Origin of the sequence: Corynebacterium neomassiliense (genome assembly GCF_900626215.1) — a bacterium.
In the GTDB taxonomy this organism is placed as follows: Bacteria; Actinomycetota; Actinomycetes; order Mycobacteriales; family Mycobacteriaceae; genus Corynebacterium; species Corynebacterium neomassiliense.
Window position 1 is genome coordinate 1,659,336 of sequence record NZ_LR131106.1, and the last position, 115,343, is coordinate 1,774,678.

Here is a 115,343-nt window from a genome sequence, read left to right on the forward strand (position 1 = left end):
CCATCTCTATCTCTAGTACCTCCTCACTTCTCCGCGCTGTCTGCTCCTCCATCCACCAGCCACTCCCTACTCCTCTTTTTTTTTTTAATAAACCGGCCCCCACCGAGACCTCCCCTATCCTCTTCGTCGGCAGCGTCAGATGTTTATAAGAGACACCCCGTGACTGTCACCGCCGGAACAACACACCGCCGGCCCATCTCATCGATGTCCACCATCCACGACAGGGACCGTTCCTCAGCGGTGAACCGCACCCGGTCACCTGTGGCGAGACCGCCGACAGCACCGTCGAGGTGTTCGGGGAACCGGACCCGCAACGGCTGAAACTGGCCGTGCCGGGCAAGAACCACGGTGATGCTCCACATCCTGCCCCGGGCGACGGCCTCAGCATCCGGACGGGGACGGATTTCACCTACCGTGCCCTCGAACTCCAGGTCCTTCGGCTCGATCTTCTCGTAGAGCACGTCCGTGGGAGCATCGGTGGCGTCGAGGACGTCGTAGAACAGTCCCATGGCCACCAGAATCGTGGCTGTGGCCCCGGTGTCCTCGTCGGTCTGCATCCGCTGGGTCAGGGTCCCTTCCCGGGCCGCGAAGATCACCCTCACCCCCGGTTCCAGGTCGACCAGGGCGTCAGGTGATCGTGGGATCGACCAGATCACGGCGATCTGCTGCGGCCGGGACAAGCCTTCAATGCGGATGATCGTCTCGGTGCGCTTCTTGCGCTCGTAGTTGGCGATGACAGTGCCGATGTACTTCACGGTGAAACTCCTCATCTCCGGGGTGCCGGATTCGACTGCATTACATCATGCCTACATTCTGTATTGCGGTCTTGTAGTAGTTATGGCCTTACCCTCGTTGAGTGGACACCCGATTTAGCGGGACCCGTCCCGCACGAGGGGATGTCGCAATCACCGACGAGACCCCGGGAAGCGACCCCGGAGAGCTTTCAGCCCCGAATACAGCTACGAAGCCGACCGGTCATCGACACCGGACGGACCGTCGCCGACGTCGCCCGAGAGCTCAACGTCGCCCCCCGGTCGTTGGGCAAGTGGGTCGCCGCCGAGCGAGCCACTGACACCGGGCGAACCCACCGGTGAACTGACCCTGGATGAACGCGCCGAGCTCAAAGCCTCACGCCGACAGGTCGAGGACCTGCACAAGGACAACGAGTGCCCGGAAAAGCAGCAACCTTCTTCGCGAGCCTTGCCGAGGACCGACGAACGGTACGCACTGATGGCAGGGTGAACAAGAAGTTCACCGGTGGTGACAACTATCCCCGGCGTGGCCCCCTATAAGATCCCTGACCGGGTCGAACGCAGGCGGGATCAGGGTGGTCTCAACCGCGTGTGGATTTCAGACATCACGTACTTGCGTACCGGTGAAGGCTGGTTGTACCTGGCGGTGGTCACCGATGCGCATTCCCGCCGGATCCCGGGATGGGCGATGGACTCTCACATGGTTACGTTCCCTGGTCGCCAGAGCCCTGGAAATGGCTCGAACACTGCGCGGTGAGGTTCCTGACGGTGTGGTGGTCCATGCTGACCGGCGTACCGAGCTCACCATCAGGGTCCCCGGTGCTATCGGGAATCGGAGGTGGACACGTGCAGATCCCTTTCGGGTTGGTCTCACCGTCTACTCAGAGCATGGGATTCCACTCCCGTCATGCCCCTGCCGTCCGTTAGCGTGGTTACATGAGCGGAACTCTGCCTCCCCCTGTCACCGGTCCCCTGATCCTCCCGTTCAACGGGAGGGTGCCACGAATACACCGCTCCGCCTGGATCGCCCCCGGCGCTGTGATCGTCGGGGACGTGACAGTCGGGGAGGACGCCTCGGTCTTCTACGGCGTGGTCCTGCGCGGCGATGTCGGTGCGGTGCGGATCGGTTCCCGCACCAATGTCCAGGACAATGCGGTGATCCACTGTGAGCAGGCCTCTGCCGCGGTGCTCGGTGACGATGTCACGCTCGGGCACCAGGCTCTCGTCCACGCCTGCACCGTCGGCGACGGGACCCTGGTCGGCATGCAGTCCACTCTGCTCAGCAGGTCAGTCACAGGATCGGGGTGCATCATCGGCGGCGGGGCCGTTGTTCTCGAGGGCCAGGAGATTCCCGACGGGGTTCTCGCCGCAGGTCTGCCGGCGAAGGTCAGGCGGGAACTCTCCACCGCGGAGCGGGAGCATCTCATCGCTCACGCCGCCGGTTACGTTGCCCTGGCCAGGGCCCAGGCGTCTCCCGGGGACGCCCTGGACCTCGATGAGGTCCGGTTCGGCTGAGAGCCGGCGCACGTTCTGTCACGTCCCTCCACCTTCCCTACCGCACACACCACCGCCGAATCACCACCGCCCCCCCACCGGCCCTCACCGACGACCCTCCCCACGACCTCACCGACGCGGCGGATCAGCAGGAAGCACATGCTCCCCGCTCACATCCAACGTCAACGCCAGAGACGACACATACTGCCTTTCCCCGTCAGGCCCCGGCAACGCCGAGGCAACCATGTCCGGACGCTCACACGACTCCCCCGTGATCGCACAGGTCAACCGGTCGTCGACCGGATTACCGTCAGCGTCGAACATCGGCAGATCAATACCGTCGTCAGACCGGCGCAGGTAGTACCGGCCCCCGGTGACCACCGCCGCCAACGGCGTGACCACCACGGCAATCACCGCAGCGAACAACGGGGAAAACGCCGCGACACCGTCACCGAACACACCGAAGAACATCGCCACCGAAATCCCACCGGAGAGAATGACCGAGGAGATACCCACCGGGTTCCAGTCGTAGAGCATCCCGCGACGGAACTCCGGCACCTTCGGCGACAACCCCAGCAGGTACTTGTTGATCACGATGTCCGCGGCGACGGTGAAAATCCACGCGATCGCCAGATTCGAGTAGAAACTCAGCACAAAGCTCAGCACACTGAACATGTTGAACTCCATCAACGCCAGCGAAATCCCCACATTCAGCACCACGAACCACACCCGGCCCGGATACCTCTTGAACGTCCGCGAGTAGATGTTCGTCCACGCCAACGACCCGCAGTACGCGTTGGTCGTGTTGATCTTGATCTGCGAGATCACCACCAGGATCACCGCCAACGTCGTCGCCAGCCACCCCGGCATCATCTGCCGGTACTCACTCATGAACTGATTGACCGGCTCCACCGCCAGATCCGTGCCCTGACCCAGCACAGAAATCATGTACACCGCCAGAAAAATCCCGATGATCTGCTTCGTCGCACCCAGCACCACCCACCCCGGGCCGCCACAGACCACCGCAGTCCACCACGCCCGACGGTTCTGCGCCGTCCGCGGCGGCATGAACCTCAGGTAGTCGATATTCTCCGCGATCTGCGCCGTCAACGACAGACACACCCCCGCAGCCAGCATCATCGCCGCGAACGACACCCCCTTGTCCTCCTCACCGGAGTACTCCAGAAACGTCCCCACCGACCCCGGCTCCTGGATGATCAGCACCACCAACGGCACGAACATCATCACCAGCCACAGCGGATTCGTCCACGAATGCAGCTTCGACAACAACTTCATCCCGTACACCACCAACGGAATGATCATCAACGAACTCACCGCATACCCCGCCCACAACGGAACACCCAGCCCCGCCTTCAACCCCTGCGCCATGATCGCCCCCTCCGTGGCGAAGAGGATGAACGTGAACGACACGAAAATCAGGTTCGTGATGATCGACCCCTTGTACCCGAACCCCGACCCCCGGGTGATCAGGTCAAGATCCACGTTGTACCGGGCAGCGTAGTACGCCAACGGGAAACTCGACACGAAAATCAACACCGCGGCGATCAGCACACCACCGACAGCGTTGACCGTCCCGTGTTCCACACCGATGGTCGCACCGATGGAGAAATCCGCCAGATACGCGATACCACCCAACGCACTGGCAGCCACCGCCGCCGGAGTCCACCGCCGGTAATGACGCGGCGCAAACCGCAACGAAAAGTCTTCGGTACCCACCGGGCTGGCACCCTCGACGGCGGAGACGGGACCGGACCGCCCGTCCGTCGGTTCGGAGTCCCGGGTCTGATGGAGCATGTCCACTGGAGGAGTCATGGGAGCCAACGGTATGGACGTCCGGTTTCCTCCGGATGACCTTGTATGTTTCCGACACGGTGCTAAACGGGGTTCACCCGGCGTCCTGTGTTACGGACGTGTGAGACGGCGTGAGACAGCAGGACCCTGCAGGACAGCACAGGCCGGAGCACCCACCCGCGCAGCCTCACATCCGGCGCAGGTCCACGGCCGGCCGGCCCAGCAGAGCCAGACGGGCGCACCCGTACACCGTGTCCACCACTGACCGCACCACCACCGGGTCCTCCCCGGCGACCCGTACCGTGATCCCGGCGTCCCCCACCATGGTGGACGCCGCGGCGCTGAGATCCTCCGGGACTGCCCCGTGGGCAGCCGACACACCACCGGTCACCTCCGCCAGCAGTTCGCGGATCTTCACCAGCAGATCTCTGACAGATTCTCCGGCGGGCGGGACGACGAGCACCGTCGCCCACACCGGCCACCGGGACAGCAGCATCTCCGACCTGCCCTGACCTGCCCCTGTCACACACAGCGAATCAGACAGCAGGGGCCGCCCCGCCCTCTCGACACGCCAGCACTGGCCGAGGGCGTCGTAGAGGTCCCGTTCCCCGCGGGCCAGACGCCCGGTGAGGACCACCTCGGCGGCGAGAAATATCGCCGAATCTGCCAGGACCACGTCGGTGACCTGCAGCAGACGGGAGCCTGCGAAGAGAATGTTCTGGCCGGGGAGGTACTCGCACACGGCGTCCTGCCCCACCTCCAGGGTGACCCACTGGGTCGCCAGTCCCGCGTTCATCCGGTGCACCGGAGTACCAGCGGGAGTAGTGACCGTCGCCCGTGCACCGACGCCCAGCCTCAGCCGCTGCCGGATGCGGTCATTCTGCGCCAGCCCGCCGCCGGTGGAACGCACGTAGACGAACGCCTCCCCCGGATCGCCGGGGTCGATGTGCAGGGGACGGGTCAACTGCATCGGCGCCTTGACATACCGGGAGGTCACGCCGGTCCTGTGCACCGGGGACACCATGTCCGCGGTCAGCGTGAGGTCGAGGATCCCCACCTTCCCGGGGCGCCCGACCGGCTGGACTCCGTCAGGGACCGCAGCTCCGTCGTCGCCGGTCCCCTCCCCGGTCTCACGGACGAGGGGGAGGAACTCCCACGGCACCGGAGGGGTGACGGACGCCGGGTCCAGGCGGGACATGTCCGACCGGGCTCCGGGCACTGCCGGGGAGGACGGTCTCACACGCGGTACCTCTCCAGCTTCGCCGCAAGCTCCGCGATTCCCCTGCCGGCGAGACAGTCTGTGAGCACGACCGGACGACCGTCACGGACATCCACGGCGTCGGCGTTCATGATGTCCAGGTCACAGCGGACGTACCGGGCGATGTCGGTCTTGTTGATGACGAGGATGTCGGACTCGGTGATGCCCGGGCCACGCTTCTTCGGCATCTTCTGCCCCTCCGCCGTGTCCAGGACGAAGACGAAGACATCCACCAGCGCCGGTGAGAAGGTGAGGGTGAGATTGTCTCCGCCGGACTCGAAGAAGACCGTGTCAATGTCCGGATGCTCCTCCACCAGGTCGGCGGCGGCCATGAGGTTCATCGTCGGGTCGTCACGTACGGCGGTGTGCGGGCAGGAGCCGGTCTCCACCCCGATGATCCGGTCCGGGCTGATGATCCCGTCGAGTTCCCGCCGGACATGCAGGGCGTCCTCCTGGGTGTAGATGTCGTTGGTGATCACGCCGACCTGGCGGCCGGCGTCGACGAACAGGGGGACGAGAGCTTCGATGAGGGCGGTCTTGCCGGAACCGACAGGCCCGCCGATGCCGATGCGCAGCGGGGAACCGGACCCGGTCACCGGGTCCGGTGCGGCAACGGCGGACGGGGCGGGGGCGGGGTCGCGGACATCTGAGGTGGCTGCGGTTGTTGAGGTGGTTACGTCTGGGGTGGTCATGGCGTCCTTTCTAGCTCATGAACAGGCGGGCCGGTGCGGTCTCGTGCGCGGCTGAGGCGAGGTCGGAACCCGGACTGGCCCGGCCCAGGAACCGCCAGCCGCGGCGGCCGGGCGAGTTGGCGTACACGTGACCGGATCCCGGGCAAGGTACGTATCCGGGGCCGGATTCAGGGCCGGGGTCCGGGCCGGTACCGGGCACCAGGTCGGACGCCACCTGCACGCACTGCACGGCCAGCCCGGCGATGACCGGGTGCGCGGCGGTGATGACGACCTGGGCGTCGATGTGGTCGCACTGCCGCAGCCGCAGCGCCGCCCCCGCCCAGCCGACTGCGAGGCCCGTCAGCTCGGTGGCGACCGCGTCCCGCGGGGTGAGACCGTGGGCGCGGTGGACGAGACCGGCGACGACAGCCTGGTTGCCGGGGGTCTCCTTCGCTGCGACGGCGGCGGCGTAGCTGAGCAACGGTTCCGGGAGTTCACCACCGAGGCGGCGTTCCACCTCGGTGGTGACCTGCAGCATCTGGCGTCCCACCCGGGTGGACGCACGGCGCAGCTCATGGGTGACCTTCGTCGCCGACAGTTCGTGGTCGAGGTCGATGAGCACGGCGATCCGGCCGGGTCCCGCCGTCGCCGCGGCCGCGGTCGCCACCCCGTCACCGGGGGCGGCCGTGTATCTCAGGTGGTCGGCGAGCGCGGACGACACCTCGTCCACGCCCTGCACACGGTGCGCCTGGACCAGTCCCTCCAGACCGTGCGACAGGGTGTACCTGCCGGAGGGGTACGCGGAGTCCGCATAGGTCATGGCCTGGAGGAACGGCAGCAGGGACCGTGGAGCGGGTGGCGGGGACGAGGAGGTGGGCGGCATCAGGGCACTCAGAACAGGAAGAACTTCTGTGCCAGGGGCAGGGTCTCCGCCGGTGCGATGGTGGCGTGGACTCCGTCGACGGTGACCTCGTAGGTGTCCGGGTCGACCCGGATGTCCGCCGTACGGTCGTTGCGGACCATGTCCTTCTTGCCCAGGCCGCGGGTGTTCTCCACGGGCAGGACCAGTGACTGCAGTCCCAGGTGCTCGGGCACTCCGGCGTCCACTGCTGCCCGGCTCATGAAGGTTGTGCGGGTGTTCTGCAGGGCGGAACCGTAGTTGGCGAACATGTCCCGGTAGAACACCGGCTGCGGAGTGGCCAGTGACGCGTTCGGGTCACCCATCCGGGCGTAGGCGATGCGGCCCTGACGCAGGACCAGGTGCGGTTTGGCCGCAAAGGTCTCCACGGGCCAGAGGACCAGGTCGGCGAGCTTGCCCGGTTCGATGCTGCCCACATGGGCGCTGATTCCCTGGGCGATCGCCGGGTTGAGGGTGATCTTCGCGACGTAGCGCAGTACGCGCTCGTTGTCGTCGCCGTGGCCCCTGTCCTCCTCCAGCTCACCGAGTTCCACTCTGCAGTGGTGGGCGGTCTGGAAGGCACGCTGCCAGGATTCGCCGACGCGTCCCATCGCCTGGGAGTCGGAACTGAAGATACTGATCAGTCCCAGATCGTGGAACACCGTTTCCGCGGCGATGGTTTCGGCACGGACACGGGAGTCCGCGAAGGCGACGTCCTCCGGGATGTCGTGGGACAGGTGGTGGCACACCATCACCATGTCGAGCAGCTCGTCCACGGAGTTGACCGTGTACGGGAGGGTGGGGTTGGTGGACGCCGGGAGCACGTTGGGCATTCCCGTGACCCTGAGGATGTCCGGTGCATGTCCGCCGCCGGCGCCCTCGGAGTGGAAGGTGTGGACGGTACGTCCGCCGAAGGCGCGGGCGGTCGACTCGAAGAATCCGCCCTCGTTCAGGGTGTCGGTGTGGATCGCGAGCTGCACGTCGAAGCTGTCGCACACGTCCATGGCGTTGCGGATGTTCGCCGGGGTCGCACCCCAGTCCTCGTGGATCTTCAGCCCGGCGGCACCGGCGACAATCTGTTCTGCCAGTGCCTCCGGCAGGGAGCCCGACCCCTTGCCCAGGAAACCGGTGTTCACGGGGAGTCCCTCGGCGGCACGGAGCATGAATTCCACACCCGAGGGCCCCGGAGTACAGGTGGTCCCCAGAGTTCCCTCGGACGGTCCGGTACCTCCGCCGAAGAAGGTGGTGATCCCGCCCGCCAGGCCGTGCTCGGCCTGTTGCGGGGTGATGTAGTGGATGTGGGAGTCCACGCCGCCGGCGGTGAGGATTCGGTGCTCCCCCGCGATGACCTCGGTGCCGGGACCGATGACCAGTTCAGGGTCCACCCCGTCCTGGGTGTTCGGGTTTCCGGCCTTGCCGATCCCGACGATCCGGCCGTCCCTGATGCCGACGTCACCTTTGACGACCCCTGCCACGGCGTCGAGGACGATGACGCCGGTGATGACGGTGTCGAGGGCACGGTTGCCGGCACCACCGGTGGAGGTGGCCGTGGGGTCCTGGGCCATCCCGTCGCGCACCGCCTTGCCACCGCCGTAGACGGACTCGTCGCCGTAGGCGGAGGCGAGGTGGTCGCGGGTGATCCGCACGGTGAGGTCGGTGTCCGCCAGACGGACCGTGTCACCGGTGGTGGGTCCGTAGATCTCCTGGTAGCGACGTCGGTCGATGCGGGTCATCAGCGGGTCTCCAGTTCGTCGTTGCTGTGCAGGAATGCGGGCAGTTTCTCCAGTGCCGCTGCCCTGACCGCAGGGTCGTCGAGGGCGCCTTCGGTGAGACCGGCGAATCCGTGGAGGATGCGGCGTCCTCCGAAGTCCACCAGTTCGACCTCCCGGGAGTCCCCGGGTTCGAAACGCACCGCCAGGCCGGAGGGGATGGACAGGTGCATGCCCCATGCTGATTCCCGGTCGAAGTCGAGGGCTGCGTTGACCTCGAAGAAGTGGTAGTGCGAACCGACCTGGACGGCGCGGTCACCGGTGTTGGACACCCGGAGTGTGACGGTACGGCGTCCCGGATTGAGTTCGACGGTGGGCGCGGCACCGGGTGCGGTGCCGTAGCCTGCGGCGGATCCGGACATGGTGGTTCTCCTGCCTTAGTGGTGGTGGGTGTGACTGTGGCTGTGCGTGTGACTGTGGCTGTGACCGTGCAGGTGACTGTGGCTGTGGTCGTCGTCGCCGTGGGAGTGTGCGAAACCGGTGGCGTGGTCGGCGAGCAGTCCGTCGGCGATTCCGTCGTCACCGTGGTCCCGCAGCAGGTGCAGGGCCGTACGGGACGCCTCCCCCACCGCGGTGGCCAGGGCGGACGCCCGGAACAGCGGGGTGGCGTCATCAGTGGCGTCCGCGGCGCCGTCCCCGGCGCTGGCGGGGAACGCCAGATCGGCACGGACCTGCACCGTCTCCCTCGCTCCCAGCAGCCTCAGCCGCTCTCTGGCCTTCGCCGGTGACGGCCACGCCCCCTCGAACGCGACCTCGACCTCCAGGTCCTCGGAGAACTGGCGTGCCAGACGTACCCGGCGGAGCAGTTCGGCGTCGGCGAACGGGTCCACGGTGCGGGCCAGGAAGAGCACCGAGTCCGCCCCGTGGACCGACACCGCGGCACGCAGGTGACGTCGCATCTCGGCGATCGAGCGGGTGGCGTCCGCCAGGGACGGGCCGAGAACCACCCCGGTACCCGAACGGGCCGCCCACTGCAGGGCCTGGGCGGCCTGGGTCACCGAGGTGAGGTCACGGCCGGTACCGGCGGGAATGACGACCAGGGGGACGCCGAGGCTCCCCGCCCTCTCCAGATGGGGTGACAGACCCCGGGGTCCGGTGACCACGGTGGTTCCGGTGGCCTCGGCGAGTGGGCCGGGAGCCGGCGCCTCGGCACCCGCGTACAGGACAGTCACCGCGTCAGGCGCGGGACCTGACGCGGCGGGAGTGGCCCCTGTTCCGGTTCCCACGGTGTCACTGTCCGATCGGGTCATGGACACTGACCAGCTTCGTTCCGTCGGGGGACGTCGCCTCCACCCGGATGAGGTCGAGCATCTCCCGCACCCCGTCCTGCACCTGGTCGGGGCCGAGGACCTTCGTCCCGGTCTCCATGGCCTCGGCGACGGTCTGCCCGTCACGGGCGGCTTCAACGACGGCTTCGCTGATCAGGGCGGTGGCCTCGGGGACATTGAGTTTCAGACCACGGGCCAGGCGTCGACGTGACACCTCGGCAGCGGTGAACAGGAGCAGCTTCTCCTGCTCCCGGGCAGTGAGATCCATGGCGTCCTTCCGTTCGGTGTTTGTCCCCAACGGTACTGCCGCGGCGGGACGCCGCGCACCGGACGACGGGGTGTTTAACTCCGCCGAAACACGCGGCGGGCGGTGTCCCAGAGCACGCTGGCCGCCACGAACGCCAGACAGGTGACCCCGAACAGCGGGGCGATGACCCCGTAGGCCACCAGAGCTGCGCAGAGGATGAGGGTGCCGACGGTCGGACGCCCCCGGCCCGCCCGGCGCGGGGCAGCGGGCAGCGTACCGGCGGAGCTGCCACGGGGACGCCGCATCCACCACATCCGGTAGCCCCGGACCACCATCACGATGATGGCCGCCGCCAGGAGCGCCAGGACGATCTGGTTCGGCAGTCCGAACAGGGTCCCCATGTGGAGCTGGATCAGCCAGGCGGTCGCCTGCGCGGCCAGAGGCCAGTCGGAGAACCGCAGCCTGTCGGTCACCTGCCCGGTGGCCCAGTCCACCGCCACGGAATTGTTGTGCAGACGCCAGGCGGTCCGGTTCTCCGCCGCGGACCAGGCCGCACCCTCCTGTGCCGGCGGGGTGAGGGTCAACGGGGTCTCCAGTTCCCGGCGCGCGGCGGCGGCGACGCGGTCGACGGCACCCGGGTTGAGTCCGCTGACCCTCACAGACGGTCCGGTCCGGCCGCCACCGTGACCCTCGTGACCGGCATGTCCGGCTGCACCGGTTGCGGCGGTTGCGGCGTTGGGGGTGTCCTTCATCCCCGGCATCTCCGTGGAGACCGTGGGGGTGCCCCAGTTGAGGTTCGCCCGGACCTCGCCGATGTTCGTGCCGGCGACCGAGGACCAGGTCAACCCGGTGACGGTGAGGAAGACCAGTCCGACGGAGATCACCGTTCCGGTGGCTCCGTGGCGTCTCATCACCTGCGCCCGGCCGCTGCCGTCCCGGCGCAGCATGCCCCGGAGCCGGGTCACCGACCCGCTGCCGCGCTGCCGTCGCCACAGGACCACCAGACCCCCGACAGCGAGGACGCCGAGCCAGCTCGCCGCCAGTTCGGAGTAGAGGCGCCCCTTCTCCCCCAGCCACAGACTGCGGTGACCTTCGTCGATCCACTGGCGCAGCGGCAGCGACGCCGAACTGCCGTACTGGGTGCTGTCACCCTTGACTTCACCGGAGTACGGGTCCAGGAACACCGCCCTGAGGGTGGATGCCGGCAGCGTCGGGTCGGTGAACAGGACACGGGTGGTCTCGTCCGGTTTTCCGAGCCTGACCCCCGCCAGGGCCAGGTCGGGGTGGAGCTCCTGTGCCCTGGTCACCAGGTCGCCGACGGGCTGTTCGACAGGGTCGGCGGCGGTGGGTTCGGCGGTGAGCATGTCGTGGTAGACGATCTGCTCGACTGTCGGGGCGGTGGCGTAGAGCAGTCCGCTCAGCGCTGCCACGAGAATGAACGGTGCGCAGAAGATCCCCGCGAAGAAGTGCAGGCGGGTGAGAAGGCGCGTGGTCTGGCGTCCTGAACTGCGGTCCGGGTCTTTCCTGCGTTCTGCTCCGGGGGTTCCGGACGGTTCCGGGGCGCGGGAGGGGTGCTGGGTGGTCGTCGTCACGGGGTAGTAGTCGTCCGGGAGGGTCCCTGAGTTCCCGGAGCGTTCCCGGGCCGGTCCCGGGCCCGTCAGTGGGCGTGGGTTCCCCCGAGGTGGTGCAGCAGCCTGTGGACCCTCTCGTCGGTGAGTGCGTAGCGCATCATCCGTCCGTCCCGGTGCGCGGTGACTATCCCCGCCGTCGTCAGCAGCCGCAGTGCCGCGGAGGCGGTCGCTGTCCTGACGCCTGCTCTCTCAGCCAGCTCGGACATGCTCAGGGTGCCGGGGCCGGCGTAGTGCAGGAGGGTGAGCAGGCGTAGGCGGGTCGGGTCACCGAGGAGGCGGAAGGTTTCGGCCCAGTCGTCGGAGAGCGCGCACAGGTGGGCGAGTGGGTCTGCGTGTGCGTCGCCGCCGGTCATGGCTCCGGATTCTAGTCCTGCGTCGGGTCGGGTGCCCTGAAAAGGACGGGACCCCTCCCCCGGGCCGTGTTACCGTCAGGTAAAACCTTCATTCAAACAGTCGATTGAATGTGCAAATGAGGAGGTCCGCCGGCTAGCGTCAGAGCGGTGACCGTACTCGCCGACCACCACAGGACCCGTCCCGGTGACCGGACGCCGGACGCCCTCGGCTTCACGGCCTCCCACCGCCGCACCGTGTCCTGGGTTCTCGTGCTGACGGTCGTACTCGTCGTCAGCCTGGTGTTCAGCGTCGGATTCGGCTCCGTCCACGTCCCCCCCTCCGATTCCGTCCGCATCCTCGCCCACCACCTCTTCGGCGCCGGCCCCGACCCCGCCGGCGACGGTGCAGGTGGACAGGCGTCCGACCTCGCCAGGGACGACGCCGTCATCTGGACCATCCGCGCCCCCCGGGCAGTTCTCGGCGCCCTGGTGGGGGCGGGTCTCGCAGTCGCCGGAGTCATTCTCCAGGCGGTTGTCCGCAATGTCCTGGCCGACCCGTACGTGCTCGGGGTCTCCTCAGGTGCCTCGGTCGGCGCCGCCGGAGCCATCACCCTCGGCGTCGGGACAGGTGCGACGGCCGCTCTCGGCGACTACGCCCTGCAGACCAGCGCCTTCCTCGGGGCACTGGTGGCGTCCGTCCTGGTTCTCGGCGTGGCGAGGACCGCCGGTCGTTTCACGGCCGACCGGCTTCTCATGGCAGGCATCGCCGTCGGATACGCCCTGTCCGCCCTGACGAGCTTCCTCGTCTTCGCCTCCGATTCGGCGGAGTCGAGCCGGTCGGTGATGTTCTGGCTCCTGGGGTCCCTGGGCCTGGCGTCCTGGTCGGGCCCGCTCGCAGCCGTCGCCGTCGTGGTGGTGTCCGGTGCGGCGATCCTGGCCGTGGCGGGTCCGCGGGTCGACGCCCTGAATCTGGGCGACGGTACCGCCCTGACCCTGGGGATCAGTCCGGAACGGCTGCGGCTCGGACTGATCGTCCTGTCCTGCCTCATCGTCGGAGCAGTCGTGGCGATGGCCGGGGCGATCGGTTTCATCGGCCTGGTGGTCCCCCACCTCGCACGGCGTCTCGTCGGGGGACGCCACCGTGCCCTCACCCCGGTCGCCGCCCTGCTCGGCGCGGTACTGCTGAGCTGGGCTGACGTCGGTGCCCGTACACTGCTCGCCCCGCAGGAGATCCCCGTCGGCATCATCACGGCACTGGTCGGCGCGCCGTTCCTGCTCCTGCTCGTCCACCGTATGCACCGGAAGGAACCATGAACCACATTTCCAGCATCGTCTCCACCGTCGCCGCGGCCGCCGTGGCCGTGACCCTGGCGTCCTGCTCCGACAGCGGATCCGGGACCACCGAGGTCCGTAACTGCGGTGCCACCGTGAGCTTCGACCATGTCCCGGAGAACGTCACCCTGCTCAAGAGCGCCGCAGTGCCGACACTGCAGCATCTGGGCGTCCTCGACAGGGTCCACGCGAAGGCGGGCGTGTTCCCCACCGGGTACTACGACGACGCCACGAACAGTGCCCTCGCGGCCGTCCCCTCGATCACCGACAAGCTGAACCCGGAAGGCCATGTGCAGGTCAGCCGGGAGGAGGTCGTGGCCACCGGGGCAGATCTCGTACTCGGGGCGACGGACACGGTCAACGCGCAGACCCTGGCCTCCTCCCACATTCCTCTGATCGAGGAGCCCGCGTTCTGCGGAGCACTCGACGGGCCGGCGAACTGGGACGATGTCTGGGACCAGATCCGGCTGTACGGCACGGTCTTCGACCGGGGTCAGGACGCCGACTCCTACATCTCTGAACTGCAGGAACGCCTCGAATCACTGCCCGGGCCGGCCGAAGGAGCCCCGCGGCCGCGGGTCGCCGTCCTCTACCCGACCCCGGGCGGAGGAACGACCTACGCCTACGGGGCCGGGTCGATGGCCACACCCGTCGTGGAGAAGGCGGGGGGTGAGAACGTGTTCGCTGATTCGGCGGACCGGGTTTTCGAGGTGAGTGCCGAAGAGATCGTGGACCGCAACCCGGATGTCGTCATCGCCCTGCATTCTGCGGAATCCGGTCCCGATGACGGAGACGCCATGGTCGCGGCCGTCACCGCCCTGCCCGGGATGGACCGGACCACCGCCGGGCAGGGCCACCGGATCATGCCCCTGATGCTGAACTACGCTGAGCCTCCGACCCCCCTGGCAGTGGACGGTGTGGAGAAGGTCGCCGGGTTCCTCCGGGACGGGTCGGCGGCAGGCCCGTCGACAGAGGCGGAGGCCCCGGGGGACGCCGGATGATCGAGGCCCGTGACCTCACGGTCCGTTTCGGTCCGGTGACCGCGGTCGACGGGGTCTCACTGACGGTCGCCGACCACGGTGTCCTCGGACTGGTCGGCCCCAACGGCTCAGGTAAGACCACGTTGCTGCGCTGTCTCTACGGTGCGCTGGGACCGACATCGGGTGATGTGCTCCTCGACGGCACGCCACTGTCTGCGATGCACCGGCGGGCGGTGGCCCGGCGGATCGCCGTCGTGGCGCAGGAGCACCACGACCCTGCCACGCCGATCTCGGTGGCGGAACTGGTGATGCTGGGACGTCTGCCGCACCAGGGGATCATGGCGCAGACCACCGACGAGGACCGGACCACGGTGGTCGGGGCCCTCGAGTCCGTGGGGCTGGGCGCACTGGCTGCCCGGGACGTCGCCGTCCTGTCCGGAGGAGAGCGTCAGCGGGCGTTGATTGCCCGGGCGCTGGCCCAGCAGGCGGGGCATGTCCTGCTCGACGAACCGACCAACCACCTGGACATCCGCTTCCAGCATGATGTGCTGGAGCTGGTCAGTGAACTGCCCGGGGCCGCCGTGGTACTCCACGACCTCAACCTCGCCGCCCGTTACTGCGACCGGATCGTCGTGCTGGACGCGGGGAAGGTGGTGGCGGCCGGTACCCCGTCCCAGGTGCTGGTCCCGGAGATCCTGGAACCGGTGTACAAGGTCCGTGTCAGGAGAGTGGAGTTCGACGGGGAGATGCACCTGCTGTTTCCCCGCTGAAGCCCAGCGCGGTTCCGAGCGGGCAGGTCACATGTAGATCGTCATACAGATGATGAGCCCGATGAGCATCAGGGCTCCGAGGATCATCGTGACGACGTCGGCGTTCGAGGAGTACGGGATCTCCTGCTGTTCAGCCTGGAGTTCCTCCTGCCTGCGCAGGGCCTCCTCATATGCGGTGGGATCATCGGTGTCACCGGACCGGGCGGTGGAACGGGCGGAACTGTTCGTCTCGTTCATGAGGCCAGCACCTTCGTCATCTCGTGGATGATCGTCCCGATACTTATGACGTATATCAGAGCCATGAACCAGGTGTAGACCCACTTTCCCTGGTGGTCGGTCTTCCAGAACCGACGGACACCGAGCCAGCCGTTGACGAGCGCGACCAGGCACAGGGCGATGCTGATCGGTGAAGCCAACGAGCCCATCACGCTGAGAATCGGAATCAGTACCGGGATGATGACGTAACTGATGGTGCAGCGCACGGCGGAGACGACGATCGCCCACCGGAAAGCGCGGTGGGCGGCGCGTACTTCTTCGGTGTCGATCTTGTCGACATTCGCCGGGCTGATCCGGAGCATCCGCAGCATGAACCGGTCAGCGCGGGACCTCGGGGCGGACACGGCCCTGTGGGGGCGGTCGTTCGACTGCTCCGCCGGTGACCCGGCACTCCGCGTGCCCCTGACCTGCACGTCAACGGCCGGTGAGACTTCACCGGTTGTCAGTGCGGGCACTCCCGTGACGCCGTGACCCGTGGCGACCTGGCTGGTGGTGGACATGGGACCCACGTTAGCAGCGTCCGAGGCGGCGTTCCTAACTACGCACAACACTGTGACGAGTCCGTGACCAGTGTGAACGGGAACCTCCGTAGAGCTCAGCAGGACCACCGCCGGGCGTGGGGAAGCCGGGTCACCGTCGTGGCCCTGCTGCCGGCCAGGCTGCCGGCCAAGCTACCGGCCCTGCTGGCGCTCGGCGGCTCCGGGCGTCGCCGGGTCCCCTGCCGGCACCTCTCCCTCCGATACCCCCCTCCGGGGGGAGTCGTGGCTAGAGTGTCATCTGTACGACGGATGACGGACGACCGGTCACCCCTGCCACGCTGACCGCACCGACCGCACTGCCGCGACTGACACCGACGATCCCACCGATCCCACCAATCCCGACGACAACTGAGGACGCCCCATGCCCCAGGACCCGACACAGCGCGATCTCACGGCCGCGGAACTCCAGGGGGCGAGAAACCGTCTCACCCTGTCCCCGGAGCTGGTCAGGCGTGTCGCCGTCCTCGGAGGCTACGACGCCCACGACGCCTTCAGCGACAAGCTCACCGATGTCGTCGACGTCACCGATCTCATCGAACTGCTCGTCACCGCCCAACTCGGGGAGACGGAACCCGGCCGGACCGCCGCGCGGCAGGTGGAGTCGGAGCGTGCCCGCAGGATCCTCGAACGGATCGCCACCGGGCAGACCCTGACCCGGCAGAGCGTGCACGACAACCTGCCCTCCGAAACCGTGGTCCTGTTCCGGATGGGCCCTCCGCGACTGTGGGGGTACGCGGTGCGGCAGCGTACCCCGCGCAATGCGGGGAATGCACTGCCTGCCAGGGTGCCCGCCGATCCCACCGGGACATGGGCCTCCCCGGAGGAGGCGTGGCTGGGCTGGCACATCACCGACGCCTCTGACCTGGACGAGCTTGCCACGGTGGTTCCCGGGGTACTCCACGACAATGACCTCAACCGGAGACTGCGCCTGGGAATGTCCCTTTCTGACGGTCCTGACCAGGTGTGGAGTTCTGCGCGGGGGCACTGGAGCATCAAACCGGAGACGACGTACATCGTCCCGTCCCGCTACGGCTGGTGCCCCTATGTCTTCCGGATCCCCGACGGCGGCTGGCGCGGCGACGAGTTCGAGGGCCACCGCACCCGCTACATGGCCGAACGCGGTTACTGGATCGACGTGGACAACGGCCGGCTCGTGGAGATGGGTGAGCCCGACCCCGACAATTCCTGGCTGCCGAGGATGTCAGTCAGTGACGAAGCCCCCACGGAGACCGACATGGCCGTCGCCGGACTGCTCACCGACAGGGTCCTGCGCCTCGGCGCAGCCGGAAAGAATCCGGTGATTCGGCTACGGCAGCGGGGACGCCGTCTGTTCTGAACACCTGTTCCGGACACCTCTTCCGGACACCGTTTCCGGACACTGTTTCCGGATGGCAGCGCCCGGACACTTCCGAGAGGCCGCTACCGGTGGTCCGGGTACCCGCCGGAGAAGCCGCCGAACTGCGGGTTCTGCCGTCCCTGTTCCTGAGGTGCCGCGACCGACGGACCGGAACCCGACGGACCGAAACCCTGCGGACCGGAAGTCTGCTGAGGTAGCAGTCTCCGGCTACCGCCGATGATCCCGAACTGTGCGAGCAGGTACACCACCGCGACCGCCAGGAGGACCAGGCTGAGGAACAGCGAGGCGAAGATCCCGGGCGATACATCGGTGCTGTCAATGAGTCCCGCGGTGGGATCCTCGCCGCCCCACTCCCGGAGTGCTCCCAGGTCACTCAGCAGCCCGACCAGGGTGTACACCGTCGACAGTGCCGCACCTCCGGTGAGAAGCACCGCCCCGGCCAACGTCCGACCGGTCGCTGCGACCAGGAGGACACCGCCGGCGACAAGGACGATGACCGCGGACGCCGTGAGCAGGGCGCCCAGGTTCACGTCCGTCACCGAGAGGGTCTCTCCACCGGCGTACATGTCGAAAGTCCGGCGTCCCAGACCGTCGACACCGATGCTGAACCTGCTGCCGGAGTCTTTCTCTGTCACTGTCCGCCAGTCCAGGAGGTAGCTGCCGGTGAGCAGCAGAAGAAGGAGGACCGACGAGGACGCCACATACAGCGGACGCAGGAGGCCGGACACCGGGGCACGGGTGGCAGCGGGCAGCAGCGGTCCCGGGCCGGACAGGAGGTACAGCAGGCCCACCGCCAGTGTCGCCAGGCTGACGAGGACGGCGAAGATGAGACCGAAGCGGACGCCGAAGTCGAGCGGGGTGTCACCCGCAGCCGCATTCATCGTCAGCCCCATGAAGTTCTCGTCCATGCCGAAGTCCGTGACCAGCGACAGGAGCCCGTAGAGCAGCCCGACGCCTCCTGCAACGGTCAGACACAGGGCAGCGATCCGCCGGTACACCGACGTCAGTGCCAGCACCGCGGCAGCTGCGACGAGCAGCACCACCACGAGGGAGAGGAAGAACCAGGGGGTGGCCAGGCTACGGGCGGATTCGCCGTCGGAGAAGATCTTCTGTATCCCGAAGCCGTTGACCAGGGCAGAACCTCCGTCATCTTCCACGGCTTTCTTCCAGTTCAGCGAGTAGCTCAGCACGGTGAGCAGGAGCAGTACCCCTGCGGCAGCCCCAACTGTCACAGGAGTGAACATGCCGGTCGTCACACCGGGCTGACCGGAGTGCGTCGCCGGCGGGACCGACGGTGACGACGGTCCCGTCGGTGCCTGTACCGGAAGGCCCGACCAACGACCCGGCTGCTGCGGGGGCTGTCCGGTCTGACCGGCATGCCCGGTCCGCTGTGGTGGGGTGTTCCACTGTGGTGCCTGAGGCCGGTACCGGTCCTGCCACTGGTCCTCCGGCCCGTCGGGCCGTCGATGGTCCGCCATATTCTCCTTCTCCCTGTGACACCCGCACATTTCCGGCGAATGCCTGTCGACGTCATTCCAAGGCACACCTTACTTACTGTTTCTTCTGTTATCACCGGCACCTTCTGTGTCCCCTCTCCGTCTCCTACCATCTCTCGCCCGTCTGCCGCCTCCGGGAACCGGACCCGGACGCAACCGCGGCCCGGCGCAGATCCGGAGTTGGCCCGACGCGTGGCAGACTGGTCGGGACAGCCCGGCAACCGGGACCACTGCATCTGGCTCACCAGATCAACCCCAGAGAAAGGCAGCTCTGACGTGGGACGACACCATGCAGCCCCGGAACCTGACCGACCGGAGTCCCCGGCTGCGGCGCCGAGCCCGGCGGAGCCGGGGGTTCACCCGCACGGTCCTGACCGTGACCGCACCTCCCCCCGTTCCCCCGAGTCTGACCCCGAGTCTGACCCCGGACCCGTCCACCGGAGCGGGCACGTGCACAGCCACTCCCACGACACCGGACCGTGGATCTCGGACCCGCGCAAGATCGTCTGGACCGCGCCACGGGTGATCCTGGCGTCCTTCCTCTTCCTCGGCGCCGTGGCCACCGTCATCGCCGTGACGCTCCAGTGGCCCCACGGAAAAGCAGTCACCAGCGACAACTTCCACCAGACATCCAACCTCGCCCAGCAGGTCGCCGAAGGCACGGTCGCCCTGGAAACCTCCGGCTCCTGCTCCTCGGCGCAGATCGGCCGGACGTTCACCTCCGCGCCCGCCACCGAACAGGTGCCCGCCGGCACCCGGGCCTGCGACCAACTGATCGTGGACATCACCGACGGACCCGACGAAGGAACCCGCACACTGCTGGCCTCACCTAACGCAGACGGTGACGCCGACGTCAACATCGGCGACAAGGTCCTGCTGTCCACCACCACCAACCAGGACGGGACCCGCTCCTACGCCTTCCAGGACTTCCAGCGGGGAACCCCCCTGTGGATCTGGCTGGCGGTCACCCTGCTGGCCATCTGCGTGGTCGGCGCATGGCGGGGAGTGAGGGCGATCGTGGGACTGGCGATCACCCTCGGCGTCATCGCGGTGTTCCTGCTGCCCGCGCTCGCCCGCGGCGGCAACCCCGTCACACTGGCAATCACTGCCTGCGCGGCGGTGCTGTACCTGGTGCTCTTCCTCGTGCACGGGATGAACTGGAAGACGGCGTCCTCCCTGGGAGGCACTCTCGTGGCGATGATGCTGGGCACCGGACTCGCCGCCCTGGCCATCGACACCTCGGAGCTGAGGGGCCTCGCCGACGAGAACAACTTCCAGATCCTGCTGTACCTCCCCGGGGTGCAGGTCACCGGACTGCTGCTCGCCGGATTCATCATCGGCACCCTCGGCGTGCTCAACGACGTGACAGTCGCCCAGGCCTCCACGATCAGTGAACTCCAGGCGGCGGACCCGGACGCCTCCCGCTGGAAACTGTTCACCACCGCAATGCGGGTGGGACGCGACCACCTGGCGTCGACGGTGTACACCCTGGTGCTCTCCTACGCCGGCGCCGCCCTTCCCCTGCTGGTCCTGCTCAGCGTCTCCGGCCGCTCACTGAACCACATCCTCACCTCCGACATCATGGCCACGGAGATCCTGCGCTCGGCGACCGGGTCCCTGGCTCTAGTCGCCGCGGTGCCGTTGACCACCGCGATCGCTGCCGTCACCACGACCGCGAAGGCCAAGGTCAGGGCCGGGACAGCCGGGTGACCGGGCCGTGGCCCTGAGGGCCGAACAGGTGCAGCAGTTCCACAGTGGTCTGCCCCACCGGTCCGAACCAGTGCGGGGTCAGCGGGTCGAACCGGGCCGTCTCCCCCGGCTGCAGAACAAGCTCCTCCACGATTTCCCCACCTTCCCTGCCTTCCCTGCCTTCCCTGCCTGTCTCAGGATCACCGAAAAGCAGGCGCAGCGAACCTGCCAGGACGTAGAGCCAGGCATACCCGGGGTGGCTGACCAGGCGCGGTTCGCGGGGACCGAGGACATGCTTGAACACCTGCACCCTGCCCGGGTACCCGGTGAGGGGGACGATCACGCTGCGGTCCGAGGACGGTCCGGTGAAAGCCCGGGGCTTCAGGTTCACCCGTGGGTCACCGGTCTGCGGCGGGTCCACCATCTCGTCGAGGCTCACCCGGTACACACGGGCCAGGGGGATGAGCAGGTCCAGGGTGGGCTGCCGTCGGCCGGTCTCCACCCGGGACAGCACACTGACCGACAGCCCTGACCTCCTGCCCACTTCGGCGAGGGTGAGCCCGCGCCCCCGGCGCAGTGCCCGGAGCCTCGGACCCACCGCGCTGAGGACAGCGGAGAGCTGGGCAGGTCCACCGGGGCTGCGCCCGGTGTTTCCGTCGACACTGTGGCCGGTGGCGGGGTCGGTCATGCTCACAGTGTCCCAGAATTCTCCGGGGGTGTCCCGCAGCGGGCCTGTGGCGGACGGCCCTCCCCTGCGCCCTCTCCTGTCCCCGTCCTGCACCTTCCTGACCTTCTTGCAGTCTCCGCAAGAAACCTGGTTCCCCGGGGCCGGCCGGCCCCATGATGTGGACGCGACATCACCTGTTCCCCAGCCACCCTGCCCCGGAGATCCCGTGCACCCGTCACAGACCACAGCAACCGCGCTCTCCCCCACCCGACGGTGGACGGTCCTGGCGGTCTGCGCCTCCGCGCTGTTCCTCGTCGGGCTGGACACCACCGTCGTCACCGTCGCCCTCCCCGCGGTCGGCGACGGACTTCAGGTCGACCCCGGCCAGCTGGCCTGGGTGGTGGACGCCTACACCGTCCCCTTCGCCGGACTGCTGATCACCTCCGGGGCCCTGGCCGACCGGTTCGGACGCCGACGGGTGTTCTGCACCGGACTGGTCATCTTCGCCGCGGCGTCCCTGGCCTGTGCCCTGGCACCGACGGCCGGGATGCTCGTCACGGCGCGCGCGGTCCAGGGGGTCGGCGCCTCGATGCTCTCCCCGGTCGCCCTCGCGATCGTGGTCAACGTGATCACCGAACCGCGGGAGCGTGCCCTGGCGGTCGGGGTGTGGGGGTCGGTGTTCGGGCTGAGTACTGCCGTGGGCCCGGTGGCCGGAGGTCTGCTCACCGATACGGTCGGGTGGCAGGGGGTGTTCTGGATCAACATTCCCCTGGTGGCCGCGGCACTGGCGCTGGTGGCACGGTTCGTTCCGGAGTCACGGGCCGGACAACCGCGGCGTCCTGACATTCCCGGACAGCTGCTGCTGACACTGCTGCTGGTGTGCGGGGTGGGACTGCTCATCGAAGGACCCCGTCTCGGATGGTCTTCCCCGGTCACCGTGACAGCTGTCCTGGTCCTGGTGGTGACGGTGCCGGTGTTCGTCCTCACCTCGTCCAGGCGTGCCGAACCGCTGCTGGACCCGGGACTCTTCCGGTTCCTGCCGTTCACCGGGGCGGTCGTCTCGGCGGTCGTGGTGTTCACCGCGTTCAGCGTGATGCTGGTCCTGACGACTGTCCTGCTGCAGGACGCCTACGGCTGGTCCGCCACCGCCGCCGGAACCGCTGCCCTGCCGGCCGCGCTCGGTGCCTTCGTCGGTGCCCCGGTGTCCGGACTCCTGGTCGGGAGGACAGGGGCGGGGACGCCACTGCTGGTCTCCGGTGCCTGTCTGGCTGCGGGCGGACTGCTGCTCAGCGTCGCGGCCGGCGACGGCGGTGTCGACCGTGTCCTGCTGTCCGCCGGCTGTCTCCTCACCGGTACCGGGGTGGGCCTGTCCAGTTCTCCGCTCACCACCACGGCGGTGAACAGTCTTCCCGCGGACCGGGCGGGCGTGGCAGGGGGTGTGACCTCGACGGCGAGGCAGGTCGGTACCGCTGTCGGGGCGGCGGTCGCAGGAGCGCTGGCCGCCGGCGGCCCCGGGGCGTGGACCGGCACTCTCGTCACCGCGGCCTGCGGGGTCGTCGTCATCGTGGTGACCCTGATCTGTTGCCGGTCCGGCAACTCGCATTGCGGTCCGCGGTGAGGGTGGTGCAGTCTGGCGACCATGCATCAGCACACCACCATCGCGACCGCCTACGACGTGATCATCGTCGGTGGCGGAGCAGCCGGCCTCAGCGCCGCCCTCACCCTCGGACGCGCACGTCGCCGCGTCCTCGTCATCGACTCCGCAGCCCCCCGCAACCGCTTCGCCGGCCACATGCACGGCGTACTCGGCCACGACGGGCTTCCCCCGCTCGACCTGCTGGAAGCCGGCCACCGGGAACTGGAACGCTACGACGTCACCGTTACCACCGGAACCGTCGCACAGGTCGGCGACATCGTCCGGGGACTGAAGGTCACCTGTGCCGACGGGACCGTGGAGTACACGCGTGCGCTGCTCCTCGCCGGTGGAGTCGACGACGAACTCCCGGATGTCCCCGGACTCGCCGAGCACTGGGGAGACACCGTGTTCCAGTGTCCCTACTGCCACGGATGGGAGGTCCGGGACCGGCACATCGGAGTTCTCGCGACCTCCGGGAGCATCGCCCACTACGGGATGCTGCTGAGACAGTGGACCGACCGTCTCACCGTCCTGCCGGTGGGCGAGGCCGGCACCGCGGCGCTCAGGGACATGGACGAGGACACCCGCGCACGGTTCGACGCCCGCGGCATACGGTTGACCGGGTCCCCGGTGACCGAGGTCCTGTCCTCCGGCGGAACCCTCACCGGGGTGCGGACCGCCGACGGCAGCGTCCACGAACTCGACGCCCTGGCTGTCGTCCCTGTTCCCCGGCCGCGCGACTCCTGCGTCGCCGGCCTCGGCCTGGACCGGACGCAGGTCCCGGGATCGGGCAGCTTCCTCACCGTCGACCCGGCCGGCAGGACCGGGCACCCGCGGATCTGGGCGGCGGGCAATGTCGTCCAGCCCTGGCTGAATGTCCCGATGTCCGGCGGACTGGCCACGATGACGGCGTCCGCCCTGAACCTCGCGCTCATCGAGGAGGACACGGACGCCGCCGTGCGCGCCACCGAACCACACCGCGGACGTCCGGAGATCGCCGACGACGGCTACTGGGAGAGCAGTTACGCCGGTGCCCGGCCCCGCTGGAGCGGACGCCCGAACTCCGCCCTCGTCGACTACCTGACCAGGTACCTCGGCGAGGACGCCACGGCCGGAGCTGCCCACGCGGCCGACATCGGATGTGGTGAAGGCGCCGACGCGGTCTGGCTCGCCGCCCACGGCTGGACAACCACCGGAGTCGAAGTCTCCGGAACCGCACTGGGACGCGCGCGTGCCCTCGCCGAGAAGGCCGGAGCAGGCGACCGGGTGGAGTTCACCGCAGACGGCCTGGTGGGGTACAGCGACGCCGTCAACAGCGGGACCAGCCCACGACCGGATCTCGTGACCGTCAGCTACCTGCACTCACCGTCACAGGCCGACCGGGCTTCCCTGCTGCACACCGCCGGTGACCTCCTCGCCCCCGGCGGCCATCTCTTCGTCCTCTCCCACATCCTCCCCGGGGACGACTCCGGCGCACCTGCCGACGCCGGCGGACACGGCTCCACCGGCCCGGACCGTGCTGCCGCGGTATCCACGGTTCCCGGACTCGACCCGGAGGACTGGACGGTGGTCGCCGGCGGCGCCCCGGAACGCGACGAGATCCTGCCGGACGGTTCGGTCGCCCGGTCACGTGACCGTGCGCTGCTGCTCCGTCGACGCTGACACCACAGAAGCCGCAGAATCCGCAGTCACCGCAGCCGGGCGGTCGGATACGCCGGGGTTCAGGGGATCATGTCCAGGATCGCTTCGGTGAGGACGCGCCGCTGCGCCTGCGTCAACGTCCTGTGCACGTGGTCGTGGACCCACAGTCCGTCGGCAGCGACCTGCACCAGGTAGGACGCCCGCGCGAGCCCGGCGGCCTCCCCGTCACCGGTCATCGCCGTCGCCGAGGGCATCCACCGCCCGTCGACCTCGTCCCAGACTTCCGCGAACGCCGGATCGGATCCGGCGTCCAGCTGCACCATCAGCTCGGCACGGGTCGCCGAGTGGCTCATGGTCTCCACGACCGCACGCAGGCGGGTCGCGGCGTCCACCTCGTCCGCGGTTCCGCCCGCGGCGTCCTCCAGTTCGCGTTCCCACCTGGCCGCGAGATGCCGGTGGATCCCCAGGAGCAGGTCACGGCGGGAGGGGAAGTGGTAGACCATGCCGGACTTCGACATTCCGGCTGCTTCCGCGAGGGACTCGTAGGTCACGGCGTCCACCCCCGCCTCACCGATGATCTTCACCGCTGCGTCCAGGATGAGGTCCCTCTTACTTGAGCGCAACGGTCCCCCTGGGGTTGCCGCGGAAGCACCTGGCGGTGACCACGGCGCCGACCAGGGCCACGACACAGGCGATGAAGATGACGTACTGGTAGGCCGAGTCATAGGCGGCGACCGCCTGGGCACCGAAGACCGGGTGGTTGACGCCGTGGTCCACGTCATGGGCCACAGCCTCGGGTGCCTTCAGCGCGTAGAACATGGGCATCAGACTACCCAGGACCGCCACGGACAGCAGGGTTCCGAACTCGTAGGAGACCTCCTCGACGGAGGCCGCCATGCCTGCCCGGGACTCCGGTGCCGAACCTATGATCGCCGTGGACGAGACAGACATGACCATCCCGGCGCCGAGGCCGAGGGCCACGAGACAGAGCACGAACACCGCCAACGGTGCATGGGCGAACGCCCACAGTCCCACCAGCAGACCCGCCGCCATGAGGAGGAAACCTCCGCTGATCAGGGTGCGGAACCCAAGTCGGTGCAGGAACGCCCCGCCGAGCACGGACGCCGGGACAGCCGGAACCGCGGCACTGGCCACCAGCATGCCGGCCTCGAGCGGGCTGAACCCGCCGGCGGTCTGGTAGCGCTGGGTGGTCATCATCTCGGTGCCGGACATGATGAACATGGTCAGCACCGCGGCGAGAGTACCGCCGGTGAACATGGCGTTGCGGAAGATTCCGAACTCCAGCAGAGGTTCGCGCCCCACCGACCGCAGGTAGCCCTGCCTGCGGGAGAACGCCACCGCCCCGACGGTGCCGACGGCCAGGGCCGAGACGAGGAGGACCGCGGTGCGGTCAGGGTTGGCCAGCTCCTTGACGGTCATGATGCCGCCGACCATCGCGACCATCGCCAGGACCGAGGACGCCAGGTCCCACTGCCGCGTGGGATCCGGCAGGTTCGCCGGAGCGAACAGGACCGTGCCGATGAGGACGGTGACGGCCACCGGGATGTTGATGAGGAACACCGAGTGCCATGAGTAGTGTTCCAGCAGCAGACCGCCGAGCACCGGCCCGGAGGCTGAACCGACGACCGCGACCGAGACCCAGACACCGATGGCGGTGTTGCGTTCCCGCTCGTCGGTGAAGATCTGGCGGATGAGCGCCAGGGTGGCGGGCATCATTGTCGCCGCTCCGACACCCAGGACGGCCCGGGCGGCGATGAGGGCGGTGGCGGTCGGAGACAGTGCCGCCAGCAGTGAACCGAGGCCGAACACGGTGACGCCGACGGTGAACATCAACCGGTGGCCGATGCGGTCACCGAGGGTTCCGACGCCGAGCAGCAGTCCGCAGAGCACCAGCGGGTAGGCGTTGATGATCCACAGCCCCTGCAGGTCGGTGGTGTGCAGCTGGTCCCTGAGTGCGGGCAGCGCCGTGTAGAGGATCGAGTTGTCCGCGCCGACGAGGAAGAGACCCAGGCTGAGCAGGATGAGGAAGCCCCACCGTCGCGCAGGCGACACCGGCGCGCGGTCGGGCCCTCTTCCCGGCGTTGTCTGTGCGGTGATTCCCGTTGTCATTTCAGCTCCCGTGTTTCTCCTGTGTTGCATGTCTGTTTCCTCCCGGAATCGCACCACCCCCTCCGGTTATCCGTAACTGTAACGCACGTTCGGTGCAGTTATCAAGGTCAGCATGTGTTCGGTGCCGGACATCACACGGTACCCGCCGGCCAGCCCACACCCCCGCCGACTGTTCCGTCACGCCCGGGACCACGGTTAACATGACCGAAACGCGCCTGTCGCCGGGTACGCAGTCCCGTGCCGTAGCGTGTGCCGGGTCACTGACCTGACGACAACCTGACAACACTCCCGGAAAGCGCCTGCCCTTGCCCACCATCGGAATCGTCAACGTGAACACCAGTTCATCAATGACCCGGACCATCGTCGACGCCGCGCGCACCGTCGCCGCACCCGACACGACCGTCATCGGTGTCACCCCCGCAACCGGACCCGAATCCGTGGAGACCCACATTGAAGCGGCCCTGTCCCAGGTGGGCGTGATCACCGCGGTCCACCGGCGCCACACCGCGCCGGTCACCACCGGCACCCCGGCGATCGACGCGTGGATCATCGCCGGATACGGCGATGAAGGCCGCGAGGCCCTCCAGGAACTCGTCGACGTCCCCGTCGTCGACATCACCGAGGCCGCCGCCGTCGCCGCCATGGCTGTCGGAGACCGCTACGCCGTGGTCACCACCCTCGACCGCACCGTACCGATGATCCGCGGACGCCTCCAGCTCGCCGGACTTCACGAACGGTGCGTCAGCGTCAGAGGCACCGGACTCGGCGTCCTCGAACTGGAGGAGGACCCGGAACGGACCGACCGGATCATCCTCGACCTCGCCCGGCAGGCACTCACCGACGGTGCGGAGGCTGTCTGCCTCGGATGCGGCGGAATGGCCGGACGGGCACACGAACTGACCGCCCGGCTCGGCGCACCCGTCGTCGACGGCGTCACCGCCGCCGTCGGCATCGCCGAATCTCTCGTCAGGCAGGGACTCACCACCTCACGGACGGGGACCTACGCCCCCCGCTCCCCGAAGAAGCTGACCGGATTCGAAGAACTGGAGATCCCATGAGCGGCACCACCGGCAAAGACGTCATCCACCCGCAGGGCGCGGACCCCGACCTCATCAACGACGACATCGCCCCACTCAAGGAACAGAAGTGGAAGTCGTACAACGTCTTCGCGTTCTGGATGTCAGACGTCCACTCCGTCGGCGGGTACACCACCGCCGGCAGCCTCTTCGCCCTCGGACTGACCTCCTGGCAGGTACTCCTCGCCCTGCTGATCGGCATCTTCCTCGTCTACATCTTCTGCAACCTCGTCTCACTTCCCTCCCAACGCTCCGGCACCCCCTTCGCCGTGGTCTGCCGTGCCGCCTTCGGTATCCAGGGTGCCAAGATCCCCGCGATGATCCGGGGACTCATAGCCCTGGCCTGGTACGGGATCCAGACCTACCTCGCCTCCCACGCGCTGGTCGTCCTCATGGTCAAGCTGCAGCCGGACTGGGCCGAATGGGCGGACAAGGACGCCCACGGCTTCCTCGGACTCTCAGTGCTGGGTTACGTCGCCTTCGCGATCCTCTGGATCGTCCAGGCACTGGTGTTCTGGCGTGGGATGGACACGATCCGCAGGTTCATCGACTTCTGCGGACCGGCCGTGTACATCGTCATGGGCGTCCTCGCCGTGTACCTGTGCTCCAGGGCCGGCTGGTCCAACATCGACCTCAACCTCTCCGACCACCGGCTCACCGGGTTCGCCGTCTTCTCCACCTTCTGCGCTGCCGTGGCCACGACAGTCAGCTACTTCTCCGGACCCATGCTCAACTTCGGCGACATCTCCCGCTACGGTGAGTCGCAGAAGGCGGTGCGGCTGGGCAACTTCCTCGGACTCCCGGTGAACTTCCTCGTCTTCTCCGTCATGGTGGTGCTCACCGCGTCCGCGACAGTGCCCGTCTACGGCAGACTCATCACCGACCCGGTGGAGACCATCGCCGAACTCGACAACACCTACGCCATCGCCTTCGGAGCCCTGACCCTGCTCATCGCCACCGTCGGCATCAACATCGTCGCGAACTTCATCGCCCCCGCCTTCGACTTCTCCTCCGTGGCACCGAAGAAGATCTCCTGGCGCACCGGCGGGATGATCGCCGCCGTCGGATCGGTGTTCCTCACCCCGTGGAACCTGTACAACTCACCGGACACGATCCACTACACACTCGACACCCTCGCCGCGTTCATCGGACCGGTGTTCGGCGTGCTCATCGCGTACTTCTACGTCATCAACCGGGGCGATCTCGACATCCCCGCCCTGTTCGACTCCTCCCCCTCCGGCGCATACCACTACACGAAGGGCTTCAACGTCAACGCCGTGATCGCCGTCGGGGTGGCCGCCGTCGTCGGCATCGTCATCGTCGTCACCCCGGCGTTCTCCGCAGCGGCGACCTACACCTGGTTCATCGGCGCCGCTCTGTCGGGGATTCTCGTGATCCTGCTGGAGAACATCCGCCCGTCCGTGATCATGCGTGACGCCGCCACCGCGGCCGCAGCCCGTGAAAACACGGTGCGCATCCTCGACTAGCCTGCGACTAAGCTGACCGTGTGAACACCCACCCGACTCTCCCCGGCCCCTGCTCCGGGCACCTCTCCGAACTGACCGGCGAACTCGGCGCCCTCGCCGACGCCCGCCTCACCGGCACCGACAGACTGGTCCGGGGTCGGTGGGCCACACCCGTGACATGGCGTCAGCCGGTGCACACCGTCTACGTGCCCGCACAACTCATGACCGGGGACGCGTCAGACCCCGACATCGCCGGCACCTGGGGGGACGCCGCACTCTCCACCCTGGAGAGCTACGGCTCCGCCGCCTTCCCGGAGACCGCCGCCGCCGCGCTCGCCCGTGAGCTCGGCGTACCCGACGCAGAAGCAGACACGGTCGGAACGCTGACAGTGGCCAAACTTCGGCGCGAACCCGTCGAAGACCTCCGCATCGACTTCGAGGACGGGTACACCCGTCGCGGCGTCCCCCCGGAGCAGTGGGACAGCGACGAGGACGACCGGGCCGCCGAAGCCGCGGGCATTCTCGCCCGGTGGCTCGGCCGGGACGCGACGGCACCGGACCGGACCGGCCCCTCCCCGGCTTTCGCCGGCATCCGGTTCAGGTCCTTCGACCCCGACGTGCGTGACCGCGGTCTGCGCACACTCGTCATCGTCCTCGCCGGCCTCCATGACCGTGGCGTCCTCGCCGACCTGCTGAAGCGCGACCGCCGGGCACTGCGCCTGACCTTCCCGAAGGTGCAGCACCACAGCCAGGTGGAGGCACTCGTCGAGGTCCTCACCCGGATCGAGGAGAAGTTCGGCGTCCCGGAGATCCCCTTCGAAGTCCAGATCGAGACACCACAGGCCGTCACCGGCATCGACGGTGAAGCCGAACCCGCCCGCATTCTCGCGGCCGGAGCCGGCCGGATCCTCGCACTGCACTACGGCACCTACGACTACTCGGCGTCGATGGGTGTGGACGCCGCCCGGCAGTCGATGGAGCACCCCGTCGCCGACCACGCCAAGGATGTGCTCCAGGTCGCCACCGCAGCGGTCGGCGTGGAACTCTCCGACGGTTCCACGAACCGGATCCCCGCAGGCTCCCCGGCGGAGATCCTCGACGGCTGGCGCCTCCACCACAGACTGGTGACCCGCCACCTGCGCCGCGGCATCCGCCAGGGATGGGACCTGCACCCCAACCAGCTCGTGACCCGGCACCTGGCCACCATCGCCTACTTCCGGGCCTCCTGGGAGGAGAGCGCGGCCCGGCTGCGGGCCTACGTCACCGGCGACACGTCCCGCTGGATGGACGAACCCGCCACCGCGAAAGCCATGGCCGGCTACCTGCTGCGGGCACGGGGATGTGGAGCGGTGACCGACGACGAACTCTCCCTGACCGGGGTCACCACCGGCCAGCTCCGCACACTGCAGGTCACCGGCCGACTGTGACCCCCGACGACCTGACCCCCGACGACCTGACCAGAAAGGCATCATGACCACCAGAATCTTCCGCGCCGCACAGGCCGTCTACCTCCCGGAGGAGGCCGGTCCCGACAGCCGTCCCACCCTCGGACCCGCCACCGTCGTCACCGACGGCGCCACCATCGTCTCGGTACTCCCGGGCCTGCAGCCGGACGTACATGCCGGCCATGACGCCGAGATCATCGAGATCCCCGACGACCAGGTCCTCATCCCCGGACTCGTCGACACCCACGTGCACGTCAACGAGCCGGGCCGCACCACCTGGGAAGGGTTCACCTCGGTCACCCGGGCCGCGGCGTCCGGCGGGGTCACCACCCTGCTGGACATGCCGCTGAACTCCGTCCCCTCGACAGTCACCGTGGACGCCCTGGACACCAAACAGGCTGTCGCGAAAGACAAGGTCAAGGTCAACGTAGGTTTCTGGGGCGGGGTCGTGCCGGAGAACATCGGCACCGGTGATCTCCGGGCACTCTGGGACCGCGGAGTCTTCGGTTTCAAGTGTTTCCTGCTGTACTCCGGAGTGGACGAGTTCCAGCCCCTGGACAAGGACCAGCTGCGCGCGGCGATGAGGGAGATCGCCGAGTTCGACGGTCTGCTCATCGTCCATGCCGAGGACGGGGAGATCATCGACGAGGCCACGGAGAAGGTCGGGGCCGCAGGTGGTGTCGACGAGACCTTCGACAGTTTCCTGGCGTCCCGCCCCTCCTCCTCGGAGGCTGCGGCGATCGCCACCGTCATCGCCGCGGCCGAGGAGACCGGCTGCCGGGCGCACATCCTGCACCTGTCTGACTCAGGGTCCATCGACCAGATCGCCGCCGCACAGGAACGCGGCGTCCGCATCTCCGCGGAAACCTGCCCCCACTACCTGTCCCTGTTCAGCGAAGAGATCCAGAACGGCGCGACACAGTACAAGTGCTGCCCGCCTATCCGTACGGCCGGCAACCGTGAACGCCTGTGGAAGGGACTCGTCGACGGTGTCATCGGCACCGTCGTCTCCGACCACTCGCCCTGCACCGCGGAGCTCAAACGGTTCGCCGAGGCAGCCGACGCCGCCGCAGCTGCGGGAGTCTCCGACGACCTCGTGGCCTTCTCCGCCCTAGCCGCGAAAGGCAACGACCTCGGTGCCGGCGGTGCCGACCACCGAGGGTCCGGCGGTTCCTTCGCGACGGCGTGGGGCGGCATCGGCGCGGTGGAGCTCGGGCTGCCCGTCGTGTGGTCCCAGGCGCGGCTCCGGGGGCTCGACATCACCGACGTCGTCCGCTGGATGTGCCAGAATCCCGCCGAATGGGCCGGACTGTCCGACCGCGGGGCCATCCAGGCGGGACGCCGCGCCGACCTGGTGCAGATCAGCGCCGACGACGCATTCGTGGTCCTCCCCGAGAACCTGAACCAGCGCAACAAGGTCACCGCGTACGCCCAACGGGCATCCGGCACTTATACACAACTGACGCCGGCGACGAAGAACAGAGTTGTAAGACCGGGGCGGGTGCGCAAGGGACGCGACGAGCGAAAGGACAANCGCCGCCCCCGGAGAGCCCGGTGACCGTGCGGTGTTCCCCGGAGATCTCCGACCTTTCACGCTCCGCCCCTGACCGTCCGCACCCTGCTCGCCCCTGCTCGCCTCTGCTTTTCATTTCCCTGTACGACCGACCTCTGAGGAACCGACACATGAGTGACATCCCCACCGAACTTCCCGATTTCCTGGGCTGGCCCGACCTGGCCAGCCGTGCCAACGCCGGTGCCGTGGTCTGGGCCACCGACGAATCCTTCGCCGAACGTGAAAACCTCATCCGTTCCAGCGAACCGGTCTTCGACCCGACGGAGTTCGGGAACAAGGGGAAGGTCTACGACGGCTGGGAGACCCGTCGCCGCCGCCACGGTGAGATCGGCGGCCACGACGCCGCCATCGTGCGCCTTGGCGTCCCCGGCCAGATCAGAGGGATCATCGTGGACACCGCCTGGTTCACCGGGAATTTCCCGCCGCAGTTCGCCGTGTCCGGACTGACCTGCGACGAAGTCCTCTCCGGCGAGGAGATCGCCGCACTCCCGGAGGATTCCTGGACCACCCTGGTCCCGGTGACCGACGCCCTCGGAGACCACAGGCACTACTTCGAGATCACCGGGGACGCCGCCGGCCGCCGTTTCACCCACGTCCGTCTCGACATGATCCCGGACGGAGGCATCGCCCGTCTCCGCGTGCACGGGCAACCGGTCCCGGACCCCCGCTTCCTGGGGGGCACCGTCGATCTGGCCGCCCTGGAGAACGGTGGCCGGGTGACCGCGTGCAGCAACATGTTCTACTCACGACCCGACCATGTCATCTCCCTGGGCCGCGCACGCAACATGGGTGAGGGCTGGGAGAACGCCCGACGCCGCGACGACGGCAATGACTCCGTCACCGTGGAACTCGCCGGCGAAGGCAGGGTCCGGTGGATCGAACTGGACACCTCCTACTTCGTCTTCAACGCCCCCGGTGACGTGAAGATCACCGGGATCACCGGTGACGGAGGGGAGGTCGAACTCGTCGCGAAGACCCGTTCCCTGCCAGACCACCGTCACCGTTTCCTCGTCTCCGACCCGGAGGAGGGCTCGACCGGCCCGACCCCGGTCACCGCGGTACGCGTCGACGTCTACCCGGACGGCGGCCTGTCCCGCCTGAGGGTGTGGGGTGAACTGACCGAGGAAGGACGCCGCACCATCCGTTCACGGTGGTGAACTTGCCGACCTGCCCGGCCGCGTAACACATCCGTAACATCGCTGTCGCAGCTGAAACATGCCGGGGTAATAGTGTGGGACACATGACCGTCGTCTATGACCCCACCAGGCCGGAACGTAACCGTCCCACCCCTCTGCCGGACGCCGAGTCGCAGTCCCGGCTCGCCGCCCTCGCGGACCGGGCCCGCGCCGACATGGCCCTGCTCGGCCACAACCATGACTGGGTGCCTGCCCCGGAGGAGGGCGCGTTCAACGTCCTCGTCCTCGGCGCCGGGCAGGCCGGTCTCGGCTCCGCCTTCGCCCTGTCCCGTCACCGCATCGGCGCGGTGAAGATCCTCGAGGCAGGTCCCGCGCACGAGGTCGGCTGCTGGACCAGGTACGCCCGCATGCACACGCTGCGCAGTCCGAAGAACATGAAGGGCATCGAGCTGGACATCCCTTCACTGCACACGGAGCGCTGGTTCGAGGCGAAGTACGGCAGGGCGGCGTGGGAGGCCACCGACCTGGTTCCCAGGGAGGACTGGAACGAGTACCTCACCTGGTACCGTGACGTCACCGGCGCCGACGTGGACTTCAACACCGCGGTGACAGGTGTCACCACGCCGGACGCCGCGGGCTACTTCCACGTCACCGCCGTCCGTGACGGCGAAGAGGTGGAGTACCGGGCACGCCGGATCATCTTCGCCCTCGGGCTGAAAGGCGGCGGCGGGATCTTCCTTCCCCCGCTGGTGAAGAAACTGCCGGAGCATCTGCGCGCCCACACCGAGGACGACATCGACTTCGACGCGCTGGCGGGCAGAAGGGTGATCGTCCTCGGTGGCGGTGCCTCGGGTTTCGACAACGCCTCCACCGCCCTGGAACACGGTGCGGCGAGCGTGGAGATGCACGTGCGACGCAGTGACATCCCCCGGCAGAACTCCCTGCGCTGGATGGAGTTCCCCGGGATGCAGGAGCACTTCTTCGACCTCACAGACGACCAGAAGTGGGAGTTCTCCCTGTTCAACGGTGGTCTTCCCCAGCCTCCCACCCAGGCTTCGGTGTGGAGGGCATTCTGCCACGACAATTTCTCGATGCTCACCGACACCCGGTGGGCCGACGCCGAGGTCCGCTCCACCGGCGACGGTGAGGAGATCGTGGTCACCGACGACAGGGGCGTGGAGCACACCGGCGATTTCGTCATCTCGGCCACGGGCTATGCGGTGGATCTGTCACTGCGGCCCGAGCTTGCGGAGTTCCTCCCCGACATCGCACTGTGGTCTGACGTCTACGGGCCTGCGGAGGGCCACGGCATGGGACTGTGCCCGTATCTCGGTGACGGGTTCCAGTTCCGGCCGAAGGACTCGGCCTCCGACGCGGCGAAGGAGTACATTCCGCGCCTGGTGCACCTGTCCACCGGGGCCAGGGCATCCCACGGTGTCGCAGGTAACCAGCTTTCGGGGATCTATGCGGGTCTGACCAGGGTTGCCCGGAGGATCGCCACGGACATCACGAAGGAGAACTGGCCCACGTTCTTCCGTGAGTTCAAGGCTTTCGAGCACGTCGAGATCGAAGAGGTCGGCCCACACAGTGAGGGTGAGCCCTGGTACCCGGACAGCCCGCGGTACTGATCCGGTACTACCCCTCGGCACCGACGCGGGCCTCCGCCTCGGCCGGGGCATCGTCCTCGTCACCGGTGAGGAAGGCGTAGCTGATTCCGGCGATCGCGGCACCGAGCAGCGGCGCGAGGATGAACACCCACACCTGGCCGAGGGCGTCACCGCCTGCGTAGAAGGCCACACCGAGGGAGCGGGCGGGGTTCACCGAGGTGTTGGAGACCGGGATCGAGATGAGGTGGATCAGGGTGAGGGTCAGTCCGATGGCAAGGGGTGCGAAACCGGCGGGAGCCTTCTTCGAGGTGACACCGAGGATGACCCAGAGGAACACGGCGGTGAGCACGACCTCGGTGACGATCACCGCGGCGAGCGAGTAACCGTCCGGGGAGTGCTCCCCGTAGCCGTTGGTGGCGAACCCTGATTCTGAGGCGCTGAACCCGTCCTTGCCCGAGGCGATGACGTAGAGGACGCCGCCCGCGACGGCTCCGCCGACGACCTGGGCGATCCAGTAGGGGACGACGGCGGCCCACTCGACGCGCCTGGCGACCGCGCAGCCGAGGGTGACGGCGGGGTTGAAGTGTCCGCCGGAGATGTGGCCGACGGCGTAGGCGCCGGTGACGACGGTGAGTCCGAAAGCCAGGGCGACGCCGACGAAGCCGATGCCCATGTTGATCGTGCCGTCGCTGACGACTTTCGCAGCGAGGACGGCGGAGCCGCAGCCGCCGAAGACGAGCCAGAAAGTGCCGAAGAACTCGGCCCAGAGCCGTTTGCTCATCGGGATGGAAGTCATGGGGTCCTCCTGTAAGGGGCGTACGGATTGGTGCTGACGTTACTACTGTGACAGTTGGGACGGGTGACCTACCGAATATATCCCTGGGCACTGCCGAAAAGCAGCCCCCGCCGGATGAACTCTGCTGAATTCTGCTGAATTCTGCGGCAACAACGCCGTCATCTTCCGGGCACAACCCTGAAATGCCCGCTCCGTAGCGTAGACGTTGTCAGGGCACCGGCACAGCCGGACCCCGGACACGCAACTACGAGACCACAAGCGGCTCAGCCGGGTCTGCATCGCACGGCGTCGGGAGACGGAGCGTACGACCGTAGGGGAAACCGCGTGACGTGAAAGGACCGTCCATGGTTCACTCCACCACGCCCACCAGCACCGACACCGTCCCACCCGAACTCGAACTCGAGTCACGCATGGGCGGCGTCGGAACAGAGACCACCGACCGGGCAGTGCCGGTCATCGACGTCAGAAACTGGGAACTCACCGACGAGGAGTGGGACGCCAAGGCAGAGGAATTCTGGGACGCAGCGACCACCATCGGCTTCTTCCAGCTGACCGGTTTCGGAATCACCAGGCAGGAGATCGAGGCGCAGTTCGCCGAGGCGGAACGGTTCTTCGCACTCCCCGGAGACACCCTGGCCACCGTCGCCAAACCGAAAGGCAGGAACGTCGGCTTCGAGCACAGGTCCCAGATCCGCCCCTCGACCGGCACCCCGGACGAGAAGGAGAGTTACCAGATCACCCGCCCGCTGATGGAGGGCATGTGGATCGACGAGGACGCCAACCCCTCCGTCGCCGGGTTCAGGGAGGCCTCCCTCGCCTTCGAGGCGAAGTGCCACGAGGTCGCGATGCGCGTCCTGGAGTTCTTCGCCGTGAAGCTGGGCTTCCCGAAGGACTACTTCCGTAAGGTCCACGACCCGGAGTCAGACCTGCACCAGTGCACTCTCCGGATGATCCACTACATGGCCATGGACGCCAGGCACAATGTCGCCGACGAGCACGGCAACCCGATCTGGCGTGCAGGGGCGCACACGGACTTCAACCTCCTGACCCTGCTGTTCCAGACCGACGGGCAGTCCGGCCTCCAGGTCATGCCGGGTGCGGAGGCCGGAGGAGACGTCCAGGCGTGGACCCCCGTCCCCGCCCGCACCGACGTGCTGACCTGCAATATCGGAGACATGCTCATGCGCTGGTCCGATGACCGGTTGAAGTCGAACTTCCACCGGGTGAAGGCCGCCGACATCGGCGTCGACATCCCCGAGCGCTACTCCATGCCCTACTTCGCCCAGGCCGACCGCGACGCCGTCATAGCCGGCCCCCGGGGCAAGTACCCGCCGATGACCGCCGGTGAGTACCTCGACATGCGCATCCAGGCGAACTTCGGCAGGGCCGAATCCGGTAAGCGGTAGCCGTCGTCGCCCGGGAACGGACATCCCGCAGGCAGGAGTTGTTCAGGACGACGGCACCGCAGCATCCCCGCTGCGTGACATCAGCGGGATAATCTGTTCCAGCTTCCGCTCCCCCTCGTCACCGGTCCATCCCTCGGGTTCGAGGATCTTCGCCCAGGCCCGGGGGATCTCCGAGATATACGTGTGCCCGTGCCCGTCAGGCACGTCCGCGGAGACCGCCATGTCGGCAGACACCTGGAGGAAGGTCACCACCGGGATCCACCGCATCTCGGACAGCACATCTGCCCCACGGGCCTCCCTGAGCCAGTCAGGCTGCTCGAACAGGAGGTCAGGTGACCACCGGGAGATCGGGTCGGAGGCGTGCTGGAGGTAGACCGTCCGCGGCTCCTTCCAGTCCGAGGCCGGCAGCTGCGGGGTGTCCAGGTCACCGACCTGGGAAGCGAAACGCACATGTTCACCACCGTCGTAGACCGGCAGCCGTTCCGGGGACCCGGCGTCCCTCTGGTCTGTGGCTTCCCGCCACAGGTCGTTGTTGAACGTGGGGCCGACGAACAGGGCCCCGTCCGTCCTCGCGGTCAGGGTCGGCACCGTCCCGAACGCCGCCTCCGCACCGAAGGAGCCGAGCGACTCACCGAAGACCACGATCTTCGGGCGCCGGTTCTCGGGAAGCTCACGGACCTTGGCGTCCACGGCCTCGAAAAGGTACAGGCCGGCCTGTCGCGCACGCTCCTTGTCGACCAGGAAGGACAACCAGCTGGGCAGGTACGAGTACTGCATGGACACCGTCGCGACGTTGCCGTTGTACATGTACTCGAGGGAGTCCACCGTGGCCTGGTTGATCCAGCCTGAACCGGTGGCGGAGCCGACGGCGATGACCTGTCGCCCGAGGCCACCGGCGCGCACCAGTTCCTCGGCCGCGAGTTCCGCATCCGCCCGCAGGTCGTCCCCGGGGTCCCCCTCCTGACCGTCACCGGTGCCCAGGCCCACGAAGGCCCGGACAGGTTCCACCGCCCGGTAGCCGTTGACCGCCTCGAGCTGGTCGGTCGTCGGCCCGTGGGAGACGAACTTGCGGCCCTCCCTGCCCAGGGAATCCCAGCTCACCAGCGAACCCGGACCGCCGGAGCGCCGGTCGGAGGTCGGCTGCACCGAGGTGTCCGTGGTCGTCTCGTTCGCACTGGCGAAGGACGCGTTGAGCAGGCGCAGGGAGTAGTTCGCCACGACACCGTTGGCGAGCACCACGGTGAGTGCGACCATCACGGCAGCGGCGGAGACTCTGGCGATCCTGGGCGGGACGACCCTGCGGAACGCCGAGTACAGTCTGCCGACCAGGTCCCCCCAGCCCTGTCCGACCAGTACCAGCAGCAGGAAGACCACCGCGGCCACAATGACGGTCACGGGCACCGCCGTCCAGTCCAGGTGCTCCACCCCGACCAGGTCACGGATGTCGTTCTGCCACACCGTGAACCATCTGAGCATCACGGACGTTCCGACGACCCCGAGCGTCCCCAGGGGTATCCACCACCGGGCGGACAGGGTACGGCCCCGCGGATCCTCGGTGAGGTCGCGGGAGAGCATGTAGCGCCACAACCAGGCGGCGAAAACTCCGGCCATGTAGCCCACCGCCGCGGACGCGCCGCTGACCGCACCCTGGAACAGTGGTCCCCGTGGCAGCAGGGACGGTGTCATCGACGCCATGAGCATCACCACGGCGACGACTGAGCCGGTGTAGCTCAGGCGCAGCCGGTAGGAGGTGAATCGTCCGGTCTCCCGGACCGGACCGTCCGGCACGACCGGCCCGTCCGCTCCTGCCGTCCCCTCCGCGCCGGATCCGGTGTCAGTCGTCGAGGTCAAAGTCCCTCTCCCAACGGTCGAGTGTGCCACCGGGGTCCCCGGAGAGCACCAGGTCACGGTACATCATTGTCTGACGCAGTCCGGAGAAGAGCATCGGCGACCCACGCAACTCTTCCCAGCCCGAGGACCATGTCAGCTGTGACGCCAGGCGCCACACACTGATCGACGGGTTCCAGGCGAGCACCCGCTCCACCTCGCGGGCCCGGGAGAGCACATGGTGGGCGGTGTCGCGCCGCCGGCGGGCCAGGCCGGTGAAGACGTAACCGTGTCCCGGGACGACGAGATGGTCGTCGAACTCCCCGATCCTGCGCAGCGAGGTGAGGTAGTCCACCACCGGATTGCCTCCGAGAGATCCGACGCCGAGTCCGATGCCCGGATGGATCTCCGGCAGGATCATGTCCGCGGCGATGAAGAGCTTCGTCTCCCTGTTGACCAGGCACAGGTGTCCGGGAGTGTGCCCCGGGGTGACGACCGCCTCCGTGTGCGGGTCGGCGGACAGTCCGAGGTCGCTGAGACGGTCGCCGTCACTGAGGAGGACATCCGGGCTTCTGCGCGGGATGAACCCGGGCACCCCGGGCTTCTCCAGCTGTTCGACGACGGTGTCGAGCACTCCGGCAGGTGCCCCGACCTCATCAGCTGAGAGCGAATAGTCCCCCGCACCGTTTCCGGAGCGGGCAGCCTCCACGCTCCGCCATTCCGTGGCGCCGACAATGAACCGAGCGCGCGTGGCCTCCAGCAGACAGGACGCCGCGGTCACGTGGTCCGGGTGCGCGTGGGTGACGATGACCTGGGTGATCTGTTCGAGGCGGCGTCCCCGCTCGCGGAGGAATGCGTCCAGCCCGCTGAGGTACAGGCCCTCCTGACCCTGGCCGGTCCATCCGGGGTCGACGACGGTGACGCCGTCGTCGCCGAGATGCACGGTGGAGAACACCGAGGCCATCACCCCGGAACCGGGCATGGCCACAGGGCGCACCCATGTCCCGGTGCCGGGAGCCGATCCGCCGTCGATCCGGACAGGTCCGGGGGTACGGCTGTTCACGGCCGCGGTGTACTGGGGTTTCGCGAAGGGAGTGACCTGGTGGGTGACCTGCCGGTGGACCATGGATGTCAACGTACCTGCTTCACTGCCGTACCGTCACTGCAGGCACCCGCCCGCAGCTGCCCACAGGCTGCCCGCAGCTGCCCACAGCTCAGTAGCGGTCCGGTTCGGCGCCCAGGTGGAACTTCCTCCCCGAGATCCCCCCTTCAGCGGGGGTTATCTCCACGTAGTTGTACTTCAGTGTCGGCAGCCAGGGGCGCAAGGGCAGCTCATCGGCGGCGTGGATCTCGGCGGACTCGGTGAGGATCCGGGCGTTGCCCTTCACGATCACGGACCAGGCCCGGCCGTCGACGTCCGAGACCTGCTCGACGTTGTCGGCCTCGAAGAGGACGTCGTCGTTGAGGTTCAGGCTGAACAGTTTGGTGCCCTCAGCCGTGCGGATGTAGATCTTCCCGTCGCTGACGGTGTAGTTGAGCGGGAAGAGGTCGATGTCGTTCGAACGGTGCACCACGAGACGTCCGAAGGTCTTCGTCGCGAGAAGGTCGAGGGACTCTTCGTCTGTGAGGCGGGTGACGGGGGAATCGTTGTCAGTCATACATCTCATTGTTCCACTCGCGCTGCACCTGTGCAGCGGCCGTCACCCCTCCCCCACCGGATCAGCGCACATCGGATCCGCCCCACGGCAGCCGCCCGGTTCTCCGGCGCTACCTCTTCGAGGCCAGCACCCGCTGTGCCTCGGACATGGTGTCCGTGTCGTTGAGTTCCAGGGCCCGTGACCCGGCGAGTTTGCGCGCCACATGCTCACCGACGGTCATGGGCCGGTAGCGGGCGGGACGGTCCTCGTCGACGGTGCCCGGCAACGGGCCGACGACCGCGTCCACGTTCCCGTCGTGGAAGAACGCCGCCGACCGCCGGCGGCGTATCGTCCCGTCCACCACCGGGGGCTTCACCCTGTGCAGTGTCGACTTCCACCGGTCATTGGTCAGGCGTGCGGTGACGTCACCGAGGTTGACCAGGAGTGCCCCCGGGTCCGGCATCACGTCGTGCCACCCGCCGTCCTCACCGAGGACCTGCAGCCCCTCCACCCGGTCCGCCCACAGGACGGTCACGATGCCGTAGTCGGTGTGCTCGCCCATCCCGTTGAGCTCACCGTCGAGCTCCACCGCCTGCCCCGGCTCCAGGGCGTAGTTGATGGTGCGCAGCACGTCGATGGAATGGTCGGTCAACTCCGCGAGGGTGCCCCGCGGCACCTCCAGGGCGACCTCGAAAATGTCGGTCAGTGTCCGGGCGACCCGTTGTGCCTCAGAGAACCACCGTTCCAGGTTCTCCCGGAACACCGCCATGCCACCGTCAGTCTCCTGCGGCCACACATTGGCCGGGTAGTCGGCCTCCGGGAGGTGGAGGTCCGGGAAGTCGGACGCCTGGACGCCGATGTTGAAGGCCTCGAAGAAGTCGTTCATCCCGTCCGCGGATTCCACCCCCAGTGACAGGGAGAGTCTCTCCGACTTCGGCGGCGAGTATCCGCGGTTGATCTCCGGAGGGGTGGCGACCTTCTTCTTCAGTTCCAGGTCGCGCAGGAAGAAGGCGTCGAGGGCGTCTGCCAGTCCGTCCCAGGTGCGGCTGTCGATCCCGTGCCCGGTGACCTGGATGAAGCCGACCTCGCGGGCGGCGGTGTCGACCTCGCGGGCGACACGCTCACGTCGGTCGTCTGTTCCGGCTTCTGTGCCGGCGCCTGTCCACGGCGAGATGTCGACGACCGGGACCCGGAAGGCTCCCCTCCCGGTGGTGTGCGCCTCCTGTGTCGTGTCCGGTGTGCCCGGTACCGTCTTCCCTGAGCTCAGGTGTTCTTCCCCGGTGTCCATTGTCCGGCGTCCTCTCATGCTTCGTAGGTGTGAGTCTGTCTGAATGTGCCTGAGTCCGTCTGATCGTGCCTGCGGGTGTGCGGGCCGTTGTCGCGTCGGTCTGTCCCCGCCCTATCTCGCCGGGACAGCTCTGCCGGTAAGCAACCGGTCCAGACCGGACGCCAGCTCCGACTCCTCCGCGGTGAGCAGTTCACCGTCGCGCACCACCCACTCCCCCGCGACCATCACGTCACGGGGCCTGCGTCCGGGTGTGGCCCACAACAGGCCGGCGGGCCAGTCGTGGACCCCGGCGTCCGACACCCCGGAACAGTCCCAGACGCACAGGTCAGCCGGAGTCCCCGGGGCCAGTGTGCCCAACTCGGGCCGGCCGAGACCGGTCGCCGACCCGGACGTCGCCATCCCCAGGGCCTCGTCGGCGGAGAGCACCCTGCCGGTGAGCCCGGAGACCTGCACCGCGAGACGGGCGTCGGCGAGGAGGTGACCGGCGTCATTGCTCCCCCCACCGGACGTCCCCAGTCCCACGGACACACCCCGGTCCAGCAGGGCCCCGGCAGGAGAGATGCCCCAGCCCATCGGGACGTCACACCCCGGCGCGTGGGTCACGCAGACCCCGGACTCCGCCACGGCGTCAATCTCCGCGTCCGTCACCCCGCACAGGTGTGCGACCGTGACACCGGGTTCCAGCCATCCCCATTCCGCCAGAAGCTCAAGGGGACGCCTGCCGTACGCGGCGGCGGCGCGTTCCACGTCCACCTGCTCATTGGCCTGGGTCCGCCGCAGCAGTCCCAGTTCCAGGGCGACCTCACGCAGTGCAGTGAACATCTCCCTGCCGTCGGTGTGCACTCCGGAAGGACCGACGGCGAGCTGCAGCCTCCCCTCCCGGACCGGTGCTCCGCCGCCGACCGTGCCGAAGGCGTCGTGGAGACGCCGGACAGAGTCGACCACCTCGTCCGGGTCCCCGCCCGTGGTGCCCCGCACGAGACAGAGCCGGGCCCCCGCCTCGTCGGCGGCGACGGCGGTCGCGGTGGCCAGTTCCACCTCATCCACCCCGTCCGGCCAGGTCAGGTGGTGGTCAGCGACTGTCGTGACCCCGCACAGCAGAGACTCCGCCAGGCCGACCCGGGCGGCGGCCCCGGCAAGCTCCGGGTCCACCCGGAAGTCGCGGTAGGCCTGTCCCATGATCTCCAGCCACCGTCGCATCCTGACCCCCCGCGTCCCCGGGAGGGTACGGAAAGCAGACTGGAGAAGGTGGTGGTGGGCATTGACGAGGCCGGGGGTGACGACACAGCCGGAGACGTCGACGCGGACAGCGTCCGCGGCCGGTTCCGCGGTCACCACTCCGTCGGTCACTGCCGTGTCCGTGCCTGTGAGGGCTCCGGTGAGCAGGACATTCACAGGTCCAGCACCAGCCTTCCGGACCGGCAGCGGGAGACGCAGATCATCATCGACTCATTCTCCGCGCGTTCCTCCGGGGTGAGGACCGAGTCCCTGTGGTCGATCTCACCTGCGACCACAGAGACTTCGCAGGTCCCGCACATCCCTTCCCTGCAGGAGGAGGCCAGCAGCTTGCCGTGCGCCTCGAGGACCGACAGGACCGAGGCGTCCTCGGGGACGGTGAAGGTCTCCCCGGTGCTGGCCAGGGAGACGTCGAAGGAGGTGTTCACCCCGGTGCTGACCGGGGCGGTGAACTGTTCGGTGAACACGTCCACCGCCGGTTGTCCCTCCACGGCCGCGGCCACGTCGTCGGCCAGTGTCCCCGGACCGCACACGTACACGGCCGTCCCCCGAGGCAGGTCGGCCAGAGCGGCGGCGAGATCGATCCTGCCCTCGACCGAGGCATGGAAAGCGACGGCGCCGCCGTGTCGTTCCTGAAGTTCCTGCAGGTAGGGCATGTCCCCGGAGGTACGGGCCAGGCAGATCATCCGCCAGGGACGCCCTGACCGGGCGGCCTGCGCGGCGAGGGGGACCATGGGGGTCACACCGACCCCGCCCGCGATGAAGACGTAGTTCAGCGCCCTGGTAAGAGGGAAGTGGTTCCGGGGCTCGCTGATCTCCAGGACCGTCCCCGGGGTCGCGTACCGGTGGAGGGCGGCGGAACCGCCACGGGAATCCGCTGAGCGGTCGACAGCCACCACATAGCTGGACGGGTCCGCCGGGTCCGAGCACAGCGAGTACTGGCGGACCAGGGTACGTCTGGTACGGCCAGTCTGGCCGGTCTGGTCGGTCTGGCCGGCGTCAGGGGTGTCCGGGGAAGCGGGTGGCGAGTCGACCGGGATGCGCAGGTCGATGTGCGACCCCGGGGTCCATTCCGGCAGCGGGCTCCCGTCCGCGGAGGTGAGGCGGAACTCGGTGACCCTGTCGGTCAGTTTCCGTCTGCCGCTGACGGTGACGGTGAGTGTGCCGGAGGCGGGAAGGGCCCGGACGGCGGCAGATCCGGAGGCCGGACCGGCTGCAGTACCGGTCACAGGAGCGGGAGCGTGGGGGGAGACAGTCACGGTGATCACTTTCGGGCGTGCTGTGACGCCGGAGGTTCCGGCGCGCCCCAGCCCGGTCACGCACTACCGGTACTGTAACACGGCCGAGATGTCGGGGCCTCCGGGAGCGGACCGGCATCACAGCAGCTCAGGAAACCTTTCACCGGAAGGAAACACGACCGCACCCTTATATCGGGAAACCGTTTCAGCACGCGGTATGTGTCACCGAGGTGAGTTGATCCGGAAACAGACGGGAAACACACCCTCCGTAGCTTTGCTCGGTGCATGACGAAATAAGCGGTGCACCACCGTTGTCCGGTCCCCAGTCCCGTCAAGCCCCAGCCCGGCCACGGACACTCCCCGGGACACCGACCCGGGGAACCACGGACACAAGAGAGCACTCCTGCACACCGCCGCTGTCATGGTCAACGAACACGGCCGCCGTCCGGCGTCCGTTTCCACGACCGGCACAGCCGGTGACTCTGCACCCCGGTGACAACGGGGTCCACGACGTCCGGCGGTTCCGGTCCCAGACCCAGGAGAGGAGGGTCCCGTGAACGTACGTCCGGGTGACCGACTGCACGGCATCACCGGTGTTCACCTGCCCGACGGCAGAACCGTGGACATCACTTTCGACGGCGGTGTCGTCGCCGACGTCCTGCCGGCCGGAAGTGTCGCCCCCGTGACCACCGGTACACCGGGCCGGACAGAGACCGGGACGGCAGCCCGGTCAACAGTCCGGACAACAGCCCGGGGAAACTGGATCGACCTGAGCGGATACACCGTGTTCCCCGCGGCCGCCGACCCGCACGCCCATCTGGACAAGGCTCTGAGCTGGGATGTCATCGACCCGCCGGCAGGTGACCTCGACGCCGCGATCAGGTCCTGGGTGGAGGCGTCCGACCGTTTCACCGAGGACGACATCCTCGACCGTGCCCGACGCGCCGCACTGATGATGCTCGCCGCCGGCACCACCGCGGTCCGCACCCACGTCGACATCTACCGTTCGACCGGTCCCGGCGCGGACCCGTACCGCGGTGTCCGTGCACTCAACCGGCTGCGCGACGAACTGGCGGGGACGATGACACTCCAGCTCGTCGCACTCGTCCCCGCGCACACCCCGGACGACCTGCTGGTCTCCGTCACCGAGGGGGCCCTGGACGCCGGAGCCGACCTCGTCGGCGGGGCCCCGCACCTGGCGGCCGACCCACTCGCCCAGACGGACGCCCTCCTGGATGTCGCCGAGGCCCGGGGCGTCGGCTGCGACCTGCACACCGACGAGTTCCTCGATCCGCCTGCACCGTCCGACGGTTCCCCCGCCGTGGCGGGCACCCGCACGGTCCGCAGGTACGCCGAACGTGTCCGCGGGTGGCCGGCCGGCCGGATCCGGGGGGCCGGACACTGCTGCCGACTGTCCCAGGAGGGCCCGGAGGAGCTCGCGGAAACCGCGGCCCGGCTGCGGGACGCCGGGATCCATGTCATCGCGCTGCCGGCGACGAACCTCTACCTGCAGGGCGGTGACGGTGTCCCCGTCCCGCACGAACGGGGGGTGGCCCCGGTGTCGGTCCTGCGCGAACTCGGCGTGGCGGTGTCCGCCGGAGGTGACAATGTCCGTGACCCCTTCAACCCCACCGGACGCGCCGACCCTCTGGAGACCGCGTCCCTTCTGGTCACCGCCTGTCACCAGAGCCCCGGGCAGGCACTGGACCTGGTCACCCGTGACGCGCGGGCCGCCCTCGGCCTGCCTCCCGCGGGGCCGTTCCCGGGAGCGGCCGCCGACCTGCTCTGCATCAGGGACCCCGTCTCCGCACCCGGGACGGTCCCGTCCGTGGCGTCGTTCATCGCCGCCGCGCCGACGGACCGCACCGTCATCTCGGCGGGACGCCTCGCCTCACAGTCGCGTACCACCGTCGAACTGCCCCGGGCCTTCGGGCCGGACCCCCGTGCAGACCCTGCAGACCCTGCAGACCCTGCAGACCGTGCAGACCCTGTCCGGCAGACCGACCCCGACCCCTACCTCCGGACGGTCCACTGACCACCGGCATCCGCCGGTCACCGTCCCCGCATACCGCGAAAAAAGGAGAACACCGTGAGTACCCTCAGAACTGTCGTCGCAGACAGTCGTCCCGCCGACACGGCAGCTGAACCTCTGGTCAGCTTCGTCGACACCGGAATGACCTTCGACGGCGGCACGACAGCCCTGACCGGAGTGACCTTCGACGTCACCCCCGGCGAGTTCATCAGCGTCGTCGGCCCCTCGGGCTGCGGCAAGTCGACACTGCTCCGCCTGGCGTCCGGACTGGAATCCGCCACCGAAGGCACCATGACCACCTCCACCGACCGGATCGCCTACGTCTTCCAGGACGCCACCCTCCTGCCCTGGCGCAGTGTCCGTGACAACGTCATGCTGCTCGGTGAACTCGACCGTCTGCCGAAGGAGGAGCGGGAACGCCGGTGCACCGAGGCACTGGAGACGGTGGGGTTGACCGGATTCGAGGACCACCTGCCCCACCAGCTGTCGGGCGGCATGAAGATGAGGGTCTCCCTCGCCCGGGCGCTGACCATCGAACCCCAGCTGTTCCTCTTCGACGAGCCGTTCGCCGCCCTCGACGAGATCACCCGCGAACGTCTCGGGGTGGATCTGACCCAGCTCTTCGCGGAGAAGCAGTTCGGTGGCCTGTTCATCACCCACTCGGTCAGTGAGGCGGTGTTCGTCTCCACCAGGGTGACGGTGATGTCGGGACGCCCCGGAACCGTCGTCGACGTCGTCGACGTCCCCTTCGCCTTCCCCCGGTCACCGGAGCTGCGGTTCACACCGGAGTTCACCGCGATCGCCGAACGGGTGTCGCGCTCACTGACGGCGGCGCACAAATGACCCCGCCCGCACCGGTCAGCTCATCCGACACCCAGAAGGAGGACGCCATGTCCGTCAGCACGGGACCCACCACGGAATCAACCCCAGGATCAGTCACGAACACGTCAGCACCCGCCCAGTCGTCAACCGGTGCGGGGACGTCCCCGGCAACCGGAAACGGTGGGCCGGCACCGTCCCCCACGACGCGCAGGAGGTCCCTCAACATCCCCTACGCCTCTGTCCTGCTCCCCCTCGCAGTCCTCGCGGTGATCGTGGGTATCTGGTACCTCGTCAGCTACGTCCTGCTCGATGAGTCCCGCCGCTTCCTCATGCCGCCGCCCCACCAGGTCGTCACCGAGGGTCTGTTCGGCCCGAATGCCGGGGAAATGTGGGAGGCCCTGTGGCAGACCACCCGGATCGCGGCGACCGGACTGCTCATCGCCGCGGTCATCGGCGTGGTCTGGGCCATCGTCATGGCCCAGTCGAAGCGGGCGGAGACCGCACTGTTCCCCTACGCGGTCATCCTCCAGTGCATCCCGGTCCTCGCGCTGGTCCCGCTCATCGGGTTCTGGTTCGGTTTCGGGTTCTCCGCCCGTGTCTTCGTCTGTGTGCTCATCTCCCTGTTCCCGATGGTCTCCAACACCCTGTTCGGACTCCAGTCGGTCAACCCGGGCATGAGGGACCTGTTCGCCCTGCACCACCCCTCACGTCTGACGGTGCTGCGCAAACTGGAGCTCCCCGCCGCGATGCCGTCCATCTTCGTCGGCCTGCGCACCTCCGGTGGCCTCGCCGTCGTCGGTGCGATCGTCGGTGACTTCTTCTTCAAGCAGGGAACCCCCGGCATCGGCGTCCTCCTGGACAACTACCGGTCACGGCTGCAGTCCCCGGACCTCTTCGCCGCGATCATCCTCGCGTCACTGCTCGGTGTCGTCGTCTTCCTGGTCTTCGGCTGGATCGGCAACCGTGTCGTCGGCCGCTGGTACGGCAAGTAGTTCCGGCCGGTTCCCGCGCACGACCGGATCTCCCCGGCCTCTTTCCCGCCGTCCCCCGACGGCTGTTTCCCAACCAAAAATCCTGACAGGAGCTCAACCATGAAGTACACCGTCCGCACCCTCACCGCCGCCACCGTCGCCGCGGCCGCCGCCGTCTCCCTCGCAGCCTGCGGAGGCGATGACTCGTCCACGTCCGCGGCGTCCTACGACGGCGAGATCGGCTCCACCGACCTGTCCTCGGTCTGCCCCTCCACCGTCGTCGTGCAGACCGACTGGTTCCCCGAGGCTGAGCACGGGCACCTCTACGAACAGCTGAACTACGGAGGTGAGGGCAAGGACCACATCACCATCGACGCGGACAAGAAGACCGTCTCCGGGCCGCTGTTCGACGGGGCGAACGGATACACGGGAGTGAACCTGGAGATCCGCTCCGGCGGCCCGGCCATCGGCAACCAGTCGGTGACCTCGCAGATGTACCAGGACCAGGACATTCTCCTCGGCTACGTCGACACCGACCAGTCCATCCAGCATTCCGCGGACATGCCCACCGTCGGGGTGATGACCACCCTGGACAAGAGCCCGCAGATGATCATGTGGGATCCGGCGACCTACCCTGACGTCCACGGGATCGCCGACCTCAAGGACAAGAACGTCACGGTGCTCACCTTCGCTGACATGTCCTACATCAAGTACCTCACCGGTTCCGGCATCCTCAACCAGTCGCAGATCGACGAATCCTACGACGGCGCCCCCGCCACCTTCGTCGCCGCCGGCGGAGCCAAGGCCCAGCAGGGCTACTCCTCCTCGGAGCCCTACAACTACGAGAACACCATCGAGGGCTGGAAGAAGCCCGTCGAGTACCAGCTCATCCACGATGTCGGATTCCCGACGTACAAGTCCGCCCTCGCTGTCCGCGCCGATGCCAAGGACGCCAACGCCGACTGCCTGAAGGAGCTCGTCCCCGTCCTCCAGCGTGGTGAGAAGTCGTACCTGGACAACCCGGACGCCACCAATGAACTCATCGTCGAAACGGTCTCCGAGTTCAACTCCGGCTGGGTCTACGACGCCGGCAACGCCTCCTACGGTGTGGACAAGATGAGGGACGAGAAGCTCGTCGCCAACGGTGCGGACGGCACCCTCGGTTCCTTCGAGGACGCCCGACTGTCCCGCCTCGTCGACATCCTCACCCCGATCTTCGCCGCCCAGAACACCCCGGTGAAGGACGGCGTGAAGAACTCCGAGTTCGCCACCAACGAGTTCCTCGACCCGGGGGTGTCACTGTGAGCCAGGCAGTCAGGGAAGGGGTGAAGGTCAGCACCGACGTCGGCCATCTCTTCGCCGTCGCCGACGGCCGGGGACGCCCCGACTTCACCCCCGCCGACGTCGACGCCCTCGTCGACGATCTTCTCGCGGTTCTCGGACCTCGCGGGGTGACCCAGCTGCCGCGCGCGGTGGAACGTGCCTCACGCGACGGTTCCGGGATGTCCCCGGTGATCACCGCCCAGGTCGCCGACGGTGAACTCGGCGTCCCCGACGTGGTCTGTTATCCGCGCAGTGTCGAGGAGGTGCCGGAGATCATGCGGGCGGCCGTCCGCCACAATGTGCCGGTCACCACCCGGGGCAAGGGCACCGGGAACTACGGTCAGGTCCTGCCCAGGTTCGGTGGACTGGTCCTCGACATGACCTCCCTGACCACCATCCACGGACTCGACCCGGCAGACACCGGGGCCGGGACGATCACGGCGGACGCCGGGGCGCAGATGCTCTCCCTGGAGAGTTACGCCTGGGAACACGGACACCAGCTGTGGATGTACCCCTCCACCGTGCAGTCCACCCTCGGCGGTTTCCTCGGCGGAGGTTCCGCCGGGACGGGAACCATCGTGCACGGGCGCAACCACGAGGGGTTCGTCACCGCCGTGGACATCGTCCCCGCCACCGAGGACGCCAGGATCATCCACCTCGAGGGCGAGGACGCGCAACCCTACGTCCACACCTACGGGGTCGCCGGGGTCATCGTCCGGGCGACGGTCAAGGTCGAACCTCTGGCCGACTGGCGGGCCGTCTACGCCTCCTTCCCCTCCCGGGACGCCGCCTTCTCGGCAGCGACCGAGGTCATGCGGGCCCGGCTGCAGCCGCGGCTGATGTCCGCGGACGGCCCCGACATCGTCGCCGCCCTCCCGTCCGACGAGGCCTTCGTCCCCGGCCGTGGCAGCGTCCGGGGCATCCTCGACGCCTCCCGTCTGGACGATTTCACCCGGATCGTCTCCTCCTGCGGGGGACGGATGGAGGCCGTGCGCACCGGCATCAACGCCACGGTGAAACTGTCCACCCTGTCCTACAACCACCCGACCTGGTGGCTGCAGAAGAAAGAACCCGGCCGCTGGTTCCACATGGAGTGCCAGGGCACGGCCGTGGTGGAGCACCTCGACGAGGTACTGGCCGTCTACTCGACCCCGCTGAGGTCGGCGAGCTTCCACCTGGAGGTCGGCAACGGCATGATGTTCGGCATGGTCAACGGCCCGATCGACCCCGGTGAGTCCGTCACTTCGGTGAGGGAGCGGATCGCCGCCGGTGTCCCGCAGCTTGAGGCTCTCGGAGTGTCCGTGCACTCACCGCACCAGTGGTACATCGACCTGGAACCTGACCGGGTCCGGGCTCTCGCCACGGACTTCGACCCCCACGGCATCCTCAACCCCGGGAGGTGGATGTGAGTACCGCGTCCCGCCGCTGGGCGGATCTCAGCACGGCCGAGGTTCCCACCGCCGTCGGCCCCGGCTCACTGGTGGTTCTGCCGGTCGGTGCCGTGGAGCCGCACGGCCCCCACCTTCCCATGTCCACCGATGCGGTGATGGCCGCTGCCGTGGCGTCCGCTGTGGTGGAACGGTCCGTCGCCGCCGGTCATGACCTGTGGCTGCTGCCGACCCTGTCGGTGACCAAGTCCGACGAGCATTCCGCCCTGCCCGGCACCCTGTGGCTGAACGCCTCGACCCTCTTCGCCACGATGGTGGACCTGGGCCGGTCGCTGGCCGCCTCGGGGGTGCGCCGGCTGCTCATCGTCAACGGCCACGGCGGCAACTCTGCGCTGCTGGAGGTCGCCCTACGTGAACTGCGCAGGCGTTTCGACCTGCGGACCTTCCTGGTCTCCTCGCCTCCCACCCCGGGGGAGACGGAGTTCGGCATGGGTATCCACGCCGGATGGTCCGAGACCTCGATGATGCTTCACGTCGCCCCGGAGCTGGTCTCCATGGACGCCGCAGCTGAACTCGGTCCGAAGCCCGCCGCCGCTGTGGCGTCCGGCAGTCACGTCGGTTTCGGCAGAACTGTGAAGTTCGGTTGGCTGTCGACCGACTTCGACGCCTCAGGCGTGGTGGGGGACCCCACCGGTGCCACGGCGGAGGCCGGGGAGCGGCTCTTCGAGGACTACGTCACTTCAGTGGTGGACGCCGTCCCCGAGATCCTCACCTTCAACCCGGGGGCACTGTGATGACGGCGGCGACGGACCGTTCCACAGGCACGGTCACAGGCACGGTCACAGGCACGGTCACAGACCCCACCGTGCTCTTCGACACCTGGATGTCGGACTTCCGCGCCCTCATCGCCGAGGACGCCGGACTGACCTGGCCGCCGGTCTCCGGGGACCTCTCGGAGGTTCCGCCGGTGCTCATGACACTGGCCACGGTCGGCCCGGACGGCTACCCGCGGACCAGGAATGTCATGGTCAGTCACACCGGCGCCGCCGGGTCGCCGGCGGCCGGCCGGATCTACCTTCACACCGACTCCCGGTCCGACAAGGCCCGGCACATCGGGGCCGACCCGAAGGTCTCGTTGACTGTCCTCGCACCTGACCGGTCGCGTCAGGTCACCGTCGTCGGGGACGCCGTGCGCTCCGATCCGGACGAGGAGGCGGAGGCGTTCTCCGGCCGGGTCCGCTACCTCCAGCTGCTCGCCTGGTTGAACGACAGTGACCTGGCGCAGCGTCCCGAGGATGAACGGCACCGGACATGGGCACAGTTCGCTGCCGCGCACCCGGACCTCTCCTCCACTCCTCCCGACACCTGGGCCGGTTACGCGGTCGTGCCGCGGGAGTACCTGTTCTGGACCGCCGACTCCGACGGCCCGTCCCGTCGGCTGCACTTCACCCGTCCCTCCGGCCGCCTGCCCGGCACCGTGCCCGGCACTGTGGCCGACACCGTGCCCGACACTGTGCCCGACAACTGGATCATGGAGGTCCTGCCCGGATGAGCACCACCCGCACCGCCGTCTTCACCGACGCCGTCATCATCCCCGTCGACCCGGAACAGCCCCGCTGGTTCCGCGGATGGCTCTCCGTCGACGACACCGGCCGCATCAGCGGCCTCGGGGAGGGGACACCCCCCACCTCACTCACGGCGTCCTGCCTGGCCGCCGGAGGCCGTGTCACCGACCTCGACGGGGCGTTCCTCGCACCGGGGTTCGTCTCCGGTCACAGCCACATCTACACCGGCGGCATGCGCGGGGTGGAGCACTCCTCACCCCTGTACGCGTGGGTCACGCAGAATTCGGCGATGCTCGCCGACGCCGACCCGGAGACGATGTACTGGCTGTCGAGGGCCGGAGGTCTCGACCACCTCGCATCCGGGGTGACCTCGGTCTACAACTTCACGCAGTCCCGGGTGATCTGCCGTTTCGACTACGCGACCTCGACACTGAAGGCCGTGAAAGTCCACGACCCGGACTTCGTCATCCGTCAGATCGACGGCGTGGAGGCCTCCGGTATCCGCTCGGTGACCTCGGTCCGCGTCGACGACGAACAACTTCCCGAGGACGAGGCGGTCGCCGGCTTCGACGCTGCAATGCAACGCCTGGCGTCCTCGGCCAACGGGCCCGCCGCCGATCTCAACCTGGGCGGTTCAGTCTACGGCGCGGTGCAGTGGGCCTCGCGTCCCCGCACCGCCGAGCTCGAGAAGGAGCTCATGGTGAAGTGGGGTGTCACGGACCAGGCACACTTCGTGGAGACTGCCGAGCAGATCGACATCCAGCAGTCGAAGTTCGACTGGTACGACGACGCCGGAGTCCTCGGGCCGGACTTCGCCTTCGGCCACTTCGTGCACCCCACCGGGCACATGGTGGACCGGGTCGTGGAATCCGGGACCTCTGTGGTGTGGCAGGCCATGTCCAACGGCCGGCTGGGCTCCGGGATCGCCGACATCACCACCCTCCTGGCACGGGGCGTGACCGTGGGGATGGGGGTCGACGACCAGTCCTGCACCGACACAACCGACCCCTTCGAGAACATGCGCACCGGCCTGTTCACACAGCGGGCTGTCCACTCGGACCCTTCGGTCATGTCGGTGGACCAGGTACTGCACCTGCACACCCTCGGTTCCGCGGAGGCTGTGGGGATCTCTGACCGGGTCGGCTCGCTGACGGTCGGAAAGTTCGCCGACCTGGTGGTCGTGGACCCCCGGGACCCTGCCACGGGTCCCGTGTGGGATCCGGTGGCGACATATGTGCTGGCCTGCGGACTGCGGCACCTGCGTACCGTGTACGTCGGCGGGAAGGTCGCCTTCGACGCCACCTCCCCGGTCGTCGGTGCCGACGGGGTGACTGTCCGGGAGGTCAACCGGCTCGCTGACGAAGGCATGGTCCGTTCCGCGCTCGCCGGCGGTTTCACCCCGGCGTACTGAGGCGACCCGCCTGCCGGAGGCGGATCCGCTGACAGCGGATCCGCCTCCGGCAGCGTGGCCTTGCCGGTGCCAGTGCGGCACCACCAGGGTGGACACCATGTCAGAGAACACACCCGACCCCACCCGTATCCTCGACGCCGAGATCTACCGGGACCTCTTCGAGCGCCGCACTGTCGTCCTCGGCGACGCTCTCGGGCAGGACACCGCCAACCGTCTCTGCGCCTCGGTCCTGCTCCTGTCCGCCCGCGACCCGGAGGCGGACATCGTTCTGCTCATCAACTCCCCCGGAGGTTCCGTGCCGGGGATGCTCGCCATCCGTGACTGCCTGCGCGGCGTCCCCAATGACGTCGCCACTGTCAACCTCGGCATGGCCTACAGTGCCGGCCAGTTCCTGCTGTCCTCGGGGACGCCTGGCAAGCGCTACACCCTGCCGCACTCGAAGGTGCTGCTGCACCAGGGCTCGGGCGGTATCGGCGGCACCGCGCAGGACATCGAGATCCAGGCGGCGGACATCACCCACACCCGCGACACCGTGCTCGGCTGCATCTCCGACGACACAGGACGACCTCTCGACCAGGTCACCCGCGACTCACTCCGTGACCGGTGGTTCACCGCGGAGGAGGCGAAGGAGTACGGCTTCGTCGACCACATCGTGTCCGACCTGGGCTTCCTCACCGGCCCCGGCGCGCTCACCGCCCGTCGTCCCCGCCTGGGACTGGGGGCCTGACCGTGACCAGTTACCCGATCCCCTACGTCACCACCTCCACCCCGGTCGGCGAGAAGACGGTGGACATCTACAGCCGCCTGCTCGACGAACGCATCGTCTACCTCGGCACCCCCGTCGACGACGGTGTGGCGAACGCGGTCATCGCCCAGCTGCTGCACCTCGAGAGCGAGAGTGCGGACGCCCCTGTCTCGCTGTACATCAACTCGCCGGGCGGGTCCCTGTCGGCGACGATGGCGATCGTGGACTGCCTCGAGTTCATCCGGCCGCAGGTGGAGACCACCTGTGTGGGCCAGGCTGTGGCCTCCGCCGCTCTGCTGCTGGCCTCAGGTACGCCGGGGTGCCGGGCGATCCTGCACCACGGGCGGGTCGTCCTGTCCGCCCCGGCCACCGAGGGAGGACGCGGCACCATCCCCGATCTCATCATCGAGGCCGAGGAGATGGAGCGGGTCCGCCGGCTGCAAGAGGAGGTGCTGGCCTCCCACTGCGGACGCACCGCGGACCAGGTCAGGGAGGACACCGAACGTCAGCTGGTGCTCACCCCGGAGGCGGCGGTCGAGTACGGGATCGTCGACAGGGTGCTCACGCGACGCACATGAGGACGGTCCCGCCGGAGCCGGCTGCTGCAGCACCCCAGCCGCGGACCGCCGAGCGGGTGAGTTCGAAAGAGGACTTCCCCAGCGCCCCGGCCACCGCCTCAAGCATCTCCGAGGACGGGTCCTTCATGCCTCGTTCCAGTTCGGAGAGGTACTGCGGCGAGATCCCGGCCCGGGCGGCGGTGTCCCTGAGACGTTCCTTCCTGGCGGTGCGGTGACGGCGGATCTCCTCGCCGAGTACCTCCCGCCACAGTCGGTCCGGGACCGTACGTTGCGGAGTTCCCGTTCCCCGACCACGCGGGTGCAGCGGCACCACGGTGACGTCGGACATGCTGTCGGTGGAGGTTCCCGCCGGGGAGCTCTGTGTGGTGTCCGTGCGCTCACTCATGCCGACCAGCCTACGGTGTCGGGCACCGGCGGGGCAGCACGAAGCTACTTCTCCCCGGCGTCCCCGGCGTTCGTGGCGTTGGGGGACGCTGCACCACGCGCCTTGTGCGCGGCTTCGGCGGCGAGGACCTCCTCGTGCCCTGCCTCTCCGGCGTAGTGCCTGCCCAGACGGCTGTGCCGCTGTGAGTAGGCGAAGTAGACCACCACGCCGATCGCCAGCCACGCCACGAACCGGATCCACGTGTCCAGCGGGAGGCTCAGTGCCAGGTACCCGCAGACGATCACCGAGAGCACCGGCACCCACGGGACCAGGGGGACCTTGAAGGCACGGGGGACGTCGGGACGGGTCTTCCGCAGCACGATGACAGCGACCGAGACGATCATGAACGCGAAGAGGGTGCCGATGTTGATCATCTCGACCAGGGTCGCCAACGGGACCAGTGCCGCGATCACGGCGATGACCACACCCGTGACGACGGTGATCCGGTAGGGGGTCCTGAACCGGGGGTGGGTGCGGGCCAGCCACTCGGGGAACAGACCGTCGCGGGCCATCGCGAAAGCCACGCGGGTCTGTCCGAGGAACATGGTCATGGACACCACGACCAGGCCGATGACCGCGATGACCGAGATGACGTCGGCCATCCAGTGGACACCGACGGCATTGAATGCGGTGGCCAGCGGGGCACCGTCGGCCGGGTCGATGTCCCGGAAGTTCTGCATGCCGGTGATCACCAGGGAGACCGCCACGTAGAGTACGGCCACCACCGCCAGGGAGCCGAAGATCCCGATCGGCAGGTCCTTCTGCGGGTTCTTCGTCTCCTCCGCTGTCGTGGCGACGACGTCGAAACCGATGAAGGCGAAGAACACGAGCGCCGCCGCGGAGAACAGTCCGCCGAGACCGTAGGTGCTCGGCTCGATCCCCAGCAGTGTCTGCAGCAGCGGGGCGTGCATCACCGAGGACACACCACCCTGGGTCCCCTCCGACGGCGGGATGAACGGGGACCAGTTGGACACCTTGATGAAGAAGCATCCGACGACGACCACGAGCAGCACGCCGGCGATCTTGATGAAGGTGATGACCTGGTTGATCCGGCTGGAGAGTTTGATCCCGGTGACCAGGACGGCTGTCAGGCCGAGCACGAGGATCCCCGCAGGCAGGTTGACCACGCCCTTGTCCGTGTTCTGGATGGACTCCGGGATCGCCAACGGGGTGCCGTCGAGCACGATCGCCAGGTAGTCACTGAACGAGGTCGCCAACGCCGAGGAGGCGAGAGTGAACTCCAGGATGAGGTCCCAGCCGATGATCCAGGCGATGAACTCCCCCACCGAGGCGTAGGCGAAAGTGTAGGCACTGCCGGCGACCGGGACGGTGGACGCCAGTTCCGCGTAGCACAGGCCGGCCAGTCCGCATCCGACGGCGGCGATGACGAAGGCCAGGGCCACCGACGGGCCCGCGTGGTCCGCGGCGACCTGTCCGGTGAGCACGAAGATCCCCGCTCCGACGCACACCCCGACACCGAACACCACCAGGTCCAGGGGGCCGAGGTTCTTCTTGAGCTGGTGTTCGGGATCCTCGGTGTCCCGGATGCTCTGCTCTATCGACTTCGTCCGGAACAGATTCGTCACGGCGTCCTCACTCTCTGATAGGTCGGGGGCCAAGTGTAGTGAGCGGTACAGCCGGGGCGAAAGAGGACATACCCTGGTGTCCATGAAAATCACCGTCATCGGGGCCGGCGTGACCGGCCTGTCCTGCGCCCACGAACTCGCCGAGGCGGGCCACGAGGTCACCGTCGTCGCCGACCGGGGCCCGGGCGACACCGTCTCCGCCCGCGCCGCCGCAGTCTGGTTCCCCTACCGGACCGCCGTACCCTCCGGGGAGGACGCCACCCGGCTGACGGAACGCTCCCTCCTCCGCTTCGTGGAACTCGCCGACTCGGCGGCGGCGGCTGTCGCGGACGGCGCCGACGACATCACCGATGACATCGCCCCTGTTGAGATGCGTCGCGGCACCGTCATCGAACGTCGGGGGACGCCGGACCGTTCCTGGGTTCCCGCTGTCACTGCGGTTCTCGGCACGGACGCCGTCCGTCCGACCGCGGGCGGTGTGGAGACGACCCTGCCGATGATCATGATGCCCACCTACCTGGCCTGGCTCATGGACTCCTGCCGCGTGGCAGGTGTGCAGTTCCGCTGGCGGAAGGTCGAGTCCCTCGCGGCCCTCTACGACGGGGAGTACGCGACCGCGGCCCCGGACGTCGTGGTCGTCGCAGGGGGGCTGCGCGGGGGTGAACTCCTCGGAGGAGATGAAGAGGTCACCCCTGTCCGGGGGCAGATCGTGGTGCTGGCCAACGGGACCGGAACGGACGGGTCACCGGAGCCGCTGACGGACTGGATCACCGACGACGACAACCCGGACGGGGAGACCTATGTGCTGCCCAGGGTCGACGACATTGTCGTCGGCGGAACCGCCGAACCGGGTGTGTGGGACGAGACCCCGGACCCGGAGACCGCCCGGGCGATCCTCGCGCGGGCCGTGGCACTGGTCCCTGAACTGGAGGGACTTCCCGTGCTCGGTCACGGGACGGGACTACGCCCGGGCCGCACCACCATCCGGCTGGAGGTGGTGGATCCGGCGACCCTCCCCGACAACGCCGCCCCGGCGACCGGTGTCCCGGTCATCGCCGCCTACGGGCACGGCGGTGCGGGGGTGACACTGAGCTGGGGCACCGCTGAACGTGTCGCCGAACTGGTCGCCGAACTGGCCGCAGGGACTGCCGGGGGGGAAACAGTGACCTGCTCAGCTCCCGCGGTAGGTGGAGTAGCCGAAGGGGTTCAGCAGCAGGGGGATGTGCAGGTGTGACGGTGCCGCAGGGTTGTCCGCCGGATCCTCGACCACGAAGGTGACGTCAACCCACGGGTACAGGGTGGGGGTGCCGGCCGCCGACAGGTAGTCCCCGGTGTGGAACCGGAGACGGTAGGTGCCCGGAACCGGGTCCACGACGAAACGGTACCGGCCCTCACCGTCGGTGGAGGCGGACTCCAGCACGGTCGGATCGGCGGTGATGTCGGCGCCGGAGTCCACGGCGTGCAGCTTCACCAGTTCGACCTGCAGACCCTTGGCGGGCAACCCCGTGGTCGTGTCGAGGCAGTGGGTGGAAAGGCTCATCTGGTTCTCCTTCATCGGTCGGTGTCGTCAGTGTCGTCGGTGACGTACCCGCGCAGGCGCAGTTCGTTGATCGCACGGAGCTGGTCCACGCTGAACGCCCACTCCTCGTCCGGCCCGACGCTCATGCGCCGTTCCAGTTCCGCACGGATCTGCCCACTGGACCGGCCTGCGGCACGGATGAGGAAGTTCCAGCCGAACTTTTCCCGGTACACCGGCTGCAGGTCACGGACAACGTCAAGGTCAGCGGACTCGGTCGCCCCGGCCTGTTCATCTGCGGACCGGGACCCCCGCGCCACCGAACCACCGATCGGGGGGTGCGCGTTCACCGCGTCCCTGACCTCCTCGGTGGACAGGGCATCCAGCAGCCGGGACGTGGCGGCGACAAGATCGGCGACATCCCGGAAAGGTCGGGCGGCGGCGACGGAGTCCGCCAACGGGGCCGACCCCAGGATGCTCTCCAGCTCCGGAACAATGACGGACGCCGGCGCCGTGTTGAACTCGGCCAGGGTGATCGTGGGCATGCCTCCATCGTATCCACCCCCGCCCGGATCCGTCGGGCGAGCAGGCACCGTCACAGGCACCGTCACCGTCACAGCCACAGCCACCGTCACCGGGGTGCGTCCGAGACGCCGTTGACGACGACCCGGTCCACGGCCCGGTCGTCACCGAGGAGCATCAGGGCGAACAGGAGCTCCTCCGTGGACGTGCACTCGGCGGCACGGTTCGCGAGGACCGCATTTCCACTGCTCTCCGTGGCGTCGAGGATGACGAGGTCGGCGTCCTTCCCCGGCTCGAGGCTGCCGACATGTGCGTCAACTCCGAGCGCCCTGGCCCCGCCCAGCGTGGAGTAGTACAGCAGTTCCGCCGCCGACAGCGGGGCCACGGCGTCCCCGTCCCCGGAGCTGGCGATCAGCCGGGAGACCTTGTACGCCTCCCCCGCCGTCGCCAACGGTGACAGGGAGGTCCCCCCGCCGACGTCCGACCCGAAACCGATGCGCAGACCCGGGGCCGTGTGCAGGGACGCCGCCAGCGGGAACAGTCCGGACCCCAGGAAGTTGTTCGACGTCGGACAGTGCGCCACCGAAGCGTGCACTGAACCGAGCCTGTCGAGTTCACGGTCGGTGAGGTGGACACCGTGCCCGAAGACGGAACGCTCCCGCACCAGGCCGACCCGGTCGTAGACGTCGGTGTAGTCGACAGCGTCGGGGAAGAGTTCACCGACCCATCCGATCTCGCCGACATTCTCCGACAGGTGGGTCTGGACCACCACGTCAGGGTAGGAGTCGGCGAGCTCTCCGAGCGCTTCGAGCTGGGCGTCCGAGGAAGTCGGGGCGAACCTGGGGGTCAGGGCGTACTCCAGGCGGTCCACCCCGTGCCACCGTTCCAGCAGAGCGGCACTCTGACTCTGGGCTGTCTCGGGCGTGTCCAGCAGTTCAGCCGGGGCGTTACGGTCCATGCAGGTCTTGCCGGTGATGATCCGCAGACCCCGTTCCCTGGCCGCGGTGAACAGCGCGTCCACACTGTGCGGGTGCACGGTGGAGTACACCAGTGCCGTGGTGACACCGTGACAGATGAGCTGGTCGGTGAAGAAGGACGCGGTCGCCCTGGCGTGGGCGAGGTCGGCGAAACGTGCCTCCGCGGGGAAGGTGTACCGGTCGAGCCAGTCAAGCAGCTGCTCCCCCGGTGAGGCGATCATCCCTATCTGCGGGTAGTGGACGTGACAGTCGACGAAGCCCGGCACGATCAGCTTCCCGCCGTGGTCGTGCACGACCGGGGACGCCGCACTGCGGGTGTACCCGGCGACGACCTCGTCGGCCGGGCCGACAGTGACGATGACCGGTCCGTCCGTGACGACCGCGCCCCGGGGGATGTCGAGAAGAGTCCCGGGGGTGGCGTCCGTCCCGGACGAGGGGGTGACGACATGGCCCAGATGGATCTCCACGGGCTGCCTCACCTGGTCCGGGGACTGCCAGTGCCGCCGGCGTCCTCCCGGGGTGCCCCCGGCGCACCGACCGAACCTCCCGTGGCGTTCTCGGCCGCCCGGATCTCCTCGGCCCGCGCGGCCGCCGCCTTCGCCTCGGCGACCGCCGCCCGGGCCTCCTCAGCCTTGCGCTCGGCCCAGGCCGCGGCACGTTCGGAGTTGTTGAGCACCACCGAGGTGGATTCGGAGTCCCCGGTCGGGCCGGGTTCGGTCTCGTGGACGCCGTCAGCCAACGCGGGCGCCAGGTGGCCGCCGCCTTCCCGGTTGAGCAGGAGGTTCAGGAGGATCACGACAATCGCGCCGGCGGAGATACCGGAGTCCACGATCATCTCGATCTCGTCCGGCAGTTTCTCGTACAGTCCGGGCTGCACGCTGGGGAGCATGGCCACCGCAATGGACACGCCGACGATGAGGGCCCGGGTCTCCGTCCAGGTCACGGTCGACAGGGTCCTGATACCGGACGCCGTGACCATGCCGAACAGTGCGACACCGGCTCCACCGAGGACCTCGGACGGGATGCCGGTGACCACCGCACCCATCTTCGGCAGGAGTCCGAGGATGATGAGGATGACACCCGCCGCGGTGACCACGAACCGGGAGGCGATACGGGACAGGGACACCAGCCCGACGTTCTGCGCGAACGCGGTGTACGGGAAGGTGTTGAAGATACCGCCGAGGACGGTCGACAGGCCGTCTGCCCGCAGACCGTCGGACAGGGTCCGGCCGTCCACGGGCTTCTTCACCACGTCACCGATGGCGATGATGTCACCGGTGGTCTCGGTCATGATCACCAGTCCGACGATGACCATGGTGAAGATCGACGCGGCGTCGAAGGTGGGGGCACCGAACTGGAAGGGGGTGGGAATGCCGACCCACTCGGAGGGGCCCACCTCCGACCAGTCGGTCCTGCCCATGAACTGTCCCACCACGGTGCCGACGATGATCCCGCCGAGGACGGCGAGGGACTTCATCGCCGGGGAGGCGAAACGGTGGATGAGGATCACGACGACGAGGGAGACCAGCGCCAGGAAGAACCCGCCGACTGTACCGTGGTCGGCTTCGTCCGGGGCGCTGCCGTTGTACACCCATCCTGCGGCGACGGACAGGAGTGACAGTCCGACGACCGTGATGATCGTGCCGGTGACCAGCGGGGGGAAGTAGCGGACGATCTTCGCGAACAGTGGGGCGACCGCCATCATCACCACACCTGTGACGATGACGGACCCGTAGATCGCGGTGACGCCGTGTTCCGAACCGATGGAGATCATCGGGGCCACGGCGACGAAGGAGACCCCCTGCATCAGCGGGAGTCTCGCACCGAAGCGCCAGAGGCCGATCGACTGGATCACCGAGGCGATGCCGGCGACGAAAAGGTCGGCGACGATGAGGTGATGCAGGTCAGCGGCATCGAACTGGCCTGCATTGATCAGTGCGCCACCGACGATGAGGGGAACTGCGACCGCTCCCGCGTACATCGCCAGCACGTGCTGGAGACCGAGGATGATGAGCCGGGGCCACGGTGGCCTCTGGTCGACCGGGTGGACGGCCGGGGCAGCAGGGTCAGGAGCTGAAACAGTCATGTCCCACAGTGTCCGTGGGTCGTGTTAACGGCAGATGTCCCCGGTATTGCGGTCCCCGGCAGACCCCCCCGGGCCTCACACGAAGTTCGGGACCACCTGGTCGATGAACAGCTGCAGTGAGGCCTTCTTCTCCTCGTGGGACATGGAGTTGTCGATCCAGTAGGAGTACTCGTCGTAGCCCATGTCCTCGTAGGAGTGCAGGCGTGCGGTGATCTCCTCGGGAGTGCCGATCATCGCGGACCGGTGCAGGGACTCCAGCTCGAACTCCGGACGGTCCTTGACGGTCTCCAGCGGCTGCGGGGCGAGGAAGCCGTCGTCCGGGACCTTCTTCCCGAACGCCCAGGAGCTGAACGTCCGGTAGTAGCGGCTCACGGCCTCGGCTCCGGGGATCCAGCCGTCCGGGTCCTCCGGCGAATGGACGAAGGTGTGCCGCAGGACCATGATCTCCGGCTTCTTCTCCACCTCAGGGTGGTTGGCGACTGCCGAATCGAACCTGTCCTTGAGGTCCCGGACCTCGGTGTCGTCCTTCATCAGGGGGGTGACCTGGACATTGCATCCCTGGGAGACGGCGAAGTCGTGGGTCTCGGCGGTACGGGCCGCGACCCAGACTGTCGGCCCCGGCTTCTGGATCGGCTTCGGCACCGAGGTGGATGTGGGGAACGACCAGTGTTCGCCGTCGTGGGCGTAGTCCCCGACCCACAGCTTCTTCATGGCGGGGATGAGTTCCCGCAGGTAGCTTCCGCCGTCCTTGGCGGACATGCCTCCGGCGAGGCGGTCGAACTCGAACTGGTAGGCGCCACGGGCCACACCGATCTCGGCGCGTCCTCCGGAGATGATGTCCAGCAGTGCGGTCTCCCCGGCGGCACGGACCGGGTTCCAGAACGGGGCGATGATCGTGCCCGCACCGAGGCGGATGGTGCTGGTCTTCGCCGCGAGGGAGGCGAGGGAGACCATCGGGTTGGGGGAGACCGTGTACTCCATGGAGTGGTGCTCGCCGGTCCACACGGTGGTGAAACCGCCGGCCTCGGCCAGCTGGACGAGCTCGGTGAGGTTGTTCCAGTGCTGTTCGTGGGAGATGGAGTCGTCCCAGCGCTCCATGTGGATGAAAAGTGAGAAACGCATTGTCACTGCTCCTTGCTGTGTCGTGTGTGTGAGAATTCTGTTCCGGCGGCGTCTGCGGCAGGTGCACGCGCCGCCGCCTCCCGCTCGGCGATGGTCGTGTTCGTGCGCGACCAGAGTTCGTGGGGGACCTCGCGGACGATGACGGTGATGTTCTCCGGGGCGGCACCCACGGTCTCTACGGCGACCCTGTGGACGCCGTCCATCAGCGCCCTGAGCTGTTCCGGACTTCTACCTGCGGCGATGGAGATGTCGATGAGTGGCATTGTGGGCACTCCCCGACTAACCGCGCATGACGAAGGGGTCGGCGACAGGACCCTCGTCGGTGTTGATCCACACGGACTTCAACCGCGTGTACTCGTACATCGACTCGATACCGTGCTCGATCCCGACACCGGACTTCTTGAAGCCCTGGCGCGGGGACATCGGCGACATGGCCCGGTAGGTGTTGATCCACACGGTGCCGGCCTCCAGACCGCGGGACATCCTCATCGCGCGCTGCAGGTTGGAGGTCCACACACCGGCGGCCAGTCCGTACTCGGTGTCATTGGCCAGGCGGAGCACCTCCTCCTCGGTGTCGAAGGGGATCACCGCGGTGACGGGGCCGAAGATCTCCTCACGGCACACGCGCATGTCATTGGTGGCGTCCGTCAGCACCGTGGGCTGCAGGAAGTAACCGGGGAGACCGACGTCCGGGCGGTCCCCGCCGTAGTGCACCGTCGCGCCTTCGGACCTGCCGAGGTCGATGTAGGACTTCACCTTGTTCAGCTGTGCCTCGAAGGCCAGCGGACCGAGTTCGGTGTCGTCGTCGACAGGGTTGCCGATCCTGATGGTGGACGCCCTGCGGGTCACCTTCTCCAGGAGTTCGTCGTAGACGGAGCGGTGGGCGAAGACCCGTGAACCGGCGATGCAGGTCTGGCCCGCCGCGGCGAAGACACCGGCGACGACGCCCATGGCGGCGTTGTCGACGTCGGCGTCCCCGAAGACGATGTTCGGCGACTTGCCGCCGAGTTCCAGGGTGCAGCCGATGAACCGTCCGGCGGCGGAGCGGGCGATCCCGGCACCGGTGGCCGTGGAACCGGTGAAGGAGATCTTCGCCAGCCTCAGGTCGTCGACCAGGGCTGCCCCGGCCTCGGCACCGTATCCGGTGACGACATTGACCACACCGTCGGGGAAACCTGCCTCGGAGGCGATCTCCGCGAGGCGGACGATGGTGCGGGACGTGTATTCGCTGGGCTTGATGACCAGGGTGTTTCCGGCGGAGAGGGCCGGGGCGAGCTTGGAGACCGTCAGGGTGATCGGCGAGTTCCACGGGGTGATCGCCCCGACGACGCCGAGGGGCTCCCGCATCGTGAAGTTGATGATGTCCAGGTTCGAGGCGGGGATCTGGGAGCCCTGGACCTTGTCGGCGAGTCCGCCGTAGTAGTACAGGTACTCCGGCACGGACTTCAGCTGTCCCCGCATCTCGCGCAGCAGTTTGCCGTTGTCGAGGCTTTCGTAGAGGGCGAGTTCGTCACCGTATTCCCCGATGAGGTCTCCAAGGCGTCGGAGCAGACGGCCACGTTGTGTCGCGGTGAGTCCGGCCCAGGCGGGGTCACGGAACGCCCGGTGTGCGGCGTCGACGGCGGCGGTGACGTCTTCGTCGGTGCCACGGGCGACCTCGTAGAGGGTCTCCAGGGTTGCGGGGTTGGTGGATGCGAAGTACTCACCGGATGCGGGGGTCCGGTGTTCGCCGTTGATGAAGTGGTCAAGACGTGGGGTCGTGGCGGCTGTTGCAGTCGTTGCGGTCATGGCTCAGTTCAGCTCCTTTCGGGGTGTGGTTCGGTGGTTTTTTCGGCGGTCCCGACCAGCTCGGAGATCAGCGCTGCGAGCAGTTCGGGGTGGGTGTCGGGCACCATGTGCCTGGCGCCCGGGATGATGTGGACGTGGGCGGAGGGGATGCGTTCAGCGATCCGGCGGGACATGTCGGGTGTTGAGCCGGGGTCCTCCTCCCCCGTCACGGCGAGCACCGGAACGGTGATCCGGTGCAGTTCCGGGGCCAGTTCGGCGTCTGCTGTGGCGAAGACGCGGTAGACGTGCAGGTAGGAGGGGATGTCGTTGGCGAGCAGGATGCGCCTGGTCCGGTCCCTCAGCAGCTGTGTCGCGGTGGCCCCGGGGACTGTGGCGTCCTCGGGGAACCACCGGTCGACCGCGCGTTCGGCTCCGAGGGCGAAGTCGGTTCCGGCGGTGTCCAGGCGTGCCCGGACCGCGGCGGCCTCCTCCGGTGTCCGGGCGCAGACGGAGCTCACGCAGGTCAACGAGAGGACCCGTTCCGGGTGGTGCACCGCGATGTACTGCGCGATGAGGGCCCCGACGGAGAACCCGACCAGGTGGACGGGTCCGGTGGTGGTCCGGGAGATCCGGTGGAGGATGTCGGACGCCAGGTCGCCCAGGCTGACCTCGTGGGTCAGCGGTGGTTGACCGCCGTGCCCGGGCAGGTCGAGGGCGACGGTCTGTCGCCCGGACCTGCCTGCGGCCGTGTGGGACAGTTCAACGGTGACGGCGTCCCAGATCGTCCGGTCCAGTCCGACGCCGTGCAGCAGGATGATCGGCGCACCCATGGGCGTTCCTCTACCTGGTTTCCGTGCTCAGTGCGGCGAGCCGCTGCTGGGGACGCCCGGACCCGGTGCCACCCAACGCGATGACGATCTCGTCGGCGTGGGGGGCGTCGGAGACCCGGCACTCGACCGTCTGGTGGTGGGAACGGATCGTGGCGTCGGTGAAGTGCTTCAGCGGCATGTCGAAGGGTGCCCCGGAGACACCGCGCTTCTCCACCGCGGGCAGCAGGGTCGAGGCGTTCGCGGCGTCCCGGAAGTGGTTGCCGAACTTCAGGGTATGGATCAGCGCGGACCCGTGCTCGATCTCACCGTCGACCCCGACGATCGCCGCCTTGCCGAAGGCTTCGAGCGGGACGCCCAGGGCCTCGATGACCCGGGGTGCCAGCAGTGCACCCAGGTCCGAGGCGGTCGCGTCGATGCCGGGGGCGAGGTCTTCGACGAAGCCCTGTCCTGCCCAGGGGTTGCGGATCACCGCGGCGACGACGACCACGCGCTTGGGAGGGGTGACCTCACGTCCGCCCTCGGAGAAGATCTCGTCGACGGTGGTGGTGAGCTTGCGGAGTTCAAGAGTCATGGAAGCAGGCCTTTCAGGATGTCGGTGGTGACCGGGATGTCGGTGGTCCGGTCACCGATGCGGGGGAAGGGGCGCGGCCCGGTGGACGCCGCGGCGATGACACAGATCTCGTCGGCGTGCGGGGCGTCCGCCAGCGGGACGTCGATGGTCTGGTAGTGGTCCCGGTTCGCGGCGTGGGTCTTGTGCCACATGGGCACGTGGACGTCGGTCCCGGGTTCGACCCTTCCGTCGGTGAAGCAGATGATGGAGGTGCCTTCGAGCATCTCCCGGATGAGGTTCCCGAAGTAGGGGGTGTGGATCAGGGCGCCGGCGTGTTCCAGTTCGCCGTCGGTGCCGACGAGCGCGGCTTTGCCGAACGCCTCGATGTTCCCGGCACCGCCGAGTGCCGCGAGGAGCCGGTCGGCGAGGAGTTTGGCGATCACCGGGGCGATCTTCCGGGTCGCCGGGTCGAGGTCGGCGTCCGTCCCGGTGGTCGTCCCGTCGACGATCCACGGGTTCTTCACCACGGCGACTGCCGCGGCCTTGTGTACGGGGGTGTCCAGCACGGATCCGGCTTCGCCGTACACCTCCTCGTGGACGAGGGTGACCCGGCGGATGCCGAGACTCGCTCCGAGCTCCTCGAATGTGGTGGGTCTGTCTGTCATCGCTGCTCCTCGTCGTCGGTGCTGTGGGTGGTGCGTGAGTGTGCACCGGTTGTGCCGGCGTCACCTGGTCCGGTGGCGGGGACAACTGCGTCGGGGTTGCCGAGGTAGTTGAACCGTGCCGGCCGGGCGGACCGTTCCCCGGGGGGATCCTGGTGCCGGTCGTGCCGGTCGAAGGTCTGGTGGAGGGCCGCCCGGCTGGACGCGTGCACGTGGTCGCGCATCGCCATCTCGGCGCCGTAGGGGTCTTTCTGCCGGATCGCGTCGAGGACCTTGTTGTGCTCCCGGTCGGAGTCCTTCAGTCGCTGCGGGTCGGAGACGGTGCGGGCCACCAGCTGTTCATAGGCGAGCTGGTTCATGAGCCGCTCGTACATTTCGTAGAGCTTCCGGTTGTCCGCCCCGCGGACCAGGGTCCAGTGGAACTCGCCGACGAGTTGCGTGTAGCGGTCGGCGTCCCCGCGGGCGGCGGCGGCGTCGGATTCCTCGATGTTGCGCTGGAGGACGCCGAGCTCGGGGACCTCTCCGCGTCTGGCGAGCAGGGCGGCGGCGAGGCCTTCGAGGCTCTCCTTGAGCTGGAACAGTTCAACGATCTCCCGGCGGGTCGGTTCGTGGACGAAGGTGCCGACGCGGGGGCGGATGTCCACCAGGCCCTCCATCTGGAGTTCCTTGAGTGCCTCACGCACCGGGGTGCGGCTGACGTTGAACTCCTCCGCCAGGGCGGTCTCCGGGATGAGGACGCCGGGTTCGAGTTCTCCGGAGAGGATCCGGGCGCGTACCTGCTCGCGCAGGGTCGGCTCCGACTTCCTGTCAGCGGGTGCCTGTTCCGTGATCTCTTGCATGCAAGAGAGTGTGCCATCACCGTGTCAGACATGCAAGAGGAAGGCGGCACATTTCTTCCATGTTTCCTGGAAAGTTACATTTTCGTGCGTTTACGAGTTTTTTACGTCTTGGCATTGACGTGACGCCCCTCACTGCATACGGTTCCATGCATACCGAATGGAGATTCTGTTGCATACAACAGATGCAGTGACCGTCACAGAGAGGTGCACATGAACCACATCCTGAAGAAGACCATCGTCAACTCCTGGCACGCCGCCTGGGACAACGGTGACGTCTCCGTCTTCGACCAGCTCACCGCGGACAACTACCGGCGACGCAACGCCAGGTCCTCCACGACGACCGGTCTGGACGCCATCAAGTCCGACATCCTCGCCATCCGCTCCGCCTTCCCCGACCTGACGACCACCGTCGACCACATCGTCGTCGACGGTGACGAACGGGACTGCAAGGTCGCCGTGTACTGGCACTCCACCGGTACCTTCACCGAGCCTCTCGGTGACGTGCCCCCGACCGGCACCGAGGTCGTCACCGCCGGGTCGAACCTGCTCACCTTCGACGCCGGCCGTGTCGTGTTCGAGGAAGCCACCTGGGACGCCGGGGCACTGCTCGCCGACCTGGGTCTCAAGAGCCTCGGATCCGCCTTTGACCAGGACACCGACTCGGTCTCGGACAATCTCGACGGCGAGCCCACGAAGGAGGCGCTCAAGGCTTTCAACCGCCAGTTCATCACCGGCGTCACCGTGGTCACTACGATGGACGCCGAAGGTAAGCCCCGCGGCCTGGCCGTGAATTCCTACAACTCTGTGTCCCTGGAGCCGCCGCTGGTCATGGTCTGCGTGCAGAAGACCTCGTCGACCTACCCGGCGCTGTTCGCTTCCGGTCACATGGGCATCAACATCCTCGGCTGCAACCAGCGCGACACCCTGCGGACTTTCGCGTCCAAGGCCCCCGACAAGTTCGCGGACCTTGAATGGCACGCGGGCCCGAACGGTTCCCCTCTGCTCGACGGCTCCGCCGCCGCGATCGAGGTGGAGATCAAGGAGCGTTTCCAGGCACTGACCCACACCATCTTCGTGGGCCGTGTCCGCACGTCCGAGTCCACCGACAACGACCCGATCATCTACAAGGCGGGCCGGTTCTACGAGAGCCACGACCTCACCCCGCTCGACTGACAGTCCCCGACAGGAGCTCCCCTACTGGAGGTCACGGAAGCCACCCGTCTGAACTGCACCGACATCTCACCAACCTTCCCCTCACGACCCACAACCCACACCCTCTCCACCCGCACCCACTGCACACCCCCACGCAGATCCACTGCACACACCCACTAGCTCTTCCTGCACAGAAAACGGAGATCACCGTGAGCACTCCCACGGATCCCAGCACCGAGAAACTGACCGCCCCGCCGACTGAGGCGATCCCCGGCCGGGGCATCGAACCGGTCCAGGGCAGTTCACCCGCACTTGAGGACGCCTACGCCCGCAGGGGCCGCCCCGGCACCGTCTTCTGGGTCTCCCTCGCGGTCGTCGCACTGCTGATCATCTGGGCCGCCGTCACACCAGACGGTCTGAACAACGCCCTGACCTCGAGCATGAACTGGATCGCCGACAGTTTCGGCTGGGTCTACCTGCTTGTCGCCGTCGGATGCATCGGTCTGATGGTCTGGCTGGCGTTCAGCCGGTTCGGCACGGTGGTCCTCGGCCGTCCCGACGAGAAGCCCGAGTTCAGCACCCTGTCCTGGCTCGCCATGATCATCTCCGCGGTGATGGGAATCGGTCTGATCAGCTACGGTGTCGCCGAGCCGGTCAGCCACTTCGCCTCACCGCCGCACGGCCTGGCTGAAGCGGGGACGGAGGACGCCGCGGTCCGCGCCCTCCAGTACTCCTTCCTCGACTGGGGCCCCCACGCCTGGGCGATCTTCGGCGTCTTCGGACTCGGCGTGGCCTACTCCACCCATGTCCGGGGCAACACCGGTCTGGTCTCCCCCATCCTCAAACCCCTCTTCGGTTCGTCCATGGACCGGTGGCCCGGCAAGGTCATCGACATCTTCGCCGTGATCGCCACCCTCTTCGGCACCTGTACCTCCCTGGGACTCGGGGCGTCCACCATCGCCGAAGGGGCGGGTCGCCTGTTCCACATCTCCGACTCCACCTTCGTCGAGGTCGTCATCATCGCCGGGGTGACGGTCATGTTCACCCTCTCCGCGCTCACCGGTGTGAACAAGGGGATCAAGTTCCTCAGCCAGGCGACATCGGTCCTGTCGATCTTCCTGGTCATCTTCGTCCTCATCTGCGGTCCGACCGGGTTCCTGGGCAACCTCTTCTTCCGGTCCGTGGGGCAGTACGCCTCCGACTTCTTCTCCATGTCGCTGCGGACCCCGCTCAACGGTGATGACGCCCAGTGGTTCCAGTGGTGGACCTACTTCATGATGGCGTGGTGGCTGAGCTGGGGTGCGTTCGTCGGGGTGTTCCTGGCGAAGATTTCCCGCGGCCGGACCATCCGCCAGTTCGTCGCCGGCGTCATGGGCGTTCCCTCACTCATCTTCTTCGGATGGTTCACCATCTTCGGTGGTACCGCCATCAAGTTCGACATGGACAACGGTGACGGGGCGATCGGCAACGCCGCCCTGGAGAACGTCAACAACGCCTTCTTCGACACCCTGGAGAACATGCCCATAGCCACGGTCACGACGTTCATCACCATTGTCCTTGTGGTCCTGTTCTTCGTCTCCGGCGCGGACGCCAACACCTATGTCCTGTCCATGCTCACCTCCCGGGGCACACTGGAACCGACCAGGCCCGTACTCGGTGTGTGGGGACTGGTCACCGGTCTAAGTGCTGCCGTGCTTCTGCTGGTCGGCGGACTGTCCGCGTTGCAGCAGGCGTCGATGTTGTCGGCATTCCCCTTCGCGTTCATCATCGCCCTACTGGCGGTCAGTCTGGTGAAGTCGTTGCGCGAGGACCACGATCTCGATTACGCCAGGGTTGTGAGACAGAAGGACCTCCTCGCCCGGGGCTGGACAGTACCTGCTCTGGCGGGTCAGCCCGGTTACGCCACGGCTCCGACGGTCGCCGCCATGGAGCAGCCGGCGAGCATCTCCGACGCAAGAGCCGTGGGAGTGGAGTGGAATTCCCCGGAGTCCGACCCCCGCAAACCCTCGTCGGAGTGGCCGCAGGTGCCTGAAGCTGATGACGGTGCTGCGGGTGCTTCGAATGACGCAGGACCCGCACAGTAGCCGGCACCGCCGTCACCTCGTGAAGGTTCACGTCCCGTGAGAGCGATCCGAACACGTCAGATCGGTCTTGCGGGACGTAAAATTATATCGGCTACCTGCCTGCCGCGTTCACGCCCCGCGCGGTAGCGGTACCGGACTCCCCGCCCGTGACCTCGGTACGCAGCAGCCGGTACTGCGGGGTGCACAGTGCCGCCAGCGACAGCAGTACACACAGCACGCCGCCGGCGACGAAGACCAGGGCAATGCCGCGCGACTCACCGGTACCGACCAACCAGGACCAGGCGTCCCGCCCGGCGTCGGTCTCCATGTACGGGATCACCCACAGCTCCGCGAGCGGCGCGACGAGCAGACCGACCACCGGTGCCGTCGCCGCCTCGAAGGTGTTCGCGAAGCCGAAGACACGCCCCTGCTTCCGGTAGGGCACGACCTGCTGGATGACGGTCTGTTCCGCCGCCTCGACCGCGGGGATCAACGCCATCATCAGCCACGAGCCGAGCAGGAAGAGCCAGCCGGCGTCGCGGATCGTGAACAGGGCACCGACCACACCGACCGACGCGGCGCACAACAGCATGGTGCGCACGGGGTTGCGCCCCAGACCCTTCGCGGCGACCAGTCCGCCACCGACGAAGAGTCCGGTGGCGGCCACGGCGAAACCGATGCCCCAGCCCTGCACCCCGAACAGTTCGATGCCGTAGGGGTCCATGAGCGTCATCGTCAGCCCACCGAAGAGGTTGTTCAGCGTGGTGAAGAGGATGAGGGCCAGCAGCCCGGGCACGGCGAGAACAGCGGCCCAACCGCCGCGCAGGTCGACCAGACCGGTGGGGGACGCGGCACTGTCGGCGTCTGCGACGCCCTCAGCGGCGTCCTCGGTGGCGTCCTCCTCGGTGGCGTCCTCGGTGGCGTCCTCCCGAATCGTGAGGGACGCCAGATGGAGCAGCACCGGGACAAGGATCCCGGTACCGATGACCATGGTCCAGCCCATGCCGAGATAGCCGACGGACAGGCCGCTGAAGATACTGGTGACCAGCATCGACAGTCCCTGGACGGTGCCGACCATGCCATTGGCGTTGGCGCGTCGTTCCTCCGGGACGAGAAGGGTGACCGTGGTGGACAGGGCGATGCCGCGGAGCTGCTCGACGACCGCGCCGGCGAGCATGATCGCCGTGAACAACCAGAACCACAGCTGGGTGATGTCGGACAGGCGGTCGGCCCCGGCGACGGCGAAGAATGCCAGGTCAATGAGGAACATGCCGAGGGCGAAGACTGTCGCCCAGACCATCACGGCCTTCTTGTCGAACCGGTCGACGAGCGTGCCGAAGAGCATGCTGCACGCGGAGACGAACAGCATGTAGGCGCCGCCGACGGCACCGGAGGCGATGACATTGCGGGTCTCGGCGTAGATCCAGAAGGTCAGGCCGAACCAGAGGAAGCTCGTGGCGAGGTTGGCCACGGCGGTGTTGACGAGGATGTGGACGAAGGTACGCATACCGTGACCAGGGGTTGTGCGCGCGAATCTGCGCGGGGTTGTACGGGGCATTCTGCTCTCCGGTGGAGTGCGGGGGCAGGGCAGCGCTGAGGGCAGGGCTCAAGAGCTACCCGACGACCCGCGGATGTGCGGTGGGCCGTCGGACAGCGGAGAGAACAGGAGTGGACTCGACCGTTCTCCGCTGTCAGAGGAGGGTGCGGAGCTTCAGAAAGGCGGTGCCGGTGTACATGGTTGATGACATTAACAGATCGGGGGGGGTGGCTTCCCGACCGAGAAACCACCGCCATGGACACACAGGTAAAACTCATGTAAGTTGTCTTTCTTACAATTTTCCCTCACGAAGAAAGTTCATGAATGTCTTCTCTCCGATCTGGAATTATCAGGCCATTCGCAGTGTCCCTGACAAGCATCGGAACACGAAGCGCAATCGACTATGAACCGATCACAGGGTTCTCCTTCAACTGGAGAGGGAACACGTACAAGGTCGCAACTCCGGATCAATGTGCGAGGCTTTTTGTCGGCGGAGCCTTCCGAGGCGAACAGTGTCACAATATTCACTAATCTCGGCGTTGCCGTGTCTGACAGCCGCCGTGGCCAGCATCGTAAGTTGAGTGGCCCTGATCATGACATGGAGCAATCTCTACAATGCGGACGCCTTCCTGTCCGGTGACGTCAGCACAGATGTTTCCGGCCTCGTCGGCCCGGCTTTCACCTACGCGAAGGTCGGTACCATCTCCGCGGCGGTGGCAGTGCTGAGCCTGGTGCTCCTGGCGTGGCGCACCGCCGCACAACGTCGGGCCTAGACAACGTCGTAAGTAGCTTGTCCCCCTGCCCCGAGGTGGTATGTACGTCACACATACCATCCCTCTGATGGTCAGCCTTGCCTTTGCTAGGATGCCCTCATGCGCACTCTCTCCGAGCACGACCGCCAGCAGCACCTCACCGCTGCCGTCGAGGCACTGGAGTCCCGAATGACGGGACGGTTCATCGACGTCGACGAAGCTTTCGCCCAGCTTTCCCCGGAACCGCAGTGGCAGACCGACCAGGCCGCAAGCCTGCTGCGCCGCGCACACCGTCGCCTGCGCACCACACGTCGCAGATCCTGAGCCTCGCTACGGTCTACCCCGTGCGCCGGTTCCGGTGATCCTGACCGGCCACCCCCGCGGTCCCTCCCCTCGGAAGTTCCTCCGGTGCAGGACAACTGACCGGGTGGCTCAGGGAAGTTTGGTACGGTCGGCCGGTGACCACTGTACTGAAGGTATTTACCCGGGACCTCCGCCGCCTGTGGCAGACCCCCAAGGTCTGGGTGATCATCATCGGTGTCATCATCACTCCCGCGCTGTACGCGTGGTTCAACATCGCCGCCTTCTGGGACCCCTACGGCAACACGCGCAACATAGACATCGCCGTGGTCAACCAGGACACGGGAGCGGACTCGTCACTGACGGGCCACATAGACGTCGGCGCGCAGATGGTAAAGCAGTTGTCGAAGAACGACCAGCTCGGATGGCGCTTCATGGACGCCGAGGAAGCCGACCACCAGCTGAAGAAGGGCGAGGTCTTCGCCTCGATCACCGTCCCACCCGATTTCTCCTCCGACTTCCTCAGCATGTTCGGCGGCACCTATGAACGACCCACCCTGACATACCGGGTCAACGAGAAGCTCAACGCGATCTCCCCGAAGATCTCGGACCAGGGTGCGTCACAGATCGACACACAGATCACCTCCACCTTCAAGGAACAGGTCGCGTCGGCGGTGACCACCGAACTGCGCAACGCCGGCGGTGACATCGGTGACCGTCTGGCGGAGACCGGGGGAAACACCTCGGACGCCTTCGCAGGGGCGGCCCGGACCATGGCGTCCGCCCGGGACGAGATCGACCGGGTACGGCAGAGCATCAGGGACGCCTCCCCCACCATCGACGCCACCCGCGACGCCCTCGGTTCCGTGGGGAAGACACTCGACGACGCCGGCACTGCCCTGCAGCAGGTCCAGTCCGTCATGACCGAGGTCCAGAAGCAGGTCGCCACGTTCTCCGATTCCGCGACGACAGCTTTCGCGGACAGTACGACAGCACTGGCCGAGGGAACCTCCGCGGCCACCGGGGCGGTCGCCTCCGTCACCGGGGAGCTGGAACGGGCCACCAGCGGTCTCGACGGGGCGACCAGGTCCCTGACCGGTGTCGTCGACCAGAGCGGTCAGGCAGTCAGCCGCCTGCAGGCCCTGGTCGACGGTGCCGCCCCCGAGATCGCGGGTCCCCTCACCGACGCCCTCAACGGACTGCAGGAACGTAACCGGGCCGACCGCGCACTGCTCGACGACATCACCGGGCTGCAGCGTTCCACGGCAGACACCGTCTCCTCCGTCAATGCCGCGGCCACCGCCCTGGAAAGCGCCACCGCCGACACCCGCGACTCCGCCCAGGCGCTGACCACCGCTGTCCGGGACACCCTCCCCGCGCTGAACCGGGCCGTCAACCGGGTCAACGAGTCCGCGGGGTCCTTCGCGGGCACCCTGCAGTCCCAGCGGACCATTCTGGACCAGTCCGTCGGTCTGCTCGACGGGGTCGAACAGCAGCTCGGCCGCGCAGACGGCGTCCTCGGCGGTTTCAGCGACAATCTCGCCGGCATCGAGGACGGGCTGAACACCGCCCGCGCAGACGTGAATGCCCTGGTCGCGGCGTCCGGACAGGGTGCCCTGGGGACGGTCAGCAACCTGGACTCGGTGAGCATCTCCCGGTTCCTGGCGTCCCCCGCGGAACTGGACAGCCACCCGGTGTACCCGGTGGCGAAGTACGGGTCCGGCATGGCGTCCCTGTTCACCAACCTCTCACTGTGGATCGGCGCATTCATGCTGATGGTCATCTTCCGCACCGAGGTGGACACCGCCGGTCTCAGGAAGCTCACCGTGGCCCAGGCCTACCTCGGCAGACTGCTTCTGCTGTCCGTGCTGGCACTGTTCCAGGGGTTCGTCGTCTCCGTCGGAGACCTCGTCCTCGGCGTGCAGCACGTCAACCCGGTGATCTTCGTCGCCACCTGCATGCTCATCAGTGTCGCCTACCTGAGCGTCATCTACGGTCTGATCACCGCATTCGGCCACATAGGCAGGGGCATCGCCGTGGTCCTGGCGTTCATACAGATCCCCGGTTCCTCGGGTATGTACCCGATCGAGATGACACCGGACTTCTTCCGCGCCGTATACCCCTTCCTCCCGTTCACCTACGGCATCGACGCGATGAGGGAGACGGTCGGAGGGTTCTACGGCAACCACTACTGGAAGGCGATGGGCGTCCTGGCGCTGATGGCCTTCGTCGCGTTCGTCGTCGGAACTTTCCTGCGCCGCAACCTCTCCCACGTCAACATGCTGGTCAACAGACAGCTCGGGCAAGGTGGACTCATCATCAACGAAGAGGTCCAGGTGGTCGGCAGCAGCTACCGGCTGTCCGACGCCATCCGCGCGCTCCGGGACCGTGACGCCTTCCGCGACGAAATCGACGGCCGGTGGAGGCGTCTGCGGGAGAACTACCCGGCCCTGCTGAAGATCACGGTCGGCGTGGGGGTGGTGGGAGTGCTGGTTCTCGGCGTCCTCGCCCGGGTCCACCCGGACCAGAAGGCGGTCATATTCGGAGTCGTGTGCCTGTGGATCCTCCTGGTCATCACGCTCATCGCCATGCTGGACTACGTGAAGAACAGTTTCGGCCAGGCGCAGGAACTCATGGACCTCCCGGAGGAGAAGCTGCGGGGGATGGTGTCCGGCAGTGCCGGTGCAGGCAGGGAACCGCGTACGGGAGGTGACGGCGAATGAGGACCGTCCTGAAGATCTTCTACGGTGACCTGCAGAAGATCCGGCACAACGTGATGACCGCGATCGTCATCTTCGGTCTCGTCATCATCCCCATGCTGTTCTCCTCGTTCAACGTGCTGGCCAGCTGGAACCCCTTCGACAACACCGACCGGCTCAAGATCGCCGTCGCGAGCACTGACGAGGGGTACGACAGTGACCTCATCAGACTCCGGGTCAACCTGGGTGACCAGGTGCTCTCCCAGCTGAGCCGGAACGACCAGATCGACTGGGTCGTCACCGACGAGGCCACGGCAGTGGACGGCACGAAATCGGGTGAGTACTACGCCTCGATCGTCCTGCCCCCCACTTTCAGCACCGACCTCCTGACCTTCTTCGTCCAGGGGACCGAGCCCTCCCGGCTCGCCCTGTACACCAACGAAAAGAAGAACGCCCTGTCCACCCTCATCGCACCCCAGAGCGCAGAGGGGGTGATCTCACAGATCAACGACAGTTTCACCCGTATCCTCAGCAATGTTGGACTGGGACTGGTCACCTCCCTGTCGGACTACCTCAACCAGGATGACACCAGGGCTGCCGTCGACCGTATCGAGTCCCGGGTCCGTGACGTCGGCAACCAGCTGAGTTCCGGGGCGCAGACGGTGCGGGCGCTCGGCGCGCTGGTCGATTCCACCGTCCCGCTCGTCGACAGTGTCGACAGCATGGTCAGCGCAGCCGGGGCACAGTTCCAGGACAACGGTTCACCGGCGGGGGACGGGACGAGCGCGGGCAGCGACCTGCAGTCAACCCTGGAAAGGGCCACCGGGTCCCTGGGCTCGGCGCTGGACGCCGCGGGTGGCGGATACGACGCCGTACGGGACCGTCTCGACGACCTGTTCTCCGACGCCGGGGCGACCAGTGACTCCACCGCTGCGACGTTGAACGGACTGGCGGACCGGGCCGGACAGCAGGCGGACAGTTACCGGGCGGTGCGCAGCACTCTGGTCGACGACATCGGCCCGGCACTTCCGCCGGCCGCCGCCCCCGGACTCGACCGGGTGGTCGGCGCCCTCGACACCGTGATCGACCGCACCCAGGACCTCCACGACAGTTTCCGGCGCACCGCGCAGGACATCACCGGGGGCAACACGTCCGCACAGGAGGCGCGCCAGCGTGCCGGTGACGCCGTGACCAGGGCCAGGGACGCGGTCAGCAACGCGGTCTCGTCCTACCGGACCGACCTCAGGCCCCAGCTGGACGCGTTGGGTGGTTCCCTTCGCACCCTCGGTGAGGACATCAGCACCGTGCGTGAGGACCTGGGCGAGATCGGCCGGACACTGTCCGACTCCCCCGGATCCCTGCAGGAGACCCTGGGCCGTGCCCGAGACACCGCGAACACGGTCGCCGACAGTCTCGACGAGCAGTCCCGACGCTTCTCCGAACTGGAGAATGCCCTGGCCACCGCCGGGGAGACCGGTGATTTCTCGAGACTGCGGGAGATCGTGGGTTCGGATCCGGAGACACTGGCCTCCCAGCTCGCCGCACCGATGGCCGTCGACCGGCAGCCGGTGTTCCCGGTCGCCGGGTTCGGGGTCGGCATGGCCCCGCTGTACACGGTGCTGTCCCTGTGGATCGGAGCTCTTCTCACCGCGGTGCTGATCCGCATCGGTGCCGCTCCCTCGCCCGTGAAGAAGGACGGGAAGGAGAACGGGAAGGACGCCGGGGACGGTGACGGGGACGGTGACGGGGAGGACGCCGACAGCGGGCAGGACGCCACGGTCGCAGCAGACGCCGGTACCCTGCCCGGAGTCGAGCAGGACGCCCCTGCCGCCCGGGCGGCGGGTGACACTCCCTCCCCGGCACAGGCCTACTTCGGCCACTTCGGGGTGTTCGCCCTCATCGGACTGGCTCAGAGCACCCTCGCGATGCTCAGCCTCATCGTTTTCGTCCAGATCAAGGCCGAGCACCCGCTGCTGCTGCTTCTCACCGGGTGGGTCACCTCGGTGGTGTTCATGCTGGTGATCTACACACTGGTGCTCTCGTTCGGCAGTGCGGGCAAGGCGATCTCCGTGTTCCTCCTGGTCGTGCAGGTCTCCGGGTCCGGTGGCGCCTATCCCCTGCCACTGCTCCCCCAGTGGTTCCAGAGCATCAGCCCGTGGCTGCCCGCGACCTACGGTATCGACGCCATGCGGTCGGCCGTCGCGGGGGTGTACCAGGGCGACATCTGGATCTACCTCGGCAAGCTCCTGCTCTTCGTGGTCCCGGCACTGGTTCTGGGGCTGTTCCTGCGCCGACTGCTCGACGGCTACAACAGAAGCACCACGGCAGCCATCGAGTCGACCAGGGTCATGTCGTCCTGAGACCCCGGGACACAGTGGCCCTGAAGTGGGCCCTGGATTGGGCGCCCTGAAGTGGGCGTCCTGACGAGCGGGCGCCCGGTGTCAGGGACGCCCCGACGTACGCGCCATGTCCGCCACGGTCCAGGCCATGGCCGTGGCCCCGTCCGCCAGGGTCTGCTCCGCGACCGGTCCCACGCAGGCGTCAGCGAACTCGGCCTGGTGGTTGAGCACCGGGAAGGAACCCACCCCGATGTACGGGTGGATCGCCGGTACCAGCCATGACACGTTCGCGAAATCGGTCGACGCACGGCACATGTCCGCCGCCGGATCACCGTCAGAGTGGGCGTGCGGACCACCCGGGGCACCCGGGGCAGCCCCGCCACCCTCCACGTGGAGTTCCCGGCCGAGGGCCAGGGCGTTGAGCCGGTAGTACTCCAGGGCGTCCTCGCAGGTCCTCATGTCCGAGTACGGTTTCGACTCGTCACGGATCTCCACGGTGCACCCCGTCGCCAGGGCTCCGGCACGGAAACAGTTCCGCACCTTCTCGGCGGTCTCCTCCAGCTCGTCCATGTCCCCGGCGCGCACGTACCACCGCCCCCGGGTCTTTCCGGGGATCGCGTTGGGGGCGTCCCCGGCGTGCGTGACGATCCCGTGGACCCGCACGGTCGGCGGAAGCTGCTGACGCAGCAGTCCGACGGCGACCTCGGCGACAGTGAACGCGTCAGCGGCGTTGACCCCGCGGGTGGGGTACGAGCCCGCGTGCGACGCCCGGCCCGTGTAGGTGATCTCCCAGTGTCCGACCGCGAAAGGACGGGCACGGACCACGTCGACGGGGGCGGGGTGCACCATCATCGCGAAGTCGAGTCCTTCGAAGGCCCCACGGTCGAGCATCTCGATCTTGCCGCCCCCGCCCTCCTCGGCCGGGGTACCGAAAACCTCGACCGTGATGCCCTGCCCGTCCGGCCCGCCCTGCCCGTCCGGCCCACCCGGCCCACCCAGGCTGTCGGCCACCTCCGCCAGTGCCGCTGCGGCACCGAGGGTCATCGCGGCGATGAGGTTGTGTCCGCAGGCGTGCCCGATGTTCGGCAGGGCGTCATACTCCGCCATCAGTCCCACCCGGAACGGACCGGAGCCCGCGGTGGCGTGGAAAGCGGTGGGCAGACCGACGAAGTTCTCCTCCACGCTGAATCCCCGGTCCCGCAGCCATTCCGCGCACCGGGAGGCTGACCGGAACTCCTTCCAGGCGGTCTCCGGGTTGTCGTGGAGCCAGTCCGACAGCTCCACCAGGGACGGGCGCAGCTGCTCCACCCTTTCCCGGAGACTGGACTTCAGGCGGGAGGTCACGGCGTCCTCACTCATCGCCGGGGACCCCGTACGACGGTGAGGTGGCCGGGTCGATTCCGCGGGTGACGTAGTCGTCACGCTGCGGCAACCAGATCTCCAGCAGGTCGGTGAGGTCGCCCAGCGGATCCTCCGACCAGTCGACCCGCAGGTCGGTCTCCGCCCAACCGGCGGACCGCACGACCGACAGTCCCGCCGAATGCACCGGCCCCGCCTCGCCTCCCTTGTCCAGACCTGCGAGCATCGCGGCGAGGAGGCGGGACTCCAGGTCCCCGGTCACCGCGGTGAACGCGGCGAGCATCGCCTCGGGGACCCCGGACGAGGCGAGCATGTTGCCGGCACAGACGGCGTCCTCCCCCACCGCCGAAGCGTAGGTGCCGAGAGTCCCGGGCCCGGACCAGGCGACCGGTGTTCCGGTCGCACCGAGGACACTGATCTGCCGGTAGTCGAGGGTGGAGTCGGCAGCACGGAGGGTGTCCCACGCCTCCGCGGCGGACGCCCCGGACGCCAGGGCGTCGAGGAGGAACGGACCGAAGCGGGGGTCCGTGATGTTCTGGGAGGCCACCGCGCCCACACCACCGCGCAGGTGCAGGCAGCGGGCGGCGACGGCGGGGGACGAGGAACTCACGGCCATGCCGAAACTGACGCTCCCGTCCGCGGCGGTTTCCCGGGCGACGACGGAAAAGGTCACAGTGCCTCCCTCTCCTTCTCGGTGAGCACGGCGGTGGCGTCGATCTCCACCAGCCACTCCGGGCGGGCGAGCGCCGAGATGACCAGGCCCGTGGACACGGGGTGGACGCCCCGGAGCCAGCGGCCCATCACCCGGTAGACGGGTTCGCGGTAGCGGATGTCGACGAGGTACACGGTGACCTTGACGATGTCGTCGAGGGTCCCTCCGGCCTCCTCCATGAGCATGGCGATGTTCGCCATCGCCTTCTCCGCCTGGGCCTCGACATCGCCGACGCCGACGTTCTCGCGGGTGTCGAGGTCCTGTCCGATCTGTCCGCGCAGGTAGACGACACCTCCGGCGACGACCGCCTGGCAGAGGTCGTTGTCGAGGTTCTGCTCGGGGTAGGTGTCCTTCGTGTTGAACGGGCGGATGCGGGTGTGTTCCATGTCAGTTCTCCTGTGTGTGCTGTGTACCGGCGGCAGCGGGCTCGGGGGTGTAGGCGGCGTAGCCGCGCTGGATGAGGATCTCGTCGACGACGTACTTCGCGTCATGCCAGCAGCCCCAGATGAAGCTGGAACCGCGGCGGGACAGCCACGGCAGTCCCACGAAGTAGAGGCCCGTCGCCGGGCTCACGCCGCGCTGGTGGACGGGGCGTCCCCGGTCGTCGAGGACACCGTCGACATGCAGCCACGAGTAGTCCACCCCGTAGCCGGTGGCCCAGATGACCGTGGTGATCCCCGCGGCGGCGAGGTCGAGTTCCAGCACCGGGTTGACGGCGTCCTCGGGGTCGGGGCCGAGTACGCGTGCCCCGGGTTCTGCGGGCAGGTCCAGACCGTTGGCTTCGATGTAGGCGTCCGCCTCGTCGAAGAGTTCGAGGAGGTTGCGGTCACCGGCGTGGATGTTGGCGGCGAGATCGTCGCGGAAGTGCAGTACACCGTCGGCGTCGCAGCTTTCGGCGCGGCCGACCAGGTGGATACCGTCGGCGGCGAGGTCACGGAAGTCGACGGTGTAGCCGCCGTCGGCACCTGTCACGGCGATGGTGACGTGCTCGGCACCCACCGGAGGTGCGGCCATGTCCCACTTGCCGAGGACGCCGAGCCACCACACGTTGTCGCGGCCCCGGTACCGGCGCGGCGGACGGTCGTGCTCGCCCACGGCGAGGGTGACGTCCCGCCCGGCACGGTTGAGTTCGACGGCGATCTGCAGTCCGGAGGAGCCCGCCCCGACGACGAGGACGCCCCCCTCCGGCAGATTCTCCGGCCTGTCGTAGTCGGCCGAGTGCATCTGCACGATGCCCCTGTCGGTGGCGACACCGGCAGGGATGACCGGCGGGATGACGGGGGTCTGGAAGGGTCCGGTCGCGGAGACGACATAGGTCGCGGCGATCGTCTGCCGCTCCGCCGGGTCGGTGGAGCCGGTGGGCCGTACCGTGACGAGGTAGCCGGGTGCTCCGGGGTTCTTCACCACCTCGGTGACCTCCACACCGGTGGAGACGGGACTTCCGAGCATCTCGGCGTAGTCCTCGAAGTAGCGGGCGACGCGGTCCTTGGGGACGAAGGCGTCGGCCGGATAGGGTTCCGCCCCGGAGGGGGTGGGGGTGTCGAAGGCGAGTCCGGGGAAACGGTCATGCCAGCTGGGCCCGTTGGCGCACAGGGAGTCCCAGCGGCCGGTGCGCCATTTTTCGGCGATGCGGTCACGTTCCAGGACAATGTGGGGAATTCCTGCGGCAGTGAGGTGTTCACTTGTCGCAATTCCGGACTGACCTGCTCCGATGACGAGTACCTCAATGGTCTCCGGTAAATTCTCCGGAAAGTTTTCGCGTTTCATGGAACTATTCTCCGGCCTATTCCCGAGGCATTCAAACATTGCTTTCCGGACTCGTACATCGGTTTTTCTGATTTACATGGTCGTCACATATCGGTTATCCGGATGAGCTTTTTGTTGACGAACTCGTCTGCGGCAAGTAGGCCGAGCTCCCGGGAGGTGCCGGACCGCTTCACCCCTCCGAAGGGCAGCTCCGGACTGTCCGCGAGAACGCAGTTGACGTAGACCATGCCGGCCTCCAGGGCGTCCGCGACCCGGTCCGCCTGCACCGGATCATCGGTGTACACGTAGGAGCCCAGTCCGAAGGAGGTGTCGTTGGCGATACGGACGGCGTCCTCCTCGTCTGCGGCACGGTAGACGACGCCGACCGGACCGAAGAACTCCTCCCGGTAGGCGTCCATCTCCGCGGTGACGTCGGCGAGCACCGTGCCCGGGAAGAAGTTGCCCTGCCGGGTACCACCGGTGAGAAGTGTCGCCCCCTGCGCCACCGCCCTGTCCACCTGGTCCTGGAGCCGGTCCGCGGCCGCCGGGGACGACAGCGGCCCCAGCACCGTACCCTCCTCGGTCGGATCCCCCAGAGGGACGGCCGCCATGCCCTCGGTGAACTTGGCGAGGAAGTCCCGGTAGTACTCCTCGACGACGATGAACCGCTTCGGGGCGTTGCACACCTGCCCGTTGTTGTCCGTGCGTCCCGCGACCGCGGCGTCCACCACCGCGTCGAGGTCAGGGGTGGACAGCACCAGGAAGGGGTCCGATCCCCCCAGTTCGAGGGCGACTTTCTTGAGGTGGCGTCCCGCCTGCCCGGCGACGGCCGAGCCGGCACGCTCGGACCCGGTGACGGACACGCCCTGCACCCTGGGATCGGCGATGATGTCCGCGGCCTGCCCGTTGGTGGCGTAGACGTTGACGTAGGCCCCGGCGGGCAGGCCCGCCTGAAGGTGGAGTTCCTCGAGCAGTGCGGCGGTGCGCGGGCACTGCGGGGCGTGTTTGAGGACGACAGTGTTGCCGAGCACGAGATTCGGGGCGGCGAAACGGGCCACCTGGTAGACGGGGAAGTTCCACGGCATGATGCCGAAGAGGACGCCCAGCGGCGCACGGCGTACCAGTGCCGAACCCTCCCCGACGACGGCGATCGGCTGGTCGGCGGTGATGGTGCCGGCGTTGTCGGCGTAGAAGTCGATGATGTCGGCGGACAGGTCGATCTCCCCGTACGCCTGGTCGAGCGGTTTACCCATCTCCGCGGTGACGGCCCCGGCGAACTCGTCGCGCCGTTGCCTCAGAATCTCCGCACAGCGGTGGACGGCTGCGGCACGGTCGGTGACAGGGACCGTCCGCCAGGTGCGGTAGCCGGATTCTGCGAGGGTGAGGGCCCCGTCGATCTGCCCGTCGGTGAAGGTGTCGTAGGTTTCGCGGACTTCTCCGCTGGTCGGATCGGTGACAGCGTAGGTCATCGGTGTGGTCTCCTGTGGATGTCGGTCGAATGATTCCGGGTGGGTCAGGACTGCAGATCAGGACCCCGGGGGTCCGCGTCCCGGATGACTGCCCGGCAGACCCCCGCGAACGCCCTCGCCTTGGCCGTGAGCCCCTCACCTGCCCGGTAGGCCAGTGACACATTCAGCGGCCGTACCTGCTCAGCCACCGGCACGGCCGCGATCGGCAGACCCGAGTAGGTGTAGTCGTGGTGGGGGACCTGGTTGAGCACCGTGTACCCGTGGCCGGCGGCCACCATCCCGCGGACCGTCTCGAAACTCTGGAACTCGCAGGCCACCGTCGGGGTCACCCCGTGGGAGGTGAAGGCGTGGAGGAAGTACTCCCTGCTGCCCGGCAGGTTCAGCAGGATCAGCGGCTCCCCGGCCATCTCCCGCAGCGAGATCTCCGACCGACCCGCGAGAGGATGGTCCACGCTCAACCCCACATAGGCGGGCCGTTCCTGCAGCGGTTCGAAAGTCACCGCCGGATCCGTGGTGACGTCGTAGACCAGGGCGATGTCGATCCGCCGTTCCTTCAGTGCCTCAAGAGCGTCGGGACAGGTCAGCTCCACGGCATTGGTCCGCATGCCCGGATACTCCTCGGCGAGGCGGGCCCAGATCTGGGGCAGGTAGAACGGGGCGAGGGTGGTGAAGCAGGCGGTCTCCAGGTGGCCGCGCAGTGCGTCAGGGTTGACGGCGTCCACCGCGTCACGCAGTTCCGACAGGATCCGGCGGGCCCGGACGAGGAGTTCACGGCCGTCGGCGGTGAGCTCCAGCCCTTTCGACCGGTGTCTGAGGAACAGTGTCGTCCCGACCCGCTTCTCCAGCTGGGCGACAGACGTGGAGACCGCGGACTGCGCGACGTAGAGTTCCTCGGCGGCCGCGGTCATACTTCCGTGCTCGGCGGCACTGACGAAGTACACCAGCTGAGCCACCGATATTCCCGGATTGGTGAGCATGGGCGCGACGGTACGGAGACCGTGTTGCCGTTTCATTTCGTTGATATTGCACGCGGTCTGCATCATTTCCCCAGATGGGAGTCACCTGATTCCGTTGCCCCGCAGCTGTTGCCGAGCACGTCACCGGTTCCTAGCCTCAGGGTTCATGAGCAGCGAGAACAGCACAGCACCCGCCGGGGACGCGCCCACGGGACCCTACGACCACATCATCGTCGGCGGCGGTACGGCAGGATGCATCGTCGCGGCCCGTCTCGCGTCCCGGGCGGACCGTCCGCGGGTCGCCCTGGTGGAACGGGGCCCGGAGGACACCCACGAACCCCTCGCCCAGGCGATCCGGAACTGGGACCGGATGGTCGACAGCAGGTACGCCGTCCAGCACAGGTCAGTGCCGCAGGCCCGTGGCAACAGTCACATCGACCACACGCGCCTGCACATCCTCGGCGGGTGTTCCACCGCGAACACCATGATCTCCTGGCGTCCTTTCCGCGGGGACCTGCAGGAGTGGGAGGCCCGCGGTGCGGTCGGATGGGGACCGGACCAGTTCCTCCCCTACTACGACCGTCTGCGCACCGCGATCTCGGTGATCCCCCTCTACGACCGCAGTGCCCGGCTCCAGCGCGTCCTCACCTCCGCGGCGACCGCCCTGGACATTCCCGAGGTCGTCGAATGGAACGGGACACTGCCGGACACCCGGTCGGAGTACCACCCCGGCGCGGGATTCTTCGAGATCGGCTACATCCCGGAGACCAACCAACGCTCCAGCTCCTCCAACGCCTACCGGGACCTGCTCACCCGCGCCGGCCTGCGGGGCAACCTCGACCTGCTGACCGGGCACCGGACGGAGAAACTGCTCCTCAGCACCACCGGGGACACCGTGTGCACCGGGGTCCGCGTCACCGGCCCCTCGGGGACGGCCCGGGACCTCAGGCTCGCCGACGGAGGCGAGGTCATCATGTGCGCGGGAGCGTACGAGACACCCAGGCTGCTCATGGCCTCCGGTGTCGGAGACCCGGAGGTACTCTCCGCCGCCGGGGTGGAGACCCTCGTCGACCTGCCCGGGGTGGGCCGCAACCTCCAGGACCATGCGGAGGGGATCGTCGTGTGGGAGACCAGGGGACCCGCAGGTCCGGAATCGGCGACCGGGTGGGACGCCGGGTACCTGTGGGGCAACGCCCACGCCCGGGGAGAGTACAGCGACCTCGACCCGGTGCCTTCGGTCACCACCCATGTCCCTGTCGAAGCATGGGTTGAACAGCTTGTCAGGGCGGGCGTCGACCTGCCGGAACACTATGCGGGGGCCGCTCCGAACGTGTCCCGCCCGGCCAGCAGGGGGCGGGTCTGGATCACGTCACCGGACCAGGACGCCGAACTGCAGATCGACTACGGGTACTTCACCGACGAGGACGGCCTGGACGAGAAAGCCCTCGTCGACGGCGTCCGTAATGCACGCAGGGTGGCGGCCGAGGAGCCCTTCGCCTCCGAGATCGTGAGGGAGGTGTTCCCCGGCCCGGACGTCACCTCGGACGAGGACATCTCCGCGGCGGAGAGGGCGGTCCACCAGACCGTGTACCACCCCTGCGGCACGTGCGCGATCGGAGCGGACTCCGATCCCGGGGCGGTTCTCGACCCTCAGCTGCGCGTCCGTGGGGTGGCCGGTCTGCGGGTGGCGGACGCCTCCGCCATGCCCACCGTGACCTCGACGAACCCTGTGGTGACGATCATGATGATCGCCGAACGGGCCGCCGACCTGGTGAGCGGGAAGTAGCACGGAGGAGAACCCCGGTGACCGGCGCGCGCCGGGGTCTGTCACACCCGTGACCGGTGGGCCCGCGCCCGGGCGACATTCCCGCAGCCTTCACTGGTGCACCAGCGACGCCGCCCGGCCGCCGTCTTGTCGATGAACACGTGCGTACAGGGACTGCGTTCGCACCGCCTCATGCGCCCGGACCATGGTCCGGCGACAGCGTCAAGGGCGCTGTTCGACAACTCCGACAGAAGCGAGGCGAATGACATCCCCTGCGGGTAGGTCAGGTTCCACGCATCTTCCGCAATGACGGGGCGGATCCTCGGCAGTCCCGCGTACTCGTTGAGCAGACACAGATCTCCGCGGTCAGCGACGCCACCGGCCAGTCGGGCCATGACAGTCCGGTAGACCGCACGGCGAAGGTCCGCGAGAACGTCCTGCTCCGCCCGGTTGACGGTCCGCCGCAACGGTGGAAGACCCACCATGTCCAGCCACTCCCCCAGTCGGTCCGGTGAGTAGAGCCGGTCCGCCTCCGCACCTCCCCACTGGGCCACGGTGGCGATGAAGCTCAGTCCGAGGGTCTCCGTGACGAAGACCTTGTCCAGCACCCTGGCAGGTACGGACGTCGGGGCGTCCGGACTGTCGTCGGACGGGTGCCCGCTGAAGACGGCCAGCCGGTCCGGGTGGTGGGGTTCGTGTGTCACCGGATCAACGGTGCCCGTCAGGATCTGTCTCCGCAAGTACCACGGCGCGCTCCCCTGCCTCCACGGAGATGTCGAGACGGTTCTCTGCCGCAGGCAGCGGGCACAGGAAGTGGTCGCTGAACGCGCAGGGGGGAAGATAGGCGTAGTTGAAGTCGATCACGGTGTGACCTGCGGGGTCGGGCCGGTCGACGGACAGGAACCGGAACCGGTGCGTGCCCAGGGCCGTAGAGGCGTCGGAGAAGACCGCCCGGAGACTGCCGTCACCGTCGGCGGACACCTGGAGCCGGTGTTCCGCACCGTCCACAGTGAAACTGACCCACCCCGCGGCAGTGGATTCCGAGACATAGCCGTCAATCGCCGTCACTCCGACGGTCCTGCTGTCAGGGATGAACGTGGCGGGGAGCACCCACCGCCCGGAGGGGGCGAAGGTGTCGATGCCGGTGAATGCCGTCCGGGTCCGGGCTGCCCTGTCAAAGGTCCGCACGGCCCGCCGACCTCCACGTTCAATGACGGTGAGGGTGACGGTGCCGTCGCTGATGCTCTGTCCTGCAGTCAGCTCGACCTCGGACGCGCCGTAGCCTGTGGGCAGGCCGGTACCGGACACACCGTCGACGGTGGTGTGCCACAGGCCGGGGAGACCGTCGACCACCTCCGCACCGGAGTCAGTGGTGGCACTGATCCAGTGGGTGCCGGTCAGGGCTGTCTGACCGGTCGGCCCGGCGACCGATGTCTCCCTGTCGGAGTGCCAGAGCTGCCACTGTTGCTGCCACTGTTTCAGATCGCCGGTCAGGTAGCCGGTCAGGTCGCCGGTCAGGTTGCTGTGGTCTGCGCCGGTGGTCATGCCCTGCCCCCTGTCGCCACCGGGGCTGCCAGCCCCAGTTCCCTGCGCTGCTCCGCCCAACCTTCACGGACCAGTGGAACCACCTCGTCGAGCAGTACACCGGCATGGGCGACGGCCTCGTCCACCGTGTGCTCCGCCGGGTGTATCCCCAGGACAAGTTCGTCGGACAGGGCCAGCGTCGGATCCGAGAGCAGGTCGGCGGCCAGTTCGTCGACGGTTCCCCACACGGCGTTGTCACCGAGGAGTTTCTCCGCCGAGGTCTGGGACTCCAGGGCTCGTCCCACCCGGACATCCTGCGCGTGCCAGCGGGCCGTCCGCTCACTGAAGTCTTTCAGCGCGTCCTCGGAGGTCGGCCCGTCGAACACGGACCGGGACGTGATGACGTAGGGAGTGCGGGAATCACCCCAGGTCTCGGCGAACACCCTGCGGTACTCGGTCACGGAATCGGCCTGGCGGCGGTGGAATGCCCGACGGTTCTCCGGTGTGCGCTCCTCACCGTTGCCGAACCTCTCGAGGATGAGCCCGTCCCCCCTCCTGGCTGCGTTACGGATGGTCCCGATGTTCGAGCTGCCGTGGAAGATCCTGCCACCCAGGTTCCGGTCCGGTGGCCAGACGGAGGCACTGCCGCCCTCGACCTGGTTGCCCTCCAGCGCCCAGTGGAGCCGGTCGATCTTCTCGGTGAAGCTGCGGTCCCTGTCGGAGTCCCAGCCCTCGAAGACGTGGAAAGAATCCGAGGGGACGCCTTTACCGACACCGAGGAGCAGCCGCCCACCAGAGAAATGGTCGATGACGGAGACCTCCTCGGCGACGCGGACCGGGTCGTCGAGCACCAGGGGAAGTACCGCGGTACCGAGGTCGATCCTGTCCGTCACTGCCGCGGCCGCCCCGAGGAAGGCGAACGGTGAGGGCAGTGCCGCCCATCCCGCGTTGAAGTGCCGGGTGGCGATCCACGCGCTGTCGTAGCCCTGTCTCTCCAGCTCCCTGATCAGACGGATGTTGTCGGCGAAGATGGTGGACAGGTCGTCATGCTGGTCAAGGTGGGTGATGAAACCGACGCGCAGCCGGTCACCTGTGCCCGGCGTGCCCAGGGGTGTCAACGTCCCCTGCGAACCTGCCGGTGAATTACTTGACGACGGATAGCTCATTGTTGAAGATCCTTGTCTGGGAGGTGGTCTGGGAGACGGTCTAGGAGGTGAAGAAGGGGGTCGATGACGTGGCGGGGACACTGTCAGACGGTCCGGGGTCGCTGAATGCGACGGCCGTGGCCGGAGCGTCCCCCTGCAGCTCGGGGAGCACGGTGGCGAACAGTTCGATCGACTCGAGGACGTGCTCGTGGGCGACGTGCGGCCCCTGGAACTGGATCGCCGTCTCCTCGGTCCCGTCGAACTGTCCGGTCCAGTAGCTGATCTTCTCGGCGACCTCGTCGGCGGTGCCCACCGCGAAGCTCAGTTTCTCGGCGATCTCGTCGAACTCGGGGCTGTCCGGACCGCCCGTGAACTCGTGGTGCAGGTAGGTCGACGAGTACGCGCGCAGGAACTCCACTGCCCGCTCCCTCGCCAGCTCTGTCGTGGGTGCCACCAACCCTGACCTGAGGTGGATGACCTCCCCTCCGGGAACCGCCGCCCGGTAGTCCGCGTTGAACTTCAGACGCTGCTCCAGCGGGAGGGGCCGCGGAATCATGAGCCGGTAGCCGTGTTCCCTGGCGAGGTCGATGGCGTTGCGCCCCGCCGCAGTCCAGATGACGTCCTTCGCCGGCCGTCCCGGCCGCGGGGACAGTTCCACGCCCCTGTAGGAGTAGAAGTCCCCGTCGAAGTCGATGACTCCCTCATCGAAGGCCTGCCGCAGAATCTCGTGGATCTCACGGGCCCGCGCGGAGGCGTCGTCGGGACTGAACCCGAACACGTCACCGATCTCCGGGAAGGCCATGCCCGTGCCCACTCCCAGGTCGAGGCGTCCTCCGCTGAGAGTGTCCAGCAGGAGTGCGGACTCGGCCAGTCTGACCGGGTGGTAGTAGGGGGCGCACACGATCGAGGTCCCCAGCCGGATGTGTTCCGTGACTCCGCTGATGCGGCTGAGGAAGAGCAGCGGGTCGGGCACTTCACCGCGCGACCGGAAGTGGTGTTCGGTGACCCACACCCCGTTGTATCCGAGGCGGTCACCCAGGACCACCTGTTCCTCGATGTCGCGGTAGAGCTCTGCGGGGCTCTGCCCCGGAGTGGTGTCCCCGTAGTAGAAGAGATCGATTCTCGGCATGGTTCGCCTGCCTCAGTTCGGTTAGTTGTTGATCTGGACGTCGTAGAAGGTGTCGGTGTAGCCGACGAGGTCGAACTTCCACCCGGACACGGCCGGTGTCGTTCCGACGATCTTCTTCGGGATGTAGAGCGGGACAGCGAAACCTTCGTCGAGGATCCGCTTCTGGGCGGTGTGCGCCGCGGCGATCCGGGCGTCCGTGTCCTGCGAGGTGCTGATCACCGAGTACGCCTCGTTGACCACAGGATCGTCGAGCAGTCCGTAGTTGATTCCCGAACCTCCCCCGGAGCGGGGGATCGAGCTGGCCGCGAACGGGGACACCGAGGTGGCGACCTCCGCGAATCCTCGGGAGGCGTCGGCGAGATTGTGCGTACCCTTCGCGATCTCGCTGGTGAAGGAGGCGGTGTCGAACGGGGTACGGACCACCTCGAACCCGGCGTCCTTCAGGGACGCGGCGATGGCCTCACCGAGCTGCTGCCGCTGGTCTGTCTGTACGTAGAGACTGTCCACGTACCATTCGATCCTGAGCCGCTTCCCGTCCTTGACGCGGTAGCCTTCGGAGTCCCTGGACGTGTAGCCGGCCTTGTCGAGCAGCCGTGCGGCCTCATCGGGATCGTAGGACCAGGAGTTCACCAGCGACTCGTCGAAGCTGCCTTCCGGGGGTGTGCCGGGCAGGGTCGTCGACCACGCCTTGTCGTACACGCCGTCGTACACACCGTCGAGGATCGAGTCGATGTCGATCGCGGACCGGAACGCCAGACGGACGTCACGGTTGTCGAAGGGGGCGGTGTTCGGGTTCAACGCCAGGTAGTAGGGGGTGCCGGTGTTGTCCTGGGTGAGGATGCTGTTGCCTGCGGACTCCACCTCGTTGATGTTCAGCGGCGGAACCTGGTCGACGGCGTCGGCCTGCCCGGAGTTCAGTGCCCCGATCCTGGCCTGCGGTTCGGGGACGAACTGGATGTTCACCTCGTCCAGGTACGCCGGGCCGTCATGGCCGGCGGTCTCCGGGGCCCAGTTGTAGTCCTCGTTCTTCTCCAGGACCAGTGAAGACCCCCTGGAGTACTCCGCGACCTTGAACGGTCCGGTGCCGATGGACAGGGTCGGATCCGCACTCAGTTCCGCGGGAGTGTGCTCGCTGAGGACCTTCCCGGAGTACACGGGCCAGTGCGGGGTGGAGAATGCGTGGATCAGACCGGCGTTGGGGCGCGAGAGTTTCACTTCGAGGGTGCGGTCGTCGATGACACGGTTCTCCGCGATTCCGGATGACACGGTGGCCAGATCGGGTTCGTTGAGGGGGCGGTCGAGGTTCTGCTTGAGCACCTCGGCGTTGAACGGGGTCCCGTCATGGAAGGTGACCCCTTCCCGGAGGGTGAAGGTGTAGGTCAGGCCGTCCTCGCTGATCTTCCAGTCGGTTGCGAGTCCGGGGTGGTAGGTGCCGTCGTCTGCCTGGGACGTGATCGTGTCGAAGATGCTCGAGTTGACGGAGTTGGCGTTGAGGCTGGGGACCCTCTGACCGTCCCAGACAGGGGGTTCGGTGTTCGCGAGGTAGGTGATCTCCCGGTTCTGGTCTCCGCCGGAACCGTCACCGTTCCCGGAGCTCTGTCCGGAGGTGCATGCGGTCAGCAGGAGTCCTGCGGTGAGGACGGAGGCGAGGACCGCCAGTGGTCGTTTTCCCATGATTTCTCTTCTTTCGTCTGTGAGTTCTTCCTGCAGGTGACAGCTGCAGGTGGTTAGGGGGCCGGTTGAGCGGGTGGTCAGGTCAGCCGGGGTATGGCGTCGATGAGTTCCCTCGTGTATGCGTCACGTGGTTCGGTGAACACCCTGTCGACGGGGCCTGTCTCCACGACACGCCCCCGGTGCATCACCACGACGTCATCGGCGATGTGCTGGATGACGCCGAGGTCGTGGGAGATGAACAGCATCGACACCCCGGTCTGCTCCTGCAGGTCGGACAACAGGTCCAGCACCTGTGCCTGGACGGAGACGTCGAGGGCGGAGACCGGCTCGTCACAGATGAGGATCTGCGGCGAGGGCGACAGCGCCCTGGCGACGGCCACCCGTTGGCGTTGCCCTCCCGACAGCTGCAGGGGGTGACGGGACAGGTGCTCCTCCCCCAGCCCGACCTGCACGAGCAGTTCGGTACTCCGCCGGCGGACGTCCTGCTTCCGGGTTCCCGCCGCCACCAGGGCCTCGGCCAGCAGGCCCTCGACCGTGTACCGGGGGTCGAAGGAGCTCAACGGGTCCTGGGAGATCAGCTGCATGAGATGGCGGCGGGGACGCCGACGCGCCTCGGGCAGCGCGGACCACGGTTCTTCCCCGACCAGGACTTCTCCGCTGTCGGGACGCTCAAGTCCCAGGACGATCCTGGCGACGGTGGACTTGCCGGAGCCGGACTCGCCGACGATGCCGAGCGTGGTACCACGGGGGATCCGGAAGGAGACCTCCTCCACGGCCGTGACGGACCGGCCGCCCGCCAGGCCGAAGACCCTCCGCAGTCCGGTCGCCTCCACGGCGGTGTCCGGGATGTCGCCACGGTCCCCGTCGCGTCCCCCGCCGGCCACCGCCGGGAAGTGCGCCACCGGGGCCGGGGACAGGCGTTCACCACGTGAGGACGCGGAGGGGACGGCGTCGAGGAGCTGCCTGGTGTAGTCACTCGACGGGTGGTGGAGCACGGTGTCGGGGGTGCCCTGCTCGACAACTTCCCCGGACTTCATCACGACGATGTGGTCGGCGAGTTCGGAGACGACGGCCAGGTCGTGGCTCACCAGCAGCAGGCCGGTCCCGGACGCCTTGAGCCTGGCGAGGAGCCTGAGGACCTGTGCCTGGACGGTGACGTCCAGGGCCGTGGTCGGTTCATCGGCGATGATCAGACGGGGGTCGCCTGCCAGTGCCGTGGCGATGAGGGCACGCTGGCGCAGTCCTCCCGACAGCTGGTGCGGGTACCTGTCGAAGGTGTGCGCGGGGTCCGGGATACCCACCTGTTCCAGCAGCTCCACAGCCCTGTCCCTCCGCCCGGCGCGTGACAGGCCGGTGTGGAGCCGGAGAGTTTCCGTGATCTGGCGTCCCACGGGGACCAGCGGGTCGAGGGAGACCAGGGCGTCCTGGAGCACCAGACCTATGTCCCCGCCACGGAGCCTGCGCCACTGCCGAGCGTTCAACGTGCGGAGGTCGTGACCGGAGAAGTCGAATGTCGTGGCGGTCAGTGCGGCTGTGTCGGGGAGGAGACCGAGCAGGGACTGTGCGGTCATGCTCTTGCCCGCCCCGGACTCCCCGACGAGTGCGGTGCAGGTTCCCGGAGCGACGGTGAAGCTGACGTCGTGGACGACGGGGACTCCGGCGATACTGACGTCGAGGTTCTCGACCGTCACCAGGGGATCGTCAGGAGGCGGGGTGGCCGGGGCGTGTGTCGGTTGTCCCGGTCGGCGGTCATGTCGGGTGGGTGTCACAGTGAACTCCTCCGGGTGATGAAGTGCTGCTGGAGCCAGCGTCCGGTGACGGTGACGGCGATGACCGTGACGGTGATCGCGACTCCGGGCCAGATGGCGACCCAGGGGTTGACTCCCAGGTACTGGCGGGCCTCGGACAGCATCAGGCCCCATTCGGGTGCGGGCGGTACCGCCCCGAGTCCGAGGAAGCTCAGCCCGGCGCCGAAGATGATGCACACCCCCACACCGACGACGGCGTTGACGAGGACAGGGCCGAGACTGTTCGGGAGAACGTGCCTGAGGACCAGGGCCGGGGGCTTCAGACCGAGGATGACTCCGGCCTCGACATATCCCGATCCCCTGATCTGCATGACCTGGGAGCGGACCAGTCGTGCCGACCCCGGGATTCTCCCCAGTCCGACCGCCAGCAGCAGGCTCCACTGCCCCGGCCCGAGGATCGTGATCGTGAGCAGCGCGATGAGAACCTCCGGGAACGCCAGGGCCACATCGAGGATCCGGCTGATGACCCGGTCGACCACTCCTCTGGCGTAGCCGGCGACCACGCCGAGGACGATGCCGCCGACGGCACCTACCGCCGCGGCGCCGAGCCCCAACGATATGGAGTAGAAGGCTCCGTGGACCAGGCGGGAGTAGACGTCCCTGCCGAGCTGGTCGGTGCCCAGCCAGTGTTCCGCGGACGCCGGTGCGAAGGTGTCGGACGGGCTGGTCTCGAGCGGGTCCCGGGTGGCGAGCAGGCCGGGGAACAGCGCCGCGACCAGCAGAACGGCCAGGAGCACCATAGCCAGTGACACGCCTGCCGGGGGTGTACGCCGGTACCAGGGCAGGGCCCCGCCCCGCGGGCCCGTGGACCCGTCCCGGCCACGTCCGACCACGGTGGCGGCATCTACGGGGGCGGTCATCGCCTCTCTCCTTTCAGTCGGGGGTCAATGAGCGGGTACACCAGGTCGACAACCGTGTTGACCAGGACAAATATGAGTGACGCGAGGATGACGAACCCGAGGACCACGGGAATGTCACGGTCCTGGACCGCCATCACCGCCACTCGGCCGATGCCCGGTCGGGCGAAGAGGGTTTCGATGATGACTGTTCCGCCGAGCAGTGAACCGAAGATCATGGAGGACAGGGTGAGGGCGGGCAGGCCGGCATGTCTGAGGACATGCCGGGAACGCAGTGCCCCCTCTCCCAGTCCCCGGGCCCTGAGGCTCTTCACGAACGGTTCGTGCAGGGTGAACTCCATCCGCTCACGGAGAATCTGGGACAGGACGCCGAAGACCGTGGACGCCAGGGTGACGGCAGGGAGGATGAGCGATTCCGGGGTCTCGTTCCCGAAGGCCGGCAGGAGTCTCAGCTGGAAGGAGAAGACGGTCATGAGGATGATGCCGAGCCAGAACGCGGGTGTGGACACGGCGACGAGTTCGATGAACTGGGCGGCGAAGCGGGCTGTCCTGTTCCTGCCCGAGGTCGCCAGGGCGACGGCCACCGCGAGGGTCACGGCAATGAGCATCGCCACGAGGGTCAGCTCGACCGTGGGGGCGAGCTCGGCGGAGAGGACGTCAAGGACCGGGGTGCCCCGCTGGTAGCTGGTACCCAGGTCACCGGTGAGCACACCGCCCAGATAGTCGAGGTACTGCCGCCACGCCGGCTGGTCGAGACCGTAGTCGGCCGCTATCCGTGCCCTCATCTCGGGGGTGGCGTCCTGTATCCCCGACATCAGGATGTCGAGGGGGTCCCCGGGGATGGCCTTCACCGCCAGGAAGGCCAGGGTGGCCGCCGCCCACACGGTCAGGACAATGTCCACGAGCCGCTGGAGAATGAACCGGGGCCAGCCGCCTGCACGGGAAAGTCCCCGTGAACCGGGGGTCCGGTCGCTGAGCGCACCCCTTCCGCTGCCCTGGGTCTGCACCGTCACGGGTGCCTGCGCGGTCATGTCACTCCACCTGTCCACGTACCCGGTAGTTGAACTCGCGGCGGACGGCGTCACGGAGGTCGGCGTCGGCGAGGAAGTCGGCGGCTGTTCCTGCCAGTGACACTGCGGCGTCGATGAGGGCGTCCACCGCGGCAGGTTCCACCGTCGTCTCCGCGAAGGCCGCGTTGTGGGGTGCGACGTCCGGGGAACCGCCCAGGCCCAGTGCCGGGTGGATGGCGGGAATGGTCCGGCTGACGTTGCCCATGTCCGTGGACGGTCCCCCCTGGCGGGTGTGTGCGGGGTAGAGGGGTACCTCGCGACCGCGGTCCCGGAGATGGTCGGCCCAGCGTTTGACCAGTTCGATGTTGTTCTTCATCGGCAGGTAGGCCGGCTCGAAGTCCAGGTCGATGTCAGCGGTGGTGCCGGTCGCCGATGCCGCCGCCTCCAGGACCGTGACGACCCGTCGGGTCAGGATGTCGAGGGTGTCGATCTCGGTCGACCTGACCAGGAACACCGCGGAGGCTGTCTCCGGGACGACGTTCGCCGCCGAACCGCCGTTGGTGATGACGCCGTGGATGCGGTCCACGGGGAGGATGTGCTGCCTCAGCTGTGCCACGGACTGGTAGGCGGTGACCACGGCGTCGAGGGCGTTCAGCCCCAGGTAGGGGCTCATCGCAGCATGGGCGGCACGTCCCCGGTAGGTCACCGCGATGCGTCTGACCCCGCTGGTTCCCGGGCCGTAGACAGGTGACACGGTGTCCCCGACCCCGGGGTGGACCATTCCGGCGGCGTCGACCCCGTCGAAACCGCCGGCACGCAGGATGAGTTCCTTTCCACCGCCGGACTCCTCCGCCGGGGCGCCGATGAAGGACACCCGCCCGCCGATGTCCCCCAGGACGTCCCGGAGGGCAAGGTACGCACCGACACTGATTCCGGCGATGACGTTGTGCCCGCAGGCATGCCCCACCTCAGGCAGGGCGTCATATTCGGCGACGACGGCGAAGTGCGGGGCACCCTCCTGCGGGCCTTCGGTGGCGTACAGGGCGGTGTCGAGGCCGAAGGCACCCACCTCCACCTCTGCTCCGTGGGATTCCAGGAGGTCGGCGACGGCCCTCGCCGACCGGAATTCTCCGAAGGCTGTCTCCGGGTGGTCGTGGAGGTCCACGGCGAGGCGTGCGAGTTCCGGTCGCAGTTCCTCGACCCGGTCACGGATACGGGTGTGGACGCTCTCCGGTGCACCGGAGAAGTGGGAGACGCCGTCGCCCGCATCGTCGCCGGGGCCGCCGGAGCTGTCATCTCCTCCGTCCCGCCGGGATTCGTCGAATGCGAGGTAGGTCTTCAGGGGGTCGACGGAGGTCGTGTGTGCGGTCACTTGTCGTCCTTCACTTGTCGTCTTTGGAGCGGGCGGGGTTGAACGCGGTGGAGGGGTCACAGACCGCGTCCACCGCGGCGGTGATCTCGTCGAGTACCGCATCGTCCAGCGTGAGGTCCGCGGCGGCGCGGTTCGCCGCGAGATGCCGGGGGTCCCGGGACCCCACCACGGCGAGGCTGAGCGGGTGTCTCCCGAAGATCCAGGCCAGGGAGAGGGCGTGGGTGGTGGTACCGAGGCGCTGTGCCGTGGGACGCAGCTGCCGGTGGATGGCGTCGTAGACGCTCCGGGACACGCCCCTGCCCAGCAGCGGCCAGTAGGCGACGAAGGGGATCCCCCTGTCTCCGAGAGTGGTGATGATCTCTCCGTTCCTGCGTTCGACGAGGTTGTACACGCTCTGCACCACGGCCGGGGTTTCGATGTCGAAGACCTCCTCCAGCTGGGCCGGAGTCGGTTCGCTCACTCCGATGTGGCCGACAAGTCCTTCGTCGCGGAGCTCCTGAAGCGCCCCGAGCTGGTCGGCGAGCGGGTAGGCGGGGTCGATGCGGTGCAGGTAGACGAGGTCGATGCGGTCCCGGCGGAGCCGGAGCAGACTGTTGCGGACCTGCTGGCGCAGGTAGTCGGGGTGGCCGAGGACGCCCCACCGGGTCGCGGAGGGACGCAGCATCCCGACTTTCGTCGCCACGAGCACCCGGTCGGAGTTGCCCACCACGTCCCCGATGACGGCCTCACTCACTCCGGGGCCGAGTGAGTCCGCGGTGTCGATGTAGTCGTATCCGAGGTCGATGGCACTGCGCAGCAGGTTCCTGCTCGCGCTGATGTCCTCGGGGACACCCCAGCCGTCTCCGGCGGTCAGTCGTGCCGCTCCGAAGGCGACCCGGGAGACGTTCCTCCCCGCCAGTTCGACACGCTGCGGGCCGACTGTCGCCCCGTCACCCGTCGTGTCCTTGCGCGGTCCGGGCGCAGATCCTTGCGTAATGGGTGACACGTGTTACTTCTTCCGGGAGTCAGCGGGAGGCCGGTCTCCGCCGCCAGTCACCCGGATCACGGGTTCTGCGCCGATGACGACCATGTCTTTCCCTTGACTCTGCAGGATCGGCGGCCGGTCTCATACTGATTGAATCCACGTGAAAGTATTGGACATGAGGCATGACATGTGAAGACACCCGTCACCTGCCCGACAGTTCCCCCGCAACTGTCCCCGCCGCCCTGCCCCCCTNCCGTCCCGGGCCGGGCACTCATGATGACCACCCGGTCAGCGGTGAACACGGCCTCCTCGATGTCGTGGGTGATGAGCATGACGGTCAGCTTGTGCTCCTCCCAGATCCTGGTCAGCAGGGCCTGCATACTCCTGCGGGTCAGGGCGTCGAGGGCGCCGAAAGGCTCGTCCATGAGCAGCACCTTCGGCCGGTAGCTCAGCGACCTGGCCAGAGCCGCGCGCTGCTGCATGCCTCCGGAGAGCTGGTTGGGGAACTTGTCTCCGAAACCCTCCAGTCCGACGAGCTCCAGGTGACGTTCCACGGTGGCCTTCTTCTCCGACCTGGACATCCCCTCCTCCCCGCGGAGCGCGAACATGACGTTCTCCGAGACGGTGAGCCAGGGCAGCAGGGTCGCCTGTTGGAAGACCACGCCACGGTCCCGTCCGGGGCCGTGGACGGGTTCGCCGTTGATCTCCACGGTGCCGGAGGTGGCGGACTCCAGGCCGGCGATGACGGAGAGCAGGGTGGATTTTCCGCAGCCGGAGGCTCCGACGACGGAGACGAACTCATTGGAGTACAGGTCGAGGTTGAGCCCGGTGACGGCGGTGACCTCGCCGAACTGCTTGACCATGTCGGCGACGTGGACGACCGGCACGCGGGACTCTCCCCCGACGGGGCCGGTGCCCCCGTTGCCGGCGGTGCCGGCGGCTGCGGTGGATGCGGGAACTGCGGCGGTCATGAGCGGCCCTCCAGGTAGCGGAACATTCGGCGTCCTGCCGCGCGCATGACCTGGTCGAAGACCAGACCGAGGACGCCGAGGACGATGACGTAGGCGATGATCGTGTCGGTGGCGAGGAACCGCTGTGCCTGTGTGATGCGGTACCCCATGCCGGAGGTCGCTGCCACGAGCTCGGCGACGACCAGCCAGCTCCACGCCCATCCGAGGCACAGACGCAGGGTGTCCCAGATACGGGGAAGTGCGGCCGGCACGATGATGTGGACGAGGATGCCGGTGCGTCCCATGCCCAGGGTCGCCCCGAGGTTCTGGTAGCTGCGGGGGACACGGCGGACCGCGTCCGCGACCATGAGGACCATCTGGAAGAACGTGCCGAGCCAGATGATGAGGAACTTCTGCGTGTCCTCCGTGCCGACCCAGATGATGGTCAGCGGGACGAAGGCGACGACCGGCATGTACCGGATGAAGTCGGTGAGAGGTTCAATGGCGGCCTCGGCCCGGGGACTGGACCCGGACAGGACGCCGAGGGGGACGGCGAGGACGACGGCCAGCAGGTAGCCGACCATCACCCTCCAGACGGACACGCCCATGTCGTCCCAGAGCTGGCCGGAGGTGGCGGTCTCCACGATGACCCTCACGACGTCCGCCGGTCCGGGCAGGAAGGTCTCGTCGATGACGCCCAGCGCGGTGATCAGCCACCATGCGGCGAGCACCACGATGAACGAGGTCACCGCGATCCCCAGGTACCGGCGCCGGCTGATCGGTTCCGGGATGACGCTGCGTTGTCTACGGCCGGTCCGGGAGCTGCCGGATGTCTCGGTTGCTGCTGTACTGGTCACAGGTCACTCCACGAACCGGGTGTCGACGATCTGGGCGGGGTCATGGTCCTGGCTGATGATCCCGGCGTTCTTCGCCGCCTCCTGGACACTCGGAAGGACCTTGTCGCGGTACTCACCGCCGAGGTAGGTGCGGTTGTCCTCCAGGCTGTAGAACTTCACCCCGTCGAAGGCGGTCTTGAGGGATTCCGCGTCAGAGCCGATGTTCTTCGCGATGATCGCCTGGGCGTCGGCGGTGTCGGAGTTGTAGTAGTCGATGGCGGGACCCCATGCGGCGACGGCCTTCTTCACGGCCTCCGGCTTCTCCTCCATGGCCTTCTTCGAGACGAAGAGGATGTCGGAGATCAGTCCGGGCTGGGCGTCCGCGGTGTAGAGGGTCTTCACCGAGGCGTCCTTGCCTGCGGTGTCACTGATGTAGGGCTCGTAGGTGACTGCGGCGTCGACCCGACCGGCCTGGAGTGCGACGGCGGCGTCGGAGGGCGCCATCGGCACCGGGCTGATGTCGTTCACGCTCATCCCGTTCTCGGACAGTGCGTGGTCGAGAAGGAGGTTGGAGACCGATCCTTCCTCGAATGCGACTTTCTTTCCTTTCAGGTCGGCGACGGAGTTGATGCCGTCGGCGGCGAGAATGGCGTCCGCTTTCATGGACGTGTCGAGGACGAGGGTGATGTAACCGTCCTGGCCGTTCTCCAGCCACTGCAGTGCGGAGTGGGTGGCGGCGTTGGCGATGTCGACGTCACCGGATCCCAGGGCGGCCGTCATCTGGGAGTCGTCGTCGAAACTGGTGATGTTGACGTTGACCCCCTGGTCGGCGAAGTAGCCTTTGTCCTGGGCGATGTACCAGGGGCCGTAGCCGAGCCACGGCTGGGTGGCCATGGTCAGTGAATCTTCACCGCCCCCTGAGTTGTCTCCTGAACCGGTGCCCGAGGAGCAGGCGACGAGGGCTGCTCCGGCAGTCACTGCGACGAGGGCGGTGGCGGTGATGCGGCGCACCGTGCGGAATCTGCGGGATTTCGGGCGCCTGGTTGTGTTCGTCATGTCGGGATTCTCCTGTCGGGGTATCCGGACGGGATTCCGGAATACTGGTTCCCCACATTTGTGTTCCGGACTCCCGCATTCAAATACACAACCTGCGCAGCGATCATCTGATTTGCAGATAGCATCCCTCACGCAATATCTGCGAAACAAATGCACAACTGAGGCGTAATCTGCCGGTGTGTCCGCCGGAAAACGCCGGGAACCGACCTGCGACCATTCACCACAGTGATGGAGGACATTCAGGAATCAGATTCAGAGGAAAGATCTCCGGGTCACGGCGACGGCGGGCCGGTGTACGGCGCGGGGCATACAGTCACCGGACATGACCACCACCACAGACAGGGAGTCCACCTTCACCGTCGTCGACGCCGACGTGTACCTCGGCGAGGGCGTGTGGCGGCACGGAGCCGTCCACGTCGCCGACGGCGTCATCCGCTCCTTCTCCCCGGACCCCTCCGACCTGCCCGCAGGGTGCCGCACCGTCGACGCCGACGGCGCCTCCCTGCTGCCCGGCTTCATCGACGCCCACGTCCACCCCGAGCACGGGGGCGCCGGCATGCTCGGTGCCGACCTCACGCCGGTCCATGACGTGGACGCCTACCTGAGGATCATCCGCGAGCACGCCGCGGCCCACCCTGATGACCCGGTGATCGTCGGCGACGGCTGGTACGGCGACCTCTTCGACGGTGGCATGCCCACCGCGGAGATCCTCGACAGTGCCGGGGAGTCCGTGGCCGCCCGGCCGGTGGTCATCGACGGCCACGACGGTCACGGCGTGTGGGTCAACACCGCGGCGCTGCGGGCCGCCGGCATCACCGCGGAGACCCCCGACCCCGACGACGGGAGGATCGTCCGCGACGCCGACGGCAGTCCCACCGGGACTCTGCTCGACGGTGCGATGCAGCTCGTCGCCCACCTCACCCCCGCGCGCACCGCCGATTCGGTGGCCCAGGCCCTGCTGGCCGCCCAGCGGCGTCTCCACTCCGTGGGCGTCACCGCCTGGGCGGACGCCATGGTCGGTGTCACCGAGACCCACCCCGACCCCTTCGACACCTATCTTGACCTGTATGACAGTGGCCTGTTGACGGGGCGCGTGTCCCTGGGACTGTGGTGGCAGCGCACCGAAGGGATCGAGCAGATCGACCTGTTCCGGCAGCGTCGGGACCTGGTCGCCGCGCTGGGGCACCCGGAGCGGCTGCGGGCGTCGACGGTGAAGATCATGCAGGACGGTATGGTCGAGAATCTCACCGGTGCGATGGTCGACCCGTACGTGGGTTCCTGCGGGTGCGGCGGGGGCACGGGCCCCAGCTTCAACTCCCCGGTACGGCTGGCCGAAGCGGCCGCCGCCCTCGACGCCGAAGGATTCGACCTGCACTTCCACGGCTGCGGCGACCGTGCGGTCCGGGAGTGTCTCGACGCGGTGGAGTACGCCAGGGCCTCCGGTCAGCGGCCACCGACGGTGGACCGACGTCACCAGATCGCCCACGTGGACGTGGTTCACCCGGACGACATGACGAGATTCGCCGACCTCGACGTCACCGCGAACCTGCAGATGCTGTGGGCCCGCCGTGACACCGAGATGCTGGAACGTAAACTTCCGCAGCTGGGTGCGGAGAGGGAGGCATGGCAGTTCCCCTTCGGGGGTCTGCACCGGGCCGGTGCCCGGCTGGCGGCGGGCTCGGACTGGCCGGTCTCGGACCCGAACCCGCTGTGGGCGATCCACACCGGTGTCAGCCGCACCGCACCGGCCGCGGACGTTCACGCGGTCGGCGGGCAGGCGCACACCGTTGCCCTGGAACGGCAGCACGGACTGGACTTCACCACGGCACTGGACGCGTATCTCACCGGTTCGGCGTGGGTGAACAGGTTGGACGGTGTGGCCGGGCGCATCGCCCCGGGGACGGCCGCCGACCTGGTGGTCCTCGACGCCCCGTTGCGCCGTGTCCCGGATGTGTCGACGGTGGGTGTGGTGGAGACCTTCGTCGGCGGTGTCAGCGTATGGCGGAGGTGACCGATCCTGTTCCGGAGGCGGGACCGGGGACCGGTTCCCGGAGCAGCAGTTCATGGAGCAGCAGTTCGCGGACGGGCCCGGCGCGGTAGGGGTGCCCGAGACCGTCCAGGACGCCGGGGCGGGCGTGCTGGTCGGCGAGCGCGAGTTCGGTGGCACCCGTCTTCCCCAGCAGCAGCCGGGGGGCGGGTCCGGGAACGGGGATGTGCAACGGCACCCTCAGTTTCTGGAGGTCGGCGAGCACGTCGGCGAACTCTGCCTCGGTGATGTCCTCCGGGGCGACGGCGTTGACGGGACCGTGCAGCTGCGGGTCGACGACAGCCCGGTGGTAGATGTCGGCGAGGTCGTCGACTCCGATCCACGGGAAGTGCTGCGTGCCGGCTCCCAGGCGGCCGCCTCCGACGCGGGAGGACGCCGCGAGAAGGCTGAGCAGCGGCGACCCGCCGGCGAGGACCAGACCGGTCCGGATGTTGACGACGCGCAGGCCGGCGTCTGCGGCGACCGCGCAGTCCGCCTCCCAGTCGGCGACGACGTCGGCGAGGAATCCGGTGCCCTGCGGGGCGTCCTCCTCCACCGGTTCCGGACGCCGCGCCCCGTAGAATCCGACGGCCGAGGCGGAGACGAAGGTCCTCACCCCGCAGGACGCCGCGACCGCCGCGAGTCGACGTGTCGGTCCGACCCGCGAGTCCCGCACGGCATCCATGTGTGACCGGTTGAAACGCCCGAAGATCGGGGCACCGGCGAGGTGGACCACGGCGTCCACCCCCTCCAGCAGCCCGGGGTCGGGCGATGAGGGGTCCCAGCGGCGGACGCCGGGGGCGTCATGCCTGCTCAGCGGGATGACAGTGTGTCCTGCGGTGCCGAGCAGTGCGACGAGGCGGGTGCCGACAAGCCCGGAGGCCCCGGTGACGGCAACGGTGAGGGGGGTGGCGTCCTCGTCGCGGAATGCGGCGAGGTGTGTGAGGTCGTCGGTGAGCTGCCGTCCACGGTAGGCGGCGATGCGGTCGAGCAGCAGCGCCGGGACTCTGGCGGTGATCCGGTCGGTCACGGCCGACGTGCCCCTGCTCTGATCCGACGACGGGTCGGCGGACGCGCCGGTGCCGGGTTCGACGAGGTGTTCATGCCGCCACCGCGTCAGTTCCCGCAACGGGGAACTGACGCAGACGTCGGTGAAACGGTGCCCCCCGGAATAGCCGGCGGGATCGTGCCGGGCCTCCCAGCGCAGGCCGGCGGGGAGGTCGAACACGGTGGTGCCGTCGCGCAGACTGTCCGCCTGTGCGGTGACCCGCATCCGGGACAGTCCCGGGGTGAGCCGGACCACCGCGCCCGGCCGGGTGTGCCAGTCCCACACCTGTGCGGCGGGGAAGGGCAGGTCCGTGCGGTACCCGCGGGTGACGGTCAGGGGATGACGGGTGGTGCCGGTGGTGGGGTGCATACGTTCCCAGGGTACAGAGGCCGGCCCACCGGTCTGCTGCGGAACTGCTGCCGGTCTCCTGCGCATCTGCTGCTGATCCGGTGGGGAGACGGCAGGGGACGGCAGGGGCTCGGCAGGGGGCGACAGGGGCTCGGCGCCTGCCCGGCCTCTATGTACCGGCCGTGAACTGCGGGTCGCGGGCGATCTTCGTGTTGTGCGCCTGCGCCCGCGGCCGCACGACCATCAGGTCCATGTTCACGTGGTCGGGGCGGGTCAGGCCGAAGGAGATGACGTCCGCGACATCCTCGGCGAGCAACGGCTGGTAGCCCTCGTAGACCTTCGCCGCACGTTCGGCGTCCCCGTCGAAACGCACGAGCGAGAACTCCTCGGTGGCGACGTTGCCCGGCGCGACCTCGAGCACCCGGACAGGTTCACCGACGATCTCCCAGCGCAGGGTGGTGGTCAGCATCCGTTCGGCGTGCTTGACCCCGGTGTAGCCGGCCCCTCCCTCGTAGGCACCGTGGGCGGCGGTGGAGGTGACGACGAGGACGTCGCCGGTGCCGTGGCGGTGACCGGCCTCGCGGAGCAGCGGAAGCACAGCCCTGGTGACGCGCAGAGTTCCGAGCACGTTGAGTTCGTACATGTGACGCCACCCGTCGAGGTCGGCGTCCTCGACCATGTCGAGTCCGAGCGCTCCCCCGGCATTGTTGACGACGGCGTCGAGACCACCGGTGGACGACAGGTGGTCGACGAGTCCGGCGACCGCGGCGTCGTCGGTGACGTCGAGCGGGAAGGCCTCACACCCTGTCTCGGCCGCCAGGTCAGCGAGGCGGTCTGCGCGGCGGGCCGCGGCGATGACGTGCATGCCCTCGGAGCTGAGCCGGCGTACCGTCGCCGCCCCGATCCCGGAGGACGCCCCGGTGACGAGGACGCGACGGACACGGTCGGCCGGTGCGGAGATGGAACTCATGTCAGTTGTCCTCTCCTGCTTCTTCGGCGATCGCGGCGACGAGAATGTCGAGACCCTGCTCCGCCTCCTCCGCCGTGATGATGCACGGAGGAACGACATGGATTCGGTTACCGGCGACAGTGACGAGGAGTCCCTGCTCCAGGCAACGACGCCTGATCGCGGACATCCTCTCCGCCGGCAGGGGCTCCCGGGTGTCCCGGTCGGCGACGAGTTCGACCGCCCAGAACACTCCGCTGCCACGCACCTCACCGACGACCGGTGATGTCACCGGGTCCTCCGTCAGGGCGGTGAGCCGGGGGCCGATGACCTCCGACCCCACAGTGGCGGCATTGTCGACGATGCCCTCCTCCTCCATCGCTGTGACGGTGGCGACGATCGCAGCCATCGCCAGAGGGTGCCCGGAGTAGGTCAGACCACCGGGGAAGACCGTCTCGTCGAAATGCCGGGCGACGGCGTCGCTGATGATGACGCCACCGGCCGGGACATACCCGGAGTTCACGCCCTTGGCGAAGGTCACCAGGTCGGGGACGACACCGTGCTGCTGGAAGGCGAACCAGGAACCGGTGCGACCGAACCCCGCCATCACCTCGTCACAGATCATGATGATGCCGTGACGGTCGCAGATCTCCCGCACCCCCGCCAGGTAGCCGGGCGGCGGAACCATGATCCCGGCGGTACCCGGGACAGTCTCGAGGAGGACTGCGGCGACAGTGTCCACACCCTCGGCGAGGATCACATGCTCAAGGTGGCGCAGTGACCGCTCGCACTCCTCCGCCTCAGTCTGCGCGTAGAACTCGGAGCGGTAGAGGTAGGGGCCGAAGACGTGGACGTGGCCGCGGGCGAACTCGTTGGGGATCCTCCGCCAGTCGCCGGTGGCGACCACCGCTGATCCCGTGTTGCCGTGGTAGGAGCGGTACCGGGAGATGATCTTGTCTCTGCCGGTGACCTGACGGGCCAGACGCATGGCGTTCTCGTTGGCGTCCGCACCGGCGTTGGTGAAGAAGACCTTGCTGAACGTGTCCGGCACATGGTCGAGGATCTTGCGGGCGGCGGTGGCCCGCGTCCGGTTGGCGGTCGCCGGGGCGATGGTCGTCAACTGTGACGCCTGCTCCCTGATCGCCTCGACGACAGCCGGGTGCTGGTAGCCGATGTTGACGTTGACGAGCTGACTGGTGAAGTCCAGGAACTGGTCCCCGGCGTGGTTCCACAGCCGGGCCCCCTCTCCCCCGGCGATGACGGAATCCGGGAGATGGTTCTGGGCGGACCAGGAGTGGAACACGTTGTCGTGGTCGCTGCGGAGGACCTCTGCGTCGAGGTCGGCACCGGTCAAACCGGCACCGACGAGCTGCGAGGCGAGGCCGTAGGTGGTTTCTGCTGTGGTCATGCACCTATTCTCCGACGAACACCGTGGTCCGGCGGTGGCCGTTCCGGCCCGGAAAACAGGTACGTCCGGACACAGTGTCCAGTTGTTGTCCGGTTGTTGTCCGGTTGTTACGCGGTTGTGTCCGGGACGTCGCCGCGGGCCTGCAGAACCCCGGTCCCGGCGTCCTCCAGTGCGAACCCGACGCGGAAGACGGCCTGCTGGTCATAGGTGTCGCCGACGATCTGGAGCCCGGTGGGCACGCCGCGGGGACCGACACCGGTCGGCACGGCGAGGGCCGGGTTCCGGTTGCAGATGTTGAAGGGCACCGCCATGTGCGTGGCCCAGTAGTGTTCGCCGCGGGAGTTCACCGAGACCAGCGGAGCTTCCGCAGGCAGGGCATCTGCCGTTGTCACCGGGGTGATGAGCGCGGTCGCTCCGTCCAGGAGCCTGCCGAGTTCGGTGTGGATCCGGGTTTCGCGGACCATGGTCTCGTACAGCGGCATTCTCGCCGCAGCCGCCAGGGTGTGGTCGATGAACTGGGTGATGTACGGGGAGACCTCTGCACCGGAGGACTCGATGACCTCCTCCATCCCCGGGGCCAGTGTGTGACCGTAGTGCGCCATGGCCACCTCCATCAGCTCGGCGACGGTCCAGTCCGGGTTCCGGTGTTCGATGACCGCGCCCCGGGCAGCCAGGGCATCGGCCGCGGCCCGGAGATTGTCGACCACCGTGTCGTCCACCGGGTAGTCCCCGAGCGTCTCGGAGACGATGATCCGGTGCCCTGCCACGGACCAGCCGTCCTCCGGCTCCGTGACCGGTCCCAGAGGGACACTGTTCGGGTCGGCGGGATGCCGGCCGGCGATGACATTGTGCATGAGAAGGACATCCCCGACGGTGCGGGCCATCGCCGAGTCGCTGCGGTACCAGTCCATCGTCGAAGGATGCAGACCCGGGACGACACCGTAGGGCGCCTTGTAGCCGACCACCCCGCAGAATGTCGCGGGGATACGGGTGGAACCTCCGATGTCGGAACCGGTGGCCAGCGGGGCGTAACCGGCGGCGAGGGCGGCACCCGAGCCCCCGGATGAACCGCCCGGGGTGAACTCCGGGTTCCACGGGTTGCGGGTGACGCCGTGGGCAGCGGAATCGGTGAACGTGGCCGCACAGAATTCCGGGTTGGCGGTGCGCGCGACGAGGACGGCACCTGCCGCGCGCAGTCTGGCGACCACCGGGTGGTCGACGTCCGGGGTCTGCACGGTGGCGGGAACAGCCTGGTCGACCGGATGACCGGCGACGGCGTGCTTCTCCTTGACGACCACGGGGACGCCGAGCAGCGGTCGGTCCGCAGGTGCCGCGGCGCCGGGACCGGCGTGTCCGCGCCAGTACGCGTCCGCCGCGGCGACGGCTGCGACCTGGTCCGGGTCCGTGGCGAGGATCCCGGTGACCGCGTTGATCTCCGGTTCGGTGGCGGCGATGCGGGCAAGGGATTCGGCAACCACTTCGGAGGGGAGCCGGCGTCCTGCCGCAAAGTCCGCCAGGAGTTCTGTCGCCGAGGCGGTTGACGAGGCCACGGCAGGATTCAGGCCGGCAGGATTCAGGCCGGCAGGGTTTGATGTGTGGACGGTGTCTGTCACAGGAGATTCTCCTCAGGGTCGGAAAGATCAGACTTCGGCGGGAACATGACCGCCGGCGCCGGGGCTGACGTCGGTCGGGGCCGGGACGGAGGCACGTCGGGTGGGCATGTCCGGGAACCTGGGACGCTCTGCCCTGCCGGTGGCCGAGGAGACGGCAACCATGACGACGAGGTTGGCGACAAGGCCGGTGACACCGTTGTTCACACCCCAGAGGTTGGTACCGGCGATGGTGTAGGCGATGACGATCACCTCACCGACGACGAGGCCTGCGATGAGGCCCCTGGCGTTGATGAGCGTGGACCGGGTACAGGACAGGATGTTCGCCGGAGCGAGCTGGGCCAGCCCTGCGTAGGTCAGCAGGTAGAGGTTGGCCATGAGATCCGGCCGGGTCAGCGAGAGCCACAGGGAAGCGAGCAGGATGACACCTGCAGAGATCTTGCCGACCATGAGGCGTCGTCCGTCGGTCGTTCCGGCCGGGGTGAGGTTCGAGGAAACGAGGGTGGCGATCGAGAGGACACAGTGTGCCGCGGGAACGATCGCACAGGAGATACCGGCGATGAGGACGGCTCCCATCAGCCAACCGGGCAGGGAATCCTGGGCGATGGTGAGGATGGCGGAGTTTTCCTCCCCCTTGCCGACCTCCAGGTGGGTGGCGGCGTAGAAGCCGATGATGATCGGCACGAATGTGGCCAGGGTGTACAAGGGCAGCATGACATGGTTCTTGGACACGGCACGGGAGCCGTTGGCGGACAGCACCGCCGGCCAGCTCTCCGGCAGTGTCATACCGCCGAGGCCGATACCGCTGACGATGACACTGGTGACGAACCAGATGATTCCGTAGGTCTGGGAGCCCGGGTCCACCGTGAGCATGTCACCGGCCTCGGACATGACGCCGTCGAGGCCCCATTCGCCCGAGTACCTGACGAGCACTCCGAACAGGATGACCAGGAGTGCCACGACCATGGCCACGTCCTTGAAGTACGCCGCGGAGGCGACACCGCGCAGGCCTGCGTAGCCGACGAAGAGGAGGATGAGGACGGTGGCGACGATCATGGAGGCGTTACCGGCGGACTTCTGTCCGGTGGCGAAGGACACCATGGTTCCGAGGCCCACGATCTGAACCTGGACGATCGGGACGAAGAAGATGACGGAGACCAGGGCGACAAGTTTGCCGAGCAGTGGGCTGCGGAACTGGTGTCCGACCATGTCTGCGTTGGTGTGGTAGCTGAAGACCTTCCCCAGTTTCCAGACGACGGGGCCGATGAGGAACATGCCGATGTACCCGAGGACCAGGTAGGCGGGCATGTATGTCGCGGAGACTCCGCCGAGAACGGTGAGGCCCGACATCCCCAGGAAGGTGAAGCTGGTGAAGATGGCGCCCGCCTGGAGGAAGAACGTGGTCAGGCTGCTCATGCCCCGGTTACCGATGGACCATCCGGTGTGGGTGTCCAGGGACTGCCGCCGTCCCATGGCGGCGAGGACGGTGACGAGGAGGATACCGATGACAGCTGCGACGATCATGCTGCGACCTCCCCGCGGGAGCGACCGGTCACTGCGGCGTCTGCGTCGTCAGCAGCGTCATCAGCGGGGTCGGCGAGTTCGGGTTCGTGCCGGTAGAGAAGTGCGAGGATGAGGGTGGTGGCGACACCCCAGCCGGCGACCCAGAGCATCATCACCGGGAGGCCGAGGACGACGGCCCCGGAGTTGACGAAGGGGTAGAGCGGGGTTCCCACCAGTGCGATGACGGGAATGAGAAGTAGTGAGTGCCAGGGGGTCAGGTGCACGGGATATCAGGTCCTCTCGGAGTCGGGGTGTTGTGGTCAGACGTCGGATCCGGCGAACGGCTCGCCGGGGGTTGTCCCGTCCAGGGCGCCGGTGACCAGGCGTCGGACGATCTGGGTGAATGCGGTGACGCCGGCGACCATGTCGGCGTCGGTGGAGAACTCACGTTCGCAGTGGGAGACACCGTCGACGGAGGGGATGAAGACCATCACGGACGGGGCGATGCGGTTGACAGCCACGGAATCGTGACCTGCCATGGTTTCGATGCGCATGCAGCTGACCCCGGCGTCCGCGGCCGCCTTCTCGGTCAGTTCCACCCCGTCGACCGGGTAGTGCTGGATATCCCGGATGTCGTAGTCCTCCACGTCGATCCGGATGCCGCGTTCGACGGCAAGGTCGGCGATCTGTCTGCGGAGGATGTCGCGGGCGTCGAGGACGTCCTGTTTCTTCGAGGCCCGCAGGTCTATGACCAGGTCCACTTCACGGGGAACGACGATCGGCGAGTTCGGGTGGACGGTGAACTGGCCGACGGAGGTGACGATCTTCTCGGGTTCGAAGTTCTCGACGACGTCCTCGGTGAACAGGACGATCCTGGACGCGGCGACGAGGGCGTCGTGCCGGTCGGACATGATCGTCGCCCCGGTGTGGGACTGTTCGCCTCTCACTGCGACAAGCAGTTTTTGGGTGTACCAGCTCTGGGTGACCGCCCCGACCGTGGTCTGTTCCCGTTCGAGGATGCGCCCCTGCTCAATGTGGATCTCGGCGTAGGCCGCGATCTCCGGCGCGGGGTCGGTGCCGAGACAGTCGATGGATTCCAGGGCCTCTTTCACGGTCACACCTGCCGGGTCGGTGGTGGCGAGCGCCTTCTCCCTGTCCAGCAGGCCTACCATCACGGAGCTGCCCATGATCGAGGGGGCGAAGCGTGCACCTTCCTCGTTGAACCAGTCGACGACGGTGAGATTGTGTGTCGGGGTCAGGCGTCCGGCCCGGACCTCGTCGTTGACGCGTGCTGCGGCGTGAAGTGCGGCGATGACGCCGTAGGTTCCGTCGAAGCGGCCGCCGAGCGGCTGACTGTCGAGATGTGAACCGATGAGGACGCCGGGTTCGTCGTCGATCCAGGTGAAGGTGGCGTACTGGTTGCCGATACCGTCGACGGTGACGGTCATGCCGAGAGCGGCCGCACGTTCCCGGAACCATGCACGCACGGCACCGTGTTCGGGGGTACCGGCCTGGCGGTCGATGCCACCGGCCTCTGTGGCCCCGTAGACGGTGGTGTGGTGGAAGTCGGCGAGGAAGTCTTCGTCGGTGACGCCGGCGGTACGGGTCGACGGCGCGAACTGCACTGCAGTAGTCATGGGCAGGTCTTCTTTCTCGGGGAGTGAGATTCTTTACCTGTTCAGACTGGACGCCCACCCGGTGGTCACAGAGGTGCATTTCGCTCCGAAAGGCCGGCTCTGCCGGACGGTCTGTCCATTTGTTACCCGGGCGTTGTGGGAGGGTTTCGGGCGGGATTCACGGCAGGTCCGATGTGAAGACCTGCACTTTCAACGGAGATCGGCGTCACTGCCCGACAGCCGGGTTCCCCGTGAACGTAGTGCGAGACCGATCCTGAACAGACTGTCGCCGTCTGCGAGATCAGCTCCGAGCAGCCGTTCGAGGGTCGCCAGACGGTTGTAGAAGGAGGTGCGGGACAGGTGCACCGCCTTGGCGGCCCTGGCACGCGACTGCGGGTACTGCACGACGGTGCGCAGGACGTCGAGGAGATCGGTGCCGTTGCGTGCGTCGTACCGGAGCACCGGTCCGAGTGTCTCTTCGGCGAAAGCCTGGACGCGCACGTCGTCGGCGAGGACCCCCAGGACCGGGGCCAGGGAATCCGCCTCGACATGGACCAGCTCGGGCACGCCGGGGTCCCTGCTGACCGTCCACCACCAGTGGGGTGTTTCGGCGGCATAGGCCTGTGCCCTCCTGATCGACGACAGCAGTGAGGGCAGGTCCTGCGCCGACGGCCCCCGGATGATCCGCATGCGGACCGGATCACCGGTGGGGCCTGTACCGACGGCGAAGGGTGCGAGTGCGTCACGCAGTTCTCCGTCGAGGACGTCGGTGCCGGTACCGGAGGCTGCGGACACAGCGGCGGTCACACCCGTACCGGTGTCGGAGCGGGCGGCGAGAACCCTCGCACCGGTGACTCCTCCCCGGATCGCGTCGGCGACCGCCGCGGCATCGGGCACTTTCCCGCCGATCTCGATCTCGAGTCCGGTCAGTTGGCGTCCTTCCACCGGGAAGCCGCTGGCAGTGAGCGCTGCCCGGGTGTCTTCCGTGGTCGACGAGGGCAGGTTGAGCAGGCGGGCCATGGCGGCCGTGCGGACCAGATCCGACCATCCGGAGGTCTCGGCGGAACTGAGCCTGTCGATGGCGAGCGCGACAGCGGCCTGTCCGAGGACACGGGCAACTCCCGCGGGGTGCCCCGAACTTCCGTAGGCAAGCAGTCTGCCCCAGTTGCGTCCCCGTACGTGGACCGGCGCAACGGTCCAGAACTCCCCGTCACGGACGGTACAGGTGTACGAGCGGTCATCCCGGGCCCCCGGGGGACGGACGATCTCGGCGGAGCGCCCGGACCAGCCGTCGAGCAGTTCACCGAGGCCGAGACCCGCCTCCTCCGCGACGACAACACGGTGGCCGACATCTTCCAGGACCACCGGACAACCGAGGAGCCGGGACGCCGCGGTGACGAGTTGCCCGGTCGCGGCCCCGTTGTGGATCATGCGGGTGAAGGTGTCGGCGACCTCGGCTGTCGCCTCAACTGCGGTGAGATGGTCCCTGACAATGGTCTCATGGACCTCCCGGGTGAGACGGGCGAACCGGATCTCGGTGGTGAACACGATCAACGGCAGACCGTACCGCCTGGACGCGTCGATGACGTCACCGGGAACCCGGTCCCACGTTCCTCCCAGTTCCACCGCGAGTCCCACAGCCCCGCTGGCCGCACAGTTCGCCACGAACCTGCTGCGTTCCCGGGCACCCGCCGGCCACCCGACACCTGTGGTGAGCAGCAGTTCTCCTCCGTCGAGGAGTCGCGCGGAAGAGGCCTGTTCTGCGACGTGGATCCACCGGACCGGTCTGCTGAGCAGAGCTTCACCGGTGAGCACCCTGGGAGCTCCCGATGCCGCCTCAGGCAGGGCGAGAATATCGGCGATGGTCAGAGGAGAGATGGTCGGGGCGTTCATCCGGCCCATCCTGCCGGAGGATTGTTGCGAAACAGTGACAGACTGTCCAGCTGCAGCGACGGCCTCCCGTCACCCGGAGCGCCCCACTAATTCGGGGGTGGAATCCGGGATCGGTACGAACACGTTCGAACACGGTCATTGCCTGATCACACCAGGTTGACCCGGCTCTGCGACCACTGCCGCAACCGGAACAGCAAGGTTGCGGAGAAAGCTGTCCACCCCGTCTCCTAGTCTTCTCCTCGTAGACACCCCCGCACTGAGGACAGCACATGGATTCTGCACTGACCCCCGAAGACCCCGAAGAAAAGGGTCCTCGGGAGAACACCATGGACTTGACCGTCGAAGACCGCGCTGAATGGATCGACGATGCTAAAGACGCAATCCGCGGACGGATGCTACTCCGCATGCTGAGCGTCGAGGAGGCGTACACCGCGCTCTCCAACGAACACGTGTGGCGAAACGAACTGCCCAGTGCCGTCCTCCAGGAAGCCTACAAACAAATGACCACCGGGGAAGCGCGTTAATCGTCGAACTTAGGCTGGCTCAATCACCCGCATCCACCAGGTACCCGAACAGTCCTGGCTCCACGACATGGTCAAGATCGAGCTTCATACTGACTACGGGGACGTCCTTTCCCTTGTCATCCACGATGTGAGTGTCATGGGCGTCTCTAGCGGTGGCCTCACCGAGGTAGAAGAAGTCACCGCCGTCCACATCACTCTTCTTCACAAAGACGTGTAATGGGAACAAGTTGTTGGCTATGTCGTTCTCACGTTTGCTCTTCAGCGAGGTCCGGCTCTTGGTGAACCAGTTGATCGTTGCCTCGCTTTCAAAGCTGTCTTCGTACTGGGTCGTCGCCGAGATGTCTGCTGCTTTGTCGTGCGTGATAAAGATGGGACACGTTCCGGAAAAGGAATCCGCCTTGTAGCCGTACAGAGTGCTGTACTGGTTGGACTCAAAGTTCAGCAGCCTGCACACGTCCTTACGTGTGTACTGATGGCCGACGACGAGCGTCCCTGACCAGGATTCGTCATGTCTGGCCAAGAAGAGCGCTGTGTCAATGGAATCTTTGACATGCGTCGTGAAATTTCCTCCCCGGTCGAAGAGCTGAGCGAAAACGTCGTCCAGAATATACTGTTCGCCTTCGATTCGCATCACTGGATGTGGACCGTACTTCTTCATCTCCGACTCAACGAAGAACCTTAGTGTCAAAATCCTCTCCACGGACGCCACCGTCGCCTCATCTGAGGAACACTCGTCGTCCTGGAGTAAACCAATAAAGTCAGTCCGGGACAGTGAACGCTGCTCTAACAGGGCCTTCAGCAACAGCATCTCGTGCGGGCGCTTACCGTTGAGCAATTCACTGTCGAGCAGCGAGATGTATGCCGCCTCCTCAGCAGTCGGCGCAACTTCGACCATGCCGAAATGGTGCAGCAGGTTCCAATAGCTCTTTTTCTTCGCCGCGATGACAACCGGATCCACAGTATGGAAACGGGCGAAATCAATAAGCATCGGAATATGTCCGAGCCTATACTCCAGATCACGGATGGATTTCTTGAGATTCGGCATGGAATCCAGCTTCGCTCTTTGCAAAGAGTTCAGCACTCGATCCCGAGATACCTTGTCGAAACTCACGCTGGAAACTCCAGCAATGACGCCAGTCGTCTGCGCACGGATGA

At 67.6% G+C, this 115,343-nt stretch carries 102 protein-coding genes and 1 pseudogene (1 of these 103 only partly in view); 37 read left to right on the top strand and 66 right to left on the bottom strand.

Annotated elements, in window-relative coordinates:
* Positions 1-143: 143 nt before the first annotated feature.
* The gene (locus tag E0E18_RS07290) at positions 144-755 is read right to left on the bottom strand and encodes a hypothetical protein (RefSeq protein ID WP_130839967.1); all 612 of its coding nucleotides are present in this window, start codon (positions 753-755) and stop codon (positions 144-146) included.
* A gap of 141 nt (positions 756-896) precedes the next feature.
* Here E0E18_RS07290 and E0E18_RS14475 point away from each other — a divergent pair, with 141 nt between their 5' ends.
* From E0E18_RS14475 to E0E18_RS07300, 3 genes and pseudogenes are all read left to right on the top strand, one after another.
* The gene (locus E0E18_RS14475; protein ID WP_419866047.1) at positions 897-1,094 is read left to right on the top strand and encodes a transposase; all 198 of its coding nucleotides are present in this window, start codon (positions 897-899) and stop codon (positions 1,092-1,094) included.
* 166 nt (positions 1,095-1,260) lie between these two features.
* A pseudogene (locus tag E0E18_RS14480) lies at positions 1,261-1,558 on the top strand (DDE-type integrase/transposase/recombinase); the annotation flags it as partial.
* A gap of 130 nt (positions 1,559-1,688) precedes the next feature.
* Entirely contained in the window at positions 1,689-2,267 is a 579-nt protein-coding gene (locus E0E18_RS07300; RefSeq protein WP_130839971.1) for a gamma carbonic anhydrase family protein, read from the top strand.
* Between the two features lie 108 nt (positions 2,268-2,375).
* On the opposite strand, the gene E0E18_RS07305 is transcribed toward E0E18_RS07300, so the two are convergent.
* The 10 genes from E0E18_RS07305 to E0E18_RS07350 form a co-directional block, all read right to left on the bottom strand.
* Positions 2,376-4,079, bottom strand: a complete 1,704-nt coding sequence (locus E0E18_RS07305; protein WP_078057386.1) for a purine-cytosine permease family protein — start codon at positions 4,077-4,079, stop codon at positions 2,376-2,378.
* Between the two features lie 166 nt (positions 4,080-4,245).
* Positions 4,246-5,256 (bottom strand): urease accessory protein UreD, encoded by a 1,011-nt coding sequence (locus E0E18_RS07310; protein WP_130841306.1) that lies wholly within the window; start codon positions 5,254-5,256, stop codon positions 4,246-4,248.
* A gap of 38 nt (positions 5,257-5,294) precedes the next feature.
* Positions 5,295-5,912, bottom strand: coding sequence for an urease accessory protein UreG (gene ureG, locus E0E18_RS07315; RefSeq protein WP_110482392.1), 618 nt, complete (start codon positions 5,910-5,912; stop codon positions 5,295-5,297).
* 106 nt (positions 5,913-6,018) lie between these two features.
* Positions 6,019-6,870, bottom strand: a complete 852-nt coding sequence (locus E0E18_RS07320) for an urease accessory protein UreF (RefSeq protein WP_237559681.1) — start codon at positions 6,868-6,870, stop codon at positions 6,019-6,021.
* Between the two features lie 8 nt (positions 6,871-6,878).
* A complete protein-coding gene (ureC, locus tag E0E18_RS07325; RefSeq protein ID WP_066588355.1) occupies positions 6,879-8,618 on the bottom strand; it encodes an urease subunit alpha in 1,740 nt (579 codons plus the stop codon).
* Positions 8,618-9,016 (bottom strand): urease subunit beta, encoded by a 399-nt coding sequence (locus tag E0E18_RS07330; RefSeq protein ID WP_130839973.1) that lies wholly within the window; start codon positions 9,014-9,016, stop codon positions 8,618-8,620. The genes ureC and E0E18_RS07330 overlap by 1 nt, the downstream gene beginning before the upstream one ends.
* A 15-nt stretch (positions 9,017-9,031) precedes the next feature.
* Positions 9,032-9,904 (bottom strand): hypothetical protein, encoded by an 873-nt coding sequence (locus E0E18_RS07335; RefSeq protein WP_237559682.1) that lies wholly within the window; start codon positions 9,902-9,904, stop codon positions 9,032-9,034.
* Positions 9,885-10,190 carry an urease subunit gamma gene (locus tag E0E18_RS07340; RefSeq protein WP_130839975.1) on the bottom strand — a complete coding sequence of 102 codons (306 nt, stop codon included), beginning with the start codon at positions 10,188-10,190 and terminating at the stop codon, positions 9,885-9,887. The genes E0E18_RS07335 and E0E18_RS07340 overlap by 20 nt, the downstream gene beginning before the upstream one ends.
* A gap of 74 nt (positions 10,191-10,264) precedes the next feature.
* On the bottom strand, positions 10,265-11,761 hold the full coding sequence (locus E0E18_RS07345; RefSeq protein ID WP_130839977.1) for a PepSY-associated TM helix domain-containing protein: 1,497 nt from the start codon (positions 11,759-11,761) through the stop codon (positions 10,265-10,267).
* Positions 11,762-11,826: 65 nt separating this feature from the next.
* Positions 11,827-12,153, bottom strand: coding sequence for a helix-turn-helix domain-containing protein (locus E0E18_RS07350; protein ID WP_066588365.1), 327 nt, complete (start codon positions 12,151-12,153; stop codon positions 11,827-11,829).
* Between the two features lie 147 nt (positions 12,154-12,300).
* Here E0E18_RS07350 and E0E18_RS07355 point away from each other — a divergent pair, with 147 nt between their 5' ends.
* From E0E18_RS07355 to E0E18_RS07365, 3 genes are read left to right on the top strand one after another with little or no spacing between them, the layout of a single operon-like run.
* Positions 12,301-13,446 (top strand): FecCD family ABC transporter permease, encoded by a 1,146-nt coding sequence (locus E0E18_RS07355; protein WP_130839980.1) that lies wholly within the window; start codon positions 12,301-12,303, stop codon positions 13,444-13,446.
* Entirely contained in the window at positions 13,443-14,465 is a 1,023-nt protein-coding gene (locus E0E18_RS07360) for an ABC transporter substrate-binding protein (protein WP_110480914.1), read from the top strand. The genes E0E18_RS07355 and E0E18_RS07360 overlap by 4 nt, the downstream gene beginning before the upstream one ends.
* A complete protein-coding gene (locus E0E18_RS07365) occupies positions 14,462-15,214 on the top strand; it encodes an ABC transporter ATP-binding protein (RefSeq protein WP_130839982.1) in 753 nt (250 codons plus the stop codon). The genes E0E18_RS07360 and E0E18_RS07365 overlap by 4 nt, the downstream gene beginning before the upstream one ends.
* Before the next feature lie 27 nt (positions 15,215-15,241).
* Here E0E18_RS07365 and E0E18_RS07370 read toward each other — a convergent pair whose 3' ends face one another.
* Together E0E18_RS07370 and E0E18_RS07375 are read right to left on the bottom strand one after the other, a co-directional pair.
* Positions 15,242-15,451 carry a hypothetical protein gene (locus tag E0E18_RS07370; RefSeq protein ID WP_066588377.1) on the bottom strand — a complete coding sequence of 70 codons (210 nt, stop codon included), beginning with the start codon at positions 15,449-15,451 and terminating at the stop codon, positions 15,242-15,244.
* Positions 15,448-15,990, bottom strand: coding sequence for a hypothetical protein (locus tag E0E18_RS07375; RefSeq protein ID WP_237559683.1), 543 nt, complete (start codon positions 15,988-15,990; stop codon positions 15,448-15,450). Before E0E18_RS07375 ends, E0E18_RS07370 begins: the two co-directional genes overlap by 4 nt.
* A gap of 400 nt (positions 15,991-16,390) precedes the next feature.
* Between E0E18_RS07375 and E0E18_RS07380 the strand changes: the two genes are divergently transcribed.
* Positions 16,391-17,365 (top strand): hypothetical protein, encoded by a 975-nt coding sequence (locus tag E0E18_RS07380; RefSeq protein ID WP_066588379.1) that lies wholly within the window; start codon positions 16,391-16,393, stop codon positions 17,363-17,365.
* A gap of 83 nt (positions 17,366-17,448) precedes the next feature.
* On the opposite strand, the gene E0E18_RS07385 is transcribed toward E0E18_RS07380, so the two are convergent.
* Positions 17,449-18,630 (bottom strand): hypothetical protein, encoded by a 1,182-nt coding sequence (locus E0E18_RS07385; protein ID WP_202616704.1) that lies wholly within the window; start codon positions 18,628-18,630, stop codon positions 17,449-17,451.
* 702 nt (positions 18,631-19,332) lie between these two features.
* Between E0E18_RS07385 and E0E18_RS07390 the strand changes: the two genes are divergently transcribed.
* The gene (locus E0E18_RS07390; protein WP_130839986.1) at positions 19,333-20,592 is read left to right on the top strand and encodes a YibE/F family protein; all 1,260 of its coding nucleotides are present in this window, start codon (positions 19,333-19,335) and stop codon (positions 20,590-20,592) included.
* On the opposite strand, the gene E0E18_RS07395 is transcribed toward E0E18_RS07390, so the two are convergent.
* Positions 20,570-21,259: an XRE family transcriptional regulator gene (locus E0E18_RS07395; protein ID WP_130839988.1), complete on the bottom strand. Its 690-nt coding sequence runs from the start codon at positions 21,257-21,259 to the stop codon at positions 20,570-20,572. The genes E0E18_RS07390 and E0E18_RS07395 overlap by 23 nt on opposite strands.
* A 205-nt stretch (positions 21,260-21,464) precedes the next feature.
* On the opposite strand from E0E18_RS07395, the gene E0E18_RS07400 reads away from it, so the two are divergent.
* Positions 21,465-22,856 (top strand): MFS transporter, encoded by a 1,392-nt coding sequence (locus E0E18_RS07400; protein ID WP_237559684.1) that lies wholly within the window; start codon positions 21,465-21,467, stop codon positions 22,854-22,856.
* Positions 22,857-22,877: 21 nt separating this feature from the next.
* Complete coding sequence (locus E0E18_RS07405) at positions 22,878-24,536, top strand: bifunctional NAD(P)/FAD-dependent oxidoreductase/class I SAM-dependent methyltransferase (RefSeq protein WP_130839993.1); 1,659 nt, start codon at positions 22,878-22,880, stop codon at positions 24,534-24,536.
* A gap of 59 nt (positions 24,537-24,595) precedes the next feature.
* Here the strand turns inward: E0E18_RS07405 and E0E18_RS07410 are convergent, their stop codons facing one another.
* Both E0E18_RS07410 and E0E18_RS07415 read right to left on the bottom strand, forming a co-directional pair.
* Positions 24,596-25,138: a TetR/AcrR family transcriptional regulator gene (locus E0E18_RS07410; protein ID WP_110480909.1), complete on the bottom strand. Its 543-nt coding sequence runs from the start codon at positions 25,136-25,138 to the stop codon at positions 24,596-24,598.
* Positions 25,125-26,645, bottom strand: coding sequence for an MFS transporter (locus E0E18_RS07415; RefSeq protein ID WP_130839995.1), 1,521 nt, complete (start codon positions 26,643-26,645; stop codon positions 25,125-25,127). The genes E0E18_RS07410 and E0E18_RS07415 overlap by 14 nt, the downstream gene beginning before the upstream one ends.
* 305 nt (positions 26,646-26,950) lie before the next feature.
* On the opposite strand from E0E18_RS07415, the gene E0E18_RS07420 reads away from it, so the two are divergent.
* The 6 genes from E0E18_RS07420 (at position 26,951) to E0E18_RS07445 (ending at position 34,969) form a co-directional block, all read left to right on the top strand.
* Positions 26,951-27,703, top strand: a complete 753-nt coding sequence (locus E0E18_RS07420) for an aspartate/glutamate racemase family protein (RefSeq protein WP_390620344.1) — start codon at positions 26,951-26,953, stop codon at positions 27,701-27,703.
* Positions 27,700-29,208, top strand: coding sequence for an NCS1 family nucleobase:cation symporter-1 (locus E0E18_RS07425; protein WP_110480908.1), 1,509 nt, complete (start codon positions 27,700-27,702; stop codon positions 29,206-29,208). Before E0E18_RS07420 ends, E0E18_RS07425 begins: the two co-directional genes overlap by 4 nt.
* A 20-nt stretch (positions 29,209-29,228) precedes the next feature.
* Positions 29,229-30,614 carry a DUF6986 family protein gene (locus E0E18_RS07430; RefSeq protein ID WP_237559685.1) on the top strand — a complete coding sequence of 462 codons (1,386 nt, stop codon included), beginning with the start codon at positions 29,229-29,231 and terminating at the stop codon, positions 30,612-30,614.
* A 43-nt stretch (positions 30,615-30,657) separates the two neighbouring features.
* The gene (gene allB / locus E0E18_RS07435) at positions 30,658-32,190 is read left to right on the top strand and encodes an allantoinase AllB (RefSeq protein ID WP_237559686.1); all 1,533 of its coding nucleotides are present in this window, start codon (positions 30,658-30,660) and stop codon (positions 32,188-32,190) included.
* Positions 32,191-32,315: 125 nt separating this feature from the next.
* Positions 32,316-33,362, top strand: a complete 1,047-nt coding sequence (gene alc / locus E0E18_RS07440) for an allantoicase (RefSeq protein WP_066588408.1) — start codon at positions 32,316-32,318, stop codon at positions 33,360-33,362.
* An 83-nt stretch (positions 33,363-33,445) separates the two neighbouring features.
* Positions 33,446-34,969 carry an NAD(P)-binding domain-containing protein gene (locus E0E18_RS07445; protein ID WP_130839997.1) on the top strand — a complete coding sequence of 508 codons (1,524 nt, stop codon included), beginning with the start codon at positions 33,446-33,448 and terminating at the stop codon, positions 34,967-34,969.
* Positions 34,970-34,976: 7 nt separating this feature from the next.
* Here E0E18_RS07445 and aqpZ read toward each other — a convergent pair whose 3' ends face one another.
* Positions 34,977-35,744, bottom strand: coding sequence for an aquaporin Z (gene aqpZ / locus E0E18_RS07450; protein WP_110480904.1), 768 nt, complete (start codon positions 35,742-35,744; stop codon positions 34,977-34,979).
* A gap of 344 nt (positions 35,745-36,088) precedes the next feature.
* On the opposite strand from aqpZ, the gene E0E18_RS07455 reads away from it, so the two are divergent.
* Positions 36,089-37,150 carry an isopenicillin N synthase family dioxygenase gene (locus E0E18_RS07455; RefSeq protein ID WP_130839999.1) on the top strand — a complete coding sequence of 354 codons (1,062 nt, stop codon included), beginning with the start codon at positions 36,089-36,091 and terminating at the stop codon, positions 37,148-37,150.
* 42 nt (positions 37,151-37,192) lie between these two features.
* On the opposite strand, the gene E0E18_RS07460 is transcribed toward E0E18_RS07455, so the two are convergent.
* From E0E18_RS07460 to E0E18_RS07485, 6 genes are all read right to left on the bottom strand, one after another.
* Positions 37,193-39,001, bottom strand: a complete 1,809-nt coding sequence (locus tag E0E18_RS07460; RefSeq protein ID WP_130840001.1) for an alpha/beta-hydrolase family protein — start codon at positions 38,999-39,001, stop codon at positions 37,193-37,195.
* The gene (locus E0E18_RS07465; protein WP_130840003.1) at positions 38,985-40,103 is read right to left on the bottom strand and encodes an MBL fold metallo-hydrolase; all 1,119 of its coding nucleotides are present in this window, start codon (positions 40,101-40,103) and stop codon (positions 38,985-38,987) included. The genes E0E18_RS07460 and E0E18_RS07465 overlap by 17 nt, the downstream gene beginning before the upstream one ends.
* Positions 40,104-40,191: 88 nt before the next feature.
* On the bottom strand, positions 40,192-40,635 hold the full coding sequence (locus E0E18_RS07470; protein WP_110480900.1) for a pyridoxamine 5'-phosphate oxidase family protein: 444 nt from the start codon (positions 40,633-40,635) through the stop codon (positions 40,192-40,194).
* 109 nt (positions 40,636-40,744) lie between these two features.
* Entirely contained in the window at positions 40,745-41,902 is a 1,158-nt protein-coding gene (locus E0E18_RS07475) for an isopenicillin N synthase family dioxygenase (protein WP_130840006.1), read from the bottom strand.
* Positions 41,903-42,013: 111 nt separating this feature from the next.
* Positions 42,014-43,297 carry an amidohydrolase family protein gene (locus E0E18_RS07480; protein ID WP_110480898.1) on the bottom strand — a complete coding sequence of 428 codons (1,284 nt, stop codon included), beginning with the start codon at positions 43,295-43,297 and terminating at the stop codon, positions 42,014-42,016.
* Positions 43,294-44,397 (bottom strand): PDR/VanB family oxidoreductase, encoded by a 1,104-nt coding sequence (locus tag E0E18_RS07485; protein ID WP_237559687.1) that lies wholly within the window; start codon positions 44,395-44,397, stop codon positions 43,294-43,296. Before E0E18_RS07485 ends, E0E18_RS07480 begins: the two co-directional genes overlap by 4 nt.
* A 532-nt stretch (positions 44,398-44,929) precedes the next feature.
* On the opposite strand from E0E18_RS07485, the gene E0E18_RS07490 reads away from it, so the two are divergent.
* The 10 genes from E0E18_RS07490 to E0E18_RS07535 all read left to right on the top strand — a co-directional run bounded on the left by E0E18_RS07490 (position 44,930) and on the right by E0E18_RS07535 (position 55,211).
* Positions 44,930-46,411, top strand: a complete 1,482-nt coding sequence (locus tag E0E18_RS07490; protein WP_130840008.1) for an amidohydrolase family protein — start codon at positions 44,930-44,932, stop codon at positions 46,409-46,411.
* Between the two features lie 138 nt (positions 46,412-46,549).
* The gene (locus E0E18_RS07495) at positions 46,550-47,251 is read left to right on the top strand and encodes an ABC transporter ATP-binding protein (protein WP_078057509.1); all 702 of its coding nucleotides are present in this window, start codon (positions 46,550-46,552) and stop codon (positions 47,249-47,251) included.
* Between the two features lie 47 nt (positions 47,252-47,298).
* Positions 47,299-48,222 (top strand): ABC transporter permease, encoded by a 924-nt coding sequence (locus E0E18_RS07500; protein WP_078057510.1) that lies wholly within the window; start codon positions 47,299-47,301, stop codon positions 48,220-48,222.
* 99 nt (positions 48,223-48,321) lie between these two features.
* Entirely contained in the window at positions 48,322-49,506 is a 1,185-nt protein-coding gene (locus tag E0E18_RS07505; protein ID WP_066588446.1) for an ABC transporter substrate-binding protein, read from the top strand.
* Positions 49,503-50,933: an FAD-binding oxidoreductase gene (locus E0E18_RS07510; protein WP_390620346.1), complete on the top strand. Its 1,431-nt coding sequence runs from the start codon at positions 49,503-49,505 to the stop codon at positions 50,931-50,933. Before E0E18_RS07505 ends, E0E18_RS07510 begins: the two co-directional genes overlap by 4 nt.
* Positions 50,930-51,706: a creatininase family protein gene (locus E0E18_RS07515; RefSeq protein WP_078057511.1), complete on the top strand. Its 777-nt coding sequence runs from the start codon at positions 50,930-50,932 to the stop codon at positions 51,704-51,706. Before E0E18_RS07510 ends, E0E18_RS07515 begins: the two co-directional genes overlap by 4 nt.
* Positions 51,706-52,464 carry a pyridoxamine 5'-phosphate oxidase family protein gene (locus E0E18_RS07520; protein ID WP_130840010.1) on the top strand — a complete coding sequence of 253 codons (759 nt, stop codon included), beginning with the start codon at positions 51,706-51,708 and terminating at the stop codon, positions 52,462-52,464. Before E0E18_RS07515 ends, E0E18_RS07520 begins: the two co-directional genes overlap by 1 nt.
* Positions 52,461-53,888: an amidohydrolase family protein gene (locus E0E18_RS07525; protein WP_130840012.1), complete on the top strand. Its 1,428-nt coding sequence runs from the start codon at positions 52,461-52,463 to the stop codon at positions 53,886-53,888. The genes E0E18_RS07520 and E0E18_RS07525 overlap by 4 nt, the downstream gene beginning before the upstream one ends.
* 97 nt (positions 53,889-53,985) lie before the next feature.
* A complete protein-coding gene (locus E0E18_RS07530; protein WP_130840015.1) occupies positions 53,986-54,615 on the top strand; it encodes a ClpP family protease in 630 nt (209 codons plus the stop codon).
* Positions 54,616-54,617: 2 nt separating this feature from the next.
* Positions 54,618-55,211 (top strand): ClpP family protease, encoded by a 594-nt coding sequence (locus E0E18_RS07535; RefSeq protein WP_130840017.1) that lies wholly within the window; start codon positions 54,618-54,620, stop codon positions 55,209-55,211.
* Here E0E18_RS07535 and E0E18_RS07540 read toward each other — a convergent pair.
* Together E0E18_RS07540 and E0E18_RS07545 are read right to left on the bottom strand one after the other, a co-directional pair.
* The gene (locus tag E0E18_RS07540) at positions 55,195-55,596 is read right to left on the bottom strand and encodes a helix-turn-helix domain-containing protein (protein WP_337189535.1); all 402 of its coding nucleotides are present in this window, start codon (positions 55,594-55,596) and stop codon (positions 55,195-55,197) included. The two genes, E0E18_RS07535 and E0E18_RS07540, sit on opposite strands and share 17 nt — an antisense overlap.
* Before the next feature lie 44 nt (positions 55,597-55,640).
* A complete protein-coding gene (locus E0E18_RS07545) occupies positions 55,641-57,221 on the bottom strand; it encodes an APC family permease (RefSeq protein ID WP_066588463.1) in 1,581 nt (526 codons plus the stop codon).
* Between the two features lie 82 nt (positions 57,222-57,303).
* On the opposite strand from E0E18_RS07545, the gene E0E18_RS07550 reads away from it, so the two are divergent.
* Positions 57,304-58,455: an FAD-dependent oxidoreductase gene (locus tag E0E18_RS07550; protein WP_130840019.1), complete on the top strand. Its 1,152-nt coding sequence runs from the start codon at positions 57,304-57,306 to the stop codon at positions 58,453-58,455.
* Here the strand turns inward: E0E18_RS07550 and uraH are convergent.
* The 11 genes from uraH to E0E18_RS07605 form a co-directional block, all read right to left on the bottom strand.
* The gene (uraH, locus tag E0E18_RS07555) at positions 58,393-58,761 is read right to left on the bottom strand and encodes a hydroxyisourate hydrolase (protein WP_066589901.1); all 369 of its coding nucleotides are present in this window, start codon (positions 58,759-58,761) and stop codon (positions 58,393-58,395) included. The genes E0E18_RS07550 and uraH overlap by 63 nt on opposite strands.
* 11 nt (positions 58,762-58,772) lie before the next feature.
* On the bottom strand, positions 58,773-59,282 hold the full coding sequence (locus tag E0E18_RS07560) for a 2-oxo-4-hydroxy-4-carboxy-5-ureidoimidazoline decarboxylase (RefSeq protein ID WP_130840021.1): 510 nt from the start codon (positions 59,280-59,282) through the stop codon (positions 58,773-58,775).
* 86 nt (positions 59,283-59,368) lie between these two features.
* Positions 59,369-60,703, bottom strand: coding sequence for a guanine deaminase (guaD, locus tag E0E18_RS07565; protein WP_130840023.1), 1,335 nt, complete (start codon positions 60,701-60,703; stop codon positions 59,369-59,371).
* An 8-nt stretch (positions 60,704-60,711) separates the two neighbouring features.
* Complete coding sequence (locus tag E0E18_RS07570) at positions 60,712-62,322, bottom strand: nucleobase:cation symporter-2 family protein (RefSeq protein WP_237559688.1); 1,611 nt, start codon at positions 62,320-62,322, stop codon at positions 60,712-60,714.
* Between the two features lie 75 nt (positions 62,323-62,397).
* Complete coding sequence (locus E0E18_RS07575) at positions 62,398-63,444, bottom strand: LLM class flavin-dependent oxidoreductase (RefSeq protein WP_110480890.1); 1,047 nt, start codon at positions 63,442-63,444, stop codon at positions 62,398-62,400.
* 2 nt (positions 63,445-63,446) lie between these two features.
* Positions 63,447-63,707, bottom strand: coding sequence for a tautomerase family protein (locus E0E18_RS07580; protein ID WP_066588472.1), 261 nt, complete (start codon positions 63,705-63,707; stop codon positions 63,447-63,449).
* Positions 63,708-63,723: 16 nt separating this feature from the next.
* Positions 63,724-65,232 carry an aldehyde dehydrogenase gene (locus tag E0E18_RS07585; protein WP_130840025.1) on the bottom strand — a complete coding sequence of 503 codons (1,509 nt, stop codon included), beginning with the start codon at positions 65,230-65,232 and terminating at the stop codon, positions 63,724-63,726.
* An 8-nt stretch (positions 65,233-65,240) separates the two neighbouring features.
* Positions 65,241-66,041 carry an alpha/beta fold hydrolase gene (locus tag E0E18_RS07590; RefSeq protein WP_110480889.1) on the bottom strand — a complete coding sequence of 267 codons (801 nt, stop codon included), beginning with the start codon at positions 66,039-66,041 and terminating at the stop codon, positions 65,241-65,243.
* Positions 66,042-66,051: 10 nt separating this feature from the next.
* Entirely contained in the window at positions 66,052-66,612 is a 561-nt protein-coding gene (locus E0E18_RS07595) for an amino acid synthesis family protein (RefSeq protein ID WP_066588479.1), read from the bottom strand.
* Positions 66,609-67,256 (bottom strand): amino acid synthesis family protein, encoded by a 648-nt coding sequence (locus E0E18_RS07600; protein ID WP_130840027.1) that lies wholly within the window; start codon positions 67,254-67,256, stop codon positions 66,609-66,611. The genes E0E18_RS07595 and E0E18_RS07600 overlap by 4 nt, the downstream gene beginning before the upstream one ends.
* Positions 67,253-68,092 carry a GntR family transcriptional regulator gene (locus E0E18_RS07605; protein ID WP_066588488.1) on the bottom strand — a complete coding sequence of 280 codons (840 nt, stop codon included), beginning with the start codon at positions 68,090-68,092 and terminating at the stop codon, positions 67,253-67,255. The genes E0E18_RS07600 and E0E18_RS07605 overlap by 4 nt, the downstream gene beginning before the upstream one ends.
* A gap of 210 nt (positions 68,093-68,302) precedes the next feature.
* Here E0E18_RS07605 and E0E18_RS07610 point away from each other — a divergent pair, with 210 nt between their 5' ends.
* On the top strand, positions 68,303-69,265 hold the full coding sequence (locus E0E18_RS07610; RefSeq protein ID WP_066588491.1) for a flavin reductase: 963 nt from the start codon (positions 68,303-68,305) through the stop codon (positions 69,263-69,265).
* A 188-nt stretch (positions 69,266-69,453) separates the two neighbouring features.
* Positions 69,454-71,328 (top strand): BCCT family transporter, encoded by a 1,875-nt coding sequence (locus E0E18_RS07615; protein WP_130840029.1) that lies wholly within the window; start codon positions 69,454-69,456, stop codon positions 71,326-71,328.
* 91 nt (positions 71,329-71,419) lie between these two features.
* On the opposite strand, the gene E0E18_RS07620 is transcribed toward E0E18_RS07615, so the two are convergent.
* Complete coding sequence (locus tag E0E18_RS07620; protein WP_130840031.1) at positions 71,420-72,865, bottom strand: MFS transporter; 1,446 nt, start codon at positions 72,863-72,865, stop codon at positions 71,420-71,422.
* A gap of 572 nt (positions 72,866-73,437) precedes the next feature.
* Between E0E18_RS07620 and E0E18_RS07625 the strand changes: the two genes are divergently transcribed.
* From E0E18_RS07625 to E0E18_RS07640, 4 genes are all read left to right on the top strand, one after another.
* On the top strand, positions 73,438-73,617 hold the full coding sequence (locus tag E0E18_RS07625; protein WP_130840033.1) for a hypothetical protein: 180 nt from the start codon (positions 73,438-73,440) through the stop codon (positions 73,615-73,617).
* 99 nt (positions 73,618-73,716) lie between these two features.
* A complete protein-coding gene (locus E0E18_RS07630) occupies positions 73,717-73,920 on the top strand; it encodes a hypothetical protein (RefSeq protein ID WP_066588501.1) in 204 nt (67 codons plus the stop codon).
* A gap of 134 nt (positions 73,921-74,054) precedes the next feature.
* A complete protein-coding gene (locus tag E0E18_RS07635; protein WP_237559689.1) occupies positions 74,055-76,619 on the top strand; it encodes a YhgE/Pip domain-containing protein in 2,565 nt (854 codons plus the stop codon).
* Complete coding sequence (locus E0E18_RS07640) at positions 76,616-78,955, top strand: YhgE/Pip domain-containing protein (protein ID WP_130840035.1); 2,340 nt, start codon at positions 76,616-76,618, stop codon at positions 78,953-78,955. The genes E0E18_RS07635 and E0E18_RS07640 overlap by 4 nt, the downstream gene beginning before the upstream one ends.
* A gap of 81 nt (positions 78,956-79,036) precedes the next feature.
* Here the strand turns inward: E0E18_RS07640 and E0E18_RS07645 are convergent, their stop codons facing one another.
* The 6 genes from E0E18_RS07645 to E0E18_RS07670 all read right to left on the bottom strand — a co-directional run bounded on the left by E0E18_RS07645 (position 79,037) and on the right by E0E18_RS07670 (position 85,197).
* Positions 79,037-80,293, bottom strand: a complete 1,257-nt coding sequence (locus tag E0E18_RS07645; RefSeq protein WP_130840037.1) for a M20 family metallopeptidase — start codon at positions 80,291-80,293, stop codon at positions 79,037-79,039.
* Positions 80,286-80,966, bottom strand: coding sequence for a DUF1028 domain-containing protein (locus E0E18_RS07650; RefSeq protein ID WP_130840039.1), 681 nt, complete (start codon positions 80,964-80,966; stop codon positions 80,286-80,288). The genes E0E18_RS07645 and E0E18_RS07650 overlap by 8 nt, the downstream gene beginning before the upstream one ends.
* Positions 80,963-81,391 (bottom strand): RidA family protein, encoded by a 429-nt coding sequence (locus E0E18_RS07655; protein ID WP_066588507.1) that lies wholly within the window; start codon positions 81,389-81,391, stop codon positions 80,963-80,965. The genes E0E18_RS07650 and E0E18_RS07655 overlap by 4 nt, the downstream gene beginning before the upstream one ends.
* Before the next feature lies 1 nt (position 81,392).
* Entirely contained in the window at positions 81,393-82,772 is a 1,380-nt protein-coding gene (locus E0E18_RS07660) for a flavin-containing monooxygenase (protein WP_110480882.1), read from the bottom strand.
* Between the two features lie 83 nt (positions 82,773-82,855).
* Positions 82,856-84,220, bottom strand: coding sequence for an NAD-dependent succinate-semialdehyde dehydrogenase (locus E0E18_RS07665; RefSeq protein WP_130840041.1), 1,365 nt, complete (start codon positions 84,218-84,220; stop codon positions 82,856-82,858).
* Between the two features lie 44 nt (positions 84,221-84,264).
* Positions 84,265-85,197: a LysR family transcriptional regulator gene (locus E0E18_RS07670; protein WP_066589906.1), complete on the bottom strand. Its 933-nt coding sequence runs from the start codon at positions 85,195-85,197 to the stop codon at positions 84,265-84,267.
* A 145-nt stretch (positions 85,198-85,342) separates the two neighbouring features.
* Between E0E18_RS07670 and E0E18_RS07675 the strand changes: the two genes are divergently transcribed.
* Positions 85,343-86,962, top strand: a complete 1,620-nt coding sequence (locus E0E18_RS07675) for a GMC family oxidoreductase (RefSeq protein WP_130840043.1) — start codon at positions 85,343-85,345, stop codon at positions 86,960-86,962.
* 41 nt (positions 86,963-87,003) lie between these two features.
* On the opposite strand, the gene E0E18_RS07680 is transcribed toward E0E18_RS07675, so the two are convergent.
* From E0E18_RS07680 to E0E18_RS07740, 13 genes are all read right to left on the bottom strand, one after another.
* On the bottom strand, positions 87,004-87,645 hold the full coding sequence (locus E0E18_RS07680; RefSeq protein ID WP_130840045.1) for a CGNR zinc finger domain-containing protein: 642 nt from the start codon (positions 87,643-87,645) through the stop codon (positions 87,004-87,006).
* Positions 87,646-87,649: 4 nt separating this feature from the next.
* The gene (locus E0E18_RS07685; RefSeq protein ID WP_130840047.1) at positions 87,650-88,486 is read right to left on the bottom strand and encodes a DUF1684 domain-containing protein; all 837 of its coding nucleotides are present in this window, start codon (positions 88,484-88,486) and stop codon (positions 87,650-87,652) included.
* Positions 88,483-89,631 carry an LLM class flavin-dependent oxidoreductase gene (locus E0E18_RS07690; RefSeq protein WP_130840049.1) on the bottom strand — a complete coding sequence of 383 codons (1,149 nt, stop codon included), beginning with the start codon at positions 89,629-89,631 and terminating at the stop codon, positions 88,483-88,485. The genes E0E18_RS07685 and E0E18_RS07690 overlap by 4 nt, the downstream gene beginning before the upstream one ends.
* Positions 89,632-89,671: 40 nt before the next feature.
* Complete coding sequence (locus tag E0E18_RS07695; RefSeq protein ID WP_066588525.1) at positions 89,672-90,739, bottom strand: LLM class flavin-dependent oxidoreductase; 1,068 nt, start codon at positions 90,737-90,739, stop codon at positions 89,672-89,674.
* A gap of 21 nt (positions 90,740-90,760) precedes the next feature.
* Positions 90,761-92,413 carry an ABC transporter substrate-binding protein gene (locus E0E18_RS07700; RefSeq protein WP_066588528.1) on the bottom strand — a complete coding sequence of 551 codons (1,653 nt, stop codon included), beginning with the start codon at positions 92,411-92,413 and terminating at the stop codon, positions 90,761-90,763.
* A 77-nt stretch (positions 92,414-92,490) separates the two neighbouring features.
* Positions 92,491-94,104 carry a dipeptide ABC transporter ATP-binding protein gene (locus tag E0E18_RS07705; protein ID WP_419866060.1) on the bottom strand — a complete coding sequence of 538 codons (1,614 nt, stop codon included), beginning with the start codon at positions 94,102-94,104 and terminating at the stop codon, positions 92,491-92,493.
* A 74-nt stretch (positions 94,105-94,178) separates the two neighbouring features.
* Positions 94,179-95,081 carry an ABC transporter permease gene (locus tag E0E18_RS07710; RefSeq protein ID WP_066588534.1) on the bottom strand — a complete coding sequence of 301 codons (903 nt, stop codon included), beginning with the start codon at positions 95,079-95,081 and terminating at the stop codon, positions 94,179-94,181.
* Positions 95,078-96,109 carry an ABC transporter permease gene (locus E0E18_RS07715; RefSeq protein ID WP_078057400.1) on the bottom strand — a complete coding sequence of 344 codons (1,032 nt, stop codon included), beginning with the start codon at positions 96,107-96,109 and terminating at the stop codon, positions 95,078-95,080. The genes E0E18_RS07710 and E0E18_RS07715 overlap by 4 nt, the downstream gene beginning before the upstream one ends.
* Before the next feature lies 1 nt (position 96,110).
* Positions 96,111-97,460: a M20 family metallopeptidase gene (locus E0E18_RS07720; protein WP_202616705.1), complete on the bottom strand. Its 1,350-nt coding sequence runs from the start codon at positions 97,458-97,460 to the stop codon at positions 96,111-96,113.
* Between the two features lie 10 nt (positions 97,461-97,470).
* Positions 97,471-98,445: an aldo/keto reductase gene (locus tag E0E18_RS07725; RefSeq protein ID WP_130840056.1), complete on the bottom strand. Its 975-nt coding sequence runs from the start codon at positions 98,443-98,445 to the stop codon at positions 97,471-97,473.
* A gap of 56 nt (positions 98,446-98,501) precedes the next feature.
* Positions 98,502-99,395 (bottom strand): ABC transporter ATP-binding protein, encoded by an 894-nt coding sequence (locus E0E18_RS07730; protein WP_237559690.1) that lies wholly within the window; start codon positions 99,393-99,395, stop codon positions 98,502-98,504.
* On the bottom strand, positions 99,392-100,231 hold the full coding sequence (locus E0E18_RS07735; RefSeq protein ID WP_110480875.1) for an ABC transporter permease: 840 nt from the start codon (positions 100,229-100,231) through the stop codon (positions 99,392-99,394). The genes E0E18_RS07730 and E0E18_RS07735 overlap by 4 nt, the downstream gene beginning before the upstream one ends.
* Positions 100,232-100,234: 3 nt before the next feature.
* On the bottom strand, positions 100,235-101,266 hold the full coding sequence (locus E0E18_RS07740; protein WP_130840058.1) for an aliphatic sulfonate ABC transporter substrate-binding protein: 1,032 nt from the start codon (positions 101,264-101,266) through the stop codon (positions 100,235-100,237).
* Between the two features lie 322 nt (positions 101,267-101,588).
* Here E0E18_RS07740 and E0E18_RS07745 point away from each other — a divergent pair, with 322 nt between their 5' ends.
* A complete protein-coding gene (locus tag E0E18_RS07745) occupies positions 101,589-103,277 on the top strand; it encodes an amidohydrolase (RefSeq protein WP_130840060.1) in 1,689 nt (562 codons plus the stop codon).
* Here the strand turns inward: E0E18_RS07745 and E0E18_RS07750 are convergent.
* From E0E18_RS07750 to E0E18_RS07785, 8 genes are all read right to left on the bottom strand, one after another.
* Positions 103,258-104,709, bottom strand: coding sequence for a TIGR01777 family oxidoreductase (locus E0E18_RS07750; protein WP_130840062.1), 1,452 nt, complete (start codon positions 104,707-104,709; stop codon positions 103,258-103,260). The two genes, E0E18_RS07745 and E0E18_RS07750, sit on opposite strands and share 20 nt — an antisense overlap.
* A 148-nt stretch (positions 104,710-104,857) precedes the next feature.
* On the bottom strand, positions 104,858-105,649 hold the full coding sequence (locus E0E18_RS07755) for an SDR family oxidoreductase (protein ID WP_390620357.1): 792 nt from the start codon (positions 105,647-105,649) through the stop codon (positions 104,858-104,860).
* A 10-nt stretch (positions 105,650-105,659) separates the two neighbouring features.
* Positions 105,660-107,042 (bottom strand): aspartate aminotransferase family protein, encoded by a 1,383-nt coding sequence (locus E0E18_RS07760; protein WP_130840064.1) that lies wholly within the window; start codon positions 107,040-107,042, stop codon positions 105,660-105,662.
* Between the two features lie 107 nt (positions 107,043-107,149).
* The gene (locus E0E18_RS07765; protein WP_130840066.1) at positions 107,150-108,655 is read right to left on the bottom strand and encodes an amidase; all 1,506 of its coding nucleotides are present in this window, start codon (positions 108,653-108,655) and stop codon (positions 107,150-107,152) included.
* A 27-nt stretch (positions 108,656-108,682) separates the two neighbouring features.
* Positions 108,683-110,176: a sodium:solute symporter family protein gene (locus E0E18_RS07770; RefSeq protein ID WP_130840068.1), complete on the bottom strand. Its 1,494-nt coding sequence runs from the start codon at positions 110,174-110,176 to the stop codon at positions 108,683-108,685.
* Entirely contained in the window at positions 110,173-110,439 is a 267-nt protein-coding gene (locus E0E18_RS07775) for a DUF3311 domain-containing protein (RefSeq protein ID WP_066585294.1), read from the bottom strand. Before E0E18_RS07775 ends, E0E18_RS07770 begins: the two co-directional genes overlap by 4 nt.
* 36 nt (positions 110,440-110,475) lie before the next feature.
* A complete protein-coding gene (locus E0E18_RS07780; RefSeq protein ID WP_130840070.1) occupies positions 110,476-111,792 on the bottom strand; it encodes a M20 family metallo-hydrolase in 1,317 nt (438 codons plus the stop codon).
* A gap of 189 nt (positions 111,793-111,981) precedes the next feature.
* Positions 111,982-113,664 carry a PucR family transcriptional regulator gene (locus E0E18_RS07785; RefSeq protein WP_161972253.1) on the bottom strand — a complete coding sequence of 561 codons (1,683 nt, stop codon included), beginning with the start codon at positions 113,662-113,664 and terminating at the stop codon, positions 111,982-111,984.
* A gap of 269 nt (positions 113,665-113,933) precedes the next feature.
* Between E0E18_RS07785 and E0E18_RS07790 the strand changes: the two genes are divergently transcribed.
* Positions 113,934-114,188, top strand: a complete 255-nt coding sequence (locus tag E0E18_RS07790; protein WP_130840074.1) for a hypothetical protein — start codon at positions 113,934-113,936, stop codon at positions 114,186-114,188.
* Positions 114,189-114,207: 19 nt separating this feature from the next.
* On the opposite strand, the gene E0E18_RS07795 is transcribed toward E0E18_RS07790, so the two are convergent.
* On the bottom strand, positions 114,208-115,343 hold the final stretch of the coding sequence (locus E0E18_RS07795) for a DEAD/DEAH box helicase (RefSeq protein ID WP_130840076.1). It continues 1,744 nt past the right edge of the window; 1,136 of the gene's 2,880 nt are visible here — the last part of the coding sequence; its start codon lies off the right edge, out of view; its stop codon occupies positions 114,208-114,210.

Bases quoted from the DNA above. Each gene is read 5' to 3' on its own strand.
- E0E18_RS07670 (WP_066589906.1), bottom strand. From the start codon at position 85,197: ATGCTCACCAATCCGGGAATATCGGTGGCTCAGCTGGTGTACTTCGTC.
- E0E18_RS07630 (WP_066588501.1), top strand. From the start codon at position 73,717: ATGCGCACTCTCTCCGAGCACGACCGCCAGCAGCACCTCACCGCTGCC.
- E0E18_RS07740 (WP_130840058.1), bottom strand. From the start codon at position 101,266: ATGACGAACACAACCAGGCGCCCGAAATCCCGCAGATTCCGCACGGTG.
- E0E18_RS07445 (WP_130839997.1), top strand. From the start codon at position 33,446: ATGACCGTCGTCTATGACCCCACCAGGCCGGAACGTAACCGTCCCACC.
- E0E18_RS07625 (WP_130840033.1), top strand. From the start codon at position 73,438: ATGACATGGAGCAATCTCTACAATGCGGACGCCTTCCTGTCCGGTGAC.
- E0E18_RS07665 (WP_130840041.1), bottom strand. From the start codon at position 84,220: ATGACCTACGCTGTCACCGATCCGACCAGCGGAGAAGTCCGCGAAACC.
- E0E18_RS07330 (WP_130839973.1), bottom strand. From the start codon at position 9,016: ATGTCCGGATCCGCCGCAGGCTACGGCACCGCACCCGGTGCCGCGCCC.
- E0E18_RS07715 (WP_078057400.1), bottom strand. From the start codon at position 96,109: ATGACCGCGCAGGCACCCGTGACGGTGCAGACCCAGGGCAGCGGAAGG.
- E0E18_RS07790 (WP_130840074.1), top strand. From the start codon at position 113,934: ATGGATTCTGCACTGACCCCCGAAGACCCCGAAGAAAAGGGTCCTCGG.
- alc (WP_066588408.1), top strand. From the start codon at position 32,316: ATGAGTGACATCCCCACCGAACTTCCCGATTTCCTGGGCTGGCCCGAC.
- E0E18_RS07770 (WP_130840068.1), bottom strand. From the start codon at position 110,176: ATGATCGTCGCAGCTGTCATCGGTATCCTCCTCGTCACCGTCCTCGCC.
- E0E18_RS07600 (WP_130840027.1), bottom strand. From the start codon at position 67,256: ATGACAGACAGACCCACCACATTCGAGGAGCTCGGAGCGAGTCTCGGC.
- E0E18_RS07590 (WP_110480889.1), bottom strand. From the start codon at position 66,041: ATGGGTGCGCCGATCATCCTGCTGCACGGCGTCGGACTGGACCGGACG.
- E0E18_RS07690 (WP_130840049.1), bottom strand. From the start codon at position 89,631: ATGAGCTATCCGTCGTCAAGTAATTCACCGGCAGGTTCGCAGGGGACG.
- E0E18_RS07500 (WP_078057510.1), top strand. From the start codon at position 47,299: ATGTCCGTCAGCACGGGACCCACCACGGAATCAACCCCAGGATCAGTC.
- E0E18_RS07745 (WP_130840060.1), top strand. From the start codon at position 101,589: ATGACCACCACCACAGACAGGGAGTCCACCTTCACCGTCGTCGACGCC.
- aqpZ (WP_110480904.1), bottom strand. From the start codon at position 35,744: ATGACTTCCATCCCGATGAGCAAACGGCTCTGGGCCGAGTTCTTCGGC.
- E0E18_RS07405 (WP_130839993.1), top strand. From the start codon at position 22,878: ATGCATCAGCACACCACCATCGCGACCGCCTACGACGTGATCATCGTC.
- E0E18_RS07305 (WP_078057386.1), bottom strand. From the start codon at position 4,079: ATGACTCCTCCAGTGGACATGCTCCATCAGACCCGGGACTCCGAACCG.
- E0E18_RS07605 (WP_066588488.1), bottom strand. From the start codon at position 68,092: ATGCAAGAGATCACGGAACAGGCACCCGCTGACAGGAAGTCGGAGCCG.
- E0E18_RS07335 (WP_237559682.1), bottom strand. From the start codon at position 9,904: ATGACCCGATCGGACAGTGACACCGTGGGAACCGGAACAGGGGCCACT.
- E0E18_RS07350 (WP_066588365.1), bottom strand. From the start codon at position 12,153: ATGACCGGCGGCGACGCACACGCAGACCCACTCGCCCACCTGTGCGCG.
- E0E18_RS07575 (WP_110480890.1), bottom strand. From the start codon at position 63,444: ATGCGTTTCTCACTTTTCATCCACATGGAGCGCTGGGACGACTCCATC.
- E0E18_RS07685 (WP_130840047.1), bottom strand. From the start codon at position 88,486: ATGACCACCGGCGCAGACCACAGCAACCTGACCGGCGACCTGACCGGC.
- E0E18_RS07700 (WP_066588528.1), bottom strand. From the start codon at position 92,413: ATGGGAAAACGACCACTGGCGGTCCTCGCCTCCGTCCTCACCGCAGGA.
- E0E18_RS07360 (WP_110480914.1), top strand. From the start codon at position 13,443: ATGAACCACATTTCCAGCATCGTCTCCACCGTCGCCGCGGCCGCCGTG.
- E0E18_RS07640 (WP_130840035.1), top strand. From the start codon at position 76,616: ATGAGGACCGTCCTGAAGATCTTCTACGGTGACCTGCAGAAGATCCGG.
- E0E18_RS07530 (WP_130840015.1), top strand. From the start codon at position 53,986: ATGTCAGAGAACACACCCGACCCCACCCGTATCCTCGACGCCGAGATC.
- E0E18_RS07620 (WP_130840031.1), bottom strand. From the start codon at position 72,865: ATGCCCCGTACAACCCCGCGCAGATTCGCGCGCACAACCCCTGGTCAC.
- E0E18_RS07525 (WP_130840012.1), top strand. From the start codon at position 52,461: ATGAGCACCACCCGCACCGCCGTCTTCACCGACGCCGTCATCATCCCC.
- E0E18_RS07415 (WP_130839995.1), bottom strand. From the start codon at position 26,645: ATGACAACGGGAATCACCGCACAGACAACGCCGGGAAGAGGGCCCGAC.
- E0E18_RS07365 (WP_130839982.1), top strand. From the start codon at position 14,462: ATGATCGAGGCCCGTGACCTCACGGTCCGTTTCGGTCCGGTGACCGCG.
- E0E18_RS07475 (WP_130840006.1), bottom strand. From the start codon at position 41,902: ATGGACACCGGGGAAGAACACCTGAGCTCAGGGAAGACGGTACCGGGC.
- E0E18_RS07465 (WP_130840003.1), bottom strand. From the start codon at position 40,103: ATGGTCCACCGGCAGGTCACCCACCAGGTCACTCCCTTCGCGAAACCC.
- E0E18_RS07540 (WP_337189535.1), bottom strand. From the start codon at position 55,596: ATGAGTGAGCGCACGGACACCACACAGAGCTCCCCGGCGGGAACCTCC.
- ureC (WP_066588355.1), bottom strand. From the start codon at position 8,618: ATGACCCGCATCGACCGACGTCGCTACCAGGAGATCTACGGACCCACC.
- E0E18_RS07375 (WP_237559683.1), bottom strand. From the start codon at position 15,990: ATGTCCACCACCAGCCAGGTCGCCACGGGTCACGGCGTCACGGGAGTG.
- E0E18_RS07320 (WP_237559681.1), bottom strand. From the start codon at position 6,870: ATGCCGCCCACCTCCTCGTCCCCGCCACCCGCTCCACGGTCCCTGCTG.
- E0E18_RS07675 (WP_130840043.1), top strand. From the start codon at position 85,343: ATGAGCAGCGAGAACAGCACAGCACCCGCCGGGGACGCGCCCACGGGA.
- E0E18_RS07570 (WP_237559688.1), bottom strand. From the start codon at position 62,322: ATGACTGTTTCAGCTCCTGACCCTGCTGCCCCGGCCGTCCACCCGGTC.
- E0E18_RS07780 (WP_130840070.1), bottom strand. From the start codon at position 111,792: ATGACTACTGCAGTGCAGTTCGCGCCGTCGACCCGTACCGCCGGCGTC.
- E0E18_RS07585 (WP_130840025.1), bottom strand. From the start codon at position 65,232: ATGACCGCAACGACTGCAACAGCCGCCACGACCCCACGTCTTGACCAC.
- E0E18_RS07550 (WP_130840019.1), top strand. From the start codon at position 57,304: ATGAAAATCACCGTCATCGGGGCCGGCGTGACCGGCCTGTCCTGCGCC.
- E0E18_RS07395 (WP_130839988.1), bottom strand. From the start codon at position 21,259: ATGACCGACCCCGCCACCGGCCACAGTGTCGACGGAAACACCGGGCGC.
- E0E18_RS07655 (WP_066588507.1), bottom strand. From the start codon at position 81,391: ATGGAACACACCCGCATCCGCCCGTTCAACACGAAGGACACCTACCCC.
- E0E18_RS07645 (WP_130840037.1), bottom strand. From the start codon at position 80,293: ATGAGTGAGGACGCCGTGACCTCCCGCCTGAAGTCCAGTCTCCGGGAA.
- E0E18_RS07710 (WP_066588534.1), bottom strand. From the start codon at position 95,081: ATGACCGCCCCCGTAGATGCCGCCACCGTGGTCGGACGTGGCCGGGAC.
- E0E18_RS07495 (WP_078057509.1), top strand. From the start codon at position 46,550: ATGACCTTCGACGGCGGCACGACAGCCCTGACCGGAGTGACCTTCGAC.
- E0E18_RS07785 (WP_161972253.1), bottom strand. From the start codon at position 113,664: ATGAACGCCCCGACCATCTCTCCTCTGACCATCGCCGATATTCTCGCC.
- E0E18_RS07750 (WP_130840062.1), bottom strand. From the start codon at position 104,709: ATGCACCCCACCACCGGCACCACCCGTCATCCCCTGACCGTCACCCGC.
- E0E18_RS07310 (WP_130841306.1), bottom strand. From the start codon at position 5,256: ATGTCCCGCCTGGACCCGGCGTCCGTCACCCCTCCGGTGCCGTGGGAG.
- E0E18_RS07455 (WP_130839999.1), top strand. From the start codon at position 36,089: ATGGTTCACTCCACCACGCCCACCAGCACCGACACCGTCCCACCCGAA.
- uraH (WP_066589901.1), bottom strand. From the start codon at position 58,761: ATGAGCCTTTCCACCCACTGCCTCGACACGACCACGGGGTTGCCCGCC.
- E0E18_RS07695 (WP_066588525.1), bottom strand. From the start codon at position 90,739: ATGCCGAGAATCGATCTCTTCTACTACGGGGACACCACTCCGGGGCAG.
- E0E18_RS07660 (WP_110480882.1), bottom strand. From the start codon at position 82,772: ATGAAACGCGAAAACTTTCCGGAGAATTTACCGGAGACCATTGAGGTA.
- E0E18_RS07370 (WP_066588377.1), bottom strand. From the start codon at position 15,451: ATGAACGAGACGAACAGTTCCGCCCGTTCCACCGCCCGGTCCGGTGAC.
- E0E18_RS14475 (WP_419866047.1), top strand. From the start codon at position 897: ATGTCGCAATCACCGACGAGACCCCGGGAAGCGACCCCGGAGAGCTTT.
- E0E18_RS07385 (WP_202616704.1), bottom strand. From the start codon at position 18,630: ATGTTCACTCCTGTGACAGTTGGGGCTGCCGCAGGGGTACTGCTCCTG.
- E0E18_RS07470 (WP_110480900.1), bottom strand. From the start codon at position 40,635: ATGACTGACAACGATTCCCCCGTCACCCGCCTCACAGACGAAGAGTCC.
- E0E18_RS07610 (WP_066588491.1), top strand. From the start codon at position 68,303: ATGAACCACATCCTGAAGAAGACCATCGTCAACTCCTGGCACGCCGCC.
- E0E18_RS07340 (WP_130839975.1), bottom strand. From the start codon at position 10,190: ATGGATCTCACTGCCCGGGAGCAGGAGAAGCTGCTCCTGTTCACCGCT.
- E0E18_RS07760 (WP_130840064.1), bottom strand. From the start codon at position 107,042: ATGACCACAGCAGAAACCACCTACGGCCTCGCCTCGCAGCTCGTCGGT.
- E0E18_RS07300 (WP_130839971.1), top strand. From the start codon at position 1,689: ATGAGCGGAACTCTGCCTCCCCCTGTCACCGGTCCCCTGATCCTCCCG.
- E0E18_RS07560 (WP_130840021.1), bottom strand. From the start codon at position 59,282: ATGCCCACGATCACCCTGGCCGAGTTCAACACGGCGCCGGCGTCCGTC.
- E0E18_RS07595 (WP_066588479.1), bottom strand. From the start codon at position 66,612: ATGACTCTTGAACTCCGCAAGCTCACCACCACCGTCGACGAGATCTTC.
- E0E18_RS07520 (WP_130840010.1), top strand. From the start codon at position 51,706: ATGACGGCGGCGACGGACCGTTCCACAGGCACGGTCACAGGCACGGTC.
- E0E18_RS07380 (WP_066588379.1), top strand. From the start codon at position 16,391: ATGCCCCAGGACCCGACACAGCGCGATCTCACGGCCGCGGAACTCCAG.
- E0E18_RS07425 (WP_110480908.1), top strand. From the start codon at position 27,700: ATGAGCGGCACCACCGGCAAAGACGTCATCCACCCGCAGGGCGCGGAC.
- E0E18_RS07505 (WP_066588446.1), top strand. From the start codon at position 48,322: ATGAAGTACACCGTCCGCACCCTCACCGCCGCCACCGTCGCCGCGGCC.
- E0E18_RS07580 (WP_066588472.1), bottom strand. From the start codon at position 63,707: ATGCCACTCATCGACATCTCCATCGCCGCAGGTAGAAGTCCGGAACAG.